Here is a 112,751-nt window from a genome sequence, read left to right on the forward strand (position 1 = left end):
CCAGGGTGATGCCCCACGCGGCGCGAGGGCGCAGGCGGTGGACGGAGACGAGGAAGGTCAGCATCAGGCCCGCGCTGATGCCGGCCCGCGCCATGGCGACCAGCCCCCCGCCGCCCCGGTAGTCCGCCAGGGCCCAGGCGGTGAGGACCGCCAGGAGGCACGCGCCCAGGATGAGGGAGATTCGGGTGGGACGTGGATCGAACGAGAAGAAGCGCGGGGTCATGGTGGCGGGCCCAGAAGGGATGGAAACCTAACCCCCTGGCGCACGGTGTGCGCGTCCTTTCCTCTGGGGCTGTTCTTTGGCCGTCGTCCCCGCGCATAGGCTGCCGGCACGCATGACGGATGCCGAACTCACCCTGCGCCTGCACACCAACATCATCGCCTTCAAACGCCTGCAAGCCGAGCGCGGCCCGCTGCGCCACCTGCGCCTCCCCGGAGTGGACGCGTTCGCGCTGCCCAACTACCAGGACGCGCACTTCCAGCAGGTCCTCTTCACGGACGCGGACGCGCTGGCGGCCGCGCTGCCGGCCGTCACGGACTTCTACCGGGGGCATGGGCTGTCACGCTGGCGCGTCACCCTGACGCCGGGGCAGCGAGACGCTGCGCGGGTGCTGGGCGCCGCGGGCTACCGGCCGGACTTCACCGTGGTGGCCATGGGGGCCTGGCTGAAGGAGCTGCCGGACGCGGCGCCCGGGGTGCCGGTGGAGCCCGTGAACGACATGGACGACCTGGTGGAGATCAACGTCCAGACCTACGGCGCGGAGTGGCGGGATATCCTCTCCATGTGGCAGCTGCCGCCCCGTCTGCCGGTGCACACCGTGGTGGCGCGCGAGCACGGCCGGGCGCTGTCCTGCGGGCTGGCGGTGGATGTGGCGGACACGGCGGGCGTGTACCTGGTGGCCACCCACCCGGAGGCCCGGGGGCTGGGGCTCGCGTCGGCGGTGATGCGCGGAATCATCTCCGAGGCCCGCAAGCGCGGGTGCACCGCGACGGTGCTCCAGTCCACCCCGGCGGGCCTCCGCGTGTACCGGCACCTGGGCTACCGCGACCTGGGCCCCTGGGAGCACTGGGTGCCCCAAGGGCCCTGAAGGCGCGCTGAAAAGCGCGGGGCGCCTGGCGTCAGCGCAGCGCTTCCAGCTCCTCCAGCGTCTCCAGCACCCGCTGGGGCTCCTCCACGCCCAGGAGCCGGTCCGCCAGTCCGCGCCCGGCGAGCCTGGCCACGTGCGCCAGCCGCATCAGCCGCGCGCGGCCCACGTGGCCGTCCACCAGCGCCACCACCAGCCGCAGGGGCTGGCCGTCCGGCGCGTCCGCCTTCAGGGGCCGGGCCAGCGTCACCAGCGCCGCCACCGGAGGCGCGCCGGGCACGAACGCGTGCGGCACCGCCACGCCGTTGCCCACCTGGGTCGGGGCCTCGCCCTCGCGCCGGCGCAGGCCCTCCGCGAGCACCGCCGCGTCCATGCCGGGCAGGGCCGCCGCCAGCCGCCCGGCCGCCACGTCGAGCGCGTCCTCGTAGTCCCCGCAGGAGAGCTGCACCACCACCCGCTCCGGGCTCAGGAGCGGCGCCAGCGGGGGCACGGGGTCGTTGCCGCGCACCTCGCGCAGGGGGAACTCCGCGTCCAGGAAGGCCCGCACGCGCGCCAGCTGCGCGCCGGTGAGCTTGCGGCGCGCGATGTCCAGCATCAGCGTCCCCGCCGCGGGCACGTCCTCCAGGTAGCCCGCCACGTACGGGCTCACCCGGTTGGCCACGTCCATGAGCAGCCCCGGGGGCACATCCAGCTCCCGGGCAATGGCCGTCAGCCGCTCCTGCGTGGGCGGCGCGTCCACGCCGTTCTCCACGCGGCTCAGGTACGCGCTGGACACGCCGATGCGCCGCGCCAGGTCGCGCAGGGACAGGCCCGCGTCCACTCGCAGCAGGCGGAGTGTGGCTCCCAGGTGCATGGCGCTCAGCTCCGCGCGCCCAGCGGCTGCGTCGTCTCCGGGGGCGTCCCCTGCGTCCGGGCCTGCTCCGGGGGCTGGGCCAGCACCGTCGCCCCCTCCGGGTGACGCACGAGCAGCAGCGAGGCGGGCGCGTCGCGCACGATTCGCTCGCGCTGCACGCCGAACAACCGGTCTTCCAGGCCCCATTCAGCCGCCAGACCCACCACCACGAGGTCGTAACCCGCCTTCGCTTCTTCCAGCGCTGCCTCTTCCGGCGACGCGTGGCGCACCACCTTGAGCTTCACGGAGGCGCCTTCGTCCGCGGGGAACAGCTCCTCCACCTGCGCGCGGCCCGCGCCCGAGCCTTCCGGAGAGGTCACGTGCAGCACCGTCACCTCCGCGCCGGCCTGCTTCACCAGCCGCCGCGCCAGCCCCAGCGCCGCCCGGTCATGCCGGCTGCCCACGAAGGGCACCAGCACCCGGCGCACCTGCGACAGGCCGCGGTCCACCAGCACCGCCACCGTGCCGCCCGCCTCCTGCATGACCTCGTGCACCGTGCCACCCAGCACCGTCTGGCTGAAGAGCGGCTTGTGCCAGCCCAGCAGCACCAGGTCCGCGCGCTTGGCCTGCGCCGTGCGGCAGATGTCCCGCGCGGGTTCGGACGACACGAACGACAGCGTGCGCACGGACAGCCCCAGCTTCTCCGCGCGGCCCACCAGGGGCGCCAGCGCTCCACCGGACGCGGCGGACGGGTCCAGCGCCTCCTCCCCGCGGGCCTTCAGCGAGCGTTCCGGGGACAAGAGGTGCAGCGCGTAGAGGTTCGCCTCGTTGCGCTCGCCCGACAGCGCGCGCGACAGCACCGCCATGCCCGGGCCAGCCTGCCCGTGCGACACGCACAGCAGCACCGTGTACGCGGACGGGGGCAGCGACGGCTCCGGCGCGTGCAGCAGCTGGTCACGCGCCTGCTCCTCCGGCGAATACAGCAGGCGCAGGAACGGCGTGGTCATGAAGGTCGTGACCAGCGCCATGATGACCATCATCGTGAAGAGCGTGGGCGAGATGACGCCCAGGTCCAGGCCCAGGTTGAGCACGATGAGCTCCATCAGGCCGCGCGTGTTCATCAGGATGCCGATGGCGCCCGCCTCCCGCCACCGCAGGCCCGTGAGGCGCGCGGCCACCGCGCTGCCGCCGAACTTGCCCAGGCACGCCAGGACGATGATGACGCCGCAGGTGAGCCACGCCTCCGGAGTGGCCAGCAGGCCCAGCTGCGTGCGCAGGCCGCTGAAGGCAAAGAACACGGGCAGCAGCAGCACGACGGCCACGTCCTCCAGCTTCTCCGCCAGCGCCGCCGCCAGCCCGCCCTCCTTGGGAATCACCGCGCCGAACATGAAGGCGCCGAAGAGCGAGTGGATGCCGATGTACTCGGTGGTCCACGCGGAGCTGAGCAGCAGCACCAGGGTGATGGCCACCACGTTCTGGGTGAGCCCCTCGCGGTTGGCCACACGCGCGCCCAGCCGGGCGAGGAACGGCTTCACCAGCAGCAGCATGAAGGCGATGTAGAGCAGCGCGAACAGCGTGGTGAGCCCCGCGTGCGCCAGGTCCGACGCGCGCACCAGCGACACCACGAACGCCAGGATGCACCACGCCGTCACGTCGTCCACCGCCGCGCACGCGATGGCGATGGCGCCCAGCTTCGACTGCATCAGCCCGCGCTCCGAGAGGATGCGCGCCAGCACCGGGAAGGCCGTGATGCTCATGGACACGCCCATGAACAGCACGAACGAGGAGAACGGCACGTCCGGGCTGGACAGCGACTTGTACAGCCACAGCGCGCCCGCCGCCGCGCCCAGGGCGAACGGGACGATGATGCTGGAGTGGCTGATGGCCACCGACGCGTGCCCCCGCCCCTTCAACAGCTTGGGGTCCAGCTCCAGGCCGATGAGGAACATGAAGAGCACCAGGCCCACCTCGGCCAGCATCTTCAGGAACGGCATGGACTCCGGCGGGAACAGCCAGCGCATGGCGTCCGGCGCCAGCCAGCCCAGAAGCGACGGGCCCAACGCGATGCCCGCCACCACCTCCGCGATGACCAGGGGCTGCCCCAGCCAGCGAGCACCCCGGCCAATCAGCCGGGACACCGCGATGATGACGATGAGCTGGACCAGGAGCTGGGCGAGCATGTGGGGGTTCATCTGACAGGTCTCGCTGGGAAAGTGTTAAGGGAGCACTTACCAGGGGCCTGCGCGCAGCGTCAACGCACACGAGCAGGACCGCCCGCGCGAGAAGACACACCCGGAGTATCAGACGGCTTCGGGGACCTTGTTGGCCGCCACGGCCTTGAGCAGCGTCTCCACGTCCACCGGCTTGCGCAGGTAGCCGCAGGCGCCCATCTCCTCCGCGACCTGGCGCGCGTTGGCGGAGGCGGAGAAGACGAGCACGGGGATGTCCTGCCACGCCTCCACCTGGCGCATCTGGCGGCCGAAGGTCGCGCCGTCCATCACCGGCATCATCATGTCCAGCAGGACCAGCGACGGCGGCACCGGTTCCCGGCGGAGCACCTCCAGCGCCTGCAGGCCGTTGCCCGCACCGAACACGGTGTAGCCCGCGTCGCGCAGGACCTCCTCCAGCGCCTCCCGCAGGTCCGTGTCGTCATCCACCACCAACACCGGCCGACTCACTCGCGCATCTCCTTCTCCAGCGGCAGCTCCAGCGTGAAGCGCGCGCCCTCTTCCGCGGCGGGCTCCGCCCAGGCCCGTCCGCCGTGCGCCTCCGCGGCGCGGCGGGCGAGGTAGAGCCCCAGGCCCAGGCCTCCATACGAATGCGAGCTGACCGCGCGGCCGAAGCGCTCGAAGATGCGCTCCACCTGGTCCACGGGCACGCCGATGCCCCGGTCGCGCACCTGGATGCGCGCGAAGCGCCCGTCCCGCCCCACGTCCACCTCCACCGGCCGTCCCGGACCGAACTTGAGCGCGTTGGATATCAACGCCGCCACCGCCTGGTCCACCCGGAGCCGGTCCCACGTCCCCCAGAGTCCCCGGCGGGGAGACTGGCGCAGCTCGCACCCGGCCGCGCGGGCCTCCGCCTGGTAGCGCTCCAGCACCTCGGAGACCAGCTCCTCCAGGTCGAAGCGCTCGGGCATCAGCGACAGCTCGCCGCTCGCCAGCTGCGACACGTCCAGCAGGCCCTCCACCAGCGTGCCCAGCCGGCGCACCTGGCGCACGCTGCGCTCCAGGCGTGTCACCACGTCCGGCTCCAGCCTGTGCGCCTCCGAGCGCTGCAACAGCGTTCCCAGCTGCAGCCGCAGCGTGGTGAGCGGGGTGCGCAGCTCGTGCGCGGCCACGGTGAGGAATTCGTCGCGCAGGCGCACCGCCTCGCGCGCCTCCTGGAAGAGCCGCGCGTTCTCCAGCACCAGCCCCGTCCTGCGCGCCAGCTCCTGAGCCAGCGCCAGGTCCACCGGCGCCAGCGTGCGCTCACCCAGCGTGCCCATGGACAGCACGCCCAGCCGGCCATCGTTGCCGGGCAGGGCCACGTTCACCACCGAGCGCAGCCCCAGCCCGTCGATGGCGCGCTGGTGGGCCACGTCCTTGGTGATGGGCTCCGGGCGCTGGCGCACGTCCGGCATGAACTCCGGCTGGCCGGTGCGCAGCACGTGCGCGGGGCCCGCGGCGGCCTGGGGGTCCAGCGGGAAGCGCTGGTCCAGCTTCCAGGCGTGGGCGCGCCGCGCCGCGTCCGGGTGCGCCAGCGCCACCAGCCGCAGGCCGCCCTGGTCCGGGTCCTGGAGGAAGAAGGCGCACCAGTCCGCCACCCGGGGCACCATCAGCTGCACCAGCTGATCCAACCGCGCCGCCTGCTCCAGGGACGCGGTGAGCAGTTCGCTGGCCTTGGCCAGGATGTCGCGGTCCACGTCCGCACGCGCGCGCTCGCGCCGCACGCGCGTCTCATCCAACTCGCGCGCCACCGCCGGGCCCAGCCGGGCCATCCGGTCCTTGGAGAAGCAGTCGCGCGCGCCCGCCTTCATCAGCGTGACGGCCTGGTCCTCGCTCAGCTGGCTGGACAGGACGATGAGGGGCACGTCCCGCCCCTGCGCGTGCAAAAGCGACAGCACGTCCAGCGCGGTGAAGCGCGGCAGCCGGTAGTCACACAGCACCAGGTCCCAGGGCCCGGTGGCCAGCGCGTCCTTCAGCGCCTCCAACGTCTCCACGCGCCGGGCCGTGGGCAGGTAGCCCGCCTGCTCCAGCGCCGCCGTCACCAGCGCCGCGTCGTTGACGCTGTCCTCCACGAGCAACAGCCGGAAGGGCGTCATGCCCGGGCTCCGCCCATCAGCCCCGGGGCCTGACAACGCCCCTGCGGCCGGGAGCCTCGTGCTGCATCCATTCGCGTTGCTCCTCCCGTGGGGTGTGGGCCTCTTTCACCACATGCTAGTGGCCCTCCCTGTCATGCCAGCGGGAGAAATGGCGGACGTTCAGCACCGAGCGCTGGCTGGTGAACGTCCCACGACAAGGACCCACGCCACGGGGGCGCAACAGCCCTGGATTACCAGGAAACGTCGTACTCGGTATCCAGCAGCGACAGCTGCCGCCCGTGCACCTGGATGTCCTGGGCGCCCACGGCCTCCAGGGCCGCCTGGAGCACGCCCTCGTGGTACGGCGCGGGCATGAAGTCCCGGCGCATCACGAAGCGGGCGCTGTGGTCGCCCGTCCAGAGCACGCTGCGCTCGCCGTAGCTCACCGCGGCGCGGTAGCCCTCGGCCATGTGCTGGAGCATCCGCCAGGGGTTGCCGGCGGCGGTTTGCATCAGGTCCCGGCCGAACATGGAGGCCAGGAAGTCCACCGTGGCCTGCGTCCCGATGTAGCGCAGCGCCTGCTCCCAGTCGCCCAGCTGCGGGCGCAGGACCCGCGTCACCTCGGCGGTCATCTCCAGGAAGCGCGTCACCGGGTACAGCTCCGCGGCGTTCAGCTCCGTCAGCCCGGACGACGCCAGGCACTTCGCTCCGGCTTCCTCGCCCTGGAGGAAGTTCACCACGCCCACCACGCCCTGGAAGAACATCCCGCGCGCCCCGTCTTCCGGGGTCGCGGCCAGGCACCGTTCCGTCAGGTGCCATGCCGCGAACTCCTCCGCCCAGCCCGCCGCCCTCATCGAACCTTCCACCGGTCCGCGATCCATACCGACCTCCACTTCCACTTCAGGCGCTGGAATCGGTCCCCCCGTTTCGTGGGTCCATCCGCCAGCGCAGCCCTTCCCCCTCACAGGTGCCGGGGCCCACGCCCCGCTCACACCGTGCAGCCCAATCACACAATTCCACCAGAACGACAAGAATTCCCTGGAACACAGGAAGTACCTGTCATTATCTGCCAGCTTACACAAATCTAATGGGAGTGCGGACGGGCTTTCTTGGACCCTGAGAAATCGGTGGGGGCTGGGCACCACACTCCGGGTATCACCCGGAGAGGGCGGCCTGTGCGGCCGCGACGGCGGTCCCGGCGGCGGCGGCGCGGTGGCCGGCGGCGTGGAGGGCGCGCTCGATGGCGCCCACGGTGACGAGCACGTCCCCGGGGCTGACGCGGTTCATGTGGCCCACGCGGAAGTAGCGCGTCTTGATTTCCGGGTGGAGGCCGCCGGCGATGGCCACCCCCTGCGCCTTCACGCGGCCCACGAGCGACGCGTCCACGCCGTCCGGGTAATACACGGCGCTCAGGGTGTTGGCGGCCACGGCCTCCGAGGTGGGGACGAGCCGCAGGCCCAGCGCGCTCCAGGCGGCGCGGAAGGCTTTGGCCATGCGGCGGTGGCGCTCGAAGCGGGCCTCCATGCCCTCCGCCAGAATCTGTCCCAGGCTGACGTCCAGCGCGCACACCAGGGACGTGGGCGGGGTGGCGAAGTAGGCGGGCTTGCCGGCTTCGTAGGCCTCCATCACCGGAAGCCACTCCGCCCAGTCCGCGTACACGCTGGCGACGGGCGCCTTGCGCGCCTTCCACGCGGCGAGCGCGCGGGGGCTCACCGTCAGGAGCGCCAGGCCCGGCGGCACACCCACCGCCTTCTGGCTGGCGGTGAGGTACACGTCCGCGTCCCACGCGTCCTGGTGGAAGGCTTCACCGGCGGTGGCGCACACGCCGTCCACCACGGCCAGGACGCCGTACTGGCGCGCGGCCTTCACCAGCGGCTCCACCGGCGCGAGCACCGCGGTGGAGGTGTCCACGTGGGTGACGGTCATCAGCTTGAAGCCGCCGCCGCGCAGCTCCGCCTCCACCTGGGCCACCTCCGGGGCGCTGCCCACGCTGGCCGCGCGCACGTGCGTCACCTTGGCGCCGTGGCGTTCCAGGATGTGCGCCATGCGGTCGCTGAAGTAGCCGGTGTTCACCACCAGCGCGCGGTCGCCGGGCTCGATGAGGTTGGCCACGGCGAGCTCCATGGCCAGGGTGCCGCTGCCGGAGACGACGAAGGGCTGCGCGCCGGGGGCGAGCGACACCTCGCGCAGGCGCTTGAGGGCCCGGCCGAAGGTGGCGATGAAGCCCGCGTCCAGGTGGCCCGGCACCGGCCCGGACAGCGCCTGCAACACGTCCGCGTCCACGTCCACCGGCCCGGGAATCATCAACAGGTCTCTCACGGCGCCACTCCTCCTGAAGGCCCCCTCCGGACAGCCGAAGGGCGGTCCCCCACTGTGACCAGCGCGGGCCCGGCTTGTCCACGCAGGAAAAAGGAGACGCCGGAGCCCCGTACAGAGGGGACTCCGGCGTCTGTGACTTCAGGAAGCGAAGCGGTGGACTAGCGGTACGTCGCGGTCACGCTGTCCGCGCGGGCCACCTGGCCGGCCGAGAACTGGTTCATGCAGTTGTCGTCGGTGTAGTCCATGAAGTTGTAGATGGGGTCCGCGCCGCCACCGGCGCAGGTGTCACGGCCGGCGGGGCAGCCGTACGCGGGCGAGGCCTCCGGGGGCGTGTCGCTGACGGAGTCGCCCGTGGCGGTGCAGCCGCCCTGGAACGTGTGGTACAGGCCCAGCCAGTGGCCGACCTCGTGCGTGCCCGTGTCACCCTCGTTGTAGGGGGCCGCGGTGCCACCGGGGACGCTGCTGTAGAGGATGACCACGCCGTCCATGGAGGGCTGACGGCTGTAGTTGGAGGGGAAGGTCGCCCAGCCCAGCAGGCCGCCGGACAGGTTCGCCGAGTAGATGTTCAGCGCGTTGGCGCCGCCCTTGCGCAGCGCGGCCTTCATCTTCTTCTCCGCCGCGGAGCCTGAACCCAGCGAGTACCACTGGCTGTTCGTGGTGCGGTCCGTGCCGGCCAGCGTGAACTTGAACGGGGTGTTGGCGTACGCCGCGTTCAGCACGTTCATCTGCGCGGTGATCTGCGAGTCCGGGATGTCGCCGTTCGCGATGCCCGTGCCCTTGTTGATGACGTGGAAGTACACGGGCACGCTCACCGAGCCCACCGCGCGCTTCGCGGACACGCCGCGGGCCGCGATCGCCGCGTCGACTTCCAGCTTCTCGTCGGCGGACAGCTCCTCCGTCGCACAGCCACGGTGCGGAATGGCCTGGGTGTTGGTGGTCTCCTCCGCGGGAGCGGGAGTCTGCTCCTCGGTGGTCGGAGCGCTGCTGCTGCAGCCCGCCAGGGACATCAGGGTGCCAAAGACAACAACGAGACGACCACCACGCTGCGCGACGTGACGAAGCATCGTTTCCCAACTCCTCAGGAAAGGGGTGAAACACTGATACGCGGATGAAACAGCGCAAGTCAAATGACGCGATAAAAATGTACTCACGGCAAAACGCTAAAGACAAACCAAGCGTCACAGGGCCGGGAGACGGCCTGTCCGTGTTTCATCCTGGAAATGGAAAATGCCGGAGCCCCCTGAACGGGGACCCCGGCATCGGAAAAACGGCCACAGCCCTGCGTGATTTTTCTAGCGGTACGTGGCGGTGAGGCTGTCCGCGCGGGCGCTCTGGCCGGCGGTGAACTGGTTCATGCAGCTGTCGTCGGTGTAGTCCATGAAGTTGTAGATGGGGTCCGCGCCGCCACCCGAGCAGGTGTCACGGCCGGCGGGGCAGCCGTACGCGGGCGAGGCCTCCGGGGGCGTGTCGCTGACGGAGTCACCCGAGGCGGAGCAGCCGCCCTGGAACGTGTGGTACAGGCCCACCCAGTGACCCACTTCGTGCGTGCCCGTGTCGCCCAGGTTGTAGGGGGACGCCGTGCCGCCGGGGACGCTGCTGTAGAGCATGACCACGCCGTCCATCTTCGGCTGGGCGGTGTAGCTGGAGGGGAAGGTCGCCCAGCCCAGCAGGCCACCGCTGAGGTTCGCGGTGTAGATGTTCAGCGACTCCTTGCCACCCTTGCGCAGGGTGTTCTTCATGTTCTTCTCGTTGGTGCTGCCCTGCGCCAGGGCGAACCAGGACGAGTTGGTCGTGCGGTCCGTGCCGGCCAGCGTGAACTTGAACGGGGTGTTGGCGTACGCCGCGTTCAGCACATTCATCTGCGCGGTGATCTGCGAGTCCGGGACGTCGCCGTTCGCGATGCCCGTGCCCTTGCGGATGACGTGGAAGTAGACGGGCACGTTCACCGAGCCCACCGCGCGCTTCGCGGACACGCGGCCCGCGATCGCCGCCTCGATCTCCAGCTTCTCGTCGGCGGACGGCTCGATGGTCGCGCAGCCGCGGTGCGGGATGGCCTGCGTGTTGGTGGTCTCCTCCGCGGGAGCGGGAGTCTGCTCCTCGGGGGCCGGGGCGTTGCTGTTACAGCCCGCCAGGGACAGCAGGGTGCCAACGACCACCGCGATACGGCCACTGCGCTGCGCGACGTGACGAAGCATTGTTCCCAACTCCTCGAAAAGTAGTGAGGAGCTGGAATACGGTTTTTGTGACTTCCGAGTCAATACGCGGACAGTCTTGGAAACAAAGCAAAGCGCTATGAGCCCGTACAATGTTCCGCCGGGTGAATCCTCCGGGTCTGTTCTTCACCCGGAAGGCGTTTCGCACCCCGGCAATCCCTGACGCGGCGGGCTGGCTCAGGGCGTTGGCGTGGGGGCCGGGGCGGCGGAGTCGCCCGCGTCCGGGGCGGGCGTGAGCGGAGTGGGCGCCGTCTGGGGGGCGCCCACCTGTTCCAGGGACTCGCGGTTGCTCACGGAGAAGCGCACCAGGGCGCGGAGGATGCGGTTGCGCTTCACGTTGCCCAGCACCTCGCGCAGGTCGTCGTAGACGGTGGGGTCGTTGACGAGCGCGCCCAGGGTGCCGTCGCCCTTGGCCACGGTGGCGGTGATGGTCTTGATGTCCGCGGCGGCGCTGCCCAGGTCCGCGAACATGCCCTTGGCGTCGCCGTAGACGAGCTGGTGCACGGCGCCGTTGGGGCTCTTCTTCGCGTCCTCCAGCAGGCCCGCGAGCTGGCCGGCGGCAGCCCCCAGTTCGCGCATGGCCACCGCGCCGTCCTGGCCGTAGATGAGCGCGTGCGCGGTGCCGTCCCCCCGGCGCACCTCGGCCAGGATGGCCTCCACGTGGCCCAGGGCTCCGTCCATGCGCTTCGCGGCGCCGGACGCGTTGGTGAGCAGCGTGTTCACCTCCTGGCCCATGCGCGGGTCGTAGATGAGCGCGTGCAGGGCGCCGTTGCCCTTCTCCACCTCCTCGATGATTTTTCGCAGCGAGGCGACGCTCCGGGCCAGGTCCCGCGTCAGGTCCGGGTTCGAGTAGGCCTTCACGGCGTCCTTGAGGGACTCACTGATTTCGACGGAGTTGTCCATGACGCGGCTGGCGCTGGACATCAGCCTGGACAGGTCCCCGCCACTGCTGGACTGGATGACACCACCGGGCTCCACGGCGGGCTGGTCCGCGCTGCCCAGGGAGATGTCCACCGCCTTGTCGCCCAGCACGCCCATGCTGGTGAGGCGGGCCACGGAGTCCTTGCGGATGCGGTTCGCATAGGCGCTGGCCACCTGGAGCTCCACCTGCAGGCGGCTGTCCTTGAGGTCCTGGGAGAAGGACACGCTGTTCACGCGGCCCACCTTCAGGCCGCCAATCCACACGGGGGACTGGTCGCTCAGGCCGTCCACGCTCGGGAAGTAGGCGTGGAAGATGACCTGGCGCTGGAAGAGGTTGGACTCGCGGCCGATGAAGAAGACGACCACGCCTGCCACGGCGAGGCCAACGGCGACGAAGAGGCCCGCGCGCACGGCCAGGCGCTTCTCCTTCGAGGTGGACGTGAAGAGACTCATGGTGTTCCCCGGGGGTTCAGCTCCAGGCGGCGCGCGTCGATGAAGGCGCGCACCTCCGGCACCTGGGAGTGGCGCATCTGCTCCGGGGTGCCCACCTGGACGATCTTCCGGTTGGCCAGCATGGCCATCCGGTCCGCCAGCACGAAGGCGCTCACCATGTCGTGCGTGACGACAATGGAAGTGGCGCCCAGGCGCTGCTTCATCGAATCAATCAACTCATTGATGGTCTGCGTGGTGACGGGGTCCAGGCCCGTCGTGGGCTCGTCCCAGAGGATGACCTCCGGCTCCGTGGCGATGGCGCGCGCCAGGCCCACGCGCTTGCGCATGCCGCCGGACAGGTCCGACGGCATCAGCTTCTCCGTGTTGGGCAGGTCCACCAGCTCCAGCTTCTCCGCCACGCGCTTCTGGATCTCCGCGCGGGACATGGTGGGGAAGTGTTCGCGCAGCGGGTACGCCACGTTGTCCGCCACGCTGAGCGAGTCGAACAGCGCCGCGCCCTGGAACACCATGGCCACGTGCTTGCGGACCTCCAGGAACTGCGCCTCGGAGAACTTCGCCAGGTCGTAGCCTTCGAACAGGATGCTGCCGCCGTCCGGGTGCAGCAGGCCGATGAGGCACTTGAGCAGCACGCTCTTGCCCACGCCGGAGCCGCCCAGCACCACCAGCGTCTCCCCGGCGCGCACGTCCAGGTCCACGCCGTCGTAGATGCGCTTGGAGCCGAACTGCTTCATGAGCCCGTCGAAGCGGATGAGCTCCTCGCCCGGCGTGGGCTTGCGGAAGCTGAACGGGACGGCGGGGTCTCGGTGGTGGTGGTGGCGGGCCTTGCGCATGGTGCGGGCGGCTTCAGAAGTAGAGCGTGATTTTCGTGATGAAGAAGTCCGCCAGACACACGGTGACGGAGGTGATGGCCACCGTCTGCGTGGTGGCGCGGCCCACGCCCTCCGTGCCGCCCTCCACCGCCAGCCCCTTGAAGCAGCCGACCAGGCCGATGATGAGCCCGAACACGGCGCCCTTGATGACGCCGGAGACGAAGTCGCCCATCAGTACGGCATCCAGCGCGCCCTGGGAGAACTGGTCCAGGGAGATGCCGTACTGGGACTTCACCACCAGGGCGCCCGCCACCAGGCCCACCACGTCCGAGAACACGGTGAGCACAGGCAGCACGATGAGGCACGCGAACACGCGCGGCACCACCAGCTTGCGCAGCGGGTCCGCGCCCAGCGCGCGGATGGCGTCCACCTGCTCCGTCACGGTCATGGAGCCCAGTTCCGCGGCGATGCCGGACCCGATGCGCGCGCCCACGGTGAGGGCGGTGAGCACGGGGGCCAGCTCCCGGAACAGCGTGAGGATGACCACGCGGCCCACGGTGTACTGCACGCCGAAGCGCGCGAGGAAGTAGCCGAACTGCAAGGAGATGACGAGCCCGGCGAACGTCGCGGTGAGCAGCGCGATGGGCAGCGAGCGCACCCCCAGGGACTCGGTGTGGAAGATGAGGCCGGCCCAGTCGTAGGGAGGGCGCACGGCGCGGCTGAACACCTGGCCCGTCATGACGGACAGGGCGCCCAGGGACTCCATGCGCTCGCGCAGGCGTTCCTTGATGCTGGGGCCGCCGGCGAAGAGCTTCGCCTCGGGCATCATCGCTGGCGCTCCGCGTGGAAGCCCTGGAAGAGGCTCTCGAAGTCCGCCATGCGCGTGTCGGCGGCGCCCACGGGGGCGACGTAGCTGAAGTCGAAGACGCAGTTGTCCTTCTTCACCACCACGAGCTCCAGGGAGACGGGCACGCCGTCGAGCTTCGCGACGTAGCGGCTTCGCAGGGCCTCACGGTCGTCCAGGGTGAAGGTGCGCTGGCCCAGGTCCTGGCGCTCGGTGAAGCCCATGAGCAGGTGCTTCGTGAGGACCTGGAGGGGCGGGTCGTCATGGTCCCGGCAGGTGGAGTTGGTGGCGATGACGCGGCCGGTGTCACCGCGCTCCACGAAGGCCAGGTCGTTGTCGGCGAAGCCGCGGCGCTCCCAGACGTCGTTGGACAGCGGGCCGACGCGGTACTTCACGTCGGACTTCCGGAGCACCGAGTCCTCGAACGTCGCGCGGTGGCACCCCGCGAGGAGGGTGGACAGCACGAGCGTCAGCAGCAAGCGCGACATGGCACCATTTCGTTCGTCCCGGGTCCGCCCGGTGGGACGGCGGGCATGGTCATGGTGCACGCCCGGCAGGTCCGCAAGGACTTCGTCGGAGCGAACGTCGACTCACGGACGCGCGCCTGCCGAGGGCCCGCCACCCCGAACGGGCTCCGGACGACAGGTGCACACGCGTTCGTGGGGACACGAAGGAGACCGGAGGTAGAGGGCCCGCGTATTCCGGAGGGGGTGCCGGGGTCGCTCTCCCGCCGTGTCCCCGGTCGACTGGGGGAGGCGGGGTGCATGCGGGCAGGAGGAGGTCACATGTTCAGCCGGGAGCCGGGGATTCTCACGAGGAGGATTCGATGGACGGCGGGCTGGCGATATTCGGATTCGGGTTGTTCATGCTGTCGATTGCCACTCTGTACGCGCGCACGGCGTACTGGCTGGCGTGGCCGATCCTGGCGCTCTCCATGCTGGCGATGGGGATGGCGTTCAGCGAGTCGAAGCGCCTGCGGGACGTGTCGCTGGGGGTGGCGGCGGTGCTGGGGGTGTTGTTCATCGCCGCGTTGGCGACGGGCACCGTGTGGTGGCTGACGCTGGCGGTGTTCCTGTTCGCGGTGGCGTTCGGGCTGCTCTGGGCGGAGTTCCGCTTCGAGTACTTCGGACACGTGACGCGGCAGGAATTGCCCCACCATCAGCGCCGGCCGGTGCACTGGCCCTGGCACCGGCGGCGGGTGCACTAGGGTTGTGACGGGGACTCGGTGGCCACCTGTCCTGAGTGGACGGTGAGCCAGAGGGTGTCACTGGCCGCGGCGGCCCGGACGAGCCCCGCGTCGGTGGTGGTGAGGAAGACCTGCGCGCCGCTCCGGGCCAGGTAGCCCATGAGATAGGCATTGCGCTCGGGGTCCAGCTCACTGGAGACGTCATCCAGCAGCAGCAGGGGGAGGAAGCCCATGGCGCCCTCCAGGTTTTCGATCTCCGCGATCTTCCAGCCCAGCACCAGGGCGCGCTGCTGCCCCTGGCTCGCGTAGGCGCGCGCGCTGCGGCCACCCAGCGTCACGGACACGTCGTCCACGTGCGGGCCCACGGAGGTGAAGCCGCGGTCCAGGTCGCGGCGCAGGCGCGCGGAGAGGGCTTCGCGCAGGGCGGAGGCGAGCGCGGCCTCGTCGGCGTGGGCGAAGTCGGCGCCGAGGTGCGCGGGGTGGTAGCCGTAGACGGCGGGGTCGACGGTGCGGCCGATGGACGCGAAGGTGGCCTGGGCGCGGGGCGCGAGCTCGGCCATCAGGGCGCGGCGGCGGGCGTAGAGGCGTGCGCCCGCGCGGGCGAGGGTCTCGTCGTACGCGTCGAGGTACGCGGCGTCGACGGTGGCGCCGTCACGGAGCAGGCGGTTGCGGTTCTTGAGAGCGCGGGCGTACTCGCGGCTTTCCTTGAGGAAGGCGGGGAAGCGGTTGAAGACGGCGCGGTCGAGGAAGGCGCGGCGGGCGTCGGGGCCGCCCTTGATGACCTCCAGGTCATCGGGGGTGAAGGCGACGACGGAGACGCCGCCGAAGTAGTCCTCGAGGCTGGCGGCCTTCTTGCCGTCCACGAGGGCCTGGCGGGTGCCACCGCCGACCTCGACGGAGATTTCGCGCTCGGCGCCCTTGAGGAGGAAGCGGCCGGTGACACGAGCGGCCTGGGAGCCCCAGCGGACGAGCTCGGAGAGGCGTCCGGCCCGCAGGGGCTTGAGGGTGGCGAGGAAGTAGAGCGCCTCCAGGAGGTTGGTCTTCCCTTGCCCGTTCTGGCCCACGGCGATGGTCGAGTGGGGGCTGGGTGCGAGCTGCACCGCCGGGAGGTTGCGGAAGTCCTGGACCTGGAGCGAGAGGAGGCGCACAGCGTCACCGTGAAGGGGCCGACCTTCGTACTACAGATGCGGCGGCCGGCGGGGCGCGGGATTCAGCGGGTGACGCCTGGCTGGTGGGCGCGGGAGCGTTACGGACAGAGCCTTCGCCGCCAGCGGTCCAGGTAGTTCCCGATCCCGGCGTCCTGTCCTGACGTGTACATGAAGGGTTTCAGGAAGCAGGCCAGGGCGCGGTACTGGGGCGGAATGGGTTCCTTCTCGATGTCGATGGCTTCGGGCCATTCGCTCAGGGTGACCAGCAGGCGATCCTGTTCCATGGGGAGGAGGGAGACCTCCGGGAACGGCAGTGCCTGCCGCAGCGCTTCGGTGCCTCCCATCCGGTCCAGCAGCGGCGGGCCCAGGAAGGTGAGCCAGTGCGCGCCAAGGGCGTGGAGCCCGATGACCGAACCGAGGCCTTCCACAGCCGGCAGGTCCACCCCCAGATAGCGCGCGGCGTATTTCTCCAGGACCTTCCAGTCCCCCGCGGTCCAGGAGCCCTGTCGAGAGGCAAGGGCGAAGCTCGCATAGCCGAAATGAAAGGGCAGTTCCCGAGCCAAATCCAACACCAGGGCACGCATCCGCTGGGGTCCCTGCTCCAGGAGGAACTCAGTCGGGAAGGTGAAGGACATCGCAGTGTTGGACCCAATGCAGAGCGGGAGTTCGATCCGATTGCTGTGGTACTCGAACTGGTACCCTCCGGTTCCTCCAGGCAGGTCGGACAAGCTGACGTGCCAGGCCAGGCGGGAGGGCCGATCCACCATCCGTTTGCGAATGACTTCCCATCCGTCCTCATCCAGCTCAAGGACATCCCCATCGTCCGCGCCGTACCAGTTCAGCGACTGGGGGGGGGTGGCTCGAACGTAGGTTTCCAAGGCCCGCCAGCATGCCTGCGCCACGATGCTGTGGTCGTGGGGGATGAAGAACGTGACCACGACACCGTCGCGGGCCGCGACCGCGCCATCCCTGTAATGGAGGCGAAGGGTGGGGAGGTTCGCGCTCATGGTCGGCGACCCACAACTCCCTTATGAGGCGAAACGAGCAGGGCTCTCCCACCAAGCGCCTCCTCGTAGATCTGTTTCTGCGTTCTTCCAACGTAGGAACTGCTCTCTCCGTAGAGAGTCCACTGAGGTTCGTTGTCCTCAGGGCAGGGGAACTTGAAGTCCAAGGTGAGCGCGGACTCGAGCAGATTGCGGTCCGCGTGGAGGACGAGGTCCGGCTTGATCGTTCCCCGGAGTTCATCGATGCAGCCCTCTGCGAGCATCCGCGCTTCCCTCTCCCGGCTGATCGTCTCCACGAACTTGGCGTTCGGATAGTAGCGATAGCGTTGCTCGATGCTGTAGGGCGCGGCCCATAGCTCCTTGAGCACCTCCTCCGCGCACTGGAGGACCAGGACGTGCTTCTGCTTTCCCAGTTGCATGGCTCGGGTGATGGGGTTGCCGCAGCGGTCGCGCCCCACCACCTCGCGGCACTCCTGCCGTGTCGGAGGACGGTTCTCGAAGAAACGCGCATTGCCCTGACGCTCGGCCTGGACGGCGCATTCCGCGAGTCGCTCCTCCAACTCATCCGCGCTGTGGTCCTGTTGCATCAAGCCCAGGATGACCGGGGCGGCCTGGGCCAGGGCAGAGGCCGAGGCGGAAGAGGCGCCCTGCTCCGCCACCACGGCCGCATGGCGCAGCCTCGCGGCGGTCTCCGTGTCGACGAAGCGCAGGTCCCCGTGCGCGGAACGCCGTGCGCCTCCTCCCGCGCAGCCGGTGAGCAACGCGCTGGCCGCGCACAGCGATACGAGTCTCCAACCCATGCGCCGGAATCTACCGTGGGGACCTCGCGGACTCCGGGACAACACGCCTGCTGCGAAACCCGGCCACGAACAACGCCGTGACGTAGGAGAGCCCCGACCACGGGTGTGTGAGGCCATCCATGGGAATGGCCATCCATGGCAGCAGCACGGCGGAGATGACGGCATTCATCCAGCGATCTGCCCGGGAAAGCGGAGGCGGCGGAGGGTCGATGGGTGCCCCCTTGCCCGCGAAGACTTGCTTGAAGACCTTCATGTCTCCCCGCTCGTACAAATCAATCCCTGGCCGCGGCGTCTGCAGCTCCGTGTGGAGCGTTGGAGACAGCGAGGCTCCCACCGCCAGGTATGTCAGCCCCACCGCGAGCGTCCGGTAGAACCAGCCGCCACGCCGGTCCGACCCTGTCGCCACGGCCGTGCCCACCGCCCATCCCACCGCGATGGCGAGCACGCTGACGTTGTAGCCCGACAGGCCCGCGCAGAAGAGCACCAGCCCTCCCGCGAGCGCCGCGAAATAGCCATACACGCCCGCGCGCAGCATCCGGCTCGAACGCGTGCTGACAACCTCCGTCGTCGCGTTCATCACAGCGCCACCGCCGCTCCCGTCCAATGCTGCGCGACCCAGCCCAGCGCGCCCAGGCCCACCACCAACGCGCAGTACTCCACCAGCGTGCGGCGGTCGCCCGTCTCCGACGCGGGCGTGAGCAGGGCCCGGAACGCCGCCACACCCGCGATGAGCAACAACAGGTTCTCTCCCGTGGCGAACCACGTCGCGCCCAGCACGGCCACCGCGATCCACCGCTGCTGGCGCGCCAGGGCCCGGAACCCTCGTGAACCATCCAGCTGCCACACCGGCACCAGGTTGAACAGGTTCAGCCAGGCCGCCGCGTGCGCGATGGCGCCCAGGGCCTTCCACCCCGTCAGCACCGCCGCCACCATCACCACCACCGCCGCCGCGCTGCCCCAGATGGGCCCCGCGAGCCCCACTCGCGCGTCCTCGCGCTCATCCACCGGCACCTGCTTCAGGCGCACGAACGCACCCAGGCCCGGGATGAACATGGGCGCGTCCGCCTTCATGCCCAGCCGGCGCAGCGACGCTACGTGCCCCATCTCGTGCACGTAGATGCAGGCCACCAGCCCCAGCGCGAAGCTCCAGCCCCACATCGTCCAGTACACGCTCACGGCGAACAGCATGGAGAACAGCGTGCTCGCCTTCGTGAGCCCGAGCAGCAGCAGCTTCCCCTTGCCCAACAGCAGCGCCAGCACGAACTTGAACTTCCACAGCATCAGGCCCACCGCGCCCATGCTGGCCAACACCTTCGGCATCCCCGAACGCTTGCGCTCCGCCTCCGCCAGCGGCGCCGCCAACCCCTGCGCATCCGCCTGCTGACTCAGCGCCGTCACCCGCGCCGTCACCTGCGCGTGCTGCGCCGTGCCCGGTGGCAACAGGTCCAGCGCCTCGCGCCACAGCGCCAGCGCCTCCATCGGCGCGCCCCGCTCCGACGCCGCCTGCGCATCGGTCGCCAGCTGCGTCAGCCGCTTGCCGTGCACCAGCTTCCGGCACGACGGACACGTGAGCAGCCGGGGCGCCAGCTCCGAACCACACCCCTCACACCGCTGCGTGAGGAGCGATACCGCGAGCGCCTCAGCCAACGGACCGCTCCTGCTCCGTCGGCGCGGCTTCACCCTCGGCAGACGCCTCCACCAGCTTGAACGGCCCCGCGATGTTCAGCTCCGTCCGCTTCGTGCGGCGCCACGCCTCGAACAGCGCGAAGCCGTAGATGAGCCCGGAGATGGGGCTGTTGATTCCAACCAGCACCGGCGCCGCCACGGAAATCACTCCCGCGAGGACCACGTTGGCCGCGGGAGAGGACTCCACCGTCTCCTCCGCCGGCGCATCGGTGGCCACCTCGGCCGGAGGCTGCGTCGTGAGCTCCTTGTAGACATCCGGCGCGAGCGAGGCCGCCACCGCGAAGTACGTCAGCCCCACCGCAAGCACCTGGTAGAACACGCCGCCGCGCGACTCCGAGCCCTTGAACACCGCGGTCCCCACCATCCACCCCACCGCGATGGCGATGAGGCCGATGTTGTAGCCCGACAGGCTCACCCCCCAGTACACGACCGCGCCCGCGATGGCCGCGCCAAAGCCAAACACCGACGCCTTCAGGGCGCGCTGCGACTTCGAGCCGCCCGTCATCGCCGCCTCCACGTCCTCGCGGCACGCGGGACACAGCAGGCGCGTGTTCAAGTCGTAATACACGCTCTTGATGGCGCGCTCACAGACGGAGCACTTCGGTGCCGAGGGGGCTTCGGTGAACTCGGCGCGGTCGAACTGGAGCGGCGCCGCGTCTTCGGACGGCGGAGGAACAGGCTGGGTCATGGGCGGGGATTTCGACAGGAAAAGGAAGCGACCCACCCAACCTAACAGAAGCCTTCCACCCCCCTCAAACCGGTGTCTGTCTTCAGCCGCCCTGCCGCAGCGCCGCGTGACGCGCCGCCTGTACCAGCGCCACCAGATCCCCGTTTCGCGCCACGTCGCCCCCCGCGGGCTTCGCGTGCTCCGGCGAGAACAGCCGCGCGGGCGTGCGCGCCTGGCCCCGCAGCATCACGAAGAGGCGCAGGGCGTCCCGCAGGGCCTCCGCCTCCGGCCCCTCCTCCGAGCGTGCCCTCAGCGCGGCCTGCTCCAGTCGCGACCACGCCACTTCCTCACTCCACGCGCCCCGGGGCCGCTCGCGAGACAGGGCCGCCAGCGCCGCCGCCGTCTCCACCAGCCCCGCGCGCCCTTCCGTGAAGACGCTCCTCGCGGACAGCCGCAGCGCCGGGTCCTCCGACAGTGCGGCCCGCCAGGACAACAGCGCGGGCAGCTCCGCTTCGCGAGGCACCACCGGCGCCAGCTCCGCCTCCAGCACCGCGCGCACCCGCACCCGCGCCACGTCGTGCCAGAAGGCCGCGTGCAACAACAGCTCCGGCCCGCTGCGCGCCACCCGCGTCGGCGCTCGGCGCATGCGCCGCTGGAGGAAGTCCTTCACCCGCCCCCGGCTGTCGTAGCGCTCCAGCCGCTCCCACAGCGCCACCAGCGCGGCGGCGCCCAGCGGCAGCGCCCGCGCCAGCTCCCGCGCCTCGTCGTCGGAGAAGGCAGGCGCGCCTTCCGTCACCGGGCGCTTGAACACACGCTCGAACACCTCGCCCGCGGCGCACGCGGCGCGCAGCTCCGGCAGGTTGCGCGGCAACAGCTCCACGGCCTGGGCCCAGACGCGGCCGCCCAGGAACGGCGCCGCGTCCAGCACCTCCGTCTCCAGGCGCAACAGCCGCTCTCCCAACGTCGCGGGACCGTCCTCCTCCGCGTCATCACCGCCGCCGGAAGCCGTGGATGCGCTGGCGGACAGCCGCCGCTCGGCCGCGCGCTCCACCGCCTCCCGCAGGCGCTCCACCTCGTGCATCAACCGGACGGGGGCGGCGTTGGGTGGCCAGCCTTCCGCCTCCACGCGCCGCCGCATCGCGGCCAGCGTCGCGTCCACCTCCGACTGGTCGGCGGCCACCTCGCGCAGCAGCTCGAAGTGGTTGCGGATCCGGTCCTTCCAGAAGAAGGACTCCAGCACGGCCTTGAGCGCGCGGTAGCGCAGGCGCGTGGCCTCCAGGAGGTCCGCCCGGTCCTCCAGCCGCGCTCTCAGGTCGTCTGGACGGGTGGCCACGCCCCCATCATAAGGGCCCCCCGCGCCGGGCGCAGGCCTCCCCTTGGCGCGGAGCGTCGGACTTGGAACGGTGACGTCCCGCCGACGTGGGAAGTTGGACGACTGCGCTGCCTCAGACGCGCATGGGCATGACCACGGCCGTGAAGCTGCGGTCGCCGGGGCCGTGCAGCACGCCCGGGCTGTGCTCGTCGCCCAGCTCGAAGCTGACCTCGTCCGTCTCCGTCACGCCCAGTACGTCCATGAGGTAACGGGCGTTGAAGCCGATGGTGATGTCGTTGCCCTGGTAGTCCACGTCCAGCGCGTCGCGCGCTTCACCCAGGTCCGGGTTGCTGGCGGTGATGAGCAGCTTGCCCTTCTCCAGACCAATGCGGATGGCGTTGCTCTTGTCCGCGGACAACAGCGCGATGCGCTTGAGGCCTTCCAAGAGGCGCACCTTGGGCACGAGGACGACCTTCTCGCCCTCCTTGGGGATGACGCGCTGGTACTCCGGGAACTGCCCGTCGATGAGGCGCATCACCATGGTGAGGCCCGGCTTCTTGAACAGCGCCGAGTTCTCCGCGAACCCCAGGTGGCACTCCGCGTCCGGGGCCTCGTCCAGCAGGCGCTTGAGCTCCATCAGGCCCTTGCGCGGGATGATGACGCCGCTCTTGAGCTTGAAGTCGCCGGACATCTCGCGCTCGATGAGCGACAGCCGGTGGCCGTCCGTGGCCACCATGCGGACCTTGCCGCTGGACTGGGGCTCGAAGAAGACGCCGTTGAGGATGTAGCGCGTCTCGTCGCTGGAGATGGCGAACTGGGTCTTCTTGATCATCTCCAGCAGCACGTTGCCGGAGATCTGCACCAGGGGAGCGTTCTCCTCCTTGGGCAGCTTCGGGTACTCCTCGGCGGCCATGCCGACGATCTTGAAGTGCGCGGAGCCGGAGGAGATGTCGACGTAGTTGTTCGCCAGCTTCTTGAGCGTGACCTCCGCGTCCGGGAGGTTCTGCACGATGTCGAAGACGTACTTCGCGCTCAGCGTGACGGCGCCCGGCTTGGACACGTCCGCCGCGTGCTCGGACACGATGCCGATGTCCAGGTCGAAGGCCGTGACCGTGATGCTGCCCTTGTTCGCCGTGAGCAGCACGTTGGCGAGGATGGGCATCGTCGTCTTGCGCTCCACGATGCCCTGGGCGCGGTAGAGGGCCTTCTTCAGCTCGTCGGCGGCGATGCGGAATTCCATCGTGGGCGTCCTTACAGGTCACGGCCCCGGAGGCCGATCTCTTGGGGCGCGGGTGTACAACGAACGGGGGGGCCCTTCCACCGTCTTGGCGCCTTTGTCCGCGGGCTGGAGGCCCAATTCTGGACTGTTCGGGTGTCCAGGTGGGACAGGCAGGAAAAAGGCCCCTGTTGCCCTGGTGGGCGGGCGCGCGGCCGGGCAGAGTGGACCCGGCCGTGCCCCTCCCGCGTTGTAGGAGGGCACACCCGTCCTCCTTCCGGAGTCGCCATGAACGCCCGCTCCCTGCTCCTGTCCGCCGTGCTCGTGCTCGGCCCGGTGGCGTGCAGCACGCCGTCCTCCCCCACCGCTCAGCCGTCCAGCGACGTGTCCGGCGCGGAGGCCCCCGCCGACCTGAAGCGGACCGACATGGGCGCGCCCGCGGGAGCCGCCAACGAGCCCGGCACGGCCGCCCCCACCCCTTCACCCGGAGACGCCACCATGACCACCAGCACCGTCTACATCGTCAAGGACAACGGGAAGCGCTGCTTCGCGCCGCCCTGCGACCACTACGACCTGTTCAGCGCGGACGCGCCGGACAAGAAGATCCAGTCCCTCCATGAGATCGACCTGACAGCCGTCACGGGCGGGGACGACGCCAAGCTGGGTGAGCTCCTGCAGCGCGCCTCCAAGGGCGGCCCCGGCCTCAAGGTGGAGGGCTCGCTGGACAAGCGGCTCAAGGCCGGCCCCGCGGGCGACGCCATCGTCCTGCGCGCCACCCGTATCGTCGGCTGAGCGTGCCCCTTCCCACCGGGACCGCCGCGACAGGGCGGCCCCGGCCGGATTCCAGAACCTCAGAGCCTCAGAGCCGCACGCCCACCTGGAAGCCGGGCCAGCGCTGCATGCGAGTGTCCGCGTTGATGACGTGCGAGCGCACCGGCAGCGTGGTCAGCTTCGCGAACTCCGGCTCTCCCCAGGTGAACGCCACGTTGTAGGTGGGGCCGGCGAACACGGCCAGCCGGGGCATCACCTGGAAGCCCAGCATGGCGCGCGCCTGCGTCAGCATGTTGTTGGACGCGCTGGAGAACGGGTCCCGCGTGGACAGCACCTGGCTGGCCGCGACGTCCACGTCCACCCAGAAGCGCGAGCCCAGCGGGATGTGCCCGCCCAGTCCCAGGCCCAGGCTGAAGCGCTGGAAGCGGTCGTCCGGGCCAATGCCCGCGAGCAGCGTCGTGTAGAAGTACTTGCCGCCGAACTTCAGCGCCAGGTTGGTGAGCTGCACGTCGCTGCCGAATACCTCCAGGTGCAGCTGGCCCTTCTTCTCGTAGGAGACCAGGCCCACCGGCACGCCGTTCACCTCGTCGGAGACGTTGACCAGGCCCAGCTGCATGCCGTGCACCGTGTCCGCGACGTTGATCAACCCCAGCTGCATGCCGGACACGTCACCGCCCACGTTGATCAACCCCAGCTGCATGCCGGTGAGGGACGGCGCGTGGTTGAGCAGCACCGACCCCTGGATGCCCCGCGCGGCCGTCGCCACGGAGTTGACGCCCAGCGTGAACTGCACGCCCTTCAGGGTGCCGTTCGCGTGATTGGCACCCAGTGACAGCTGTATCCCGGTGGCGTCCGAGGTGGTGACGTTGGCGCCCAGCGCCGCCTGCACGCCGCCCAGCGCGCCGCGCGCGACGTTGGCGCCCAGGGCCAGCTGCCCGATGCCATCCACGTCCCCGTTGGCCACGTTGAGTCCCAGCGACGCCTGGGCACCGACCACCGAGCCGCCCGCCACGTTGGTGACCAGGGACAGCTGCGCGCCGCTCACCTCGCGACCGGACGTGTTGAAGCCCAGCGCCAGGGCCAGGCCGGACACCTCCGCGTCGTACACGTTGCCCGCCAGGCCCAGCGCCAGGCCGCCGCCCAGCGCCGCGCCGCCGTTGACGATGCCCAGCGCGAAGCGGTTCTCCACCTGCGCGCGGCCCGCCCGCAGCGTGTTGGTGCTCATCGACGGCACGAGGCTCAGGTTCACCGGCAGCTGGACGCGCCCCTGGGGAGACAGGGACATGCCGCCGCCACCGCCGCGCATCACGGTGGCCTCGTGGCCCACGCCCAGGAAGTCACCAGGGGACAAGGGCGTACGCGCGCCCTCCTTCAGCGTGAAGGCCGCTTCGGACACTCCGCCGTCCCACTCGCGCCGGGCGCGGTAGGCGCCGGGGGCCAGGCCCAGCTCGGTGGCGCGGCCGGACTGCTTCTGCACCTCCACCACCAGCGTGCCCACCGCGTCGCGCACGTACAGGCGGCCCTCCAGCGGCTCGGTGAGGACGAGGCCCGCGGTGGTGGCGCGCAGGTCGGTCATCACCAGGTCGCCGGTGCCCGCCAGCTCGATGTCGTAGTTGGGGTGCTGCGCGCCGCCCTGCGTGCGCTCGGTGCGCGCGAGCGTTTCGTGGAAGGCGAACTGGTAGGCCTCCGTGAGGGTGACGCGGCCGTCGTGGGTGACGTCCGCGGCGCCTCGCAGGCCGGACAGCAGGTGGTGCGTGAAGAACGAACCGCCCAGCCGGTCCGACTCCTGTGACGCCTCGTCCGCGCTGGACGAGGTGAGGATGGCGTGGCCCTTCACCTGGATGGCGGAGTCCACCAGGAACGCGGGCCGCGAGACGCCGCCCTTCTTGCGCGCGAACGCGCCGGACGCGCACGAGTCCAGCACCGCGATGCGCACGTCCGCGGGCAGCCCCTCCAGCGAGCGGCGCAATTCGCCGTAGTCCAGGCGCTGGCCCTTGAGCAGCAGCCCTTCGTCGTCCGAGTGGCCGGAGTAGTACAGCAGCACCTCCACGCGGCGGGCTCCGGCGGTGCGGACACCTTCCGCCAGGCGGCGCACGCGGTCGAAGCCGGCGAGCACGCCCGCGCGGTCCACGTCCGTGAGGAGCACGCGGTCCTGGGGCAGCACGCCGCCCAGCTCCGACAGCACCGTGGAGAAGGCCTTCGCGTCGGTCTCCGCGTAGCGCAGCCGCACGCGCTCCGGGCCGCCGTCGTTGACGCCCACGAGCAGGGCCAGCCGGCGCACGGCGGCGGCTTCGGCGGCGTGGGCGGGGGTGGCCGCGCCCAGCGCGAACAGGAGGATGACGAGCGCTCTCATGGGGAGGGCTTCTCCAGCAGGAAGGAGGTCTGCCCCAGGCCCGTGGGCAGGGTCAGCGGCGCGGTGCGCGCCTCGGGGGATGCGGCGAGCACGCGCGCGGCGGCCATCACACCCTCCAGTTCGAAGGGGCTGTCCGAGCTGACCAGGAAGAACCGCTCGAAGCCGGGGGCGTCGTCCAGCTCGTAGGCGCGCGGCAGCAGGTGCGTGCCGCTGCGCTCCAGGGGCGCGGACGTGTCGCCCAACGCGGGCAGGTGCGGGGTGACGGTGCCCCGGCCGTCCACGGAGAGGATGACGCCGTGGGCGTGGCCGGCGGCGGTGTACGACAGCTGCACCACGTCACCGGCCTGGGCGGGGGCGCCGTCGGTGAGGCGCTCGGTGCGGGTGGCGACCTGGCGGTGCAGGTCGAGCCGGGGCTGGAGTCCCTTGCTGCGCGTGGGCTCCAGGACGCCGGGGGTGCCGCCGGTACCCGTCGCCGACCAGGGATCGCGCGCCTCCTGCTCCTGGGACGAAGCCCCCGGCCGCACGAGGACGACGAGGGTCGCGGCGACGAGCACCGGCACCAGGGCGGGCAGGAAGCGCCAGGAAGGGCGCGATGGCGGGGCCTCGGCGCGGGGCGAGTCGGCGCGGGCGAAGCGGGCCTTCACCTCGCGGGCGACGCGGGCGGGGGGCAGGGCCTCCAGGGTGGCGCGCGAGTCGGCCTCCAGGGCGGCGAGGCGGGCGGGGCCATCGGGTTCGCGGGACAGGCGGTCGCGGGCGGCGGCGAGCTCGTCCGGGGGCAGCTCCCCCAGGGCGATTCGCTCCAGCAGCCAGTCTGGGGTGCGGTGGGGGGACGTCATGCGGCCTCCAGCTCCTGCAGGACAGCGGACAGGGCCCGGAGGCGCTTGCGCACTCCGGACACGGACAGGCCCACTTCGCGGGCGGTCTCCTCCAGCGTCATGCCGTCCACCAGGTGGAGCACGGCGATGTCGCGGCTGGACGCGGGGACTCGGCCAAAGAGGCGGTCCAGCAGGCCCCGGGCGGCGGTGCGCGCCTCGGTGTCGCCGGAAGCGGCGATGCGGAGCACCAGCTCATCGTCGCGGTCCTCGGGGCGCCGCTTGGCGCCGCGCAGGCGGTTGAGGCACACGCGGGTGGCGATCTGATGCAGCAGACTGGAGGGCCCGGCGTCCTTCAGCGCGGCCTGGTAGCGCAGCAGTTGAACGAACACGTCATGCATGGCGTCCACGGCCTGTTCCTCGTCGCGCAGCAGGAAGCGGCAGCGCCGGAGCACCTGGGGGCCATAGCGTCGGTAGTAGGCCTCCACATCGACGGACACCGCACGCGCCTCCCGGTTGGACCAGGGGAACACCGGTGCCCTGGAAATCTGTCACCGGCCTTTTGACGAAAGCGGCGTGCCTACCCCGTTTCCCCCCACCCCGGCCACCCCGGGCCGGGAAATCCCGGCTTCCGCGCGCTCAACCCGGGAGTCCGCTTGACCTGCAAGCAGAAAAGCGACCGTTCGATCCGCAGGACTGGGGACTGTTCACTTACGGAAGCGGGAGAACGCTCCGGGGTTTAACGGAAGCTGGAACGCCCCTACCCTGCCCCGTCCGCCTCCCGCTCCCGTGCTCCAAACGACCCCTGCCATCGACTCGCTGCGGGCGCGGTATCTGGCCGCGCAGCTCTCCGGGAACCGCCAGGAGGCCCTGCGCCTGCTCGTGGACGAGGGCCTGCTGTGCGGCGTGCCCCTCCAGGAGCTCCACCTGGACGTCATCCAGGCCGCCCAGTACGAAATCGGCCGGCTCTGGCAGGAGAACGTCATCTCCGTGGCCCAGGAACACCTGGCCACCGCCATCTCCCAGTACGTCCTCGCCCACCTGTACCGCCACCTGCCCCGCGACCCGTCCAACGACAAGGTCGTGTTGATGGCGTGCGTGGAGGGCGAACTGCACGAAGTGGGCGCGCGCATGGCCAGCGACTTCCTGGAGATGGCCGGCTTCGACGTGCGCTTCCTCGGCGCCAACGTGCCCGCGGATCACCTGGCCCGCATGGTGCGCGAGTCCCCGCCCGACCTGCTGGCCCTCTCCGTCTCCATGCCCTTCCACATGCCCCAGGTCCGCGAGGCCGTGCGCAAGGTGCGCGAAGTGTCCCCGTCCCTGCCCATCGCCGTGGGCGGGCTCGCCTTCGACTGGGGGCCCGTTCTCGAAGAGGAGCTGGCGGTGTCCTTCTTCGGCAAGAGCGTCCGCGAGCTGGTCGCCTCCGCCTGCCGCACCCTCGGGGTCTGACGCCATGCCGCACGTGAGCCTCCAGGTGGAAGCGCGGACCACGCCGCTCGCTTCCGCCTCTGTTCGAGCTTTGTACGAGGATCCGTTCTGGGCCGCGCGCTACGGCATCCAGCGCGCCCGCCGCTTCGGTGACGAGGACGCCGTCTTCCACGTGCGCTACCTCGTGCAAGCGCTGGACGCGGCGCGCCCCGCCATCCTCGAGGACTACGCGCGCTGGCTGCGCACCCTGCTCGTCACGCGCGGCATGTGCTCGGTGCACCTGGATCAGCACTTCGAAGGGCTCGCCCGCGCGCTCCAGGCGGAGGGCTTCGGCCCGGACTCCCTGCCCCACTCCTACGTCCAGTCCGCCCGCCAGGCCCTGCGGTACAAAGAAGGGCCCGCCCACGCCGTGGCGTCCGACGCCGCCGCCATCATCAGCGCGGTCGTCCGGCGGACGGAGGGCCCGCTTCCCGCCGGAAGCCGCCCCCGCCTGGAACAAGAGGTGCGGCTCCAACTGTCCTATCTCTCGGATGCGCTCGCCCTGGGTCGCGACGACCTGTGGAGCGCCCATCTCCAGTGGTACGCGGGCTTCTGGCCCCAACGGGGACTGTCCCCCCTGACCCTTCCCCACCTCCTGGACGCCTTGAGGGCGGCCCTGGAGGACGGCCCCCCTGAAGCTCTGACGTTGCTCGCACGGATGCCCGATTCGTGGGAGGAGACCCACTCATGATGAAGGAAGACGACCGCGCCTCCGGGATCTTCGAATCCCTCAGCCGCGAGCTGGCGTTGGCCTGCGATGCGGAAGGCACCGTCGTCTGGCGCGACGAGCGCGCCGCGCGCCTCCTGGACGTCAAGCCAGGCCAGACGCTGAAGAGCCTGGCCAGCCACGGCAGCGAGACCAAGGTGGAGAAGCTGCTCGTGCAGGCGCGCGAGGAGGCCGTGGACAGCTGGGAGCTCATCCTCCAGAGCCAGCACAAGCCCGCGACGTTCGCCTTCCGCGCCCGGCCGCACGAGGGCGGCATCGCGCTGGTGGGCAGCCTGGTGCCGGAGGACTACGGCGCCGCGCTCACCCAGGTGAGCACCACGCTGGGCGAATTGTCCGCGCTCCACCGCGAGACGGAGCGCCAGCAGCACGAGCTCAAGCGCCGCGCGGAGGAGCTGGCCCGCCTCAACCGCGAGCTGGAGGAGTCCAACAAGGGCGTGCGCACCCTGCACGCCGCCCTGGACGAGAAGGCGGAGAGCCTCCAGCGCGCGTCCGAAATCAAGAGCCGCGTGGTGGCCAACGTGAGCCACGAGTTCCGCACGCCGCTGCACTCCATCCTCGGGCTGTCCAAGGTGCTGCTCAACCCGCTCAACGGCAACCTCGCGCCGGAGCAGGAGAAGCAGGTCCAGTTCATCCGCGGCTCGGCGGAGGCGCTCTTCGAGCTGGTCAACGACCTCCTGGACCTGTCCAAGGTGGAGTCCGGCAAGACGACGCTGCGTCACACCCGCTTCGTCGCGTCCGACCTCATCAGCGCGATGCGCGGCATGACGCGTCCCCTGGTGGCGCCGGACTCGACGGTGGCGCTCGACTTCGAGGAGCCGGCGGAGCCCCTGGAGCTGGAGACGGACGAGGCCAAGCTCAGCCAGGTGATGCGCAACCTCATCTCCAACGCGCTCAAGTTCACCGAGTCCGGCTCCGTCACGGTGTCCGCGGCCCGGGGCCCGCGCGACACGGTGGTGTTCACCGTGAAGGACACGGGCATCGGCATCGCGCCGGAGAACCACGAGCGCGTCTTCGAGGAGTTCATCCAGGTGGACAGCCACCTGCAGCGGCGCGTGAAGGGCACCGGCCTGGGCCTGCCCCTGGCGCGCAAGCTGACGGAGCTGTTGGGTGGCACGCTCACCGTGCAGAGCCGGCTGGGGGAAGGCGCCAGCTTCGTCATCACCCTGCCGCGCGTCCACCCGGAGGTGTCGGAGATGACGGGGCTCACCCAGCGCAGCGCGACGCTGGACCCCTCGCGCGCCCCGGTGCTGGTGCTGGAGGACGACCGCCAGACGCTCTTCCTCTACGAGAAGTACCTGGCGCGCTCCGGCTTCCAGGTGCTGCCCGTGCGCAGCGTGGAGGAAGCGCGCAAGGTGATGCAGCGCGTGCGCCCCGCGGCCATGGTGCTGGACGTGATGCTGGAGGGCGAGACGAGCTGGAGCTTCCTCGCGGAGATGAAGAACGGGGAGCAGACGCGCGACATCCCCGTCCTCGTCGTCACCGTGACGGACCGCGAGCAGAAGGCGCGCGCCCTGGGCGCGGACGAGTTCTGGCTCAAGCCCGTGGACGAGGTGCGCCTGCAGAAGAAGCTGACGGCGATGGCGCGCACCGGGCCGGTGGAGCGGGTGCTCATCATCGACGACGACGACGTGCACCGCTACCTGCTCAAGCAGCTGCTCAAGGACACGTCCTTCCAGCTGCTGGAGGCGGCCAATGGCCGCGAGGGCGTCCGCATCGCGCGCGAGCACGCCCCCCACCTCATCTTCCTGGACTTCGTGCTGCCGGACATCACCGCCTTCGACGTGCTGGACGAGCTGAAGGCGGACCCGCGCACGCGCGACATCCCCATCATCCTGCACACCTCCCACCAGCTGCAGGAGCCGGAGCGCCAGCGGCTGGCGCGCGAGACGTCCGCCATCCTGGCCAAGCACACGCTCAGCCGGGAGGTGGCCATCACCCGCATCCGCGACGCGCTGTCCAAGGCGGGGCTGGGGAACCGGGAACTGCGTGATGGGAGCTCCCGTGGCTGAGGAGTCGCGTCTGGCAACGGTCCTCAACGTCAACGACGACGAGGCCAACCGGTACCTGGTCAACCGCATCCTGGAGATGTCCGGCTACCACGTGCTGGAGGCGGCCACCGGCATGGCGGCGCTCCTCATGGCGGAGGAGCACCGTCCGGACGTCATCGTGCTGGACGTGAAGCTGCCGGACATCAGCGGCTATGAGGTCTGCGCGCGGCTGAGGTCCAACGCGGCCACGGCCTCCATCGCGGTGATGCACACGTCCGCGACGTTCGTCACACCGGACAAGAAGGTGCAGGGCCTGGAGGGCGGCGCGGACGCGTACCTCACCCAGCCCTATGAGCCGTCGGAGCTCATCGCCACGGTGCGCTCGCTGTTGCGCCTGCGCCACGCGGAGCAGCAGGCCCGGCTGCGCACGGATCAGCTCATCGAGATGGACCGGCGCAAGGACGAGTTCCTGGCCATGCTGGCCCACGAGCTGCGCAATCCGCTCGCCGCCATCATGACGTCCATTGGCATCCTGGAGCGCAAGGCGCCCTCGGACACCAAGGAAGCGCGGATGCACGGCATCATCCAGCGCCAGACGCACCACCTGGCGCGGCTGGTGGACGACCTGCTGGACGTCAGCCGCATCACCCGGGGCAAGGTGGAGCTGCGCAAGGAGCCGGTGAGCCTCACGGCGGCCTTCCAGCAGGTGCTCTCCATCCTGCGCCCCCGCGTGGAGTCCCGAGGCCTGAAGCTGGAGGTCCACCTGCCCCGCGCGCCGCTGTGGCTGGAGGGCGACGCCACGCGCCTGGAGCAGGTCTTCACCAACCTGGTGGACAACGCGGCCAAGTACACGGACGAGGGCAGCGTCACCGTGGAGTTGTTCCAGGAGGGCATGGACGGCAGCGCACAGGCGGTGCTGCGGGTGAAGGACACCGGCATCGGCATCTCGCCGGAGAAGCTGCCCGCCATGTTCGAGCTGTTCGCCCAGGCGGACACGTCCCTGGAGCGCTCACGCGGGGGCCTGGGCATTGGCCTCACCCTGGTGCGCACGCTGGTGCGGATGCACGGCGGCACCGTGGAGGCGGCCAGCGGAGGCCCGGGCCAGGGCAGCGAGTTCGTGGTGCGGCTGCCCCTGCTGCCCGCGGACCGCGCCCCCCTGGCGGCCGGGGCGAACCTCCTGGACACGCGGCGCGCGCGGCGCATCCTCCTGGTGGAGGACAACTCGGACGCGCGCCAGTCCATGCGCGACCTGCTGGAGCTGTGGGGTCACCAGGTGGCGGTGGCCCAGGACGGCCTGCAGGGCGTGGCGCTGGCCCTGGAGCACGCGCCGGACCTGGCGCTGGTGGACATTGGTTTGCCGGGGCTGGACGGCTACCAGGTGGCCCGGGCACTGCGCGCGCGCGTGGGGCAGAACCTGCGGCTGGTGGCGCTCAGCGGCTACGGCGACCCGGAGGCCTACCAGCAGGCCCTGAAGGCCGGGTTCGACGTGCACCTCACCAAGCCGGTGCGGCCCGCGGACCTGGATCGCGTCCTGTCGAACCTCTGAAAGTGGGAGTGGGGGTGGCTACCGCCGCGTCAGCGCGTTGGCCACCAGGCCCAGCAGCTTCACCTGGGCGGGATCCAGCTGACGCACGCTGCGCAAGAGCCGGCGCACTTCCGGACGCTCCGGCGTGGGCGGCGGGGCCTCGCTGGCGCGCGACGGCGGAGCGCCCTGCGCCGCGAGTCCCAGCAGCTCGTCCGCGGAGACGTGCAGCTCGTGACACAGCTTCAGCAGGGTCTGGACGCTGGGGAGCATACCGCCGCGTTCGAGGCGGCCGTACACTTCCGTGGCCACGTCGATTCGCTCGGCGACGTCGGCCTGCGTAAGCTCCATGCGGCCCCGGGCGACCCGTGCCGATGCGCCGATGGTGGTTGCGAGTTTCTTGTCCATGCCTTCGCTTGCCGACCCGAAACGTTTGGCCGACGGCATAGGACGTATAGAGGCAGACAGACAGAACTTGCCGGGTCAGCCTCCCATTGTTCACCCATAGGGTCGCTGCGCGGGAGGTGGACTTTCGGAGTCCGGGCAACCCCGACACCCATGGCTCTTTTGAGACGGAGCGCCCTCTGGAAACAGCCTCCGACAGGTGCATCGCCGCGTGTTTCCAGGCTTGTCCGGAGGTGACCCACGACGTTGGACCCGCCGTTTCCTACGGTGTTCGGGCGTCCTGCCGCCACTGCCACCCTTCAGGGTTGGCTCATGTTTCAGTGCCGTCCAGATACACCGCTGTCACTACCCCGAGGCCAGGGTGGTCAACTCCACCGTGCCCAGCGCGCGCGCCAGCTCCGCGCGGGAGGTGGCCAGGTCGTACGTCGCCTGCACCTGCTGGGCGGCGGCGTTGGTGAAGGCCACCTGCGCGTCGCTCACCTCGATGATGTTGCCCACGCCCGCGCGGTAGCGCCCTTCGGCCAGCCGCAGCCGCTCGCGCGCGTTCACCTGGGCCTCGTCCGCGGCGGTGAGCGCCTCGCGCGTGGCCGCCACGTTGAGCCGGGCCTGCTCCACCTGGAGCCGCACCTGCTGCCGGAGCGCGTCCTTCTGCGCCTGGAGGTCGCGCAGGTTGGCGTTGGCCTCGCGCGTCTGCGCGTTGACGAGCCCGCCCTGGAACAGCGCCCAGCTCAGCTGGATGCCGCCCTGCGCGCTCAGCGTGGCGTCGTTGAACGGGTTCGCCCCCACGTCGGACAGGTTGCCCGAGGCGCTCAAGGATGGCAGGTGGCCGGCCTTGGTCACCTTCACCTGAGACTCCTGCGCGGAAATCTGCCGCTCGCGCGCGGCGACGTCGGGGCGGGCCTCCAGCGCGCGCTTCACCAGCGCGTCCAGCACCTCGTCCTCGCCCGGGATGGCCGCCACCGTCACGTCCTGCACGGTGTAGTCGGTGGCCGTCTCCACGCCCATGGTCTGGTTGAGCTGCGCCTTCGCGGTGGCATAGGCGTTCTGCGCGCGGATGAGCGCCACCTGCGCGTTGGCCTTCGCGGTGCGCTGCTGGAGCAGGTCTATCTCCGGCCGCGAGCCCACCTGCACGGACGCGTTCACCTGGTTGAGCCGGGCCTCCTCGCTCTGGAGCGTCTCGCGCGCCACGCCCAGGAGGGCCTTCTGCGTGAGGACGTTGAAGTACGCCGAGCGCACGTTGCGCAGCGCGTCCTGGAGCACCTGCTGCTGCGAGTTCTCCTGCGCGCCCGCCGACTCCTTCGACGCGTTGTAGCGGCCTGACGTCTTGCCGAAGTCGTAGATGAGCTGGTTGGCGGCGATGCTGCCGCTGAAGCGCCGCGTGGAGTTGGACACCACGCCGGTGTCGCTGCCCGGCACGTTCTGGATGACGGCCCGGTTGCTGGTGCCCAGCGTGTAGCCAGCGTTGGCGCTCACCTGCGGAAGGAAGCTGGAGAAGGACTGATCCACCCGGGCGTACGCCGCGTCGGTGCTCGCCTGCGCCGAGCGCAGCGACGGCTGGTACTGGCGCGCCGCGGCCTCCGCGTCCGCCAGGGTGATGACGCGCCCCTCGGCGGCGGACATCGTCAGGGACTGCTGCACGGCCGGAGGCGTCACGGGCTTCGCCGGGGCCTGGGGCGTCGTGGCCGGGGCCTGGGTGGCCGGGGCCGTCGCCGGAGCCTGGGCCTGCGGGGTGGCGGGCTGGGCCACCTGGGCCCCCGCGACCACGGGCAGGACGCACAACGAAAGCGTCAACGGAAGCGCGCGCATCACTCGTACCTCAGTGCATCGATGGGATCCAACAGGCTCGCCTTGCGCGCCGGGTACAGCCCGAAGACGACCCCAACCAGGCCGCTGAACACGATGGCCAGCAGCGCGACGTCAGGACGGACCAGCATGGGCCAGCCGAACTGCGCGGCGAGCAGCTTCGCCACGCCCAGGCCCACGGCCGCGCCGATGATGCCGCCCAGCACCGCCAGCGTCAGCGCCTCGATGAGGAACTGCGCCAGGATGTCTCGCGGCCGCGCGCCCACCGCCACGCGCACGCCAATCTCGCGCGTCCGCTCGGTGACGCTCACCAGCATGATGTTCATGATGCCGATGCCGCCCACCACCAGCGACACCGCCGCGATGGCCGCGAGCAACAGGCTCAACGTCTCCGTGCTCTGCTGCTGGCCGCTGGCCACCTCCGCCAGGTTGCGCACATCGAAGTCGTTGGCGTCGTCCTCGCCCAGGCGGTGACGCTCGCGCAGCAGGTTCGTCACGTCCGTCTGGGCCTTGGCCGTGAGGTCCGCGCTGGCCGCCTGCACGAACACCGCGCCGGTGATGTACGCACCCAGGCTCTGCGCCTGCACCTGCCGTTTGAACGTGACGGCCGGCACGAACACCGTGTTGTCGAAGTCCTGGCCCACGGGCGACTGTCCCTTGGGCGCCGTCACGCCCATCACGGTGAAGGGCGTCTTGTTGATGCGGATGACCTGCCCCACGGGGTTGAAGCCCTTGCCGTAGAGGTTGTCCACCACCGTCTGGCCCAGCACCGCCACCTTCGCGCCCGCCTCGTTGTCCGCGTCCGTGAAGTGCGCGCCCTTCGCGATGGTCCAGCTGCGCACGGCGAAGTAGTCCGTCGTGGTGCCGATGATGCTGGTGTTCCAGTTCTGGTCCTCGCTGAACACCTGCGCGTTGGAGCGCATCTCCGGCGCCGCGCCGCGCACGGTGGACAACTGCGTGCGCACGGCCTCCAGGTCGTCCCAGGTGATGGTGGGCTGGCTGCCGAAGCCACCGCGCGCGCCACCGGACTTGGACGAGCCCGGCAGGATGATGAGCAGGTTGGTGCCCATGGAGTCGAAGACCTTCTGCACGCTGGCCTTCGCGCCGTCGCCAATGGCGACCATGGCGATGACCGCGCCCACGCCGATGATGATGCCCAGCGCGGTGAGCACCGAGCGCGTCTTCGAGCGCAACAGCGCACGCAGCGCCAGGACGAGCGTCTCCAGGATGTTCATGTCCCCACCTCCTCGGCGGGCACCACCGCCGGGTTCGGCGTCTGGCGTCTGTCGTTCACGATGCGCCCGTCCTTCACCACCACGATGCGCTGGGTGTACTCGGCCACGTCCGGCTCGTGCGTCACCAGCACCAGCGTCATGCCTTCCTTCTGCAACTGCTGGAACAGCGCCATCACCTCCACCGTGGTGCGCGAGTCCAGGTTGCCCGTGGGCTCGTCCGCGAGGATGACGCGAGGCCGCCCCACCAGCGCCCGCGCGATGGCCACGCGCTGCTGCTGACCACCGGAGAGCTGCTTCGGGTGGTGGTCCAGCCGGGCCCCCAGCCCCACGCGCTCCAGCGCCTCCTTGGCGCGCACGCGGCGCTCCTTGGCGGGCACGCCCGCGTAGAGCATGGGCAGCTCCACGTTCTCCAGAGCGGTGGTGCGCGCCAGCAGGTTGAAGCTCTGGAAGACGAAGCCCAGGGTGCGGTTGCGCACGCGGGCCAGACCGTCGCGGTCCAGGCGGGCCACCTCGCGTCCGTTGAGCAGGTACTCACCGGAGGTGGGCCGGTCCAGGCAGCCCAGGATGTTCATCAGCGTGGACTTGCCCGAACCGGAGGAGCCCATGATGGAGACGAACTCCCCGGACTCCACCGTGAAGTCCACGCCGCGCAGGGCCCGCACCTCCACGTCGCCGGACTTGTACACCTTCGCCACTTTGTTGAGCTGGATGACGGGGGGTGCCCGCTTCGTGTCCGCGTCCATCGGTCTGCCTCTGTCCCTTCCCCTGCCCGCGATGCCTGTGGAGATGACTGTGATTGGAACGGCCGCGCGCGCCTAGAATCCGCCCCGGCGCCCGCCGCCCATGCCCCGGCCGCCGCCCCCGAGGGGGCTCGCGCCCGACGGAGCCGCGGAAGGCGTGGAGCCCGCCGGCGAGTTCGCGGCGGTGATGACGCGATCACCGGACTTCAATTCACCTTCCACGACCTCCGTGAACGTGCCGTCCGTCATGCCGGTGCGCACGTGCACGGCGACAGGCTGCGGCTTCTGCTCCGGCTGGCGGCGCAGCACGTAGACGGTGCGCATGCCGGCCGGGGCCTGCTGTGCCGGGGCCTGCGCGGCCGCGTCCGGAGAAGGCACCGGGCGGTAGCGCAATGCCGTATTGGGCACGGACAGGGCCTGGTCCTTCTGCTGCGTGACGATGGTCACGTTGGCGGTCATGCCCGGCTTGAGCTTCAGGTCCGGGTTCGGCACGTCGATGACGGCCAGGTAGGTCACCACGTTCTGCACGGTGATGGCCTCGTTGCGGATCTGCCGGATGACGCCGTTGAAGGTCTCCCCCGGGAAGGCGTCCACGGTGAAGGTGGCCTTCTGGCCGGGCTGCAGCTTGCCCACGTCCGCTTCCGCGATGCTGGTGTTGACCTGCATCTTGCGCAGGTCCTCCGCGATGGTGAAGAGCACGGGCGCCTGGAGGGACGCGGCCACCGTCTGCCCCACGTCCACGCTGCGCGAGATGACGATGCCGTCCGTGGGCGACACGATGGTCGTGTACTTGAGGTTCACCTCCGCCTCGTTGAGCGCGGCCTGCGCCTGCGCCACCGAGCCCTCCGCGGCCGTCACCTCCGCCTGCCCGTTGGCGGCGGCGGACTCCGCCGTCTCCAGCTCGGACTGGGAGATGAACTGCTGGGCGCGCAGCTCGCGCGAGCGCACGGCCTGCTTCTTCGCCACGTCCGCGTTGACGCGCGCCTTCTGGAGGTTCGCGCGCGAGGCCATCATGTTCGCCTTCGCCCGGTCCAGCGCGGCCTGCACCAGCTGCGGGTCGATGCGGGCGATGACCTGCCCCTTCTTCACCTGGGAGTTGTAGTCGACCATCAGCTCCTGGATGCGACCGGAGACCTGACTGCCGACCTGCACCGTCACCAGCGCCGCCACGGTGCCGGTGGCCGTCACCTTGGCCGTGAGCTTCCGGGCCTCGGCGGAGGTCGTCTCGTAGGTGACGGCGTCCGCCTGGTTTCCAGCGCGCATGCGCCAGAACACCCCCGCGCCCGCCACCACCAGGATGGCCAGGACCCAGGCCCAGCGCGGAATGCCACGCTTGCGACCCTCGTCCTCATCCAGCTCCACCGGCGCCAGGGCCGGCGCTTCCCGCGGCATCTCGCTCAAGGCCTTCATGCCCCTTATCTACGTTTTGAAATGTTTCGGCGAATCTCGTCTCTATTACGAAAGATGACCCGCGGCGAGGCGGCCGTCCGGTGTGTCCGCCGCTCCCACTCCGGGGAGCACGACACGCGCGGTGGTGCCCTGGCCCGGCTGGCTCTCCAGCGCGAGGCGGCCGTGGTGCGCATCCAGGATGCGGCGCACCAGCGCGAGCCCCAGGCCCACGCCGCCGGTGGTGCGGGCGCGGCTGCGGTCGGTGCGGAAGAAGGGCGTGCCCACGCGCTCCAGGTCCTGCGCTTCGATGCCGATGCCCTGGTCCTGGATGTCCACCTGGAGGCTGTCGCCCGCCGCCCGGGCGTGCAGCTTCACGGTGGTGCCGGGCTCCGAGTATTTCCCCGCGTTGTCGAGCAGGTTGTCCAACACGCGCCGCAGCAGCACGGGGTCCGCCTCCAGCGTGGGCAGCGTGCCGTCCACCTGGACCTCCAGCCGGTGCTTCGGCCGGGCGGTGTGGAAGCGGGTGACGGCCTTGTCCAGGAGCGCGTTCGCGTCCACGCGCTCCAGGCGCAAGGGGGGCACGCCGCTCGCGCCCTCCGTCACCAGCTCCAGGCGGGACGTGGTGAGCACGTCCGACACCAGGCGCTCCAGCTCCGACAGGTCCTCGGTGATGTCGGGCAACAGCTCGCGCGCGGTCTGCGCGTCACCCTCCGCGGCCAGGTCTAGCGCCACGCGGATGCGCGACAGGGGCGTGCGCAGCTCGTGCGACACATTGGCGAGCAGCTCCTTCTGCGAGCGCAGCAACTGGGTGATGCGGCCGGCCATCTCGTCGAAGGCCTCGGACACCAGGCCCAGCTCGTCCTTGCGGCGCAGGCCCGCGCGCACGTCCAGCCGCCCTGCGCCGAACGCGCGCGCCGCGGACGCCAGCTTCTCCAGCGGGCCCGCGAGCGTGCGTGCGAAGACAACGGAGGTGATGGCGGTACACGCCAGCACGAGCCCCACGATGATGGCCGTCTGCCGGTCGCCGTCCGGCGGTGGCGGCGGCGGGGGCAGGGACACGGCGGCATAGACCTGGATGGGGCCCGGGTAGGGGCTCACCACCAGCATGCGGCCCGGGCCGCTGCCAGCCCCGGGGAACGGTCCACGCGGGCCGCTGCGGGTGACGCGCGAGCTGATGGCGGAGAGTTCCTCGGGCCTGAGCGCGGGCACCGGGTCCGGCCGCGTGTTGCCGAGCAGCGTCCCGTCCGCGGCGCGCAGGGTGACGCGCATGCCCATGCGCTGCTGGGCGCGTTCGAGCGACGCCTGGAGCTCCGCGGGGTTGTCGCGCAGGGCGGACCACTCGTCGACGAAGTAGGACAGCTCGTCGTCGAAGCGGTTGCGCCAGGACTCGTTGCGCAGGAGGTCGCGCGCGAGCATGAGCGACACGCCCACGAGGAGAATCTGGATGACCCCCACCAGGTAGATGCGGGGGAGCAGGCCCATGGGCAGACGGAAGAACTTCACGACTCCGCCTCGGGCTCGGTGGCCAGCATGTAGCCGGCACCGCGGACCGTCTTGAGCAGGCGCGGGTTACGGGGGTCCACCTCCAGCTTCTGACGCAGGCGGAAGATGTGCACGTCCACCGAGCGGTCGAACACCTCGTCCGCGCTGCCCTTCACCAGGTCGAGCAATTGCTCACGGCTGAGGACGCGGCCGGCGCGCTCGGCCAGGACGCGCAGCAGGCTGAATTCGTAGGTGGTGAGGGACAGCGGCTTGCCGTCCAGGGACGCGCTCAGGCTGCGCGGGTCCAGCACCAGGCGGCCCGCGTGCACGGGGTGGCTGGTGGGGCCCACCTTGCCGCGAGCGCGGCGCACCTGGGCGCGGATGCGGGCGAGCAGCTCGCGCGACGAGTAGGGCTTGGGCAGGTAGTCGTCCGCGCCGGACTCGAGGCCGAGGACACGGTCGGCCTCCTCGCCGCGCGCGGTGAGCATGATGATGGGGACGTCCGTGCGGGTGCGCAGCTCGCGGCAGACCTCCAGGCCGTCGCGGCCGGGGAGCATGAGGTCCAGGAGGATGACGTCGTAGGTGTGGCGGGACGTCTGGAGGAGCGCGTCGGTGCCGGAGGCGGAGACGGTGACGATGATGCCGTGCTCCTGGAGGTACCGGGCGGTGAGCCGCGCCAGACGTTCATCGTCCTCGACGAGGAGCACCTGGATGGTGGCCTCCTCGGAGGGCGTGGGGCGTGGGGTCGTCTCCATGGGTCGGGTCTCCGCGAGGGATGCGGTCCGCCTCCGGGCCGCGACCTGCAACCTCTCACCCCTACATTTCCAGGGGGCTACGGGCCCATGACGAAATATTACGGACGCAGGTCCGGCGGCACATCCCAGGGGGACGGCCGCAACGAACGGAAATTCAGGGCTCGCCGTGCAGCCGGGTGAGCGCCCGCCGGTCCACCTTGCCCGCCGGGGTGCGAGGCAGGGCCTCCAGCAGCCGCAGCGTCCGGGGCAGCTTGTAACGGGCAAGCCGGCCCGAGCAGAAGGCCGTGAGCGCCTCCAGGGTGGGGGCCGCACCGGGCCGGGGGACGACGAGGGCGCGTGGGACTTCGCCCCACTTGGGGTCGGGGACGCCGATGACGGCGACCTCGGCGACGTCGGGGTGGCCGGCGAGGACGCTCTCGACCTCGGAGGGGTGGATGTTCTCGCCGCCGGAGATGATGAGGTCCTTGGCGCGGCCCTCGATGCGGAAGAGACCGTCGGCATCGCGGGAGGCCAGGTCGCCGGTGTGGAGCCAGCCGTCCACGAAGGCGCGGGCGGTCTCCTCCGGGCGGCGCCAGTAGCCGGCGCACAGGTGGGGGCCGCGAAGGAGCAGCTCGCCCACGTCACCGGGGCGCTGTTCACCGTCGATGCGCGCTTCGACGTGGAAGAGGGGCACGCCGACGAAGCCCGGGTGCGAGCGCATGACGGCGTCGGGGAGGAAGAAGTTGTTGGGGCCGCCCTCGGTGAGGCCATAGCCGGTGCGGAAGGAGATGCCGCGAGCGAAGAAGCGCTCGAAGACGGGGGCGGGACAGGGCGCACCGCCGCTGATGAGCAGCTTGAGGCGGGAGAAGTCCACGGCCTCGAAGCGAGGATGCCGCTGCATCTCGATGAACATGGTGGGCACGCCGAACACGAGGTTCACGGAGCCCGAGTGGATGAGGTCGAAGCACTGCGCCACGTCGAAGGCACGGCACACGACGGAGGCACCGCCCGCGTACACCAGGGGCAGCGTGAAGACGTTGAGGCCGCCGGTGTGGAACAGGGGCGCGTTGAGCAGCGCCACGTCGTCCTGGGTGAGGCCCCAACTGACGACGGTGTTCACGGCATTGGCGGTGAGCGAGCCATGCGTAAGCACGGCGGACTTCGGAAGCCCGGTGCTCCCGCCGGTGGAGCACAGCACCCAGGGAGCATCCGCCTCCAGTTCGATGGAGGGCAGCGCGCCGGTCAGTTCGTCACGGGAGGAAAAGAGCGGATCCGTCAGGCAGATCCAATGCGCATGGTGCCGGGGGCGCAAGGCGTCCGCTTGAGCGCGGAACTCCGGCCCGAAGCAGACGACGGAGGGGGCGACATCGGAGAGCAGGCCGTGGAGTTCCTCCACGCCCAGGCGCCAGTTGAGCGGCTGGAGCACGGCGCCCAGCTTGGCGCAGGCGAACACGAGGTCCAGCGTCTCCACGCCGTTGTAGGCGAGCACCGCGACGCGGTCCCCCAGGCCCACGCCCAGGTCACGAAGCAGCAGCGCGGTCCGGTGGGCGGAGTCATTCCACTCCGCCCACGAGACGCGCCGCCCACCCCGGAGCGAATCAACGAGCGCCGTGCGCTCCGGGGCGAGCGAAGCCCGCCGGGCCAGCCAGTCGTGGACGATGGGCATTGCGGCTCCAGGCTAGACCACGATGCGATTCCTGCATCGGATTCTGGCTACTCGATCTGGTACCAGATCTACCCCTCCCACGAAGCTACTGGCACGATGCAGCGCCTGCCGCACTGCTGGAGATCGTCAGATGCCTTCCGCCGAGAGTCCCGGGCCGTCCCCTGCCAGTCCACCTGGGCGTCGGGCTCCCCTGCTTTCGCGCGTGACCCTGCGCGACTTCCGCAGCATCGAGGCTTGCGACGTCGCCCTCGGGCCACTCACCTTCCTCGTAGGCCCGAATGGTTCCGGCAAGAGCAACTTCCTTGATGCCCTTAGGTTCGTCACGGACGCCTTACGAACCTCCTTGGAACAGGCAATTCGAAGCCGGCAGGGGATTCACCACATCGTGCGCCGCGCAGTACCGGCCTCCATGCAATTCGGAATCCGCCTCGACTTTCATCTGCCCGAAGGCACGAGCGGCCATTATTCCTTCAGCCTTGGCAGCCAGCTTTTCGGGGGCTACTTCGTGCAGGAGGAGGAATGTTCCGTTGGAGAAGCCAGCTACCGCGTTTTCGACGGAGAGCTGGTCGTCAAGCCTTCCCCAGTAGCCCCTCCTGCATCACATGACCGTCTCTACCTGACCAACGCAGCAGGCCTCATCGAGTTCCGCCCCGTCTTCGATGCATTGTCGAACATGGGATTCTACAACCTCAATCCGGATCAGCTTCGTGCACTTCAGCCTCCCGACAAGGGGGAGTTCTTGATCCGTGACGGCTCCAATCTCCCAAGTGTCCTGGGGCGCATGGAGAAGCGCGCCGACGACACTACAACTCAGCGCATTGAGGAGTATCTCCGAGCCATCGTGCCAAACTTGAGGGGAGTGGAATCGTCTCCCGTCGGCCACATGGAAACCATTCAGTTCCATCAGCACGTCGAGGGTGATGACGAAGCCTGGGAGTTCCCGGCCGTCGACATGTCAGATGGGACACTCCGAGCGCTGGGTATTCTCGTCGCGCTGTTTCAGCCCCGGACCGAACCGCGGATCCACCTCGTGGGTATCGAGGAGCCTGAGGTCGCACTCCATCCAGCGGCCGCAGGCGTCCTGCGTGACGCGCTCCGAGATGCATCTCAGTACGCCCAAATTATTGTCACAAGTCACAGCCCGGAGCTGCTGGATGATCCCAGCATCCAAGCGGACGAGATTCTCTCGGTGGTGTCGGACCGCGGCCGCAGCATCATCGCACCAGTGGATGCGGAGACCCGGTCCGCACTCAAGGACCGGCTCTACACCGCGGGCGAGCTGCTGAAGGCCAACCAATTGTCTCCGGACAGGAAGGCGATCCCCCAGGCGGATCAGCTCAAGCTCTGGGAGCACGGCAACGAATGAAGCTGGGGCTCATCGTCGAGGGACACGGTGAAGTCATCGCCGCGCCCATCCTCGTGAGGCGCCTGACGCAGTGGTTGGCGCCCGCGGTTCATCCGGAAGTCCTCCTTCCCCATCGCATTCCACGAGGTCAGCTCGTCAAGGAAGACGGACTGCGCCGGGCCATCGAGCTGACGGCCCGGAAGGTGGGCGATACAGGCCGCATCCTCGTCCTACTGGATGCAGACAAGGACCTGCCCTGTGTGCTCGGGCCACGGCTCCTGGCCTGGGCACGAGCACAGCGCGCCAACCGGATCATCTCCGTGGTCGTTGCGCAGTGTGAATACGAAGCGTGGTTCCTCGCAGCAGCCGAGTCCTTGAGCAGCCAGCGAGGCCTTCCTGCCTCGCTGCGGGCTCCATCCGAACCAGAGAGCATCCGCGACGCCAAGGGCTGGCTCGGCAACCACATGCCCAGCGGCTACAGCGAAACCATCGACCAGCCCGCCCTGACCAGCGTCTTCGACCTCGAAGCCGCTCGCCGAGCGGACTCCTTCGACAAGCTCGTCCGGGACATGGGCACCCTGCTGAACGTCCCCGTCCCGCCGCGGCCCTGACCCGCGAAGCACGGGCGCGCCAAAACGCGCCCGTGCTCCTCACGTCACGCCATCAATCCCGCGAAACGAAGTGCGCGGAGATCTTGTTCCACACCGCCGGGGTGATGCCCATGCTCAGGTGGTCATAGGCCATGCCCTCCTGCTTCGCGTCGGCGGCCTTCTTCGTGGACGTCCAGCCCTGGGTGAGCTGGGTCATCGCCGCGATGCTCGCCTCGAAGAGCACGCCGTCGCTGCGCAGCGCGGACGTGGTGGACGTCATGCCGTCCGTCTCGAACGGGGTCGCCCCGCCCGCCGTGCCGTACAGCACATAGAGCGACGGCAGGCGCGAATCCAGGCCGTGCTCCGCCAGGCGCGTGATGAACTTGCCGCCCATCTCCATGGCCGCGGCCATGCCCAGGCCGTCCATGATGCGGTACTTGCCGTAGCCCAGCGAGTCGGTCGCCTCCACGTTCAGGTTGCTCGTGTAGAGGCGTGCCGCGTGGTACGCGAAGCACGGCGAGCCCACCGGGTCGAACGCCGTCGTGCGGCACACGCGGTGGTCGCTGGACGCCATGTAGCCCGCGGCGAAGAACGGGTTGTACGGGTTGTAGATGAGCTTCGTGTCCAGCCAGGGGAAGTAGCGGTTCTCGTCCGGATCGATGTTGTCCCACGCGGACGCGCTGCGGTCCGGAATCGGGTACGTGCCACGCAGGTCATACGCCGCCTGCAGCTGGCCCGGGTACGCCGTCACGTACTTGCCGCTGTCGTTCACCGCGCCGAAGAGGCTCATGTTGTAGTCGTCGAACTTGAACGACGACGCGGACAGCCCCTGGTTCGTGTTCAGCGTCTGCAGCGTGCTGCTGGACACCGGCGTGCCCGTGCTGGACAGGCCCGTGATGTTCGACAGGTAGATGCGGCGGAAGTAGTCCGTCCACACGCCGCCGGAACCCGCGCACACGCTCTCCGCGTAGGGGTTCTTGAACCAGGGCACGTCGTACCCGAACGTCACGCACTGGAACGCGGAGAAGTACGTCCACGGCATCGGGCCACGGCCCACCGGCGCGTTGGAGGCCGTGCTCGCGATGGTCAGCGTGTGGATGGGGTGGCGGAAGTTCAGGTCGATGCCCTTGTGCGGGCCGGACAACGGCACGTACACGCGCACCGAGTCGTCATACGCCGGCACCTGCGACGCCTGCTCCTTGGCCAGACGCTCGAAGAAACGCGTCGTGCTGAAGCCGCCCCACGTGGCCGCGTTCTCCAGCCAGGGGTCCACCGCCAGCACGCCCTTGCTCCACGCCACCACGTCCACCCGCGCCACGCCCGGGTGCAGCGCCTTCACGCGCTGCACGGCGTTGGCCACGTGGATGGCGTGGTTGAAGTTGTCGCCGTGGAACGAGCCGAACGTCACCGCGTACACGCAGCGGTTCTTCGACTCCAGGTCCTGCACCATGCCCGTCAGCTGCGCCGCGCCGCCGTAGGTGCCGCCCGAACCGTTGTTGCCGTTGGGGAACAACCACACGTTCGCGTCCTGGATGGCGCCGTGCACCAGCAGCGTCGGCGTCTTGTTGACGTCGCAGGTGCGCGCCGCGGTGGCCCGCCCCTTGTGTAGCAGGACGAAGCGCGCCTCCGGCTTGGTGGGGCCGGGCGTGGGGCAGGCAGCCCCAGTCGACGAGGTGGCACAGCTGTTCCCGTAGTAGAGGTTGAACGCGTCCACCAGCTGCTGGTTCAGCGAACCGAAGTACGTCTTCAGCGGGTAGTCGCTGGACTGGAACGTGTCGTAGTTCCGCAGCTTCAGCGTGCGCGGGTTGTAGTACTCCGTGCGGAAGCGCTGCTTGCCTTCCAGCAACTCAATCTGACCCCAGGACCACGAGGGCGGCGTCAGCGTGCCCACCACGCGATAGGGGGTGGTGAAGTTGGTGGGGATGGCGTCGAAGTACGGGGCCAGGTCCGCGTCCAGCGGAGCCTCGGCCGTGGCGACGGACTCCTGCGCCTGGGGTGCTTCCGCGGGCGGTTCTGCCCCGCAACCTGCCATCAGCAATGCGGCCGTGAGCGACAAACTCCAGTTGCTTCGCATGCGGACCTCCGGTTGGGTGAAGGGTGCGGCGACAGCGGACTTCGACTGAGAGTGGACGCACGGGACACACGACGCCCCCCAGGGTCTCCCCGGAAAGGGCCTCGCGTGCCTTACCGCGCGTCAGGAACGCCTAGCGGGCGTGCTCCTGCAGGAACGGGACGAGCAGGTCGTGGAACTCCTTCGTCTTCTCCAGGTGCGGGCTGTGGCCCGTGTCCTGGAGGACGACCTCGCGGTAGCGGCCGCCGTTGGCCGCGTAGCGCTCCATCACCTTGCGCATCTGCGACACCATGGGCTGCGGCGGGTACTGGGCATCCCCGGGCCAGCCGGGCACCGCGCCCAGCTTGCCCAGGAAGCCGAAGTCGAACAGTGACGTGTCGGAAACGATGGCGTCGTCCGCGCCGCGGATCCACAGCACGTCCGGCCCCTTCGTCAGCGCCGCGAAGGAGGAGGTGTTGTAGTAGGCCGGCGCCATGGCGTTGTTCATGCCCGTGGTGCCCGGCGCCACACCCGGCCAGTTCGTCGACGTGGAGAAGTTGCCCGGGTACAGCTCGTCCGACACGTGCGTGTCCAGCACGGAGTCCAGGAGCATCTCCTCGTCCGGGTGGCGGAACGGCGGCTTCACGTAGCAGCCGTTCATCACGTTGCGCGGCGACGTCTGCGACTCCGTGGAGCGGTCCTTCGTCTTCAGCCGCTGCACGAAGTCCGGGTTGGCCGTACCGCCGCCGGAGCCCGCGAAGTCCGCCCAGCACGGCGTGCCGTCCGCGTCCTTCGTGCCACCGAAGCCGTAGGGAGACAGCGGCGCCTCCACCACCAGCCCGGCCACGCGCTCCGGGTGGTCGATGGACAGCTGCATCACGATGCCCGCGCCCGCCGAGTGCGCCACGAACACCGCGCGCTTCAGCGACAGCGTGTCCATCAGCGCCACCAGGTCATCCGCGAAGTCGCGCATGCCGCGCGTCGCGTCGATGGTCTTCGCCTCCGTGTGCCCGTAGCCGCGCATGTCCGGCGCGATGCCCCGGAAGCCCTCGGGCAGCGTCTTCATCAGCGACTCGAAGAACGCGGACGAGGAACAGTTGCCGTGCACGAAGATGACGGGAAAGCCGTCCTCGCCCACCAGCCGCGCGCGCACCCGGAGCCGCTGCGTGGGGATGTCCCGGATCTCGACCTTCCTGGATGTATCAGCCATGTGCGCGCTCCTGGTTGCGTTGCTTGAGAGAGGAAAATCCGTGCGTCACGAAGCGGCCCGCGCGTCAGCGGCGATGGCCGCCTCGCGCAGCTCGCGCTTGAGAATCTTCCCGGCCGGGGACACCGGCAGGGACTTCACCAGCTCCACCCGCTTGGGGACCTTGAAGCGTGCCACCCGGCCCTTGAGGTGCTCGAGCAGCGCCTCCGCCGAGGCCTCGGCCCCAGGCTTGAGCACCACGTAGGCGCGGCCCGCCTCGCCCCACTTCGCGTCCGGCACACCCACCACCGCGCACTGCTGCACGGCGGGGTGCTCGTAGAGGACGGACTCCAGCTCCAGCGGGTACACGTTCTCTCCGCCGGAGATGAACATGTCCTTCTTGCGGCCCGCGATGGTGAAGAAGCCATCCGCGTCCACGCGCGCCAGGTCCCCGGTGTGGAACCAGCCGTCCGCGCTGATGGCCTCCTTCGTGGCGGCGTCGTCCTCGAAGTAGCCGGAGCACATGGAGGGCCCCTTCAGCACCAGCTCCCCCACCCCGCCCACGGGCACCACGTGGCCGGCGTCGTCCACCAGCTTCGCGTCGATGAAGTAGTTGGGCCGGCCAATGGAGCCCGCCTTGGACACCGCGAACTCCGGCCCCATGCTGAAGATGCCCGGGCCGAACTCCGTCATGCCGAAGCCCTGCTTGAAGGGCACCGGGTGCACCGCCTGCCACGCCTGGAGCAGCGGCACCGGCAGGGGCGCCCCACCGCTGGTCACGAAGCGCACGGAGGAGAAGTCCGTCCCCTTCCAGCGCGGCGAATCCATCAACTGCTGGTACTGCGTGGGCACCGCGAAGAAGAGCGTCACCTTCTCCTTCGCCACCAGGCCCAGCATCTCGTCCGGGTCCCACCGGCGCATCAGCACCACGGTGCCACCCGCGGTGAGCAGGGGCAGCGTGTAGACGAGCAGCCCGCCCGTGTGGAACAGCGGCGTGTGCGTCACCGTCACGTCGCCCTGACGGATTTCATGCACCAGCGTGTTGAGCGTGTTCCACGCCACCATGCGGTACGAAATCTTCGCGCCCTTGGACCGGCCGGTCGTGCCGCCGGTGAAGAGCAGGCAGAGGATGTCCTCCTCGCTCACCGCGTCGTTCGTCACGGGAGCGGCGGGCGCGTACGCCATGGCCTTCTCGTACGGATCCGCACCCGGCAGGCCCTGCGCTTCCAGCGACACCAGGCGCAGGCCGTCACCCACGTGCTCGCGCACCTGGGCCACCGCGTCCTTGAAGTCGTCCCCGAACAGCAGCACGCGCGGGCGGATGGCGCGCACGCCCTCCGTCAGCTCCGCCGCGTGCAGCCGCCAGTTGTAGGGCACGAAGACGGCGCCCAGCTTCCCGCACGCGAACAGCGTGTCCAGGTACTCCACGCCGTTGTGCGCGACGATGGCCACCCGGTCGCCACGCTGCACGCCCGCCACGTCCCGCAGCCAGCCCGCGAGCGCGTTGGCGCGCGCGTTCATCTGCCGGTAGGTGAAGCGGCCCGCGTCCTTGCGGGCCACGTCCACCACGGCCACCGCGTCCGGCCAGTAGAGGGCACCCCGCCCCATCCAGTCCCCGATGAACATGCGAAGAACTCCTGTCTGAATGAGGCGGGGTATGGGGGGGGACTAAGCCGTCCAGCGGTAGAGGGCGGACGCCATGGCGAGGCCACCGCCACTGGCGCAGAAGGCGACCAGGTCGCCCTTCTTCACCTTGCCCTGCAGCACCGCGTCGTCCAGCGTCATGGGGATGCAGGCGGAGCCCGTGTAACCCCACTTGTCCATCGTGTAGTGCGCCTTCTCCATGGGCTGGTTCAGCGCCTTCATCGTGGCTTCGATGGTGCGCAGGTTCAGCTGCGTGAAGACGAACAGCTTCACGTCGTCCAGCGTCTGGTCCGCGCGCTTGAGCAGCGTGTCCAGCAGGATGGGCCAGCGCTCGGTGTTGAACGTGGAGGGGAACTTGCGCACGAACTGCACCGCGGGCTTGCCGTCCGTCAGCGCCAGCGTCTCCGCCGTGGCGGGCCGGTTCGTGCCGCCCGTGTAGATGCCCAGCGCGTCGTGGTACTCGCCGTTGGCGAGCAGCTTCGCGCCCAGGAAGCCCGGCTTGTCGGACGCGCCCAGCACCACCGCGCCCGCGCCGTCCGCGAACAGCGTGCAGGTCTTCTTGTCCTTCCAGTTCACGTACCGGGTCATCCCGTAGGCGCCCACCACCAGGATGCGCTGGTAGCTGTCGTCCGCGGAGATCGTCTTCGACGCCACGTCCAGCGCCGTCACCCAGCCCGCGCACGCGGCGTTGATGTCGTACGTGCCCGCGTTCACCGCGCCCAGCTTGGCCTGCACCACGGACGACGTGCCGGGGCTCAGGTAGTCCGGCGTGTCACTGGCCACGAGCACCAGGTCCAGGTCCTTGGGGTCCACCTTCGCGCGGGCCAGCGCCTCCTTCGCGGCGGCCACGGCCAGGTCGCTGGTGGCCTGATTGTCCGCCATCACGTGGCGCTGCTTGATGCCCACGTTCTGCTGGAGCCACTCGTCCACCTTCTCGCCCAGGATCTTCTCCACGTCGGCGTTGGTGAGGAGCTTCTCGGGGACGTAGCGGCCGGTGGACAGGATGTTCGCGTAACGCATGACGGTGTTTCAGCTCCGGGGACCGCGTGACGGACGGCGGGGGGACGGCTTCGACTTCGAGGGGGTGGGCTTCGACGACTTCGCTGCTGCCTTCGAGGGGGGGACAGCCTGCAGATGGGTGCGCGCGGCGCCCGCGTCCGGGGGCAGGCCGTGGGACAGCAGCGTCATCGCCGTGTCGAGCACGCGCTCCAGGCCCATGTCCTCCTCCCAGAGCACCCAGCGCATGCCCAGGAAGTCGCCAATGCCCATCAGGCAGTAGGCGAGCGCCTCCGGATCCATGCGGCGCACCTCGCCAGCCTCCATGGCCAGCGTGAGACCGCGCACGTAGCCCTTGGCGAAGCGGTCGTAGTAGCGGCGGTAGCAGTCCGCGTCCACGAACTCCGCCTGCCGCACCACGCGGTAGAGGTTGGGGTGCTGGCGCACGAACTCGAAGAAGGCGCGCAGGCCCTCGCGCTCCACTTCCAGGCGCGTGGTGCACGCGGCCGTGGACTCCGCGATGAGGCGGCGCAGGCGCGCGCCCAGCTCGTCCACCACCTCCACGAAGATGGACTGCTTGTCCGGGAAGTACACGTAGAAGGTGCCCAGCGCGACGCTGGCCTTGCGCGTGAGGTCCGCGATGGACGCGCGCTCGTAGCCCTTGTCGCCGAACACCGCCTCCGCTGCCTTCAACAACTTCTGCCGCGTCCGCTGACCGCGCGGCGTGACGGGGACGCGTTCTGAAGTTGAAGGGCGATTCATCTTTCAGGACGGGTAGCACCCGGCCGACCGCCCTGTCAAAAGCGGATGGATGGCTCCTTGCGTCAAAGACAGACACGGACGCGAGGCGTCAAGCACTTCGCGGGACCTCCCCGGACCGTGAGCGGGGAAGTGTCCACCGCGCCCACTCCTCCCCAAGGGAGGACTGCCGCCAGGCCCGCGCGGCACCACCTTCCGCCTGACTGCCTGGAGACTCGGGAGGTCGGGTAGGAGACCTTTCGCCGTCATCAATCCTTTTGCGTGCAAACGGACTTGCACTCCATGGCGAATGCATATAACTTCACCGTCGACTGCCAAGGGCACTTATAAAAATAAGGTTTTACACCCCATGGACGCCCTGGATTATCGCATCGTCGACATGCTTCAGCGCGATGGCCGGGCCACGCAACTGGAGCTGTCACGTGGGGTGAAGTTGTCCCAGCCGGCGGTGGCGGAGCGCATCCGCAAGCTGGAGGAGAAGGGCATCATCACCGGCTACACGGCGCGCGTGGACGCGACGCAGCTGGGGAAGGACATCACCGCCTTCATCGGGGTGAGCATCGAGCACCCCAAGCACTTCGAGGGCTTCGCGCGGAAGGTGGCGGAGCTGCCGGACGTGCTGGAGGCCCACCGGGTCGCGGGGCAGGACTCGTACGTATTGAAGGTGAAGACCGCGAATACGCGGACGCTGGACTCGCTGCTCGTGGAGACGCTGCGCACCATTCCAGGTGTGACCCGCACGAGCACCACCATCGTCCTGTCGACCTTGAAGGAAGACACGCACGTGCGTGTCCCCGATGAGCTGTTGAACGGAGAATGAACATGAGCGCGGACGCTATGAGTGCCCCCCTGCCCCCTCCTCCGGCCTACCGGCTGTCCCAGCGCATGTCCCGGATGAAGACGTCCGCGGTGCGCGAAATCCTCAAGATCGCCGAGCGCCCGGACATCCTCTCCTTCGCCGGTGGCCTGCCCGCCCCGGAGCTCTTCCCCGTGGACGTCATCGCGAAGGCGTTCGAGGAGACCTTCGCCCGGGAGGGGCGCCCCGCGCTCCAGTACAGCACCACGGAGGGCTTCGCCCCCTTGCGCGAGTGGATCGCCGGGCACCTGACCCGCAAGGGCCAGCACGTCCACGCGGACCAGGTGCTCATCACCAGCGGCTCGCAGCAGGGCCTGGACCTGGTGGGGAAGATCCTGCTCGACCCGGGCGACCTGATGGTGGTGGAGGACCCCAGCTACCTGGCGGCGCTCCAGACCTTCGGCGGCTACGAGGTGGAGTTCGCCACCGTGCGCAGCGACGACGCCGGCATGGACACGGACGACCTGGCGGCCCTGCTGAAGAAGCGCGTGCCGAAGCTGCTCTACGTCATCCCCAACTTCCAGAACCCCAAGGGCACCACCCTGTCGCTGGAGCGCCGCAAGGCCCTGGTGCGGCTGGCCCAGGAGCACCGCTTCGTCATCCTGGAGGACGACCCGTACGGCGAGCTGCGCTTCAAGGGCGTGCACCTGCCGTCGCTGGCGTCGCTGGATGACCAGGGCGTGGTGCTGTCCCTGTCCACCTTCTCCAAGACGCTGGCCCCCGGCCTGCGCCTGGGCTGGGTGACGGGGCCTCGCCCGCTGCTCAAGTCGCTGACCATCGCGAAGCAGGCCACGGACCTGCACACCGCCACGCTCGCGCAGCGGGCCACCGCGCGGCTGCTGGAGACGTTCGACTACGCGGGCCACATCCAGGCGCTGATGCCCGTCTACGCCGAGCGCGCCAACGCGATGCTGTCCGCGCTGGAGACCCACATGCCCCAGGGCACGAAGTGGACCCGGCCGGACGGCGGCATGTTCCTCTGGGTGGAGCTGCCCCAGGGCCTGGACGCGGCCACGCTGCTGCCCCGCGCCGTCGAGCAGAAGGTCGCCTTCGTCCCCGGCGCGCCCTTCTTCGCCAACGACCAGAAGCCCCAGTTCATGCGCCTGAACTACTCCAACCGCCCGCCCGACCTCATCGCCGAGGGCATGCGCCGGCTGGGCTCCGTCATCGCTGACGCGCTGTAGCCGTCCCCCGCGTCCCCAACGCACCGCGTCGGGGGTCCGGGCCTCATGAGAAGTTGAAGCTTGATTCAGGTTTCAGCCTCCGCGGCGCTGGCCAGCGCCCGCGCGGTGTGCGTACCCTGCGCGCGTTTTTTCCAGACGCCCAGGAGAGGCACATGCAGCTGAAGGACCTGAAGATCATCGTCACCGGCGGCGCGCAGGGCATGGGCGCGCACTTCGCGCAGCGCATCCACGAGGCGGGCGGCCAGGTGGCCGTTGGCGACGTCAACGAAGAGAAGCTCGCGGCGCTGCCGGCGGGCATCCACCGCCGCAAGCTGGACGTGTCCAACGAGCAGGACGTCATGGACTTCGTGCAGTGGGCCCACGGCGCCATGGGCGGCCTCAACGGCCTCATCAACAACGCGGGCATCCTGCGCGACGCGCTGCTCGTGAAGAAGGACCGCACCACCGGGCAGATCAAGAAGCTGTCCACGGCGGACTGGAACGCCGTCATCGGTGTGAACCTCACCGGCGCCACGCTGATGGTGCGCGAGGTCGTCACCAAGATGGTGGAGACGGACCAGCGCCCCGGCGTCATCGTGAACATGTCGTCCATCGCGCGGCACGGCAACCGCGGCCAGTCCAACTACGTGTCCGCCAAGGCCGCGCTCGCCGCGAACACCGTCACCTGGTCGCGCGAGTTCGCGCCGTTCGGCATCCGCGTGGGCGCCATCGCCCCGGGCATGATCGAGACGCCCATGACGCAGGGCATGAACCAGAAGGCCCGCGACGCGCTGGTGGCCGCCATCCCGGTGGGCCGCATCGGCGAGCCGGAGGACATCTGGCAGGCCGTGAAGTTCATCGTGGAGTGCGACTACTTCAACGGCCGCACCATCGACGTGGACGGCGGTCACAACTTCTAGGCCGTCCGCAGCACCCGCGCCCCGGACCTCAGGCGCTCTTGCGCTTCCGGGGCGCGGCCCGCGTGGGCTTCACGTCCACCCAGCGCTCCGCCCACTTGCCCAGCTCGTCGATGACCTTCCAGAACGCCTGACCCTTCTCCGTCAGCCGGTACTCGGAGCGGATGGGCGGGCCCGGGTCCACGTGGCGCTCGAGGATGCCTTCGGCCTCCAGGTCCTTGAGCCGCTCCGACAGGACGCGCTCGCTGATGGTTCCGATGCGCTCCGTCAGCTCCCCGAAGCGGCATGGCCCATCCATCAGGATGCGCAGGATGACGCCCGTCCAGCGCCGGCCCAGCAGGTCGGCCGCCGCCAGGAACCGCGAGCACAGCGGGCTCAGGTCGTCATGCATCGTGCCACCTCCACTCCGAATATAGCGCCCGCCCCTCTCCGCCGGCACTTACTTACTTTTTGGAAGTTACTTGCGAAATAAAAGTGACGCGGGTAGCCATGGGCTGTTCGCAACGGAAGGACACCACGCATGGCGACGACGAACACGGCCCTGGACACGGACGCACTGGAGCAGCTCTTCACGGAGGCCCGCACCTACCCGGGCTGGCAGGACCGGCCGGTGACGGACGAGACGCTGCGCCGCATCTATGAGCTGGCGCGCATGGCGCCCACCGCGGTCAACAGCCAGCCGGTGCGCCTGGTGTTCGTGAGGAGCCGCGAGGCCAAGGAGCGGCTCAAGCCCGCGCTGTCCCCGGGCAATGTGGACAAGACGATGCAGGCGCCGGTGACGGTCATCGTGGCGTACGACACCGCGTTCCACGAGCAGATGCCCAAGCTGTTCCCCTCGCGCGACATGAAGAGCGTCTTCGCGGCCATGACGCCGGAGGCGCGCGAGCAGGCGGCCTTCATGAACGGCACCCTGCAGGGCGGCTACGTCATCCTCGCGGCGCGCGCGCTGGGGCTCGACTGCGGCCCCATGGGCGGCTTCGACAAGGCGAAGGTGGACGAGGCCTTCCTCCAGGGCACCGGCTGGAAGTCGAACTTCCTCATCAACCTGGGCTACGGCGACCCGGCGAAGCTCTTCCCGCGCAACCCGCGTCTGTCTTTCGAGGACGCCTGCCGGGTGGACTGACACCGTCCAATCCCAGACAGCGCATTGGTCCCTCCGTTCAATGGCATCAGGCGGCCACAATCCTGAGTTTCTAGGTTAATCAGGAAGAAGCAGCCCCGCCGTCGGTTCCACAGGGGTGAACGCGGCAAGCGAGCCTCTTCCCGGTGCGACAGCGCGAGCGCCCCCACGAGGGTGCCCGCCCTTCGCGGGGCCGGTGACGGGAGGCAAGCGCGGTGGAGCGGAGCTAGTACAGCTGTTCGAGCGGCATCATCGTGCCCGCCTCGAACTCCGGCGCGCGGCGAAGCTGGTCCAGCACGCGCGGGGCGCACCTCAAGTGCAGCATGGGCAGGGAACCGCCCGGCTCACTCATGGCGCGCACGGCGCCCACCAACTGGTGTGCCTCCAGCCAGCGCATGAAGCTCTCGCGGAAGCGGGCGTTCTCCGCCTGGCCTTCCTTGTGGATTTCCGCGCGCGAACGCATGGGTGCCCGTGAGGACACGGAGGCGCTCTTCGGCGCGGCCGACTCCCGGGGCATCACCGTGACGTCGATGTCGCCGCCCGGCTGTGCGTCACGCTCCAGGCCACCTGAGCCCGGCAACGCACGCACCGTGCCTCCGCTGCCCGGCAGCGGACGCACGGCGGCGACGGAGGACATCCGGGCCGAAATGTCTTGGGGTCCGCCCGGCACGCCATTCTTCCTGCTCATGGCCACATCCTCCCCAGGTCCGGTGCTCACGTGGCACCGGCCCCGGCAACTACCGCGTCACCTGAAAACAGCCAGGCCCTTCCCCGTCCGGTGGTTCGCCGAGCGAGGAAGCTTGATGGCATTGCCCAGAATCAAATCTCTCACTTCCAATGCCGTCAAGTCAGGGGCACGGCAACGATACAGCGCCGCGATTCCTGCGACATACGGCGCCGCCATGCTTGTGCCGCTCATTCGTTCATAGAACGCCTGATTGTTGCAGCGGCGTTCAGTAGACGAATACACATTCACCCCGTAGCCCATGACGTCAGGTACGACCCGACGCCCCACGGAGCCGCTGGCGGAGAAGGTGGCCACGTTGCGCTCGAAGTCGACTGCCCCCACAGCCAGGGCCTCGGGAAAGGCTGCTGGGTAACCAACCGTGTCGGGTCCACTGTTACCCGCCGCGACAATGGGCAGGATGTTGCTGTCCAGAAGTCGACGCAGCATGGCTTGCAGCGCGCGCTGGTTGAGCAGGTAGTCCGCTTCGGAGATGCCCGGAGGCGGCTGCAGCGGGAAGCCCAGCGACAGGTTGACGACGGCGGGACGCGACGCGTTCTCCGGACGGCTGAACTGGTGCAGCAGCCACTCCATGCCGGCGGCCACGCGGCCCAGGCTGGTGCGGATGGTCTCCGACTCGATGACGGACGCGGCGTACAGGTCCACCTCCGGCGCGACGCCGTGGTGCACGCCCGCGGCGATGCCGCACACGTGCGTGCCGTGGCCGTCCGGATCGAACCCGCGCACGTCGCGCGCGGGGTTGTGCGGCGAGTTGGGGAAGAGCGAGACGTAGCGGAACTGGATGGTCTTGCTCGCGTGCTCCGGGTGGTCCGCGTCCACGCCGGTGTCCAGGATGCCCAGCATCACGCCGGCGCCCCGGATGCCCTGGGCGTGCGCCAGGGGGACACCGGACTCGTCAGGCCACTCGCGCGTGGCGAGCGAGCTCATGCCGCGGTTGCGCGGCCCTGTCTGTCCGGCGGACACCGGACCGGGGAAGGACAGGGGCACCACGTCCGGGATGAACTCGAACTCCTCCGCCAGCTCGCCCCGGGCCGCCTTCTCCGCGTCCTGGGAGTAGAAGTGCGCCATGGTGGCGCCGATGAGCGGCATGAACCGGTAGCTGCCGGCTTCCGTGCCGGCCTGCTCCGTCACGGGCGCGCCCGGCATGGGCGTGGCGTCGACGTCGCTGGCCTTCTTCCCGCGGGCGCTCTTGCGGCCGCGCTGCGCCTGGCCGCTGACCTCCGGCTTCACGCCAGGCAGCGTGGCCGACCGCAGTCCGAGGGCGGTGAGGGCATCCGGTGCCTTCTGGGCCGCGCTGAAGCGGAGCGCGGTGCTGCGGCTGAGGACGCGCTCGCCCTGCGCCGTGCCACGCACTCCGGGCCGGGCCTGCGTCTCGATGGACTCCTTGGGTACCAACAGGAAAGACTTCATGGCTGTGCTCCTTGGACCGCTCAATCCGCGCCGGGCCCCGAAGGGAGAGCACCTGCGGTACGACCGCGCCCACCTGGGGACCCTGACAAGCCCCTTCCGGATCCGGTGGGTCGGGCTCGCGGGCGTCGCCCGGAGCCGTTGCATCACCTGCCCTCCCCTCTCCCCATGCGCTGGGGTCCAACCGGGGGATTTGACCGCGACCCCCTGACAAAAAATCACGGGATTTCCGTAATAGACACCCCTTGTCTGGTGTCTCGGTCCTCACTCGGCTTCCCCGAACCTCCGGAAACACAACGGATTCCCTCCGTGGGACGAGGGCAGTGGCCGGGGGCGCACACGGGCTCTGTCCGCCAGCGGATGTGGGGAAGGGGCAGGCAGGAGGGGCGGGGGCGCGAGAGGGCGTCCGGGTGGGGCTTGCGCGCCCGGCGGGCGGGGAGTGGAAAAAGAGGTGGAGGGAAGCCCGGGATGCGCCGATTGTTCGGCTTCCATCCGCCCGGAGTATGTCCGCGCGGATCCCTGGCCTTTCTGGAGCCCCCTTGATTCCCTATTGGCACGCCCCTTCGTTCAAGCTGGGGCCCCTGGAACTGAACCCCTTCAACGTCTTCGTGGCGGCGGGCATCCTCCTGGCCGCCCGGCTGCTGACGAAGCAGGCGGAGCGCGAGGGCCTGGACCCGAACCCGCTGGCGGACTTCGCGATGTGGGGGGTGGCGGCCGGCATGCTCTTCGGCCACTGGGTGCACCTGTTCTTCTACCACCCGGAGGAGATGTCCAAGAGCCCGTTCCAGATCCTCCGGTTCTGGGATGGCCTGTCGTCCTTCGGCGGCCTGTTGGGCGGCATCCTGGCGGCGGTGGTGTTCTTCCGGGTGAAGAAGCTGCGCTTCAACGACTACGCGGACAGCTTCGCGCTGGGTGTGGCGCCGGGCTGGGCGGTGGCGCGGCTGGGGTGCTTCGCGGTGCACGACCACCCGGGCAAGCTGACGGACTTCTTCCTGGCGGTGCAGTTCCCCAATGGCAACCGGCACGACCTGGGCTTCTACGACGCCATCGTGCTCTTCGCGATCACGGGCCTGCTGTACGCGCTGCGGGACATGCCGAAGATGAAGGGGCGGCTCTTGCCGCTGCTGGCGCTGCTGTACGCGGCGTCCCGCTTCAGCCTGGACTTCCTGCGGGCCACGGACCTGTCGTACGTGGACGCGCGCTACTTCGGCCTGACGCCGGCGCAGTACGGCAGCCTGCTGCTGGTGGCGTACGGACTGTGGGGCCTGCTGCGCAAGCAGGCGCCGAGCGCGTCCTCGCAGAAGCCATCCTCGCCGCAGGGCCGGGTGGAGACAGCGCGGTAGCGCGCGTCCACGTTTCGCGTCGTTTCGCGTCGTTTCGCTTCAGGGGGGGTACCGCGTGAAGGCACTGGCGTACGACGCGTTGATGGCGCCGCTGGGCTGGGTGGGGCTGAACGCCGCCCGGCGGCAGCTGGTGGCAGGTCTGTCCGGCAAGGTGCTGGAGGTGGGCGCGGGCACGGGTCTGGCGCTGCCGGGCTACCCGGACACGGTGACGTCGGTGACCGCGGTGGACGTGGACCTGGGAGCGCTGGTGCGCGCACGGGCGCGGCGCAGCGGCGTGGCGCTGCTCCAGGCGGACGCGCAGTCGCTGCCGTTCACGGACGGCTCGTTCGACGCGGTGGTGTCCAGCCTGGTGTTCTGCTGCGTGGACGCGCCGGCCACGGCGCTCTCGGAGGTGATGCGGGTGCTCAAGCCGGGCGGCGAGCTGCGCCTGCTGGAGCACGTGCGGGCCCCGAACCCGGCCGTGGCCACCGCGCAGGACCTGCTGACGCCCGCGTGGCGCAAGCTGACCGGCGGCTGCCGCCTCAACCGCGACACCTTCCGACTGGTGGAGACCGCGGGCTTCCGCATCCTCAAGCGCGAGCAGCGCCTGGGCGGCGTGGGCGAGCTCATCTTCGCGCGGCGGCCCTGAGCCTCCCTTCAGGAGGGGGCTCGCAAGACCCGCCCTGGCAGGTCACTCCCGACCTGGCAGGATAGATTTGCACAAGGGATGTCAGAGGTCACTTTAGGATGGCGTGCATCCTCGCGGCGGACCTACCCGCCGCGTCCCATCCCGTGAGGCCCTGACGCATGTTGCGCGCCCTTCGCCCCCTCCTCGCAGTGTTGCTGTTCGCCGGCTGTGGACCCGATGTCGCGTCGGATGCCGCACCCGACCTCGTGAGTGCTCCGGCTTCGCTGGAGTCCTCCGACCGCGGAGGTGGTGCGAACCCGCGGGAGGGCTCCGTACGGCTGTCCACCGGTGTCACGCTCCGCTACGTCGAGCAGGGCCGCCAGGACGGGCCCGTCGTCGTCCTGCTGCACGGCTATACGGACTCGCACCACACCTGGGACCTGGACCTTCAGCGCTTCTCGCGCGACTTCCACATCTACGCGCTGGACCAGCGCGGACATGGGGATTCGTCCCGCCCGGCGTGTTGCTACACGCAGCAGGCGTTCGCGAAGGACGTGGTGGCGTTCCTGGATGCGAAGCGCGTGTCGCGCGCCGTGCTCGTGGGCCACTCCATGGGCAGCTTCATCGCGCAGCAGGTGGCGCTGGACTTCCCCAGCCGCGTGAAGGGGCTGGTGCTCGTGGGCTCCGCGCCCACCGTGGCCGGCAATGAAGTGGCCCTGGGCCTCAAGGAGGTCGTCGACACGCTGACCGACCCCGTGGATCCCGCCTTCATCCACGAGTTCCAGGCCAGCACCTTCCATGCGCCCGTGCCGGAGTCCTATCTGAACACGCTCGTCTCGGAGAGCTCCAAGCTGCCCGCGCGCGTGTGGCAGGACGCGCTGGACGGGCTCATCGCGGAGGACCACTCCTCGCGCCTGGGCCGCATCCGCGTGCCCACGCTGATCATCGGCGGGGACCATGACGGCTTCTTCTCCGTGGACGAGCAGCGCGCCCTGGCCCGCGCCATCCGCGGCTCCAAGTACCTGCTCTACCCGGAGACCGGCCACGCGCCGCACGCCGAGCGCCCCCAGCGCTTCGTGAACGACGTGCACCATTTCCTCGAGCGCCTGTAGCCGCTCGCGCGCTTCAGGCTCCGGCCGCCCCGGGTTCCGCCGGGCGCCGGCCGGGGTCGCCTCGGGCCAGCACCACCACCGCCACCAGGATGAGCAGGCCGCCCAGTCCCTGCCGCAAGGACAGGCGCTCGCCCAGGAAGATGGCGCCCAACACCACCGCCATCACCGGCTCCAGCGTGGACAAGAGCGACGTGTTCACCGGGCCAATGCGCTTGAGGCCCGCGAAGAACGTGAGCATGGCCACCACCGTGGACAGCAACGTCAGCCCCGCCACCGCGGCCCAGCCCCCCGGCGTCTGGGGGAAGGACGGGCCCTTCACCAGCATCAGCGTCCCGAAGGCGAGCCCCGCGGACAGCGGGACGACGGTGCTCGCCGCGAGCGGCCCAGCCGGCCCCACCACTCGCGCGCTGGACAGGACGTAGAGCGCGTAGATGACCGCCGACAGCACGCCCAGGCCAATGCCCAGCGGCTTCGCGTCCGGGCCGGGATCCACCGTGAGCGCCGTGCCACACAGGGCCAGCCCCACCGCCAGCCAGCGGGAGCGGCTCAGGTGCTCGCGTCCCAGGGCCACCTGGATGAGGGCCACCAGCGCGGGGAAGAGGTAGAGCAGCAACGCCACCAGCCCGGCGGACGCGTGCTGGAGCGCGATGAAGTAGGCGCTGCCTTCCGTGAAGTAGCCCACCGCGCCCAGCAGCACCAGTCCGCCCAGGACGCGGCCCCGGGGCCACCTTCCGCCCTTCGCGACCATCACGCCCGCGAGCACCAGGCCCGCCAGCGTGAAGCGCAGGAAGAGCAGCGTGGGCATGTCCGTGCCCGCCGCGTAGGCCAGGCGCGCGAACAGGCCCAGCGCACCAAAGGAGGCGCCGGACAGGGCGACGAGGAGGAAGCCGGCGGTGCGGGTCCGCATGGCGCCCGGGCGCGCCTACCAGTTCTTCACGGAGCCCAGGTCGAACACGTCCGGGAAGCCGCCCTTGCGCAACAGCTCCGCGGCCACCGCGCTGCGGCCTCCCGCCGCGCAGTACACCACCACGGGCGTGCCCACCGGGCCGACCTCGGAGAGGCGCTGGGCCAGCACCTGCACGGGGATGTTGCGGGCGGCGTCCGGGTGTCCCTGCTGGAACTCCTCCGGGGTGCGCACATCCAGCAGCACCGCGCCCTGGGCGACGAGTTCGTGGGCCTTCTGCGAGCGTTCCTGAGGCGTCATGCGCCCCATTCAACCAAAGCCCGGGGCCCCGCCGGGCTGAAAACTGGAGGCCGCCGCACCGGGCGCTACAGTCCTGTAACGATACCCATGCGACTCGACAAGCTCACCCTGCTCCACCAACTGTCCGAGCGGCTCCAGCAGAGCGACCGGCTGGCCCACCGCGCGGAGGCCGATGCCCGCGAGGCCGCCCGCAGCCTCGCCACGGAGTCCGAGAAGAAGGAGGACGGCCGCGCCGCCATCGAGTACGGCAGCCTCGCCACCGGCCAGGCCCAGCGCGCCCGCCGCCTCCAGGAAGAGCTACAGGCCCTCACCGCCTTCAGCCAGAAGGAGCTGCCCCGCTTCCCGCGTCAGGGCCCCGTGGGCCTGGGCGCCCTGGTGGACTGCAGCACCGAGGACGAGGACGGCTTCGCCGAGCGCACCTTCTTCGTGCTCCCCGCCGGCGCGGGCACCGAGCTCACCGGCCCCGGCGGCGACGGCTTCCTCTCCGTCATCACGCCCAGCTCCCCCGTGGGCCGCGCGCTCCTGGGCAAGAAGGCCGGCGACACCGTGGAGGTGACGCTCGCGGGCGAGGTGCGTGAGTGGACGGTGCTGGAGGTCGCCTGAGCTGAAAGCGACGCGGGCCTGCTTGGGCGCCTACCCGCCTTGGGTGGGCCCCGGCGCCGCGTGCGCGACGAGCCACTCCTCGGGGATGTCGCCCCGGGGCAGCTCCAGGAGGAACGTGGCGCCCTCCCCCGGCGTGCTCACGGCGCGCACCGTGCCTCCGAACGCTTCGACAATCTGACGCGTGATGTAGAGCCCCAGGCCCAGGCCGCCGTAGTGCCGGTCGCTCACCGCGCGCTCGAAGCGCTCGAAGATGCGCGCCAGGTCGTCCGGCGCGATGCCGATGCCGTGGTCCTTCACGGTGAGCCGCGCCAGCGAGCCTTGCGCCTCCACGCTCACGATGACGGGGCGGCCCGCGCCGTACTTGAGCGCGTTGGACACCAGGTTCGTCACCACCTGCTCCAGCCGCAGCCGGTCCCACCGGCCCACCACCGGCACCGGCGCCTCCAGGCCCAGCTCCGTGCCGGCCTGCGCCGCCGCGGCGGAGAAGCGGTAGAGGATTTCGGCGGCCACGCTCGCCAGGTCCAGCTCCTCCAGCTCCAGCCGCAGCCGGCCCGCGGTGATGCGCGACACGTCCAGCAGGTTGTCCACCAGGCCCGACAGCCGGCGCACCTGGCGCTGCACCACGTCCAGCGCGTCCGCGACGCGGTCGGTGGGCACGTCCTTGCCCTCGCGCGCCAGCACCACCACCTGCTTCTGCAAGAGCTGCACCTTGAGGCTCAGCGGCGTGAGCGGCGTCTTCAGCTCGTGGCTCGCGATGCCCAGGAACTCGTCGCGCTGGCGCACCGCTTCGCGCGCCTCGCGGTACAGCCGCGCGTTCTCCAGGTAGAGCGCGGTGCGGTGGGCCAGCTCCGTGAGGAAGTGCTCCTCCTCCGCGCCAAAGGACCGCAGCACGTTGGAGCGCAGCACCAACAGCGCGCCCAGCACGTTGCCGCGCGCACCCAGCGGCACGCTCAGGCAGCCGTGCGGCCCCACCTCGCGCAAGAGCCGCGCGTGCTCCGCGTCCCGCGCGATGGCCACCACGTGCTCCTCGGACAGGATGGGCAGCCGCCCCACCGCCCCGGACGCGAACACCTGGGGCAGCCCGCCCGGCACGGAGGGGCCCGGCGGATAGCGCGTGAGCAGGTCGCGCAGGAGCGCGTGCCTTCCCGCGTCCGCGTGCAGGGACGCCGCCACGCGCAGGACTTCATCACCCACGGCGCCCGTCGTCCGGAGGATGAGCAGGGCCCCCTCCCCCAGCGCGGGCACCAGCAGCTTGAGCAGCGGCTCCAGCTGCGCCTCCGCGTCCACCGACGTGCCCAGCAGCGCCCCGGCCTCCGCCAGCAGACGCGACGCATCCAGCACGGACGCGGGCACCGCCGCCTCCACGGCATGCGTGCGTAGGAGCGCCGCGGCCACCGGCCCATCCCCAGCCCGCACCGGCACCGCGGTGCAGCGCAGCACGGCGCGTGTCCCATCCGGACGGAGCACGCGCCACAGGGACGCGTCCACCGGCTCGCCCGCCAGTGCTCGCGCCAGCGGCGAGTCCCGCGGCGGCAGCGGTGTGCCGTCGTCCCGCACCCATTCACACCCAGGCAGGCGAGCGTGCTCGATGTGAAGAGGGACCGGGATGCCGAAGTGCGCCGCGGCTTGTGAGTTGAAAACAGTCACACGGCCCGTGGACTCAACGAGCACAACGCCTTCCGCGTCCATGACGCGCGTTGACAGGGACAGGCCATCCCCATCCGTCACGCGGGCCTCCGAGGCTGAAGAGGTGATGCCGGACATGCCAAGGCTTTCCGCATGCATCATGGTGTCATCTCCGCCTCCCGGGAAGAAAGGAAGACAGGACCCGCAGCCCACTCCATCCTCAAGGACAGGGAATGCTTCCCACCCTCACGCTCTTCCCGCGGGCCCCCTTGCCTGCATGCCGGCGATCCTCAATCGTTCGACTGTCCACGTCCGTGATCCGGGATGTTCCGCCCGCACGGCCAAGTTCTTTCACCGCGAGTCCCCTGCATGCAGATGCCGTTCACCCGGCCTGACGGCACCACCCCCACCGAGCGCCGCTTCCGTCAGGTCATCGACACGCTTCAGGAGGTCGTGTTCCAGACGGACACCGCGCGCACGTGGGTCTTCCTCAATCCCGCGTGGACCGAGGTGACAGGCTTTCCCGTGGAGGAGAGCCTGGGCCGCTCCGCGCTGGACTTCGTGCACCCGGACGACCGGGCGCGAGTCCTGGACGTGTGCCAGACGCTGCTCACGCGCGAGCGCGACTACGTGCAGCACGAGGTGCGCTACCTCACGCGCGACGGCGGCTTCCGCTGGGTGGACGTCTTCGCGCGGGTGACGCTCGACGAGGACGGCGCGCTGGTGGGCATGGCCGGCACGCTCAACGACATCACGGAGCGCAAGCGCACGAGCGACGCGCTCGCCCGGCGCGAGCGCTACCTCACCGCCCTGGTGGACATGCAGCAGCGCCTGCTGTCGGTGCCGGAAGGGGGCGACCTGTATAGCCCCGCGCTCGCTCCATTGGGGCAGGCCTCCGGCGCCAGCCGCGTCTACGTCTTCGAGACGTATACCGACGCGAAGGGGGCGCTCCTGTGCACCCAGCGCGCCGAGTGGTGCGCGCCCGGCGTGACGCCGGAGCTCGACAACCCGATGCTCCAGGACCTTCCAATGCGGCCCATCCTGGGGCGCTGGGCGAACCTGCTGGAGCGCGGCGAGGTCGTCACCGGACGCGTGGCCACCTTCCCCACCATCGAGCGGGAGCTCCTGGAGCCGCAGGGCATCCTCACGCTGCTGGTGCTGCCCTTGCGCGTGCAGGGGCGGCTGGTGGGGTTCGTGGGCTTCGACAACTGCTACGAGGCGCGCGAGTGGGACCGGCTGGAGGTGGACCTGTTGTCCGCGGCCAGCGGCGCCATCTCCGTGTCGCTGGAGCGGCGCGCGTCCGAACGGGCGCTGCGCGAGCACGAGCACCGCTTCCGTCAGCTCGCGGAGAACGCGTCGGACGTGCTGTACCTCTACCGGCGGGAAGCACCGCGCGGCTTCGCGTACGTCAGCCGCGTGGCGCACGCGAAGCTGGGCCTGGGGCCGGAGGCGCACTACGCGGATCCGGAGCTGTGGTACCGGCAGGTGCACCCGGATGACCGGGCCGTGCTGGAGCGGCTGTTGGAGTCGCCCCAGTCCGTGGATGGCTCCACGGTGGAGCTGCGCTTCCTGCGCCCCGACGGCAGCCTGCTGTGGCTGGAGCACGTGGTGGCGCCGGTGACGGACCCCGCGGGCAACGTGGTGGCGGTGGAGGGCCTGGCGCGCGACATCACGGAGCGGCGGCAGGTGGAGGAGGCGCTGAAGCGCTCCGAGGCCAGCCTGCGCGCGCTGATGGAAGGCTTCCCCGACCCCGCGGCCATCGAGCGCGACGGCCACATCGTCTACGCCAACGCGGTGCTCGTCACCACGCTGGGTTTCGCGCGCGCGGAGGAGCTGGTGGGCCGCCGGCTGTCGGAGTTCCTGGCGGACGTGCCGGGCACGGGCGTGACCTCCGGAGACAGCACGCCGCTCACCAGCGAGCGGCGCCTGGTGCTGCGCGACGGGCGCACGCGCGTGGTGGAGCTGGCGTCACTGCCTCTGCGCTTCGACGGACAGCCCGCGGTCGTATCCATCGCGCGAGACGTGACGGAGCAGCGCCAGTTGCAGGCGCGGCTGACGCTGGCGGACCGGCTGGCGTCGGTGGGCACGCTCGCGGCGGGCATCGCGCACGAAATCAACAACCCGCTGGCCTTCGTGGTCTCCAACCTGGGCTTCCTGTCGGACGAGTTCCGCCACCACCTGTCCCCCGGCCCCCGCGGAGTGCGCCCGCCGGACGTGGCGGAGTGGCAGGAGGTGCTGGGCGAGGCGTGCGAGGGCGCCGAGCGCGTGCGCCAGATTGTCCGCCAGCTGAAGACGTTCTCGCGGCCGGATGAAGAGCGCATGACGCCGGTGGACGTGCACGCGGTGCTGGACTCGGTGGTGATGATGGCCGCCAATGAAATCCGGCACCGCGCGCGGCTGCGCCGGGACTACGGCACCGTGCCGCAGGTGATGGGCAACGAGGGCCGCCTCTGCCAGGTGTTCCTCAACCTGGTGGTGAACGCGGCGCAGGCGATTCCGGAGGGCTCCGCGCACGACCACGAGGTGCTGCTCGTCACGCGTGTGTCCGGCGGGCAGGTGGTGGTGGAGGTGCGCGACACGGGCAGCGGCATCGCGCCGGAGGTGATGGGGCGCATCTTCGATCCGTTCTTCACCACCAAGCCCGTGGGCGTGGGCACCGGCCTGGGGCTGTCCATCTGCCACGGCATCATCACGGGGCTGGGCGGCGACATCCAGGTGGACAGCACCGTGGGCAAGGGCAGCACGTTCCGCGTGGTGCTGCCCGCGCCCCAGCCCGACCCGGTCGTCCGTCCGCCGGAGGCCCCGCTGCCCGCCGCGCCCGTGGTGCCTCGGGGCCGCGTGCTGGTGGTGGACGACGAGCCCGCGGTGGGCCGCGTGCTGCAGCGGCTGTTGCGCGGCCATGACGTGGAGGTGGCCACGAGTGGCCGCCAGGCGCTGGAGCGCATGTCGCAGGCGCCGGGCTTCGACGCGGTGCTGTGCGACGTGATGATGCCGGACCTGGCCGGCCGCGACGTGTACGAGGCCGTGCGGCGCGCACACCCGGGCCTGGAGCGCCGCTTCATCTTCGTGTCCGGCGGCGCTTTCACCGCGGGCGCGCGCGACTTCCTGGAGCACATCCCCAACCCGCTCCTGGAGAAGCCCTTCGACGAGGCGCGCGTGCGCGGCGCCGTGGAGGAGCTGGTGCGGCACGGTCCGCCGGACGCCGCCTGACACCGGAGTCCGGCGGTCCGGGCCCCCCATCGGTCATCGGGAGGAGGGTCCTCCCGCTGACCGATGCGCCCGCGTGACGGGTCTGCGAGCGTGTGCTCGTCCGCTCGCACCCCTTGGGGGAAGGTCCGCCGCGCATGAACCGCACCAAACTGTTGCTGACTCTCGCTGGCCTGCTGTTCGTGGGCGCGCTGGCGCTCGACGCGCGCTCGTTCTTCGCGAAGACCTCGTCGCACCCGCCGGTCGTCGAACAGCGGCTCCCCAACGGACACCTGCACCGGGTCGCGACGGCCCCCGTGGCCACGAGCACCGTGGACCAGACCCACACCGTGGCCCAGCCGGGTGAGGCGCCCATCAACGGGGTGCTGCCCGTCATCCTGGGCCAGCCGGCGTCCGGCCCGGTGGAGCTCACCGGCAAGCTGTCCGGCGCGTACGTGAAGACGGGCCCGGGCGAGGCCTTCGCCGTGTTCGAGCTGAAGGCACGCGCGCCGCAGAAGCATGAGCGCGTGCCGGTGAACCTGGCGCTGGTGGTGGACCGCTCCGGCTCCATGGATGGAGCCAAGCTGGCGGACGCGAAGCGCGCAGCCCAGGAGCTGGTGCGGCAGCTCAAGACGGGGGACCGGCTGGCGCTGGCGCACTACGGCTCCGACGTGACCGTGGAGCCCAGCGTGCTGATCAACGACCAGACGCGCCGCGAGCTGCTGGCCACCATTGAAGCCATCCGGGTGAACGGCGGCACGAACATGAGCGGCGGGCTGGTGGCGGGCGGAAACGCGGTGCACCCGTTCTCCAGCGACTTCCGGGTGACGCGCGCCATCCTGCTGAGCGACGGCGAGCCCACCGAGGGCGTGACGTCCAACCAAGGCCTCTTCTCCGAGGTGGGCAAGCTGCGCGAGATGGGCATCACCGTGAGCGCGCTGGGCGTGGGCCAGGGCTTCAACGACACGCTGATGCGCGGCATGGCCGAGCGCGGCGGCGGCTTCTCCGGCTTCATCAGCGACTCCTCGCAGCTGGCCAGCATCTTCACCCGCGAACTGGAGCAGGCCGCCGGCACCGTCGCCCGCGCCGTGACCCTGAACCTGACCCTGCCGCCCGGCGTGAGCGGCGTGGAGGTGATGGGCCTGCCGTCCACGCGCGACGGCGACACCGTGCGCATCCCCCTCTACGACATGACGAGCAGCCAGTCCGCGCGCGTGGTGGTGAAGCTGACGCTGGACGCGCCCGCGAACGAGACCAACATGAAGGTGCTGGATGCCTCGTTGTCGTACGTGGACGTGGCGGCGGGCCAGCCGTCGTGGGTGACGCTGGCGCTGGCCGCGAAGGTGACGAACGACGCCCAGGTGGTGCACGCGAACCTGGACCGCGACGTGCGCGTCCATGCCATCCGCGCGTTGGGTACCCAGCAGCTCCAGGCGGCCGCGGAGCAGATGCAGAGCGGCAACCGCGAGAGCGCGCTCAGCTTCCTGACCAACGCGCGTAAACTGTTCGGCGCTTCGGCGTCCGCGCTCGCGGGGGAGCTTGCGGACCTGGACAAGACCCAGGCAGCCTATGGCAGTGCCCAGAGTGATTCCGAGGTCCGGCAGGAGGCCCTCAACCTCAAGAAGAAGACGATGAAGAACTTCGGGCAGAACAACAGCTACTAGTCCCCCCGCCGTCCGGAACCCGGTGCGCCATGTCGCTCTCCATCCAACTCATCCGGCGAGAGGACTTCGAGTCGCGCTGCCTGTACGCGCTCGTGGGCGCCGGGGCCATGGCGCTGGTGGCCGGCGTGGCGCGGCAGGTGCTGCGCGTGCCGGTGGAGCCGGGCTACTTCGCGCTGATGGCGGCGGCCATCACCGCGGTGAAGCCGAAGGCGGCGGAGAACCTGCTGGTGCGCGCGGGGATGGTGCTGCTGCCCGCCCTGCCCTATGTGCTGGGGCTCGGGTCGCCCTGGACACACGCGGTGGCGGGCGCCATCGCCGCGGGGCTGCTGGCGTGGCGGGGCAACGGGCGCGACAGCGTGGGCACGCCGCTCCAGGTCGCGCTGTGCGCCGGGGCCGCGGCCGTCACCACCGCGCTGGGGCTGTACGTGCACCAGGTGCTCGACGCGCGCTTCCTCCCTGCGTGGGGCTACTTCCCGCTGATGGTGGACTACGCCGTGGTGGCGCTGTTCTGGAGCATCGGCACACTGCCGGCGAACCTGGCCATGGACCTGGACGCGGTGGCCACCCGGGGCATGCGCCTGGAGGCCACGCTCTCCGGCGAGGTGCGCGGCCTGGTGGCCCGGGCGCTCACGCTCTACCGCCAGTGCCAGGACGAGGCGCGAAAGCTGGCCCGGGGCCCGGGGCTGGAGAAGCTCCAGGCCGTGCTCGGAAAGCTGGCCCGGGACGCCTTCACCCTGGCCGAGTCCCACACGGAGCTGGAGGCGCAGCTGACCTCCGCGTCCCAGGGGAGCGTGGACTCGCAGGTGCAGGAGTTGAAGAAGCGCGCCCAGGACGCGCAGGACGGCGTGGCCCGCCGCCAGTTGGAGCGCGCCGCCGCGTCGCTGGGTGAGGAGCTCAACCACCTGGATGCGCTGTCACGCCGGCAGGAGCGCCTCTTCGCGCAGCTGCACGCACAGGTGGCCCTGCTGGAGCGGGCCCGCGTGTGCTTCATCGGCGCCCGGGCCGCGTCCCCCCTGGATGGCGGCGGCAGCGGCGACCGCGTCCAGGCGCTGGCGGACAAGCTCTCCGCCCTGGACCTGGAGTCCTCCGGCCCGGAGGGAGCGGCGCAGGCCGCGCGGGCTCCCGCGGTCCGCTCCTGAAGACCGGCCCCGGGACCTGGGGGCCTGTGGGGCCGCGCCCTACTTCGCCGACGCGCGCGTGGAGGCGCGGGTGCGCTTGCGCGCCGGAGCCGCGGCCTTCTTCGCGGTGACGCGGGGCGTGTGCAGCTCGCTGGCGATGCGCTGCTCAATCTCCTCGCGCGTGCGGCGGCTGACCTCCAGCGCGGCGTTGATGCGCTCGCGCACGATGTCGGCCTGAGCCTCCGCGGCGGCGCGGTACTCCGCGACGTCCCGACGCAGCTCCAGTCGGCCCTCGCTGGGGGACGCGCCCGCCGTCTTCCGGGTGGCCGTCTTCCGCCGCGCGGGGCGTTCCCCCGCCTGGGTCCCACTGCCCTGCTGTCCCTGTGCCTTGCGCGCCATCTGTCTGCCCCCTCGCGCGATCGCTCGCGCCTGTGGGCGGAAAGGTGGGGTGTGGACTTCCCGCACGGAAGTCCGACCCCGGGTCGGATGTGGGGCGGGCAGCCGGACAATGTGTGGGCGCGGCAATAGAGGAGCTTCTCAACGCCTCCAGGAAGGCGCTAAGAGAGCCCACACCGTTCCTGGGCCAAGGGGCCTCTTGACTGATAGCTCAGGAACCACCGCATCACCCCAAGGGCCGGGATGCGAGCAAGCCTTCGAGCCCCGCGCACCCCGGCAGCCCGGGACCCGCGGCGGAGCGGATAGTGAGGGAATCCCCGTGGCGGTCTCTTTCCTGAACCGGAAGCACAACCTGGACCGGATGTCGCTGCGCGACCTAGTCTACTCGTTCTTCACCTACTACGCCGTCGTCGCCTACATCCTCATCGGCATCACCTGCATCGTGCTGTCGGTGAAGTGGTTCGACGCGCCGGTGCGCATGGGCGCGGCGGTGCTGCTGGCCACGGTGGCGTACCCGTTCGGCTGGTACCTCATCCACCGGTACATCCTGCACGGGCGCTTTCTCTACAAGTCCGCGGCGACGGCGGTGACGTGGAAGCGCATCCACTTCGACCACCACCAGGACCCGCACGACCTGCGCGTGCTCTTCGGCGCGCTGCACACCACGCTGCCCACCATCGCGCTGGTGCTCACGCCCATCGGCTATCTCATTGGCGGCCGGTCCGGCGCGGCGGCGGCGCTGGGCTGGGGCATGGTGACCACGTGCTTCTACGAGTTCTGCCACTGCATCCAGCACCTCAACTACGCCCCGCAGCAGAAGTGGCTGAAGGACATCAAGCGCCTGCACATGTCCCACCACTTCCACAATGAGCAGGGCAACTACGGCATCACGAACTACTTCTGGGACCGCGTGTTCGGCACGCTGTACGAGAAGGCCTCCGACAAGCCCAAGAGCGCCACCGTCTTCAACCTGGGCTACACGGCGGAAGAGGCGCAGAAGTACCCCTGGGTGGACAAGCTCTCCGGCGGCACCCGCGGCGACGGCCACCCGCGCCGCTTCCAGCAGGCCGAAGGGCTGAGCGCACCGGAAGTCCCCAGCGAACAGTCCTGAGTCTTCCTCCCCGCTTCACCCCGGACCTCCCCGCGCGCTTCGCCGCCCGGGGAGGTTCTTCGTTTCCACCGCACGTCACGCGGAGAGCGGCTGGGCCACGTCCTGCTCCTGCTCCTCGCGAAAGCGCCGGGCGGACAGGGGCGGCAGGGTGTGCACGCGCGCCACCAGGCACGCCGCGCTGCCACCGGCCAGGTGGAACTGATCCAACCTCACGCTGATGGGCCGGCGCCCCAGGCCGCGCAGCACCGCCTCCACGCGAGGCACGCGCGCGCCGACGATGACGGTGTTTCCCACCTCCACCAGATTGAGCCCGAACGCGAGCGCGTCCTCGCGCGCGATGGGAATCACCTGCTGGATGCCCTCCGTGCGCTCCAGCATGCGCAGCGACTCCGGCGTGAAGGCCTCCAGACACACCAGTGCGGTGCCGTCGGACAGGACGGCGAGCGCGGTGTCCAGGTGGTAGAGGTACGGGTCGCACAGCTCCAGCGGCGTGACGGGCGCGGCGAGGAACGCCTCCAGCACGCCCGCGGCGCGCTGCGTGGAGCGCATGCCCCAGCCCAGCAGGGCCCCCCGGCCCGCGGGCAGCATGGCCACGTCGCCGCCTTCGATGTGCACGCGCGGCGGCTCGATGACGTCGAAGCCGCGCGCGGCCAGCCACCGGGCGCGCGCGAGTTGTTCACTGCGGCGCTGGCCATGGCGCATGGTGGCCAGCAGGGCGCGCAGCTCGCCTTCCTGGGAGACGAGCACCGCGTTGTCCTTGGCGAATACGGAGTCGAACGCGCCGTGGACGAAGGGCAGCTCGAAGAAGCCCGCGCCTGCTTCACGCAGGGCACGCAGGAACTCGCGGTGCTGCGTGCACGCACGCCGCCACGCGACAGCCCCGGGCTTCATATGAGGGTTGATGTTCCATGCGACCTGATACGCGCAGTCGCGGGAGCGAACGTGGTCCTTCTCGCAACGCACCTGACTGACGGCGAAGGTGGCGGGAGCGATGTGGCCGGTGTGCAAGGTCATCCCCATACATGTGACCGGAAGGCACTCCCGCCTTCCGGTATGTGTAGAGAGGGTGCGCACCATGAGCGGGCTTGGCGAGGTGGCTGGGGAAGCGGGGACGGAGGACGCACGCCTGTCCGAACGGCTTCACCGGACCCTCTTGCGCTTCAACCACGCACGACTGGCACCGGGGTTTCCCACCGAGGGCTGGCGGGCAGCCGTGCAGGAGGAGACGCAGTTGCGCCTGCTCGAAGGCGAGTACGTGGAGGCGGAGCGACAGCGCGTGGCGGCCTGGGCGGCGGAAGCGCCGGAGGACGCGGACGGATTCATCGCGTGGTTCGAGGACCTGAAGGAGTCCGGTCCCGGACAGCATGATCCGCTGTTCCCGTGGCTCGCCACGCAGGCCACGCGTGAGCAGATGGACTGGTTCCTCACGCAGGAGGTCGCGGGCGAGGCGGGCTTCGACGACCTGGTGGCGCTGACGCAGTTGCAGCTGCCCACGCGGGCGAAGCTGGAGCTGGCGCGCAACTACTGGGACGAGATGGGCCGCGGGCGCGAGGACGCGATGCACGGACCGATGCTCGCGGAGATGGCCCAGAAGCTGGGGTTGAAGCCCACGGACGAGGACACGGTGTGGGAAGCGCACGCGCTGGCGAACCTGCTCTGCGCGTTCGCGTTCAACCGCCGCTACACGTACCACGCGGTGGGCGCGCTGGGCATCGTGGAGGAGACGGCGCCGGGCCGCACCGCGTGCGTCAACGAGGGCCTGAAGCGGCTGGGGTTCGACATGCGCGTGCGGCGCTATTACGCATTGCACTCCACGCTGGACGTGAAGCACTCCGAGACCTGGAACAAGGAGGTGCTGCGTCCGCTGGTGGAGGCGAACCCCGCGTGCGCGAGGCCCCTGGCGGAAGGGGCGCTCTTGCGACTGACCGCGGGCGCGCGGTGCTTCGAGCGCTACCGCCACGAGCTGGGCCTGGACCTGAAGTCGCTGAGCTGAAGAGGCGCAGCCTGGCCGTCCTTCCCCTCGGGACCTTGCGCGTGTGCGCTGGGCTCGAGGGTGCGTTTCCCGGAGGACGGTCCACGCGGGGGGTGGGGATGCGCCGGAGCCGGGGCGGGCGCCAGCTTGGGGGGTTTCCCAGTCCGAGCTGGAGGTCCCGATGTCCCTGTTCCGATGCATCCCCGCCGCGCTGCTGCTCCTGACGGCGTGCGCTTCCCCGGGCACGTCCATGGAAGAGGTGATGCGCCGCACCGCGCCCCTGATGCCGAAGCGGCCGGATCCGCTGACCTACGGCACCCGGCCGGAGAACCCGGTGCGGGTGGGCTGGGGCGACAAGGGCGTGATGGCGTACTTCAAGCTCCTGCGCGGGCCGCAGGGCCAGCCGGTGGCGTGGCGCCTCATGGGGGACTGCTGCGAGTTCACCCAGGTGGATGGCCAGGGCGAGGGGAAGGGCCAGCTGTCCATCTTCGAGGTCACGTACGACGGGCTGGACACGCCGGTGGTGCTCTACGTAGACGCCTTCACCGGCGGGAACGTGTACGCGCCCTGGGGCTTCCTGCTGGAAGGCCAGGGAGACACGCCGCCGCCATCCGGGATGGAGCCGGAGGTCATCGACCTGTAGGCGCCGCCCGTTGAACCCCATGATTCCTTGAAAGCTCCGGACCTTATGCGTCCTCAAAGCATGGGAGGCCCCTTCCTGGGTGGGGCTGCCGTGCCTGGATGCAAGGGTCGACAGGAGTGTGACTTTCCCTCCGGCTGTTGACCGTCACGCTGGCAACCTCCCTGTGTGCATGGGAGGTGCGGCGCTCTTGGCGCTGCGCTAAGCGTTCGACCGCTCTCCCGACGGAGGAGGAACCGTGGCGGCTGTGAAGAAGAAGCGTTGGCCGTATGTGCTGGGAGGCATCCTCGTCCTCCTGATCGCCATCGTGGCGGTGGTGCTGTGGCGCCTGGACGCCATCCTGCTGAAGACGGCGCGCGACCAGGCCGCGACGTATTCGCAGAAGCTGGGGCGCCCCATCGAGATTGGCGACGTCTCCACGAAGCTCTTTCCCTACGTGGGCGCTCACATCCAGAACGTCAGCGTGGGCGCCGCCGAGGGCGAGGACCTGCCGCTCGCGGAGGTGAAGGACGTGACCGTGAGCGTGGCGGCGATGCCGCTGCTCACCTCCAAGGGCAAGGACATCCGCGTGCAGGACGCGGAGGTGTCCGGGCTCACCGTGAACGTCATCCGCCTGGCGGACGGCACCACCAACGTGCAGCGCCTCCAGGAGAAGCTGGCCGCGCAGCAGCCGAAGGAGGAGACGCCCGAGGAGGAGACGCAGCCCACGGACCTGTCGGGCGTGCACGTGGAGCGCGCGGCGCTCACCGACGGCACCATCCGCTTCGTGGACCGCGCGGGCGGCGCGCAGGCGCGCGAGCTGGCGGTGAAGGACCTGGACATCGAGGTGAAGGACCTGCGCGTGGGCCAGCCGCTGAAGGTGGATCTGGCGGCGGCGGTGCTCGCGGACAAGCAGAACTTGAAGATGACGCTCGCCGCGGCGCCGCTGCCGGCGACGCTCATCCCCACGCCCGAGCAGGTGACGCTGAAGGCGGAGCACATCGACCTGTCGCCGCTGGCGCCGTTCCTGCCCCCGGACGTGGGGCTGCAGGCGGGCACGCTGGACGCGGACTGGAAGGCGGACCTGGGCGGCGCGGTGCCCGGCGGCAAGGGCCCCACGAAGCTCGTGGGCGTCATCAAGGCGCTGGGGATGAAGTTCGCCGGCTCCGAGGGCGGCAAGGCGCTGGACGTGGTGCTCGACACGGACGTGACGGGCGACATGGCCACCGGTGACCTGGCGCTGGACAAGCTGAACCTGAACCTGGGCCCCGCGGCCATCACGGGCAAGGGCAAGGTGAAGGGGCTGCTCACGGACAAGCCCGCGGTGGAGGGCCTTGAGCTGGTGGGCCGCAACCTGGATCCCGCCGTGCTCGCCGAGTACTACCCGCCGCTGCGCAAGCAGCTCAACGGGATGATCGCCGGCCCCATTGGCCTGGACGTGCGCGGCAGCGGCACGCAGGAAGCGCAAGCCATCAACATCGCGGTGGACCTGACCCCGGTGCGGCTGCGGGTGCCGGATCAGCTGACGAAGGAAGCTGGCGGCGCGATGAAGCTGAACGCGAAGGTGACGGGCGCGGCGGCGAGCGGCGGCGCGCTGCGCTTCGACGCGAAGGCGGACCTGAACGGCGTGGACATGCGGCCGGGCCTGCTGGTGAACAAGGCGCCGGGGCAGCGGCTGGAGGTCGCGGCGGCGGGCACGTACGCGCCGGCGAAGACGGGCAGCGGGATGACGGTGAACGTCACCAGCATGAGCCTGGGCGCGCTGGAGGACACGGTGACGGGCACCGCCACGGTGGCGCTCGCGGGTACGGGCAAGAAGGCGACGACGACGTTCAAGGCGGACGTGAAGGCCGCGAAGCTGGATGCGGAGAAGTTGTTGATGAGCGAGGAGCAGGTGCTGTCTCGCACGGGAGGCAAGCCCCCGCCGGAGCCGCCGCCTGGGGAGGCCAATCGCTTCAACGGCTACCGGGGTGACATCCAGTTCGCCATCGCGTCGCTGCGCTACACGGCGATGGACCTGACGAACGTGACGGGTGTGGTGAAGATGGTGGACGACCTCATCACGGTGGAGAAGTTCTCGACGGGCATCTACGGCGGCAAGGTGGTGGCGGACGGGACGACCATCCGCCTGGGGCCCGCGCCGGAGGCCCGGCCCTTCACCGCGAAGGTGCAGGTGCAGGGCCTGGAGGTGGCGCAGGCGCTGGCGGCGCGCACGCCGAAGCAGGTGCTGACGGGCAAGTTCAACGGCAACGTGGACGTGCAGGGCGTGGGCTACACGCCGGACAAGCTGCAGCAGACGCTGCTGGGCGGCATCAACGGCAACCTGCTGGAGGGCACGTTCCTGGGCAAGGACCTGGTGTCGTCCGTGACGGGGCCGCTGGCCAAGGCGCTGCCCTTCGCGAAGGCGCTCAAGAGCGGCGACGTGACGTCGCTGGGTGGGGACCTGCCCTTCAGCGTGACCATCAAGAACGGCGTGGCGCAGCTGAGCAAGCCCATCACCTGGACGCGGCCGGAGGCGGCGATGAGCTTCGACGGCGGCATCGGGCTGGACGGCACGCTGGACCTGACGGGCGGCGTGTCGCTGACGCCCGCGACCATCAAGACGCTGACGGTGGGCAAGGTGACGCCGACGGAGGCCATCCCGGTGGGGCTGAAGATTTCAGGCAAGGCGTGGAGCCCGGAGGTGACGGGCGTGGACGTGAAGCCGGCGGCGACGACCATCCTGAAGATGGCCGGAGGCGCCGCGCTGGGCGGTCTGCTGGGTGAGAAGGGCAAGGCCGTGGAGGACATCATCACGGGCGGCCAGGACAAGGCGAAGGCCGAAGCAGAGGCGAAGCGTCAGGAGCTGGAGGCGCGCGCCAACGAGGAGAAGAAGAAGCTGGAAGACCAGGCCCGCCTCGAGCAGGAGAAGGCCAAGCAGCGCGCCGAGGAAGAGGCGAAGAAGCGCCTCAAGGGTATCTTCGGCGGGAAGTAGGCGCCGCGAAGTTCGCGGGTCGCAAGAACGCCGCGGAGCTCTCCAGGGAGCTTCGCGGCGTTCGTGCATCGGCGTCCTGACTGGACCGAAATGGAGTCCGGCGGCTGAACCGCTACTGCCCGCCGGCGGCGCGCGTGTCCCAGCCACCGCCGATGGGCCCGCCACGGGGGCCGCCAGCGCCGCGCGGGTTCATGTCGTCGCGGCGCATCTGCTGGTACTGCGTCATTTGCTCCGCGCTGAGCACCTTCTGCATCTCCGCATCGGTCTGCGTGCGCAGGTCGCGCATCTGCTGACGCATGTCACGGCCCGGCCGGCCTCCCGCCATCGCCGTCGACAGCTCCTGGCGCTTCGCGTCCTCGGCCTGCATCGCCTTCGTCAGCGCCTGCTCCTGGCTGTAGTTGAGCCGCGCGTTGCTGATGAAGTCCTTCATGCGCTGGGAGCGCTCGGTCTCCGCCTGCACGCGCATCTGGTCCACCTGCTGCTGCCACTGCTGGCGCTGCTCGGTGCGCTGCTCGTCCTGCACCGTGCGCATCAGCTCCTTCAGCGACTGCTTCGCGCTGTCGTTGGTCAGCGCCTCGCCCACCACCACGCCGCGCAGCTCCTCGCGCAGCCTCGCGACCTCCGCCTCCAGGCCCGCGGGAGGAGGACCACCCGTGCCGGCCGAGGCCGTTCCGCCGCCCTGCTCGAAGGCCATCATCCGCCGGGACAGGAGCTGCACCGTCTCCTCCAGCGCCTTCACCCGGTTCTGGAGCGCCCGGACGTCCGCCGTCGAGTCCTGCACGCGGGGCGCCTCCTGGACGACAGGGGCCTCCGACTTCCCAGGCCCCCACAGGGCCACCCCGAGCGCCAGCGAAGCCAACCCCACCGATGCGATGCCGAGAATGCGGTTCATGATGCTCTCCCTGACGGAACTCCCGGCCGCGTATTCCATCGCGCCCCCGGGCTCCGCCCTGCGCCTGCATCCTCCCACCCTGCCCGCCTCCCGGGGAACCGTCCTGCGATGCGTGCCTGCCTGCCCTCCGTGTCGCGAGCGTTGACCTCCTCCGGCGGGGCACGGAGAGTCCCCCGCCATGACGCTCCGTCCCATCACTGAAGTCGGCGCCGAGCTGGGTCTCGCGCCGGAAGACGTCCTCCCCTGGGGCCGCGACCGCGCCAAGGTGTCGCTGGACGCCCTGGGCCGCGGCTCGCGCCAGGGCCGCATGGTCCTGGTGTCGGCCATCAACCCCACGCCCCCCGGCGAGGGCAAGACGACCATGTCGGTGGCGCTGGCCATGGGGCTGCGCAAGCGGGGCCGCAAGGCGGTGGCGGCGCTGCGTGAGCCGTCCCTGGGGCCCGTCTTCGGTGTGAAGGGCGGCGGCACCGGCGGCGGGCAGGCGAGCCTGGAGCCGGCGGCGGACATCAACCTGCACTTCACCGGCGACCTGCACGCCATCACCAGCGCGCACAACCTGCTGTCCGCGCTGGTGGACAACGCCGTGTACTACGGCCACCCGGTGGCGCTGGAGGGCACGCGGGTGCGCTGGCGCCGCGCGATGGACATGAACGACCGGTTCCTGCGCAACGTCATCGTGGGGCTGGGTGGCAAGGCGCACGGCGTGCCGCGCGAGACGTCCTTCGACATCACGGCCGCCAGCGAGGTGATGGCCATCCTGGCGCTGGCGGAGAACCTGAAGGACCTGGAGGCGCGACTGGGGCGCATCGTGGTGGGTCAGGCGCCGGACGGCTCGCCGGTGCGCGCGAACGACGTGAACGCGGCGGCGTCCATGGTGGCGCTGCTCAAGGACGCGCTGATGCCGAACCTGGCCCAGACGCGCGAGGGCGGGCCGGCCATCGTGCACGCGGGGCCGTTCGGCAACATCGCGCACGGGTGTTCGTCGGTGGTGGGCACGCGGCTGGCGCTCGCGTACGCGGACGAGGTGGTGACGGAGGCGGGCTTCGGCTTCGACCTGGGCGCGGAGAAGTTCCTGGACATCAAGTGCCGGAGCGCGGGCGTGTGGCCTCGGGGCGTGATGCTGGTGGTGACGCTGCGGGCGCTGAAGCACCACGGCGGCGCGGCGGCGGCGCAGGTGGCGGAGCCGGACCGCGAGGCGCTCTTGAAGGGCTTCAACCACCTGGAGAAGCACCTGGAGTCGGTGGCGGCGTTCGGCCTGCCGGCGGTGTTGTGCGTGAACCGGTTCCCGCAGGACACGGAAGGCGAGCTGGACGAAGTGCGCGCGTTCGCGAAGGCGAGGGGCGTGGGCATCGCCGTATGCGACGGGTTCGGCAAGGGCGGCGAGGGTTCGCTGGAGCTGGCGGACACGGTGCTGGCGATGCTGGACGCGACGGACGCGGCGCCGCCAAAGCCGCGCTTCCTCTACGAGCTGGAGCAGACGCCGGAGGAGAAGATCCGCGCCATCGCGCGCACGGTGTACGGCGCGGACGACGTGGCCTTCACGCCAGGGGCGCGCAAGGACCTGGAGACAGCGCGAGCGCTGGGAGGCGCGGGGCTGCCGGTGTGCATGGCGAAGACGCACCTGTCCCTGTCGGACGACCCGGCGAAGACAGGCCGGCCCCGAGGCTTCACGTTGACGGTGCGAGAGGTGCGCCTGTCCGCGGGAGCAGGCTTCCTGGTGGCGCTGACTGGAGAGCTGCTCACCATGCCGGGCCTGCCGCGCGAGCCCGCCGCCCGACGCGTCACGGTCCATCCGGACGGCAGCATCACGGGCCTGATGCAGGGCGAGTGACGTCAGAGGTAGGGCCTAACGTCTCCCGTCTTCTCTCGACGGGAGCACTCGCCCCTGGCCCATTCCAAGCGCACCAAGACATCCCCCCATCATCTTGACGGAATATCATCCAGGAATGATATTCCGTCTCATGGGATTGAAGTCTTCGGAACCGATGAGTTCCGGGACTGGTTCCTTGCTCTCGACGAAGAGACGGCGCGGTCCGTGGACCACGGGGTGGAGCTTCTGGCCGCGAAGGGGGGCGCACTTGGGTTCCCGTACAGCAGCCAGCTCAAGGGCACTTCCCAGCCGCTCCGGGAGTTCCGCATCCAGTCCGGAGGGCATCCCATCCGGGTCTTCTACGCCTTCGACCCTGCGCGCAACGGAGTCCTGCTTCTGGGGGGCGACAAGACCGGAGACAAGCGCTTCTACGAGAGAATGATCCCCCAGGCAGAGAAGATCTGGCTGCGATACCTCTGGGAGAGGGCCGCCGGACTTCACGACGATTCGAAAAACGAGCGCGAGGAGACGGAGTCATGAAGCTCCACAGCTGGAAGGGGATGCGCCGGGAGAAGTTCACGCCAGCGCAACTCAAGGAACAGGATGAGCGCGTCCGGAAGGAACTCCTGGAGATGAGTCTGCGGGAGGTGCGCGAGTTCGCGGGGATGACGCAGACGCAGCTCGCCGAACGGATGGGCATCTCCCAGGGTCAGCTCTCCCAGACCGAAGCCCGGGACGATCACCGGCTCTCCACGCTCCGGCGCGCCGTGGAGGCCATGGGCGGAGAAATCGAGGTCTCCGCCGTCTTCGGCGACAAGCGGATCATCCTCAAGGGCGTCTGACGCACGACGGGCCGCCCCGGTGTTCCGGAGCGGCCCGTGGGCCCTGCTGGATTCCTTCGCGGACGGCTAGACGCGGAACGTGGTCGACAGCTCCTGGAGCTTGCCCAGGGACGTGTTGATCTGCCCCACCGCCTGTTCGGCGTTGCTCGTGGCCATCACCACGTCACTCATCATCTCCGACAGCTGCGTCACCACTTCCGTCATCTGCGTGATGCCCGCGTTCTGCTGCGTCACCGAGGCGACGATCTGCCGCGCCGCCTGGCTGCTCTCCTGCACCACCTGCGTGATGTCCTTCAGCGTCGTCGCGGACGAGAGCACCTGCTCGATGCCCTCCTCCATCTTCTGGCTGTCCTCCTCCGCGATGCCCACCGTCTCGCGGATGGCCTGGTTGATCTCCAGGAGGATCTTCCCGATGCGCTGCGTGCTCTGCAGCGACTGGCTGCTCAGCGCCCGCATCTCCTTGGCCACCACCGCGAAGCCCCGGCCTTCCTCGCCGGCCCGCGCCGCCTCGATGGCCGCGTTCAACGCGAGCACGTTCGACTGGTCCGCCAGGTCCTTCACGCTGCCGATGATTTCACCCGCGTGCACCGCCTGCTCGGACAGCACGCCAATGCTCCCCACCAGCGCACCCACCCGCGCGCGGATCTGCTGCAACCCCTCCGCGCTCCGCTCGATGGACACCTGTCCGGAGGCGCTGTACGCGTCCGCCTGCGCCGCCACCTTCAACACCATCTCCGCGCGGCTGGCCGCCATGCCGGACGTCTGGGCGATCTCCGCGATGGTGGAGCTGGCCTCCGTCAGGCTGCGCGACTGGCTGGTCAGGAAGTTGAGCTGCTCGTGGCTCGCCGCGTTCAGCCGCGACGCCGCCGCCGTCAGCTCCGTCACCACCGAGCGCAGCGTGTTGGGCACCGAGCCCAGCCGCGTCATCAACGTCTGGATGCTGCGCGCCAGCTCGCCCACCTCGTCCTGCGCGCTCGTGTCGATGGCCAGCGACAGGTCGCCTTCCCGCACGATGCGCGTCGCCGTCGCCGTCAGCCGCGCCAGGGGCGTCGTCACCTCGCGCAGCAGCCACACCGTGGCCACCGCGAGCGCCACGATGCACGTCACCGCCAGCACCAGCACCCACGTCAGCGTCATGCCGTGCAGCGACGACACCTCCATGAAGGTCTCTCGCTGTGACGCCTCCTGCTGCGCCGTCACGGACTCCAGGTCGGCGTGCACCGTCCGGTACGAGGGCTCCAGCTTCCCGAGCGCGGCCTCCGCGGCCGCGTCATTGCGCGCCGCCAGCGCCACCACCTGCGACGCCTCCTGCCAGTAGCGCGTGAAGGCCCCCTGCAACGCCTCCACCTTCGGGCCGTCCACGTCCGGAAACGCTCGCAGCGCAGTGAGCCCCTTCTGGAGCTCCTGCACCTGCGCGTCCAGCGTCTCCTGCTTCACCGCGTGCAACGCCACCGCGTCGGCCACGTCCTGGTGTAGCGCGGCGAACCCCGCGCGGGACGTCTGCGCCTGGCTCACCGACGGCGCCAGACTGGCACCAATGCGCTCCGAGGCATTCCGCGTGCGCGCGCCCAACACCACCGTCACCGCCACGATGGCCACCAGGAACGCCGCCGCCACCGTCGGCAGCACCATCATCTTCTGCTTGAGCCTCATCGCCATCACGCACCCCCTCGCGGGCCCATGTCACCCATCCCGATGAAGCGCGGCCGTACTCCCGCGCCGGGCCTGCTGCGCCAGCTCATTGTCGCTCATCCTTCCGCGGCCCCAACGGGCTCCCCCGAAGACCGGGGCTCCGTCAGGACACGTAGGATAGACAACACCTCTCCCCCCGACTCAAGCCCGCGCCCCTTGAAATATCCTGGAAACGGGTCTGCATTGCCCCGCAGGGTCATACGGGACACTTCGTCCTGTCAGGTGGGACACTCGGTGGAGGACGCCTCACGTCTGCCGAGGAGGCCCGGAAGGCATCCTGGCGCGATCATTCCAGCCGTCCGGCATGGGCTTCACTGACAGTGTCGGTGGCCTGGGTGCGTCCATACAGGCCCTGGCCCGGCCGCTCGGCGGCGCTCAGCGGGTGGGCCGTGGGAGGAAGGGCTCCACTTCGCGGTGGCAGGTGTCATCGCATTCGGAGAAGCGGACGAGGAACGCCGCGTGATTCGCGCACTTCTTGGGCCAGCGTGAGGCGCCGCCGTCCGCCAGGCACAGCAGGCGGAACTCGTCGCGGGTGTCCGTGAAGAGGGCCTCACGCTGCGAGGGGGACATGGCGTCCAGCGCGCGGTCCTCCCCGCCCTGGAGCCAGATGAAGACGCCTACCATCGCCACGAAGACGAGGGCCAGCCAGGTGCCCTTGCGCAGCCAGATGCTGGGCGGAGGGGCCAGCTCCTTCGCGAAGATGTTCTTTTCATCGCCCCCCTCGTCCGGAGGCGTCCCTTCGTTGCCCATGGGCTCCCTTCCATCCATGGCGCGTGCCAGCCGCACGGCCGTGCCGCAGCAGACACCAGCCCGTCCCGCGTTGCACCTTGCAACCGCCATCCAGGGCACACCGTGCCGGATGCAATGCGCCCCCGAGGCTTGCGCCGCCCGGCATCCGACAGACGGGCCCGGCACACGGCGTGCTCTTAGACTGGGACCATGGAAGTGCGTGCCAGTACCGAGGCGACGGAGCGCCCCATGCGGGTGCTCGTGGTGGACGACGAGCGAAACATCCGCCACACCCTGCGAGTGTGCCTGGAAGGCCTGGGCTGCGAGGTGCGCGAAGCCGCCACGCCGGAGGCCGCGCTCGCGGCGCTCGCCCAGGGCCCGGCGGACCTGGCGTTCGTGGACCTGAGGCTGGGCAACGCGTCCGGACTGGAGCTGCTGCCCCGCCTGCTCGCCGAGTCCCCCGCGCTGGACGTCATCCTCATCACCGCCTACGCGACGTTCGACACGGCCGTGGAGGCGGTGAAGCGCGGCGCGCGCGACTACCTGCCCAAGCCGTTCACCCCCGCGCAGATCCGTCACGTCCTGGAGCGCGCGAAGGCGCAGCGTGAGCTGACCTCGCAGCTGGGGGACCTGGAGGGACAGCTGGCGCAGGCGGTGCCGGAGGCCACGCTGGAGACGGCGTCTCCGGCCATGCACGCGGCCATCGGCTTCATCCAGCGCGCGGCCACGTCCGACGCCTCGGTGCTGCTGCGCGGGGAGAGCGGCACGGGCAAGGGGGTGCTGGCGCGGGCGCTGCATTCGATGAGCGCGCGGCGCAAGCGGCCCTTCGTCACCATCAACTGCCCCACCCTGTCCGAACAACTGCTGGCGAGCGAGCTGTTCGGCCACGCGCGCGGCGCCTTCACGGGCGCGGTGAAGGACCAGCCGGGGCGCGTGGAGCAGGCGGAAGGGGGCACGCTCTTCCTGGATGAAGTGGCGGAGATGAGCCCCGCGCTCCAGGCGCAGCTGTTGCGCTTCCTGCAGGAGAAGCAGTTCGAACGGCTGGGCGAGGGGCGCACGCGCAAGGCGGACGTGCGCGTGGTGGCGGCCACGCACCGCGACCTGGAGAAGGACGTGGCGGAGGGACGCTTCCGCGAGGACCTGATGTACCGGTTGAACGTCCTGGAGGTGAAGCTCCCCGCCCTGCGCGAGCGGCCGGAGGACCTGCTCCCGCTGGCCCGCCGCTTCATCGCCTTCTTCGCGAAGGCCGCGCAGCGTCCGGCCCCGGAGCTGTCGCCCGCCACGGAGGCGATGCTGCGGGCCTACCCCTGGCCGGGCAACGTGCGCGAGCTGCGCAACGCGCTGGAGCGGGCGCTCATCGTGGGCGCGTCGGGAGTCGTGGAGCCGCAGGCGTTCCCGGAGCGCATCGCGTCCGCGGTGGGGCCAGGGGCGACGCTGGGCGGGCCGCACACGCTGGAAGCGGTGGAGCGCGAACACATCCTGCGGGTGATGGCCTCCGTGCCGACGCTGGATGAAGCAGCCCGGCTGCTCGGCATCGATGCGTCGACGCTGTGGCGCAAGCGCAAGAAGTACGAAGCGGAGACGTGACGCACGCGGCCTGTGCGCCAGTGCATGCAGGCCCGGCACTGGAGGCCGGGGCGTGCAGGGGCGCTCGTCCTGGAGAGTGGATTGCGCCCTTGCGCGCGCGTGCGAACCCTGGCCCGTCATGAACCTCATCGACGTGCTCATCCAGCAGCACCGCGACGCCGAGGCCCTCTTCGAGGCCTGGCACCATGCGCCGGACGAAGAGAAGCCCGCGCTGTGCCTGCGGCTGGCCGAAACGCTCACGATGCACAGCACCGTCGAGGAGCGCTGGGTGTATCCCGTCGCGCGGAGCGTCGTGGACGGGCCGCGCATCGACTTCGCGGTGGAGGAGCACGGGGAGATGACCCAGCTGCTCTCCGAGCTGCTGCGCGTCCGCCACGACCCGCGCCGCCGCGAGGCCACGGTGCGCCAGCTGGAGGCGGTGGTGGCCCAGCACATGACGGAGGAGGAACGCGAGGTGATTCCCCAGCTGCGCAAGATGGACGCGGGCGCGTTCGGCCTGTCGAGCGCTGAAATCGTCCGCTCCGCGTCCGACGCGCAGAACGAAGCGATGCGGCAGCTGGAGGCGTCCGCTCCGCAATGACCGCGGACTTCAGCCCTGCTCAGGCTGCGGCAGCGTGAACCAGAAGGTGCTGCCCCGCCCCGGCGCGCTCACCACGCCCAGCTCGCCGCCGTGGGCCTGGACGATGTCGCGGGCGATGGACAGCCCCAGCCCCGCGCCTCCCGCTGGGGCTCCCGGGGCGCGGTAGAACTTCTCGAAGATGCGGGCCTGCTCCTGGGCGGGGATGCCTTCGCCGGTGTCCTTCACCTCGAAGCGCACGTGGGTGCCGTCACGCGACACGTGCACGGACACTTCGCCGTCGTGCGGCGTGTGCTTCACGCCGTTGCCCACCAGGTTGCCCAACACCAGCTGCAACCGGTCTGGATCCACCCGCACCGTCTCCACGTCCGGTGACAGGGATTGCGACAGGCGCACGCCGCGGTCCTCCGCCAGCGTGCGCTGCGCGGCCAGCGCCTGCTCCACCAGCTCCTCCGTGCTCACCTCCCGCACGTCCAACTGGAGCTTCCCGGACTGGATGCGCGACAGGTCCAGCAGGTCATCCACGATGCCCTGCAACCGCTCGCAGTCCTCGCGCGCCGCGAAGAGCAGGTCCGCCTGCTTCTCCGTCACCTGTCCCACGACGCCTTCCGCCACCAGGTGGATGGCCATGCGCAGCGACGTGAGCGGCGTGCGGAACTCGTGCGCCACCGTGGCCACCAGGTCGTTCTTCAGTTCGTCGAAGCGCCTCAGCCGCGTCACGTCCTGGAGGATGAGCGTGGCGCCCACCACGTCGCCGGTCTCGCCGTGCACCGGGCTGCCTCGCGGCAGGAGCCACCGGACGCCCTCCGGAGACGACTCCACGCGCACCGCCTCTTCGTAGCCCCGGGGCTGGTACGCGCCCCTTCCGCCCACGACGTGCGCTCGCACCCGCTCCAGCACGGCGCGCACCTCCGGTTCCACCCGGCCCAGCGCGTCCCCGCCCTCGTCCAGCCGCAGGCGCAGCACCTTCTCCGCCGCGGCGTTCACGTTGAGCAGCCCTCCTTCCGCGCCCAGCACCAGCACGGGGTCGGGCAGGCTGTCGATGGCCGCCTGGGACACCGCCTGTGCCTGGAGCAGCTCGCCCAGGCTGCTCTTGCGGTACTGCGCCAGCCGCTCCGCCATGGTGTTGAAGTCCCGCGCGAGCCCGGCGATTTCGTCCCGCCCCTCCACCGCGGCTCGCGCCTCCACGTCGCCCTGCCCCAGGCGGCGCACGGCCTGGGACAGCACGGACACCGGCCTGAGCGCTCGCTGCACCAGCGACGTCGTGAAGAACAGGCCGAAGCCCAGCGCCGCCACCACCGCCAGCGCCATCAGCGTGTTCACCTGCTCGCTCTGCTGGCGCAGTTGGTCGTTCTTGCGAACCATCGCGTCCTGGTTCAGCGCGAGGACGGACGACGCCGCGGCCTTCGCCTCCTGGAAGGCCGGAGCGAGCGCTTCGAAGTAGCGCGTGCGCGCGGCCCCCGCGTCACGTGCCTGGAGGAAGACGTCGAACTCCTCGCGGTACTTCGTCCACGCGGTGCGCAGCCGCTGCGTGGCCTCCGCCTCGCCGGGCTCGGTGATGTTGCCCAGTTGGACGCCCAGCTCCGTCTCCAGCGGAGGGCGCTGCGTGGCCTGTTGGGTGAGCCCCCGCTCGCGCTCGCCCGCGATGATGAACAGCGCCGCGCTGTCCATGCGCTCCAACTGCTCCGTGATGCGCTGGGTGGCGAGCACGCTGCGGTAGTTGTCCTCCAGCACCTGCTGGCCGGAGCGGCCCACGCGCGCCAGGGTGATGACGGCCGTGGCTCCCAGGAAGAGCAATGCCAGCACCAGCGGCGCCTGGGCCATCAGCAGACGCGAGCGCAGCGTCATGGGTGCTTCTCCTCATGGGACTCGAAGGACACGACGTGGATGTCGAAGCCCTCCCCTTCCCGCAGGAGGCGCGCGTCCGCGGTCATCCCCAACCGCTGGCGCCACTTCGACTGGTGCGAACGGCCGATGATGATGTGCCCCACGCCGTGCGAGCGGGCGAAGTCCAGCAGCGCCGCCACGGGGTCGCGGGAGCGCAGGCGCACCACCTCCGCGCCCAGCTCCTTCGCCTTCTCGATGTTCGTCAGCAGGTGCCGCTGCGCCTCCGCGTCGATGAGGTTCGGCGCCTCGTGCGGCGTCTCCACGTACACCACGAACCAGTCCGTGTTGAGCCGGCCCGCCATGCGCGAGCCCCGGCGCAGCAGCGTCGCCGCGCGCGGCGGATGGCTGGAGAGGGCCACCAGCACCCGGCCCCACGTGCCGCCCTTCTGGGATGCGTCCTCGCCGGCTCGGGCCTGCCTGCCCGTGGTGGCCCGGTCCAGGCTCTCCGCCACTTCGCGCAGGGCCAGCTCGCGCAGCGTGGAGAGGTTGTCGCCGGTGAAGAAGCGCTCCAGCGCGTGCGGCACCTTGTCCGGCGCGTAGATTTTTCCCGTCTTGAGCCTTTCGTGCAGGTCCTCCACCGCGAGGTCCAGGTTCACCACCTGGTCGGCCGTCTTGAGGAAGCTGTCCGGCAGGGTCTCCCGCACGGTGACGCCGGTGTTGCGCTCCACCAGGTCGTTGAGGCTCTCCAGGTGCTGCACGTTGAAGGCGCCAATGACGTTGATGCCCGCGGCCAGCAACTCCTGCACGTCCTGGTAGCGCTTGCGGTGACGGCACACGGGCGCGTTGGTGTGGGCCAGCTCGTCCACGATGGCCACCTGCGGCTTGCGCGCGAGGATGGCGTCCAGGTCCATCTCCTCCACGGTGACGTCTCGGTACGTGATGCGCTGGCGCGGCACGACCTCCAGGCCGGCGACCCGTGCCTCCGTCTCGGGACGACCGTGGGTCTCGATGAAGCCCAGCACCACGTCCACGCCGCGCGCCTTCAGCGCGTGTGCTTCCTCCAGCATGCGGAACGTCTTGCCCACGCCCGCCGCGAAGCCGATGTAGAGCTTCAGCCGGCCGCGCCGGCCGCGCTCCACCAGCTCCAGGAAGTCCTCCGCGCGAGGGCGCCGCGTCGTCATGCCTGCCTCCTCCTCACCGGGAGGCCGTGGGCGCGGGTCCGCCGAACTGACGGTCCATCGCGAGGTTCAACGTGAGCACGTTCACCCGGGGCTCTCCCAGCACGCCGAACGTCCGGCCTTCCACCCGTGACATCACCAACGCCCGCACGCGCGCAGGGTCCAGGCCGCGCGCTCGCGCCACGCGGGGAACCTGCCACAGCGCTGACTCCGGCGACACCTGCGGATCCAACCCGGACGCGGAGGCTGTCACCAATTCAGCGGGCACGGGGCCTTCGGCCTCGGGGTTCTCGCGGCGCAGCCGGTCCGCCTCCGCCACTGCTCGGTCGCGGAGCTTCCGCGAGGTGGGGCCCAGGTTGCTCCCGCTGGAAGCCGTCGCGTCCCAGCCCGTGCCCGCGGCGGAGGGGCGCGGCTGGAAGTAGCCGGCTTGAGTGAAGCCCTGGGCGATGAGCGCGCTGCCCACCACCTGGCCGCGGTCATCCTTCACGAGCGACCCGTTGGCTTCATCCGGGAACAGCACCTGCGCCACACCGGTGACGGTCAGGGGGTACAGCACGCCCGTGAGGGCCAGCGTGACGGCGCTGACACGCAGGGCGGTGAGGAGCGCGGAGACCATGGTGTCGGTGTTCCTTTCTCGAGTGCTCATGCCAGGCCCACGGTGGTGAGCAGCACGTCGATGACCTTGATGCCCACGAACGGGACGATGACGCCGCCCACGCCGTAGAGGAGCAGGCTGCGGCGCAGGAGGGCCGCCGCGCCCAACGGGCGGTAGCGCACGCCCTTCAGCGCCAGCGGGATGAGCGCCACGATGATGAGCGCGTTGAAGATGACGGCGGACAGGATGGCGCTGAACGGCGACGTCAGCCCCATCACGTTGAGCGGGGCAATCTGCGGGAAGACGCCCATGAACAGCGCCGGGAGGATGGCGAAGTACTTCGCGACGTCGTTGGCGATGGAGAACGTGGTCAGCGTGCCTCGCGTCATCAGCAGCTGCTTGCCCACCTCCACCACCTCCAGGAGCTTGGTGGGGTTGGAGTCCAGGTCCACCATGTTGCCGGCCTCCTTGGCGGCCTGGGTGCCGGTGTTCATCGCCACGCCCACGTCCGCCTGGGCCAGCGCGGGCGCGTCGTTGGTGCCGTCGCCCGTCATCGCCACGAGCTTGCCCTTGCCCTGCTCCGCGCGGATGAGCGCGAGCTTCGCCTCCGGGGTCGCCTCCGCCAGGAAGTCGTCCACGCCGGCCTCTCGCGCGATGGCCGCCGCGGTGCGCGGGTTGTCGCCGGTGATCATCACCGTGCGGATGCCCATGGCGCGGAAGCGGTCGAAGCGCTCCTTGATGCCGCCCTTCACCACGTCCTTCAGGTGGATGATGCCCAGCACCCGCGCGCCGTCCGCCACGGCGAGCGGCGTGCCGCCCGCGTCACCGATGCGGCCCGCAGCCCGGGTCAGCTCCTCCGGCACGGTGCCGCCCTGCTCCTGCGTGTAGCGGACGATGGCGTCCACCGCGCCCTTGCGGATGCTTCGAGGGTGCGGGTCCACCAGGTCGCAGCCGCTCATGCGCGTCTGCGCGGTGAAGGGGACGAAGGTGGCCTGGTGCATTCGCAGCTCGCGCGGACGCATCTTGTATGTGTCCTTGACCAGCGTGACGACGGAGCGCCCTTCCGGCGTCTCGTCCGCGAGGCTCGCGAGCTGCGCGGCCTCCGCCAGCTCCTCCGCGCGCACGCCCGGCATGGGCAGCAGCTCCGTGGCCATGCGGTTGCCCAGGGTGATGGTGCCCGTCTTGTCGAGCAGCAGCGTGTCCACGTCCCCCGCCGCCTCCACCGCGCGCCCGCTGAGCGCGAGCACGTTCTTGCGCAGCAGCCGGTCCATGCCCGCGATGCCGATGGCGCTCAACAGGCCGCCGATGGTCGTGGGGATGAGGCACACCAGCAGCGCCACCACCGCCGTGCCGGACAGCGGCACGCCCGAGTAGAGCGCCAGCGGCACCAGCGTCACGCACGCCATCAGGAACACCAGCGTGAGGCCCACCAGCAGGATGTGCAGCGCGATTTCGTTGGGCGTCTTCTTGCGGGCCGCGCCCTCCACCAGGCCAATCATCCGGTCGAGGAACGACTCGCCGGGGTCCACGCTGATGCGGATGACGATGCGGTCGGACAGCACCTTCGTTCCTCCGGTGACGGCGGAGCGGTCGCCGCCGGACTCGCGGATGACGGGGGCGGATTCGCCGGTGACGGCGGACTCGTCCACGCTGGCGATGCCCTCCAGCACCTCTCCGTCACCGGGGATGATGTCTCCGGCTTCGCACACCACGCGGTCCCCCTTGCGTAGGGCGGGGGCTCCGACGCGCTCCTCTCGGCCGTCGTGGGTGAGGCGGCGGGCCTGGGTGTCCTGACGCATGCGGCGCAGGGCGCTCGCCTGGGCCTTGCCGCGGCCCTCCGCCACGGCTTCGGCGAAGTTGGCGAAGAGGACCGTGAACCACAGCCACAGCATCACGGACACGGTGAACCCCATGGGCGCGGTGGGTTCCCCAGAGACCGTCAGGTCCTTGAGGACGAACACGGTGGTGAGGAGGCTGCCGGCCCACACCACGAACATCACCGGGTTGCGGGCCACGTCACGGGGGTGGAGCTTCTTGAAGCTCTCCCAGACGGCGGGCTTGAGCAGCGTGGGGTCCAACAGCGAGGCCTGCTTGCTTGCGGGGGCCATGGTCAGAACACCTTTCCGGCCGCGCCGAGGAAGTGCTCGACGATGGGGCCCAGGGACAGCGCGGGGAAGAACGTCAGCGCGCCCACGACGACGACGATGCTCACGAGCAGGCCAGTGAAGAGGACGCCGTGGGTGGGAAAGGTGCCGGGCCCGGGGGCCACGGCCTTCTTGCCCACGAGCGAGCCCGCCAGCGCCAGCACCGGCACCATCATCAGGAAGCGGCCCGCGAGCATCGACACACCCAGGCTGAGGTTCCAGAACGGCGTGTTGGCGTTGAGGCCGGCGAAGGCGCTGCCGTTGTTGGCCACGCCGCTGGTGAACGCGTAGAGGATTTCGGACAGGCCGTGCGGCCCGGCGTTGTTGAGGGACGACGTGCCCTGCGGGAGCACCGCACCCACGGCGGACAGGCCCAGGATGGCCAGGGGGAAGACGAGCACGTACAGCATCGCGAGCGTCATCTCCCGCGCTTCGATCTTCTTGCCGAGGAACTCCGGCGTGCGGCCCACCATCAGGCCCGCGATGAAGACCGCGAGCACCGCCATCACGAGGATGCCGTAGAGGCCCGCGCCGACGCCGCCGAAGATGACCTCGCCCAGCTGCATGTTGACCATGGGCACCAGCCCGCCGAGCGCCGTGAAGCTGTCATGCATGGAGTTGACCGCGCCGCATGACGCGTCGGTGGTGACGGTGGCGAACAGCGTGGAGGCCGCGACGCCGAAGCGCGTCTCCTTGCCCTCCAGGTTCCCGTCCTGGACGACGTTCGCGGCGGTGAGCGCGGGATTGGGCTGGACTTCCGCGGCGTAGCTGGCGGCGGCGCCCAGGAGGAAGAGGACGGACATGGCCGAGAAGAGGACCCAGCCCTGCCTCGTGTCGCCGGTCATCTTGCCGTAGGTGTACGTGAGGCCCGCGGGCAGCACGAAGATGAGCAGCAATTGGACCAGGTTGGTGAGCGGCGTGGGGTTTTCGAAGGGGTGGGCGCTGTTGGCGTTGAAGAAGCCGCCGCCGTTGGTGCCCAGCATCTTGATGGCCTCCTGCGAGGCCACGGGACCGAAGGCGAGCGTCTGCTTCACGCCTTCCACGGTGGTGTGCTCGGGATAGGGCGCGAGGTTCTGGAGCACGCCCTGAGATACGAAGAACAGGGCCACGAGGAAGCTCAGGGGCAGGAGCACGTAGAGCGTGCCTCGCATCAGGTCCACCCAGAAGTTGCCCAGGGTCTTGCGGCCTTCCGGGCCAGGGCGGCGGGTGAGGCCTCGCGCGAGGGCGAGCGCGACGCCCAGGCCCGTGGCGGCGGAGACGAAGTTCTGCCACGTCAGCCCCAGCATCTGGGTGGCGTAGCTCAGGGTGGATTCACCGGCGTACGACTGCCAGTTGGTGTTGGCCACGAAGCTGGCGGCGGTGTTGAAGGCGAGCGCCGGGCCCACGGCGGGCAGGCCCTGGGGGTTGAGCGGGAGCATGTGCTGGAGCCGCTGGAGTGCGTAGAGGACGACGAGGCCCACGGCGCTGAAGGCGAGCAGGGCGGCGGTGTACTGGCCCCATGTCTGCTCCTGGTCGCGGCGCACGCCGCACAGGCGCAGCAGGGCGCGCTCGATGGGACCGAGCACTCGGGGCAGGGGTTGGGTGTCGGCCTCGAAGACGCGGAAGAGGTAGAGGCCCACGGGCTTCGTCAGCGCGAGGACGAGCGCGAAGAACAGCAGGGTCTGGAGCCAGCCAATGAGGGTCATGGCGGGCTCCTAGAAGCGCTCGGGCCGAAGCAGGGCGTAGACGAGGTAGACGGAGAGGAGGACCGCGAGCGCGGCCCCTGCGGCGTATTCGAAGGTCATGACGGGGGACTCCTCACAAGCGCTCGCAGCCGTGGGTGTAGGCCGCGCAGAGCGCGAAGAAACCGTTGGTCACCAGGATGAGGACGATGTCCATGGGTGAAAGCTCCGCTTCAGGGTTCAGAAGGTGGCGACCGCGCCGACCACGAACAACGTCTGGTGTTGGCGCGAGAGGGGTGGCTGTTCTCCGCGCGCTGGACCGTCGAAGACGTTCTGGGTCGAGTGGTCGTGGCGGGCCTCGGCCTTGAGGACGAGGTGTTCAGCGGGCTTCACTTCCAGGGTGAGCGTGCCCTCGACCAGGGTCTGCGGGGTGCCGCTGAGCAGGCCATCCCTGTCGCGGTACACCTCCGCGCGCGCGGTCACGGCCACGGGCTCCGAGACCTGGACGCGCACGTTGGCGCCCGCCGCGTACCAGAGGGCGGCGGAGGTCCCCGGGCGGGCCTGCCGGCCCACGTCCGCGGTGGCGGCGACACTCACGGCGTCGGTGGCCTTCAGGGTGACGACGGTGTCCGCGAACAGGCGCAGGGCTTCCGCGTCCCCGGCGCCTTCGTTGCCCACGAAGGTGTTGAAGGCCGCACTCAGCCGGTCGCCCGCGTAGGCGACCTGGGTGCCCAGGGCCTTGCCGCCGTTGTTGTCCCCGATGGTCTGCCAGCCATTGAGCAGGTGGAGTTGCGCGCTCCAGTGCCCATCGAAGCGCCAGGTCCCCTTGAGGCCTGTCTGGTAATAGGGCGAGAACTCGCCCATCCACGAGCGGCTGTAGGTCCAGTTGAGCTGGGATTGAAAGGACTCGAAGCCGATGTGGCTGGGATAGATGCCCGCCTCCAGGGTGAGCGGGCCTCGCGCGAAGGACAGCGATGCCTGCTGCACATAACGCCAGACGTCGGGGCCGGTGGCGTCCTCCTCGGGCTCCGCGCGGTGCAGCACGTCGATGCCGGTGCCGAAGCCGAGCAGGACGCGGAAGCCCACGGGCTCCGGCGCCAGGTTCACGCCCAGCGACGCCAGGTTGACGGTGATTTCGTCATGCCGCCGAGCGGTGGTGCCGGTGCCCGGCAGGAAGTTCACGTCGCTGTCGGGGCGATTGAGGTTGTAGGCGTAGTAGGCGTCCACGCCGCCCTCGACTTTGAGTCGGGAGAGCAGCGAGGGCGCTTCGGGAGGGGACTGCGTCAGCAGCAGGTGAAGCAGGTGGGGAGCAATGTCGGGAGCCATACCGGGCTCCCTCCATGAGCATCCGCCGTACCGGAGCGGGCCTCCGTCAGGCCCAGGCATTCCGAGGGGTTGCGGACGCGGCACTCACGTCCGGGTTGCAATGTGCACGAACTGGCCCTGTTCGCCCCTGCGAGGTGAAAGGGGGCGACGGCGTTACAGTAGGGAGCGGAGGTGGTTGGCGTGCATCGGTACCGGTGGAGCGAGAGCATCGAACCCAGGCTTCAGCAGGCGACCGAGCGCATGCGCCGGTTACGCGCCGCCACGATGCCGCCTGCTGCGGTGCAGAGCCTGCGGCACTGGTTCCGGATCCACCACACGTACAACTCGAATGCGATTGAAGGGAACCGGCTGACCTTGCCAGAAACGCGCGCCGTAGTGGAAGACGGCATCACCATCGCGGGCAAGTCGCTGAAGGATCACTTCGAGGCGGTCAACCTCGCGCACGCGCTCGACTTCGTGGAAGCGCTGGCAAGCAAGGAGACCGTGCTGGGTGAGCGCGACGTGCGCGAGATGCACGGCATCGTCCTGCGGGGCATCGACCCGGAGAACGCCGGTGTCTACCGGCGCATCAACGTGCGGATTGGAGGCACGGTGCACGTGCCTCCAGAAGCGGTCCGGGTGCCCGAGGAGATGCGGGGCTTCGGTGAGTGGCTGGCTGGGGCGAAGGCGGAGCATCCCGTGGTCGTCTGCGCCATCGCGCATGCGTGGTTCGAGACGATCCATCCCTTCGTGGATGGGAACGGACGGACAGGGAGGCTGATCGCCAACCTGTTGCTGATGCGGGAGCACTACCCGGCCATCGTCCTGCTCGTCGAGGACCGGGCGCGCTACTACACGGCGCTCGATGCGTCCCATTCGGGAGACATCTCCGCGATGGTGGAGTTGACGCTCGACCGTCTGGACCAGAGCTTCGCGGAGTACGAGCGCGCGGCCCGTGAGGTGACTGAAGTCCGTGAGCCCGCGATTGATTACCTTGCGGAGCAACTGGGCAAGACGCGAGCCGCGACGTCATCCCAGTTCAGCCGTTGGTACGAAGCCGTCCGGGCCCTTCATGAAGCACTCGTGGACTTCGCGGGGCAGTTGATGTCGAGATTCCCAGAGAGCAATCAACCGCGCCTGCATGTCTCCGACCTTCCTGTTCTGACCGAACGTGAGTGGGCAATCATGCAGAGAGCCCCTTATCGCCTCTTCGAGCTTGTAGGGGATAGCCATGGCGAGCACATGGAACTATCCCTCGGCGTGAACCCTCCAGGTGGGTGGAGCCGGGAGGCTGCTTGTATCCAGTTCACCATTCCAGGCATGAGGAACATTGGGTCTGATTACTGGATCCAAGCGGTCCCCACAGGACACACCTTCCGTGTCTTGCGCGATGAGCCTGGTCTCAGCCATCCACAGTCAGACGTGTCCGCGATCCAGCTCGCAACGGAGATCTGGACCGCGGCCATCAAGCACCTGCTCCAGACTCGCTGACCTCACGGACTGCTGGACACGGACGAGTCGCAGTCCGAGGTGCACTTGCCCGAGCAGGCGACCTGTCCGGGGTACGAGTCCAGGATGGCGCACTGGGTGCCGCCCGTGCAGGACACGAGCTCGGTGCAGACCCTGGAGTCGTCCACACAGCGTGCCTGGGACACGCCGTCCAGCTTGAGCACGAGGCAGGACAGGCCCTGGGGACACTGGGGCAGGTCCACTCCGCACTCCTGCGCCAGGTCCAGTGACTGACCTTCGCGCAGCTTCAGCCTCCCCTGCCCGCCCTCGCCGCCCGAACCACAGGCCGCCAGGGCCATCACCGTCAGACAACCGCTCAGCATTCGCATCCAGCGCATCGTGGCTCCTTCGAATCGTGAAGCGTCATGCCCGGAGCAAGGCGTGGACCAGGGGGGCGTCGCTGGGATTCCGCGCGCTTGGCGGGCGGAGACAGCCTCGGAAATCTGATGCCGCCTCGAATCCCTGGCGGCTCACGCCTCAGCGGAACTCGTCCACGATGTACATGCCCGCGCGCGGTGCGTTGAGGATCGCCGTTCCTGGCATGGACTCGGGTCGCTTGCGCAGCTGCCCGAAGCCGAGCCTCGCCACCGCGCAGATGGGCACGCGGTCCTTTCCCTTCAGGAACTGCGCCTCGTAGTAGCGAATGACCGGCTGAGCACCACCCGTCCACACGCGGCCATACAGCCGGAGCGGCGATTCCAACGTGCCGACGTCCTGATCCAGCACGCTTTCGATGGGCCCGTCGTGAAGCGTGATGTGCTCCGCCCGACTCTGGTTCGCATCGAGCTGTATGAGAGTCACCCGCTTCCGTGGACAGATTGACTACGCTGCCTGCCTCGGTGCCTCAGTCGTTCGCTCGTACTCGGCCGGGCTGACATAGCCGAGTGAGGAGTGACGACGCCTGCGGTTGTAGAACACCTCGATGTATTCGAATAGCGCGAGCCTCGCCTCCGCGCGCGTCTTGAAGTTGCGCGTGTAGACGAGTTCCAACTTCATGCTGCTGAAGAAGCTCTCGACGACGGCATTGTCCCAGCAGTTGCCCTTGCGACTCATCGAGCAGGTGATTCCGCGCTCGGCGAGCCGCCGCCGGTAGTCCTCGCTGGCGTATTGACTCCCTCTGTCCGAGTGATGGAGCGCAGGGGCCGTCCGTCCAGTGAGCGCCATATCGAGGGCGGCGAGCGCCAGTTGCCGGTCGATTCTCTCGCCCATGCTCCAGCCCACGACGCGGCGGCTGAAGAGGTCGAGGACGACGGCCAGGTAGAGCCAGCCCTCGGCGGTCCACACGTAGGTGATGTCGCTAGCCCAGATGCGGTCGGGCCCTGGCGGCAGGAAGTCGCGGGCCACCACGTTGGGGGCCACTGGATGGGCATGCTTGCTGTCGGTGGTCCGCACGAAGGGGCGTCTTCTGCGTGCCGCTAGGCCCTCCTGCCGCATCAGGCGGGCGACGCGCTTCTGGGAAACGCGCTGGCCCCGTGCGCGCAGCTCCGCATGGACGCGGGGGCTGCCGTAGGTGCCGCGGCTCTCACGGTGCACCGCCTTCACCGCCACGGTGAGTTCGCGGTCGGCTTGCTTGCGCTGCGACTCGGCCCTCTTCGCCCAGGCGTAGTAGCCGGAGCGCGAGACGCCAAGCTGACGGCACATGAAGGCCACCGACGTGCAGGCCCTCTTCGCGTGGATGAAGCGGAATTTCACTTCATCTCCTTCGCGAAGAAGGCCGCCGCATTTTTTAACAGGTCGCGCTCCATCTCGAGTTGGCGCACGCGCTTGCGCAGTTGAGAGAGCTCCACCCGCTCCTCACTAGCGAGCGCGCCGGGCTTGACTTGTCCCCGGTCCGCCTTGGCCTGCTCCACCCACTTGCGGAAGGCGGTCTCCGTCAGGTCCAGGTCCCGCGCGACTTCCGCGATGGGCTTGCCCTCCTCCAGCACCAGCTTCACCGCCCCGGCCTTGAACTCCGGGCTGAAGCTACGTCGCTGCCGCCTCTGCTGCTTCTTGCTCTCCGACATCGAACACCCTTCCATCACATTGGGGGTGTCCACGGAAGCGGGTGACGCTCAGTACCCATGCGGACTCCCCCACGTAGAGGCGCAGGTATCGCATGACCTCCAGCGCCTTCTCCGGGCACTTCTCCGCCATGGGAGTGCCATCCGAGCGAAGCCGGACGTCACCCGGGGTCGTCGCACAACCCAGCGGCAGCCCCAGCAAGCCCACGAGCACGTATTGGCGGGGAATCATGAGGCGTTCCTACTCCTCCAGCAGGGTCGGCTCCAGCTGAACAAAGGCCTGCAGAAGCCCATCCTGCCGGTACAGCTCCAGCCGCAGGGTGGTCAACAAATCTGATGCCGCCCCGAATCCCTGGCGGCCCATGCCTCAGCGGAACTCGTCCACGATGTACACGCCCGCGCGCGGGGAGTTGAGGATCGCCGTTCCTGGCTTGGACTCGGGTCGCTTGCGCAGCTGCCCGAAGCCGAGCCTCGCTACCGCGCAGATGGGCACGCGGTCCTTTCCCTTCAGGAACTGCGCCTCGTAGTACCGGATGACCGGCTGTGCTCCGCCCGTCCACACGCGGCCGTACAGCCGAAGCGGCGATTCCAAAGTGCCGATATCCTCATCCAACACGCTCTCGATAGGCCCGTCATACAGCGTGATGCTCTCCGCCCGGCTCTGGTTCGCATCCAGTTGGACCCATGCGGCTTCGCCCACATAGAGCTGGAGGTACCGCATGACCTCCAGCGACTTCTCCGGGCACTTCTCCGACATAGGCGTTCCATCCGCACGAAGGCGGACGTCGCCCGGAGTCGTCGCACACCCCGGATGCAGGACCAACAGGCCCATCCAGGCCACGAGCACGTATCGACGTGAGGTCATGCGGCCGTTCCTACTTCCCGAGCAAGCTCGGGCTCAACTCAACAACCGCCTGCCGCAGCCCATCGTGCCGGTACAGCTCCAGGTACAGGGAGGTCAGGGTCCCGCCTTTTCTGATGCGGCCTCGAATCCCTGGCGGCTCGTGCCTCAGCGGAACTCGTCCACGATAAACTCGGGGATGAGAATGCCCTGCCTCTTGATTACCAGGGTGAGCGTCTTCGGGAGCATCCATGCGGTTGATGTGGCTTATCGCCTTACTACTTTTCCTGGGAGGGTGTGCGACGACTCGTGTTGTCCATCTTGATGTTGGAGACGGCAGGCAGGTGGTTCACGAGTCCCGGGATATGGATCCGGTTCAGGTGAGCGAGAACGCGTTCGAGGCGGCCCTCACGCAGCTCATCCTGGACATGCGCATGGACGTTGCCTTCCGCGAGATGGATGCGGCCGACCAGCGAGGATGGGTGAGGTCCCGGTCGTTGCTCGCATCCTCGAAGGGGCTCCCAAATTCGGGGGCTGGGGCGTCTCCGGAGTCCCTCTATTCGCGCATCTGCCCCGATGGGGACGACTGTCTGACCCTGGTGGGCGGAACGGGGCTGCCCTTCTCGCGCAAGGACCGGACGTTGATGGCCCTGTCGTTCGCGCTGGATGGGGTCTGGGCCAGTGTCGAGGATGAGGTCGGCAAGCTGCTGAACCCGGTGGTGCTCAAGGCCATGGTGACCTCGGCCGCATTGTCCGTGCTCCTGACGATGACGCTGCCCGAACCCGTCACGAAGGTCATCGCGGTGGCACTGACCGCGGCGATGGTGGCCTACCTGGGGGTGGTGCCGGTCTGGGAGATGGGCCGGGGCTTCGTGCGGCTGTGGGACGATGCAGAGAGGGCAACGAGCATCATCGAGTTGCAGGACATCGGACACCGCTTCGGGCGTGTATTGGGGGCGAACGGCACACGCGTCCTGGTTCTGCTCGTTACGGCAGCCCTTGGCGGCAAGAGCGCGATGGCGGCCCAGGGGCCCAGGCTCCCGGGCTTCCCCCAGGCCGCGATTCGGGCGCAGGCTGAGTCAGGATTCCAGCTTGCGGAAGCTTTGAGCGGCGGGGTGGGCTCAATCTCGTTGCCGGCTGCCGGTGTGCTCAACGTGACGCTGGCTCCAGGAGCTGCGGCTGCACTGGCGATGTACTCGGACGGGCGGTTTCCGGGTGACGAGACGGGACCTGTTCATCACATCTGCTCGAACAAGAACCCCATCTCCGATGCTACCGGCGGTCCTTGGACGCCTCGGTGCGAGAAGGTTTTCAAGAAGGCTGGGATGACGCTCGAAGATGTCGCGAACAAGGTGCGGCTCAACGGACACAAGGGGCCGCATCCAGAGCGCTACCACAAAGAGGTGATGGACCGCTTGGAGCGAGCTGTCGAGCGATGCCGAACGACGGAAACCTGCCGGGACAGCTTGATGAAGGAGCTTGCGAGGATCGCGAACGAGCTTCTGACACAGGGCTCCGACTTGCGGAGTCTCCTTGTGAAGGCGGAGGGATGAGGTGGAGCGCTATTTCTATTGGGTGAGGCTGGGTGATGTGCCGCAATGGCTCATCGAGACACCGACACGGGGTTCAGGTGAGGCCTTTGACGAGCCCTGGATGTTCGCTGATGGCCGTGTCCTTGATGAACCGGGAGGGATGAAGGCCCTCATTGCAACCCCAGGCAAGAGGCGGGCGTTCGTATTCTCCGTGATCGAACGGGCCCCCATTGTCAGCCATGCCATCGCGAACGTTTTCCGGGCACTGGCCCCCGATGACGTTCAGCTCTTTCCGGTGATGGTGGAGGGAGAGGCCGACCCCTTCTTCGTCGTCAATGCGACCAAGGTGATCGATTGCATCGACGAGGCACGGTGCCGGGAGGTTCACCACGATGACGAGGACGACTCCTCCCCTGAATATGAAGGGGAGTACCGGTGGATCTACGGACTGCGAATCGACCCCTCGAAGACCGAGGGCGCGCATGTCTTTCGGCTGAAGAAGTTCAAGACAGCGTTCATCGTGTCGGAAGACATCAAGAACGCACTCGAGGGGGTCGGGAACCTGGGTGTGTCGTTCGAGCGCGTGACCGGAGCACCTGAGCCCCACTGACGGAGGAGCGCGCTCAGGGCGCGAAGCGCGCCAGGAAGACCTTGTACTGGAGCGAGACGAAGAGCGTCTTCGGCGCCACCAGTCCCGCCTGCGCGAACATCGCGAACAGCGCGGCGTCGGACTCGATGGGCTGCATCTTCGCCATGCCCTGACTCCGGGCCTCCAGCTTCTCCCTCGTCACGCCATACGCCCGCAGCCGCCGGAACTCGACGTTCGTCAGCTCGGGGTCCTGGCCGATGCGGCAGCCCAGCACCAGCGGCGCTCCCGGCTTGAGCCTCCGCGTCACCTCCCGCAGCAATTCGATGCGGGCGTCCTCCCCTTCCACGTGGTGCAGCACGCCCATCAACTGCGCGCCGTCGAACGGAGAGCCATGCGGCAGCGTGCGCAGCTCGCCTTCGTGCAGCTGCGTGCGCGAGAGCAGCCCTTCCTCCTCCAGACGCTTGCGCGCGACAGCGAGCATCGGCGCGGAGGGCTCCACGCCCGTGAAGCGCCAGCCCGGCACGCTGAAGCGGTGGTAGGGCAGCAGCTCCGCGCCCGTGCCCAGGCCCACGTGGAGCAGTGACGCCGTCTCCTGTCCGTCCAGGTGAGCAGCCAGGGCACTGACGCCCAGCTCGTATGCCGCCTGGTAGCCGGCGAGGCTGATCGCCGCCTGGGCGTCGTAATGGGGCGCGCGGTCGGCTCCAAAGCCATGCACCGGCGCATGTGCGGAATGATCGTGGGTCATGACCGGAAGATGCATCCGCCCCGCGCTGAATGGCAGAGCGGGGATTCAGACGGAATCAGCGAATCTTTCGATGGAGGCCTACTCCTCCGGAACGAACCCGTTCCCCTCGCGCCGGAACACCGCGCCGACCGGCGCGTCCAGGATGGCGTCCAATTCCTTGTACCGGCCCAGCAACGAGCGCAGCGGGACGATGACCGCGTTGTCGCTGTCCTCCATGTACTCCTCGGTCTCCAGGCCCGAGGTGAAGAGCCAGCCGCTGTCCTCCTCCGCCGCGGGCTCCGAGCGCTCCGCGAAGCGGATGGGTTCCCCGTTCTCCGTGATGAGGCGCGTGACGAGCGCCTTGCGCTGACGCAGCCGGATGCCGCGCATCATCCGCTGCCGCTCCTCCGTGCCCAGCTCCACCCGGACACGCACCGTCCGCCCTTCCGCGTCCAGGTGCCGGCTGACCGTGAAGATGCCGTCTCCCCAGCGGTTCCCACACCCCACCACGCGCGCACCGTCCAGTACGAGCGAGGCCGTGTCCTCCTCGCTCTCCCGCAGCCCGGCGTTCAGCTTCTCCAGGTTGCAGTGCGGCCGGTAGTCCACGCCCACCGCGAGCCCTTCCTTCTCGAGGCGCTCCTGCAACGGCGTGGCCTTCTCCCCCACCCGCTCCATGGGCAGGTCCTTCCACCCATACAGCCCGCCGCCCAGGTCGCTCGCGCCCAGCTCCTTCGCGAGCTTCGGCGCGTCCCTGCCGTGAAACACATAGTCCGCCAGCCCGTCCTCCGGCTCCCACATGCGGAACCGTCCCATCGGGCCCAACCCGGTGAACAACAATTGACCGTGGTCCACCATCACCCCGGCCACCTGCTCCGACCGGGTTGCTTCCGCCTTCCCGTCCACGACGAGGTCGATGGACCGCCAACGCCCGCCGAACTCTCCCGGCGGCATGGGGATTCCAATCACTTTCAACCCACGACCCGAGGGCAGGTCACCCACGACCACCGCCCACAGTCCGTTGTACTTCACGACCCCCAATCCCTTTCCAGCCTCCAGCGCCAGCCGCGCCCGCTCCGTGTGCGGAATCCGCGCTGACAGCACCTCCGCTCGCGCGTCGAAGCCCCGCTCCTTCGCGAACCCCGCGAAGTGCGCCGCCGCGTCCGCCGGGTCCTTCCGGTCGAAGAGGAAGCGCGGGTCGAACTCGCGGTCGTAGGCACGGCCGGCCGCGTCCGCGTCTGGCCCGGTGATGCGCAGGTCGTGCTCCGGCGGCGCCTTCTTCCGGGGCGACGCCGGCTCCGCGTCATGCCGCCAGAAGCGCCCCAGGCCTGGATCCAGGATGAGCAACACCCCCTCCGGCAGGTCGATGTCTCCCAGCTCCACGGGCTTGGGTGTCGTCGCGGTTCGCGCCATGGCTCCGGACCCTACGCCACGCGGTCAAACGCGCCCCGGACAAACATTCCAAATCCTGGACCGTGTGCCCCTACCGGTGCCGACACACACACAGCTGTCTTCCAAATCCAACCAACCCGTAAGGCTTTAACAAGGTTCTAAAGGAATCAGACCTATTACGTTTTCTTTTCAGTACCGGCACTGGGGGCCGCACGATGAGAGAAGAACTCGACAATTCCGACATGGAGTACGCCGATTTCGCGGTCCGTCATCAGCCCATCCTGATGGCGGTCGCGCGAAACATCTGTGGGGGGAATGCCACGGCTTGTGACGACCTGGTCCAGGACGTCCTGCTGCGGGCCTTGCTGAAGTGGGACTCCTTGCGCGGCTGGGCGGAGCCGGAGCGCCGCGCGTGGCTGGTGCGGGTGCTGCACAACCGCTTCCTCGACCAGTGCCGCCGGACGCGCACGGAGGCCACCACCGTCATCAACCTGGGCAACGTGCACAAGCTCTTCGAGGAGCCGCAGGCCCCGGACCTGGAGCTGTGGGAGTGCATCACCGAGGCGGAGCTGCAGAAGGCCGTCGCGACGCTGCCCTTCAACCTGCGCCGCACCTTCGAGCTGCACTCGGAGGGGCTGCGCCACGCGGAGATCGGCCGCCTGCTGGGGTCGCCCGTGGGCACGGTGGGCACCTGGCTCTACCACGCGCGGCTGAAGCTGCGTGACCAGCTTCGCGACATGGCCGAGGCCCGTCGGAAGCTGGGGAGCGGATGAACAGCCACTGCGCCCACCTCCCGGCATTCGTGGACGGGGAGCTCCCGCTCGAACACCACGAGGACTTCCGCGCGCACCTGCTCTCTTGCGAGGACTGCGCCGTGCGGTTCCATGACCTGCTCCAGGCGGACATCCTGGGACGGCTGGCGCACGCGAAGGCGCCACCCACTCCCGAGGCCACGGGGATCCCCCCCACTCCGTGGCCCCTCACCCCATCCCAGCCCGCTGGCGTCAGGGCACCTCCACCGCACCCCCGCCGCTGGCGCCCCCACTGGAGTCACGTGGGGGCGCTCGCCCTGGCCCTCGCCGCCGTGGGCACCTGGGCCGTGCGCGTCACGCGAGAGCCTTCCTCGCCATGGCCCGCGCCTGCATCCACCCGCTCCCTGGAGGCCCGGCTGACCTCCGAGCCCCTGGATACGCACCGCCCCTACGTGCCCATGCGCGGAGGGGCTCCCGCGGCGGCCCCGCTGCCGCTGCGGGCGCTGGCCGGGATGGAGGACCGTCAGGACTGGCGAGGCATCGCCTCCGTGTACCTGCTCGCGGGCGACGCGCGGCAGGCCCTGAACTACCTGGGCAACGCACCCGCGTCCCCGGACGTGGACTCCGACCGCGCGGTGGCGCTGGCGCTGGCCCATGCCGGTGCCTCCGAACAGGCGTCGCTCGACGAGGCCCTGGCCGTGCTGGAGGACGTGCTCCGGAAGCGGCCGGAACATCCGCAGGCCCTGTGGAACCTGGCGCTCGTCCTGCGCAACCTGGACCTTCCCCTGCTGGCGGCGGATGCCTTCGACGCCGTGGCGACCCTGGGCGAGCCCGGCTGGGGCGAGGAGGCTCGGGCCAAGGCACGCGGGCTGCGCGAACAGACGCTGGCCCGGGGCCGCGCCTGGAAGCAGGCCTTCGCGGCGACACAGGACCTGATGGCGGACGCCAACGCACCGCTGCCATTGGAGGAGGCCGCGAAGCTGCCGGGCATCGTCCGGCTGGCCTTCTATGACGCGGTCCGCGCGGCACCCTCGAAGGACGCGGCGCTGCGGCTGATGCCGCTGGCGGACGCGCTGGACCGGGCCTACGGCGGCGGTACGGTGCTGCGCGCGACCGTCACCCGCGTGGCCGCTCGGAGCTTCCAGAAGCGCGGGCCGCTGGCACGGGACTACGCGCGGTTCGTGCGCGGCAGGACTCCGTTCCCTCCGGCCTTCCTGGAGACGCTGCGGCACTCCGGCGAGGACGACCTGTACGTGGGCGCGCTCGGCTACGAGCTCCAGGCGGGACGGCCCGTGGACGTGGCGGCGTTCGCTCGCGCCGCGGACGGACTGGGTGATCCGTGGTTCCACCTCATCGCCGAACGCGAGCGCGCCAACCAGGAGGTGCGCGACGGCCAGTGGTGGAAGGCGGAGGCGCGCGTGCTGGAGGCGCTGCGCACCTGCGAGGCGGAGCAGCTGGACTACCGCTGCGTCGACCTGCGGGCGTGGCTCACGGACATGTACCTGGGCGAGCTGCACCGGCCCGCCGAGGCCCAGGCGCACGCGCTGGCCGGCTGGCGGCTGGCGAAGCAGCAGGGGGAATGGCAGCAGGAGCGGTTGTTCCTCCAGGAGCTGGCGCAGGTGGCGCGCTTCCACCACGTCGCCTCCACCTCGGGCGCGTACCTCCGGGAGTCGCTGGCGCGCGTGCCGGATGACCCCGCGCAGCTGGGCTACGTGCACCGCAACCTGGCCACCCTGGCGTGGATGGACTTCCGCGTGGACGAGGCCCGCCGGCACCTGGAACGGGCGATGGAGTCCGGCGTGCCGCTGGGGCTGAATGGCGCGGGCGTGCTCGCGGACCTGGCCCGCTTCGGTCCCATGCCCGGCGCGGCGGACGCGCTGTCCCGCGCCCTCTCCGGACTGAGACAGGGCCAGCCGCGCCCCGGCGAGCGCGCGCTGCTGGACGCCCTCCAGGGCGAGTTCGAGCTGGAGCGCGACCCCGCCGCCGGACGCGCCCTGCTGCACGGCGCCCTCACTCAAGCGGAGCACGCGCCCGACGACATGTACGCCCGCCGCGCACGGGCCCGCGCCTCCGCCGCGCTCATCTCCGACGCAGGCCGTACGGGCGCGTCCTTGGAGGCGCTCACCCTCGTGGGCCGCCAGCTCCAGATGACGGAAGTGCCGGAGCGCTGCGTGCTCGCGGTGTCGGTGCAGCACGAGCGCACGCTCACGGTGGCGAGGGGGCCTTCGGGCGCGGTGCTCGGGGACTTCAACCCGACGCGCACGGCGCCGCTCGGACAGGACGCGTCCGGGCTGGTGCCCCCTGCGTTGCAGGAAGCGCTGCGCGGGTGTGACCAGGTGCTGGTGCTGGCACCGCCTCCGGTGAACGGCCTGCCCCGGCTGCTGCCTCCGGACATCGCCTGGAGCTACCGGTCGGGCCACACGACGGTGCGTCCGCCTCCGCTGGTGGACGGCGGCACGCACCTGGTCGTCTCCAACGTGGACACGCCCGCGGCCCTGGGCCTCCCGCGCCTGCCGCCCATGTCTCCTCCCACACGGGAAGACACCCGGCGCGTGATGCTGGAGGGTGCGCGGGCCACGCCCGCGCGCGTGCTGGAGGCGATGTCCACCGCCACCGAGGTGGAGATCCACACGCATGGCGTGTTCAGCCCGGAGCTGTCGGACGCATCGCTCCTCATGCTGGCGCCGGAGCGGGATGGCCGGTACGCGCTCACCGCCAGACAGGTGCGCGCGCACGGACTCCCCAAGGCACCGCTGGTGTTCCTCGCGGCCTGCGGCGCCGCGCGCACCGCGCCCTTCACGCACGAGTCCTTCAGCCTGCCGGTGGCCTTCCTCGACGCCGGAGCGCGCGCGGTGCTGGCCGCCACGGTGGACATCCCGGACTCGGCGGGCCGCTTCTTCAACGACGTGCGCGAGCGGATCCACGCGGGAGCATCCCCCAGCGTGGCCCTGCGTGACGAGCGGCAGGCGTGGCTCCAGGCCTCCCCTGGAGATCGCTGGGTGCACGACGTGCTCCTGTTCGAATGACGCCCTGTCAGGTCGCTTAAAAGAACCCGACCTGGAACGTCTTCAAGAGGAAGCCGCACGCGGGGGTTGGTGAGGCCGGCCCCCGCGGCGGCCGCGTCAGGAGGACACGGTCATGTCGAGATGCCGGATCAGCCCCATCCTGGTACCCATCCCCCACAAGCCCCAGCAGGACCTCCCGGACAAGCCGCCCCCGGGACCCGCTGGGCTGGATACGAAGACCGCCGTGTCGCCGCGGAAGCCCCGCCACCCGCCCCAAGACGACCTGCCGGCCAGGCCTTCGCCATGGCCGGATGGCTTCGATCGCTGACGCTTCAAGGCATGGCGCGGACCTATGCTCCCGCGCCATGCCGTCGCATCCGTATGTCGTGAGGGCCGTGCAGTCCCGAGACGAGCTGGAGCAGGTGCTGGCCCTGCAGCGCCGCAACCTGCCTCCCGCGCTGTCACCCGAGGAGCAGCACGCCCAGGGCTTCGTCACCGTCCAGCATGACCTGGCCACGCTGGAGCACATGCATGCGCTCGTCCCCAGCGTCATCGCCGTGCAGGGCTCCGACGTCGTGGCGTACGCGCTGGTGATGCCTCGCGAGTGCCGCGCGCGGGTCCCCGTCCTGGACCCGATGTTCGCGCTCCTCGAAGGGCTCGAACACCGGGGCCGGCCGCTGAAGGACCAGCGCTTCTACGTGATGGGCCAGGTGTGCGTGGACAAGGCCCACCGGGGGAAGGGCCTCTTCGACGCGCTCTACCACCAGCACCGCGAGCAGCTTCGCTCGCGCTTCGACTGCGTCGTGACCGAGGTCTCGGTGAGAAACCCCCGCTCCCTGCGCGCGCACGCGCGGGTCGGGTTCGAGACCGTCCACACCTACCGCGACGCCAGCGACACGTGGGCCGTGGTGCTCTGGGACTGGGGCGCGGGCACGTCGCGCTGAAGCACGGGGTCCACACGCACTACCGGCGTGGGCCGGTTCGCCATCCGCTTGTGGTGCATACCGGACAGTTTCAGCGCCAGCTCCGGACCGGTGACGCCCTTGGGGATGTAGCCGTCCGCGCCGGACGCGCGCACCAGCTCGCGCAGCCGCGACTCGTCCATGGACGAGTACAGGATGAAGAGCGTGTCCGGACCCGCGAACTGGCGCACCACGCCCAGGATGCGGTCGCCGCTCAGCGCCGGGATGTTCACGTCCAGGAGGACGATGTCCGGCTGCTCGGTCCTCAGCAGGTTGGCCACGCCCAGCGCCGCGCGCGTGGTGACGACCTCGAAGCCGTAGCGGCTGATGGAGCGCTCCACCAGCTCCAGCACGAGTGGGTCATCATCCACCACAAGCGCCTTCAACTTGCCTTCCGCCATCGCGTCTCCGCCTTTCAAGACCTCGGGGGAAAGGTCTGAAGTGCATTACGTCCAGGTAGGCTGTGCAATATACGCCATAACTGTATTCGTGCACAATGCCCCAAGGTCTGAAGACCTGGGAGTCCCGTACATTGAGTACGAATTCCAGGTCTTGATGTCGCGCGAAGGTAGGGAAAAGGGCCCTACACCGCAGGGGCGGCCGCGACACCGGACTGATACTCTCGGTGAATAACGGGAGGCCTTGCGCGGGTGGGAGGCCGGGCTTCGAAGCGGCCTTCGGCGCGGGCGTGGCAGTTGTCGCAGCGGGCGCAGTCGTCCTCCAGCGGCTCCTCGAACCAGGTGCCCAGCACCTTCCAGCGGCACGCGGTGGTGCTCCCGTAGCGCATCATCGCGTCCAGGCGTTCGCGGTCTCCCTGGTGGCGGTCCTCGTAGGCGCGCAGGTACGCATCCAGCTCCTCGGGCGACTCGAACGCGCGCAGCTGCTTCAGGCCTCGCGCGCCCTTCTCCAGCACGCCCGCGGCCACCAGCTGCGCCACCAGCACGCGGGTGCGCTTGTCGCCCAGGCCGCTCGCTTCCGACAGCCGCTTGAGGGCCACGGCCTTGCCTTGCGCGCACAGCGTGTTCGCGGCCTGGTAGAGGCGCTGGCTCTCGTCGCGGCGCGGGTACTTGCCTCCCAGGAAGAAGCCCTGGATGCGCCGGTCCTCCAGCCGGTACAGCAGCGCCGCCTTCGCGGGCAGCCCGTCTCGGCCCGCGCGGCCCGCCTCCTGGTAGTAGCTCTCCAGCGAATCGGGGAAGTGGTAGTGCACCACGAGCCGCAGGTCCGGCTTGTCGATGCCCAGGCCGAAGGCCTTCGTCGCCACCACCGCCGGCGTGGTGCCGTCCATGAAGTGGCGCTGGTTCTCCTCGCGCTCGGCGGCCTTGAGCTTGCCGTGGTAGCGGCCCGCCTCCAGTCCTTCCGCGCGCAGCCAGCGCCACAGCTCGTCCGCCTTGCGCACGGTGGCCGTGTAGACGATGGCGCTGCCGTCATTGGCGCGCAGCAGCTCCAGCAGCTTCTGGCGCTTGAGCTCCGGGTTCACCGTGCGGTGGACCTCCAGCGTGAGGTTGTCGCGCTGGATGCCGGTGCACACCACCACCGGATCCTCCATCCCCAGCTGATTGCGGATGTCCTCGCGCACGCGGGGCGTGGCGGTCGCCGTGAGCGCGAGCACCCGGGGCCGGCCGAGCGCGCGGATGGCGTCCCCCAATGACAGGTAGGCGGGCCGGAAGTCGTGACCCCACTGCGAGACGCAGTGCGCTTCGTCCACCACGAAGAGGCTCACGTTCGCGCGCTTGAGCAGCGCCAGCCGCTCCGGGTTCTCCAGTTGCTCGGGGGTGACGTAGATGAACTCGTGCTCGCCCCGGCGGATCTCCTTCTGGAGCGCCTTCAGCTCGCCGGCCTTCAGCGTGGAGTCCAGCTTCGCGGCGTCCAGGTCGTAGCGCTCCGTGAGGTGTTCGCGCTGGTCGTGCATCAGCGCGAGCAGCGGGCTCACCACCACCGTGGCGCCGGGCACGAAGAGTGCGGGCAGCTGGAAGGTGAGGCTCTTGCCCGCGCCCGTGGGCAGCACGCCCAGCACGTCGCGCCCCGCGAGCACCGCCTCCATGATGTCCCGCTGGCCGGGCCGGAAGTCCTCCACGCCAAAGCGCTCGCGCGCCTCCTGCTCGAGCTGGGGCCAGAGGGGGGAGCGGTCCTGCGTCGCGGTGGGCATGGCCTGAAGGTAGGGATGGCCCTCGTCCGGCTCCTCCCCGTCACGCGCGGTGCGCCTGGCCGCCTGCCGGGCTGGGAGGGGTTGTCCTCCCAGGTGTTCCGTTCAGGGCCTTGCGCAGGAAAGCCGTGCGCGGCCAGGCGGGGCGAGGCAGCTTTGGGGGATGGCTCCTGGAACTCCCGCCAACAACGACTTCGCCCTGCTGGTGGCGGTCCTGCCGCCATCGCTCCAGGAGGCGGTGCGGCAGCTGCCCGAGGCGGAGCTGCTGGAAGTGGTGATGGACCTGGGGCGGCCTCCGGAGGCGCGGCTGGTGCACGGCGTGGCGCGGCTGTCGGAAGCGCCCGTGGATCAAGAAGCGCTCCAGGCGGTGCTCGCCCACGTGGGAGAGGTGGGCGGCGACAACCGCGCGGGCATCGAACGCACGCTCCACCGCGTGTCCGCCATCCGCAACCGCCAGGGCCGCGTGGTGGGGCTCACGCTGCGCGTGGGGCGCGCCATCCAGGGCACCATCGACATGCTGCGCGACCTGGTGGAGTCCGGGCGCAACCTGCTGCTGCTCGGGCGGCCGGGCGTGGGCAAGACGACGAAGCTGCGTGAGGTGGCGCGCGTGCTCGCGGACGCGCTGGGCAAGCGCGTGATGGTGGTGGACACGTCCAATGAGATTGGCGGCGACGGGGACATCCCGCACCCCGGCATCGGCGGCGCGCGGCGAATGCAGGTGAGCCGGCCGGACCGCCAGCACGACGTGATGATCGAGGCGGTGGAGAACCACATGCCCGAGGCCATCGTGGTGGATGAGATTGGCACTGCCGCGGAGGCCGCCGCCGCGCGCACCATCGCGGAGCGCGGTGTGCAGTTGGTGGCGACGGCTCACGGCAACACGCTGGAGAACCTGGTGCTGAACCCCACGCTGTCCGACCTGGTGGGCGGCGTGCAGACCGTCACGTTGAGCGACGACGAGGCCCGGCGCCGGGGCACGCAGAAGACCGTCACGGAGCGCAAGAGCACGCCGACCTTCGACATCGTGGTGGAGATGGTGAACCGCGACGAGGTGCGCGTGCACCGCGACACGGGCGGCGCGGTGGACCGGCTGCTCACGGGCGCGGAGGTGGGCGGCGAGAAGCGCCGGCAGCAGGACGGCGCCGTGCACGTGGAGGCCGCGCCGGAGGTGGTGGAGGCCACGCCACCAGGAGGCCGTGTGCCGAAGGGGACACCCGCGTTGGGTGCGCCCCGGCCCGGGCCCACGCGCATCGCCGCGCACGCGGTGAGCCGCGAACTGCTGGAGCGCGTGCTGCGCGACCTGCCGGTGGAGGCCGTGGTGGTGGGTCGTCCGGAGAACGCGGAGGTGGTGCTCACGCTGCGAAGCCGCGCGAATTCGCCCCGGCTGCGCCGCGCGGCCGAGCGCGTGGGCGCGCGGGTGCTGGCCATCAAGCGCAACAGCGCCACGGAGATCCGCCGCGCGCTGCGCACGGAGTTCCACCTGCTGGAGGGAGTGGACCCCGCGGATGTGCACGCCGCGGTCGCGGACGCGGAGGAGGCCATCCAGCGCGTGCTCGCGGAGGGCATCAGCCTGCCGCTCGCGCCGCGCCCGTCGCGCCTGCGGAAGTTGCAGCACACCCTGGTGGTGAAGAACCACCTGGAGGCCGTGAGCGTGGGCAGCGAGCCCCTGCGCCACCTGGTCCTCTATCCGCTGGGCACCGTCCTCACGGAAGCGTCCGACACCGCGCCGGAGTACGTGGACGCTCCGGAGCCGGACGACGAGGTGGAGGACGACGACGCCTTGTCCGCGGACGAAGAGACCGGGGATGACGAGGACGCGAACCCGGAAGCCTCGCCCGCGGACGAAGGCATCTCCGAGCCCCCTCGAACCTGAGCACTGCCGCCTCTCCGGCGGCGACCCGAAGAAACCTGTCCGACTGTCGGACAGGTTTTGGACCGGGGCCGGGCCGGAGGTGGACCACGCGAACTTGTCCGACTGTCGGACAGGTTTGGACAGGGGCCGGGCCGGAGGTGGACCGCGCGAACTTGTCCGACTGTCGGACAGGTTTTGGACCGGGGCCGGGCCGGAGGCGGACCGCGCGAACTTGTCCGACTGTCGGACAGGTTTTGGACCGGGGTCGGGCGGGAGGTGGACCGCGCGAACCTGTCCGACTGTCGGACAGGTTTTGGACCGGGGCCGGGCCGGAGGTGGACCGCGCGAACTTGTCCGACTGTCGGACAGGTTTTGGACCGGGCGGGCCCGGACAGGGGCGCCCCTGGGTGCGCAGCGCGCTGCACACGCCGCATGGAGTCATGGGAGCCCCTTTCCCTGGGGTTTCGCGGGGTTGAGGGGGGCATGCCGGTTGCTGAAGGCTCGGGGTACGGTCCTTCGCGATGGCGCGGGGGGAGCCGCACCGTCTTTCCGGAGATCTTCATGCGCCGCATTGCCCTCGCCGCCCTCGCCGCCCTCGCCACCACCGCCTGTGGAGACAACGTGCCCACGCAGGAGGAGATCGACGACGCGAAGGCCCGCGTGGAGCGGCTGGCGGCCTCCACGCACCAGGTGCGGGGCGCGTTCGAGATGCTGGGCCTGATGCCCGTGTACACGTGCGGCGAGCCCCGGCGCTCCTTCCTGAACCGCGCCGTGGAGGGGCTGAGCGCCTCGGTGACCTGCGCGACCTTCCGGGTGCAGGCCGTGGACGCCGTCACCGACTCCGTCGTCGTGTCCTTCCCGTCCGCCTGTGACGTGCACGGCCTGCGCTTCACCGGACGCGCGGTGCTGGAGTACCGCGGCGGCGAGGACCTGATGGAGATGAAGGCGGACCTGCGCGAGCTGGCCGTGGATGGCCAGACGCTCCAGGCGAAGGTGGGCTACGGCACGTGCTCGGACGAGACGCGCCTGTTCGCGGAGGTCGAAGGCCAGGTGCCCGGCCGCGAGGGTCACAGCTTCCACATCAACAGCACCGTGGGGAAGCGCGCCGGGCTGCCCATCATCGGCGGCTCGTCGCTGGTGTTCGACGGTCCGGGCGAGCTGACGGGTCCGAACGGCACGGACCGCATCACGCTCACGTCGCTCGAATATGAAGTGGGCAACTACCTTCCCAAGGAAGGCACGGCCCTGGTGGAGACCGCGGACGGACACCGCCTGAACTTCACGTTCCAGCCGGTGCTGTGGCGCGTGGGCAAGGTGCAGGTCACCGTGGACGACAAGGACCCGGTGACCGTGCCCGTCGTGCGCTGAGGCCTACTCCTGGAACGACCGGGTGAGCCGGGCAATGGCGCCCGGCAAACCTCTCACGCGCAGCCGGCTGCCCGTCTCGTCGTAGGCCTGGGACACCACGGTGGTGTGCTCGTACACCTCACCGATGCGGGCCTGTCGCGCGTAGGGAATCACCAGGTCCGCCTCCACCATGGAGGCCTCGAAGAAGGCGATGACCTCCCGGCGCAGCCCGGCCACGTCCTCCGGCCGGTGCGCGGACACGAGGAGCGCCTCGGGGTGCTCGGCCCGGAGCGCTTCCTGGGCCGCCGCGTCCAGCCGGTCCACCTTGTTGAAGACCAGCTTGCCCGGCACCACGTCCGCGCCAATCTCTCGGAGCACCGTGCGGGTGACCTCCCGCTGCGCGGCCCAGGTGGGGTCGGACGCGTCCACCACGTAGAGCAGCAGCGACGCCTCCAGCGCCTCGTCCAACGTGGAGCGGAAGGACGCCACAAGGTCGTGCGGCAGCTTCTGGATGAAGCCCACCGTGTCGGAGACGAGGATGCGCGGCCGGGTCTCCGGCTGCATCGCGCGCACCGTCGTGTCGAGCGTGGCGAAGAGCTGATCCGCCACCAACACCGTGCTGCCCGTCAGCGCCCGCATCAGCGACGACTTGCCCGCGTTCGTGTAGCCCACCAGCGCCACGCGCAGCTGGTCCCGGCGCGCGTAGCGGCGGTGGTCCTGGTCCTTCTGGATGGCGGCCAGGCCCTCGCGCAGCTCCGCCAGCCGGTCGCGAATCTTGCGGCGGTCCAGTTCCATCGCGGAGTCGCCGGAGCCGCGGCCCTGCTGGCGCTCGCGGCCTCCGGGGGCTTCGCGCAGGCGCGGGGCCAGGTAGTTGAGCCGGGCGATCTCCACCTGCATGCGCGCCTCGTGGCTCTTGGCGTGCCGGTGGAAGATGTCCACGATGACGCCCGCGCGGTCCAGCACCTGCACGCCCGTGGCCCGCTCCAGGTTGCGCAGCTGGCTGGGAGACAGCTCGTGGTCCACGACCACCACGGTGGGCCTGGGGCCCGGTTCGATGGCGGTGGCCTCCACGTCCGCGTCTGA

The 112,751-nt window shown here is 69.9% G+C and carries 101 protein-coding genes and 1 pseudogene (2 of these 102 cut by a window edge); 37 read left to right on the forward strand and 65 right to left on the reverse strand.

Annotated features, from left to right (window positions below; translation table 11 throughout):
- Positions 1–223 carry the 5' portion of a hypothetical protein gene (locus D7X30_RS24470; protein WP_120565369.1) on the reverse strand. Its footprint begins 233 nt before the window's first position, so only the first 223 of its 456 coding nucleotides appear in the window; its start codon is at positions 221–223; the stop codon falls past the left edge of the window.
- A gap of 112 nt (positions 224–335) precedes the next feature.
- Between D7X30_RS24470 and D7X30_RS24475 the strand changes: the two genes are divergently transcribed.
- Positions 336–1,088, forward strand: coding sequence for a GNAT family N-acetyltransferase (locus tag D7X30_RS24475; protein WP_120565370.1), 753 nt, complete (start codon positions 336–338; stop codon positions 1,086–1,088).
- Between the two features lie 31 nt (positions 1,089–1,119).
- Here D7X30_RS24475 and D7X30_RS24480 read toward each other — a convergent pair whose 3' ends face one another.
- From D7X30_RS24480 to D7X30_RS24535, 12 genes are all read right to left on the reverse strand, one after another.
- Entirely contained in the window at positions 1,120–1,938 is an 819-nt protein-coding gene (locus tag D7X30_RS24480; RefSeq protein ID WP_120565371.1) for a helix-turn-helix domain-containing protein, read from the reverse strand.
- Positions 1,939–1,943: 5 nt separating this feature from the next.
- Entirely contained in the window at positions 1,944–4,109 is a 2,166-nt protein-coding gene (locus D7X30_RS24485; protein WP_120565372.1) for a cation:proton antiporter, read from the reverse strand.
- A gap of 108 nt (positions 4,110–4,217) precedes the next feature.
- Positions 4,218–4,595 carry a response regulator gene (locus tag D7X30_RS24490; protein WP_120565373.1) on the reverse strand — a complete coding sequence of 126 codons (378 nt, stop codon included), beginning with the start codon at positions 4,593–4,595 and terminating at the stop codon, positions 4,218–4,220.
- On the reverse strand, positions 4,592–6,220 hold the full coding sequence (locus tag D7X30_RS24495) for an ATP-binding protein (RefSeq protein WP_233591757.1): 1,629 nt from the start codon (positions 6,218–6,220) through the stop codon (positions 4,592–4,594). Before D7X30_RS24495 ends, D7X30_RS24490 begins: the two co-directional genes overlap by 4 nt.
- 230 nt (positions 6,221–6,450) lie before the next feature.
- Positions 6,451–7,080 (reverse strand): DUF2378 family protein, encoded by a 630-nt coding sequence (locus D7X30_RS24500; RefSeq protein ID WP_120565375.1) that lies wholly within the window; start codon positions 7,078–7,080, stop codon positions 6,451–6,453.
- Between the two features lie 274 nt (positions 7,081–7,354).
- A complete protein-coding gene (locus D7X30_RS24505) occupies positions 7,355–8,518 on the reverse strand; it encodes an alanine--glyoxylate aminotransferase family protein (protein WP_120565376.1) in 1,164 nt (387 codons plus the stop codon).
- A 158-nt stretch (positions 8,519–8,676) separates the two neighbouring features.
- Positions 8,677–9,582: a zinc metalloprotease gene (locus D7X30_RS24510; RefSeq protein WP_120565377.1), complete on the reverse strand. Its 906-nt coding sequence runs from the start codon at positions 9,580–9,582 to the stop codon at positions 8,677–8,679.
- Between the two features lie 228 nt (positions 9,583–9,810).
- Positions 9,811–10,713, reverse strand: a complete 903-nt coding sequence (locus D7X30_RS24515) for a zinc metalloprotease (RefSeq protein ID WP_120565378.1) — start codon at positions 10,711–10,713, stop codon at positions 9,811–9,813.
- Between the two features lie 195 nt (positions 10,714–10,908).
- Positions 10,909–12,105 carry an MlaD family protein gene (locus D7X30_RS24520; protein ID WP_120565379.1) on the reverse strand — a complete coding sequence of 399 codons (1,197 nt, stop codon included), beginning with the start codon at positions 12,103–12,105 and terminating at the stop codon, positions 10,909–10,911.
- On the reverse strand, positions 12,102–12,935 hold the full coding sequence (locus D7X30_RS24525) for an ABC transporter ATP-binding protein (protein WP_120565380.1): 834 nt from the start codon (positions 12,933–12,935) through the stop codon (positions 12,102–12,104). Before D7X30_RS24525 ends, D7X30_RS24520 begins: the two co-directional genes overlap by 4 nt.
- Positions 12,936–12,948: 13 nt before the next feature.
- Positions 12,949–13,743 carry an ABC transporter permease gene (locus tag D7X30_RS24530; RefSeq protein WP_120565381.1) on the reverse strand — a complete coding sequence of 265 codons (795 nt, stop codon included), beginning with the start codon at positions 13,741–13,743 and terminating at the stop codon, positions 12,949–12,951.
- A complete protein-coding gene (locus D7X30_RS24535) occupies positions 13,740–14,246 on the reverse strand; it encodes a hypothetical protein (protein WP_120565382.1) in 507 nt (168 codons plus the stop codon). Before D7X30_RS24535 ends, D7X30_RS24530 begins: the two co-directional genes overlap by 4 nt.
- A 338-nt stretch (positions 14,247–14,584) precedes the next feature.
- On the opposite strand from D7X30_RS24535, the gene D7X30_RS24540 reads away from it, so the two are divergent.
- Positions 14,585–14,965 carry a hypothetical protein gene (locus D7X30_RS24540; RefSeq protein ID WP_120565383.1) on the forward strand — a complete coding sequence of 127 codons (381 nt, stop codon included), beginning with the start codon at positions 14,585–14,587 and terminating at the stop codon, positions 14,963–14,965.
- On the opposite strand, the gene D7X30_RS24545 is transcribed toward D7X30_RS24540, so the two are convergent.
- The 8 genes from D7X30_RS24545 to dnaN all read right to left on the reverse strand — a co-directional run bounded on the left by D7X30_RS24545 (position 14,962) and on the right by dnaN (position 22,801).
- Positions 14,962–16,092 (reverse strand): DNA replication/repair protein RecF, encoded by a 1,131-nt coding sequence (locus D7X30_RS24545; RefSeq protein WP_120565384.1) that lies wholly within the window; start codon positions 16,090–16,092, stop codon positions 14,962–14,964. The two genes, D7X30_RS24540 and D7X30_RS24545, sit on opposite strands and share 4 nt — an antisense overlap.
- A gap of 98 nt (positions 16,093–16,190) precedes the next feature.
- Complete coding sequence (locus D7X30_RS24550; RefSeq protein WP_120565385.1) at positions 16,191–17,099, reverse strand: type VI immunity family protein; 909 nt, start codon at positions 17,097–17,099, stop codon at positions 16,191–16,193.
- Positions 17,096–17,896, reverse strand: a complete 801-nt coding sequence (locus tag D7X30_RS24555; RefSeq protein ID WP_120565386.1) for a hypothetical protein — start codon at positions 17,894–17,896, stop codon at positions 17,096–17,098. Before D7X30_RS24555 ends, D7X30_RS24550 begins: the two co-directional genes overlap by 4 nt.
- Before the next feature lie 10 nt (positions 17,897–17,906).
- Positions 17,907–18,473: a hypothetical protein gene (locus D7X30_RS24560; RefSeq protein ID WP_120565387.1), complete on the reverse strand. Its 567-nt coding sequence runs from the start codon at positions 18,471–18,473 to the stop codon at positions 17,907–17,909.
- Positions 18,473–19,543 (reverse strand): site-2 protease family protein, encoded by a 1,071-nt coding sequence (locus D7X30_RS24565; protein ID WP_120565388.1) that lies wholly within the window; start codon positions 19,541–19,543, stop codon positions 18,473–18,475. Before D7X30_RS24565 ends, D7X30_RS24560 begins: the two co-directional genes overlap by 1 nt.
- On the reverse strand, positions 19,536–20,270 hold the full coding sequence (locus D7X30_RS24570; RefSeq protein WP_120565389.1) for a hypothetical protein: 735 nt from the start codon (positions 20,268–20,270) through the stop codon (positions 19,536–19,538). Before D7X30_RS24570 ends, D7X30_RS24565 begins: the two co-directional genes overlap by 8 nt.
- A gap of 82 nt (positions 20,271–20,352) precedes the next feature.
- Positions 20,353–21,582: a hypothetical protein gene (locus D7X30_RS24575; RefSeq protein WP_120565390.1), complete on the reverse strand. Its 1,230-nt coding sequence runs from the start codon at positions 21,580–21,582 to the stop codon at positions 20,353–20,355.
- Positions 21,583–21,694: 112 nt separating this feature from the next.
- Positions 21,695–22,801 carry a DNA polymerase III subunit beta gene (dnaN, locus tag D7X30_RS24580; protein ID WP_120565391.1) on the reverse strand — a complete coding sequence of 369 codons (1,107 nt, stop codon included), beginning with the start codon at positions 22,799–22,801 and terminating at the stop codon, positions 21,695–21,697.
- 264 nt (positions 22,802–23,065) lie between these two features.
- Between dnaN and D7X30_RS24585 the strand changes: the two genes are divergently transcribed.
- Positions 23,066–23,569 carry a DUF6748 domain-containing protein gene (locus tag D7X30_RS24585; RefSeq protein ID WP_120565392.1) on the forward strand — a complete coding sequence of 168 codons (504 nt, stop codon included), beginning with the start codon at positions 23,066–23,068 and terminating at the stop codon, positions 23,567–23,569.
- Between the two features lie 67 nt (positions 23,570–23,636).
- On the opposite strand, the gene D7X30_RS24590 is transcribed toward D7X30_RS24585, so the two are convergent.
- From D7X30_RS24590 to D7X30_RS24600, 3 genes are read right to left on the reverse strand one after another with little or no spacing between them, the layout of a single operon-like run.
- A complete protein-coding gene (locus D7X30_RS24590) occupies positions 23,637–25,901 on the reverse strand; it encodes a caspase family protein (protein WP_120565393.1) in 2,265 nt (754 codons plus the stop codon).
- The gene (locus D7X30_RS24595; protein WP_120565394.1) at positions 25,898–26,737 is read right to left on the reverse strand and encodes an ActD-like protein; all 840 of its coding nucleotides are present in this window, start codon (positions 26,735–26,737) and stop codon (positions 25,898–25,900) included. Before D7X30_RS24595 ends, D7X30_RS24590 begins: the two co-directional genes overlap by 4 nt.
- Positions 26,734–27,213: an RNA polymerase sigma factor gene (locus D7X30_RS24600; protein ID WP_120565395.1), complete on the reverse strand. Its 480-nt coding sequence runs from the start codon at positions 27,211–27,213 to the stop codon at positions 26,734–26,736. Before D7X30_RS24600 ends, D7X30_RS24595 begins: the two co-directional genes overlap by 4 nt.
- Before the next feature lie 289 nt (positions 27,214–27,502).
- On the opposite strand from D7X30_RS24600, the gene D7X30_RS24605 reads away from it, so the two are divergent.
- The 4 genes from D7X30_RS24605 to D7X30_RS24620 are packed head-to-tail and all read left to right on the forward strand — an operon-like array spanning position 27,503 to position 32,441.
- Positions 27,503–28,162: a B12-binding domain-containing protein gene (locus tag D7X30_RS24605; RefSeq protein ID WP_120565396.1), complete on the forward strand. Its 660-nt coding sequence runs from the start codon at positions 27,503–27,505 to the stop codon at positions 28,160–28,162.
- A 4-nt stretch (positions 28,163–28,166) separates the two neighbouring features.
- On the forward strand, positions 28,167–28,871 hold the full coding sequence (locus tag D7X30_RS24610) for a hypothetical protein (protein ID WP_120565397.1): 705 nt from the start codon (positions 28,167–28,169) through the stop codon (positions 28,869–28,871).
- The gene (locus D7X30_RS24615; protein WP_120565398.1) at positions 28,868–30,916 is read left to right on the forward strand and encodes a hybrid sensor histidine kinase/response regulator; all 2,049 of its coding nucleotides are present in this window, start codon (positions 28,868–28,870) and stop codon (positions 30,914–30,916) included. Before D7X30_RS24610 ends, D7X30_RS24615 begins: the two co-directional genes overlap by 4 nt.
- A complete protein-coding gene (locus D7X30_RS24620) occupies positions 30,909–32,441 on the forward strand; it encodes a response regulator (RefSeq protein ID WP_370051605.1) in 1,533 nt (510 codons plus the stop codon). The genes D7X30_RS24615 and D7X30_RS24620 overlap by 8 nt, the downstream gene beginning before the upstream one ends.
- An 18-nt stretch (positions 32,442–32,459) precedes the next feature.
- Here the strand turns inward: D7X30_RS24620 and D7X30_RS24625 are convergent, their stop codons facing one another.
- The 8 genes from D7X30_RS24625 to D7X30_RS24660 all read right to left on the reverse strand — a co-directional run bounded on the left by D7X30_RS24625 (position 32,460) and on the right by D7X30_RS24660 (position 41,871).
- Complete coding sequence (locus D7X30_RS24625) at positions 32,460–32,825, reverse strand: helix-turn-helix transcriptional regulator (protein WP_120559818.1); 366 nt, start codon at positions 32,823–32,825, stop codon at positions 32,460–32,462.
- Between the two features lie 342 nt (positions 32,826–33,167).
- Complete coding sequence (locus D7X30_RS24630) at positions 33,168–34,628, reverse strand: TolC family protein (protein WP_120565400.1); 1,461 nt, start codon at positions 34,626–34,628, stop codon at positions 33,168–33,170.
- Positions 34,628–35,860: an ABC transporter permease gene (locus tag D7X30_RS24635; RefSeq protein ID WP_120565401.1), complete on the reverse strand. Its 1,233-nt coding sequence runs from the start codon at positions 35,858–35,860 to the stop codon at positions 34,628–34,630. The genes D7X30_RS24630 and D7X30_RS24635 overlap by 1 nt, the downstream gene beginning before the upstream one ends.
- Positions 35,857–36,603 carry an ABC transporter ATP-binding protein gene (locus D7X30_RS24640; RefSeq protein ID WP_120565402.1) on the reverse strand — a complete coding sequence of 249 codons (747 nt, stop codon included), beginning with the start codon at positions 36,601–36,603 and terminating at the stop codon, positions 35,857–35,859. The genes D7X30_RS24635 and D7X30_RS24640 overlap by 4 nt, the downstream gene beginning before the upstream one ends.
- Before the next feature lie 72 nt (positions 36,604–36,675).
- On the reverse strand, positions 36,676–38,010 hold the full coding sequence (locus D7X30_RS24645) for an efflux RND transporter periplasmic adaptor subunit (RefSeq protein WP_120565403.1): 1,335 nt from the start codon (positions 38,008–38,010) through the stop codon (positions 36,676–36,678).
- A gap of 45 nt (positions 38,011–38,055) precedes the next feature.
- Positions 38,056–39,492, reverse strand: a complete 1,437-nt coding sequence (locus D7X30_RS24650) for a HAMP domain-containing sensor histidine kinase (protein WP_120565404.1) — start codon at positions 39,490–39,492, stop codon at positions 38,056–38,058.
- Positions 39,489–40,226 (reverse strand): response regulator transcription factor, encoded by a 738-nt coding sequence (locus tag D7X30_RS24655; RefSeq protein ID WP_120565405.1) that lies wholly within the window; start codon positions 40,224–40,226, stop codon positions 39,489–39,491. Before D7X30_RS24655 ends, D7X30_RS24650 begins: the two co-directional genes overlap by 4 nt.
- Before the next feature lie 154 nt (positions 40,227–40,380).
- A complete protein-coding gene (locus tag D7X30_RS24660) occupies positions 40,381–41,871 on the reverse strand; it encodes a long-chain fatty acid--CoA ligase (RefSeq protein WP_120565406.1) in 1,491 nt (496 codons plus the stop codon).
- Between the two features lie 202 nt (positions 41,872–42,073).
- Here D7X30_RS24660 and D7X30_RS24665 point away from each other — a divergent pair, with 202 nt between their 5' ends.
- Positions 42,074–43,237 (forward strand): AAA family ATPase, encoded by a 1,164-nt coding sequence (locus D7X30_RS24665; RefSeq protein WP_199724539.1) that lies wholly within the window; start codon positions 42,074–42,076, stop codon positions 43,235–43,237.
- On the forward strand, positions 43,234–43,827 hold the full coding sequence (locus tag D7X30_RS24670; protein ID WP_120565408.1) for a DUF4276 family protein: 594 nt from the start codon (positions 43,234–43,236) through the stop codon (positions 43,825–43,827). The genes D7X30_RS24665 and D7X30_RS24670 overlap by 4 nt, the downstream gene beginning before the upstream one ends.
- A 52-nt stretch (positions 43,828–43,879) precedes the next feature.
- On the opposite strand, the gene D7X30_RS24675 is transcribed toward D7X30_RS24670, so the two are convergent.
- From D7X30_RS24675 to D7X30_RS24695, 5 genes are all read right to left on the reverse strand, one after another.
- The gene (locus tag D7X30_RS24675) at positions 43,880–45,880 is read right to left on the reverse strand and encodes a triacylglycerol lipase (protein WP_120565409.1); all 2,001 of its coding nucleotides are present in this window, start codon (positions 45,878–45,880) and stop codon (positions 43,880–43,882) included.
- A gap of 130 nt (positions 45,881–46,010) precedes the next feature.
- Complete coding sequence (locus D7X30_RS24680) at positions 46,011–47,066, reverse strand: alpha/beta hydrolase (protein WP_120565410.1); 1,056 nt, start codon at positions 47,064–47,066, stop codon at positions 46,011–46,013.
- 45 nt (positions 47,067–47,111) lie between these two features.
- A complete protein-coding gene (locus D7X30_RS24685; RefSeq protein ID WP_120565411.1) occupies positions 47,112–48,668 on the reverse strand; it encodes a long-chain fatty acid--CoA ligase in 1,557 nt (518 codons plus the stop codon).
- 42 nt (positions 48,669–48,710) lie between these two features.
- Positions 48,711–49,706: a 3-oxoacyl-ACP synthase III family protein gene (locus tag D7X30_RS24690; protein ID WP_120565412.1), complete on the reverse strand. Its 996-nt coding sequence runs from the start codon at positions 49,704–49,706 to the stop codon at positions 48,711–48,713.
- Between the two features lie 9 nt (positions 49,707–49,715).
- Positions 49,716–50,444 (reverse strand): TetR/AcrR family transcriptional regulator, encoded by a 729-nt coding sequence (locus tag D7X30_RS24695; protein ID WP_120565413.1) that lies wholly within the window; start codon positions 50,442–50,444, stop codon positions 49,716–49,718.
- A gap of 346 nt (positions 50,445–50,790) precedes the next feature.
- On the opposite strand from D7X30_RS24695, the gene D7X30_RS24700 reads away from it, so the two are divergent.
- From D7X30_RS24700 to D7X30_RS24710, 3 genes are all read left to right on the forward strand, one after another.
- Positions 50,791–51,261 carry an Lrp/AsnC family transcriptional regulator gene (locus D7X30_RS24700; protein WP_014400605.1) on the forward strand — a complete coding sequence of 157 codons (471 nt, stop codon included), beginning with the start codon at positions 50,791–50,793 and terminating at the stop codon, positions 51,259–51,261.
- Between the two features lie 2 nt (positions 51,262–51,263).
- Positions 51,264–52,481 carry a PLP-dependent aminotransferase family protein gene (locus D7X30_RS24705; RefSeq protein ID WP_120565510.1) on the forward strand — a complete coding sequence of 406 codons (1,218 nt, stop codon included), beginning with the start codon at positions 51,264–51,266 and terminating at the stop codon, positions 52,479–52,481.
- A 152-nt stretch (positions 52,482–52,633) separates the two neighbouring features.
- Complete coding sequence (locus tag D7X30_RS24710) at positions 52,634–53,380, forward strand: SDR family oxidoreductase (protein WP_120565414.1); 747 nt, start codon at positions 52,634–52,636, stop codon at positions 53,378–53,380.
- A gap of 28 nt (positions 53,381–53,408) precedes the next feature.
- Here D7X30_RS24710 and D7X30_RS24715 read toward each other — a convergent pair whose 3' ends face one another.
- The gene (locus D7X30_RS24715) at positions 53,409–53,768 is read right to left on the reverse strand and encodes a helix-turn-helix domain-containing protein (RefSeq protein WP_120565415.1); all 360 of its coding nucleotides are present in this window, start codon (positions 53,766–53,768) and stop codon (positions 53,409–53,411) included.
- Positions 53,769–53,897: 129 nt separating this feature from the next.
- Here D7X30_RS24715 and D7X30_RS24720 point away from each other — a divergent pair, with 129 nt between their 5' ends.
- Positions 53,898–54,500 (forward strand): malonic semialdehyde reductase, encoded by a 603-nt coding sequence (locus D7X30_RS24720; RefSeq protein ID WP_120565416.1) that lies wholly within the window; start codon positions 53,898–53,900, stop codon positions 54,498–54,500.
- A gap of 223 nt (positions 54,501–54,723) precedes the next feature.
- On the opposite strand, the gene D7X30_RS24725 is transcribed toward D7X30_RS24720, so the two are convergent.
- Positions 54,724–55,185: a hypothetical protein gene (locus tag D7X30_RS24725; RefSeq protein WP_120565417.1), complete on the reverse strand. Its 462-nt coding sequence runs from the start codon at positions 55,183–55,185 to the stop codon at positions 54,724–54,726.
- A 57-nt stretch (positions 55,186–55,242) separates the two neighbouring features.
- Positions 55,243–56,652 carry a S8 family serine peptidase gene (locus D7X30_RS24730; RefSeq protein WP_120565418.1) on the reverse strand — a complete coding sequence of 470 codons (1,410 nt, stop codon included), beginning with the start codon at positions 56,650–56,652 and terminating at the stop codon, positions 55,243–55,245.
- Between the two features lie 536 nt (positions 56,653–57,188).
- On the opposite strand from D7X30_RS24730, the gene D7X30_RS24735 reads away from it, so the two are divergent.
- The 3 genes from D7X30_RS24735 to D7X30_RS24745 all read left to right on the forward strand — a co-directional run bounded on the left by D7X30_RS24735 (position 57,189) and on the right by D7X30_RS24745 (position 59,711).
- Complete coding sequence (locus D7X30_RS24735; RefSeq protein WP_199724540.1) at positions 57,189–57,992, forward strand: prolipoprotein diacylglyceryl transferase; 804 nt, start codon at positions 57,189–57,191, stop codon at positions 57,990–57,992.
- Between the two features lie 55 nt (positions 57,993–58,047).
- Complete coding sequence (locus D7X30_RS24740; protein ID WP_120565420.1) at positions 58,048–58,620, forward strand: class I SAM-dependent methyltransferase; 573 nt, start codon at positions 58,048–58,050, stop codon at positions 58,618–58,620.
- Positions 58,621–58,778: 158 nt separating this feature from the next.
- Complete coding sequence (locus tag D7X30_RS24745; RefSeq protein ID WP_120565421.1) at positions 58,779–59,711, forward strand: alpha/beta fold hydrolase; 933 nt, start codon at positions 58,779–58,781, stop codon at positions 59,709–59,711.
- Positions 59,712–59,724: 13 nt separating this feature from the next.
- Here D7X30_RS24745 and D7X30_RS24750 read toward each other — a convergent pair whose 3' ends face one another.
- Together D7X30_RS24750 and D7X30_RS24755 are read right to left on the reverse strand one after the other, a co-directional pair.
- The gene (locus D7X30_RS24750) at positions 59,725–60,618 is read right to left on the reverse strand and encodes a DMT family transporter (protein WP_120565422.1); all 894 of its coding nucleotides are present in this window, start codon (positions 60,616–60,618) and stop codon (positions 59,725–59,727) included.
- A 15-nt stretch (positions 60,619–60,633) separates the two neighbouring features.
- Positions 60,634–60,915 carry a rhodanese-like domain-containing protein gene (locus tag D7X30_RS24755; RefSeq protein ID WP_014400616.1) on the reverse strand — a complete coding sequence of 94 codons (282 nt, stop codon included), beginning with the start codon at positions 60,913–60,915 and terminating at the stop codon, positions 60,634–60,636.
- 87 nt (positions 60,916–61,002) lie between these two features.
- On the opposite strand from D7X30_RS24755, the gene D7X30_RS24760 reads away from it, so the two are divergent.
- Positions 61,003–61,518, forward strand: coding sequence for a GreA/GreB family elongation factor (locus tag D7X30_RS24760; protein WP_120526938.1), 516 nt, complete (start codon positions 61,003–61,005; stop codon positions 61,516–61,518).
- A gap of 30 nt (positions 61,519–61,548) precedes the next feature.
- Here the strand turns inward: D7X30_RS24760 and D7X30_RS43650 are convergent, their stop codons facing one another.
- A complete protein-coding gene (locus D7X30_RS43650) occupies positions 61,549–63,282 on the reverse strand; it encodes a HAMP domain-containing sensor histidine kinase (RefSeq protein ID WP_304984715.1) in 1,734 nt (577 codons plus the stop codon).
- Positions 63,283–63,513: 231 nt separating this feature from the next.
- Here D7X30_RS43650 and D7X30_RS24770 point away from each other — a divergent pair, with 231 nt between their 5' ends.
- From D7X30_RS24770 to D7X30_RS24780, 3 genes are all read left to right on the forward strand, one after another.
- A complete protein-coding gene (locus tag D7X30_RS24770; RefSeq protein WP_120565424.1) occupies positions 63,514–66,354 on the forward strand; it encodes a PAS domain S-box protein in 2,841 nt (946 codons plus the stop codon).
- 134 nt (positions 66,355–66,488) lie between these two features.
- Positions 66,489–67,994 (forward strand): VWA domain-containing protein, encoded by a 1,506-nt coding sequence (locus D7X30_RS24775; protein ID WP_120565425.1) that lies wholly within the window; start codon positions 66,489–66,491, stop codon positions 67,992–67,994.
- Positions 67,995–68,023: 29 nt separating this feature from the next.
- On the forward strand, positions 68,024–69,133 hold the full coding sequence (locus D7X30_RS24780; protein WP_120565426.1) for a hypothetical protein: 1,110 nt from the start codon (positions 68,024–68,026) through the stop codon (positions 69,131–69,133).
- Positions 69,134–69,172: 39 nt separating this feature from the next.
- On the opposite strand, the gene D7X30_RS24785 is transcribed toward D7X30_RS24780, so the two are convergent.
- Positions 69,173–69,511 (reverse strand): hypothetical protein, encoded by a 339-nt coding sequence (locus tag D7X30_RS24785; protein ID WP_233591758.1) that lies wholly within the window; start codon positions 69,509–69,511, stop codon positions 69,173–69,175.
- Positions 69,512–69,869: 358 nt separating this feature from the next.
- Here D7X30_RS24785 and D7X30_RS24790 point away from each other — a divergent pair, with 358 nt between their 5' ends.
- Positions 69,870–70,619 carry a sterol desaturase family protein gene (locus tag D7X30_RS24790; protein WP_120565512.1) on the forward strand — a complete coding sequence of 250 codons (750 nt, stop codon included), beginning with the start codon at positions 69,870–69,872 and terminating at the stop codon, positions 70,617–70,619.
- A gap of 75 nt (positions 70,620–70,694) precedes the next feature.
- Here the strand turns inward: D7X30_RS24790 and D7X30_RS24795 are convergent, their stop codons facing one another.
- Entirely contained in the window at positions 70,695–71,633 is a 939-nt protein-coding gene (locus D7X30_RS24795) for a dimethylarginine dimethylaminohydrolase family protein (RefSeq protein ID WP_120565427.1), read from the reverse strand.
- A 61-nt stretch (positions 71,634–71,694) separates the two neighbouring features.
- On the opposite strand from D7X30_RS24795, the gene D7X30_RS24800 reads away from it, so the two are divergent.
- The 3 genes from D7X30_RS24800 (at position 71,695) to D7X30_RS24810 (ending at position 76,184) form a co-directional block, all read left to right on the forward strand.
- Positions 71,695–72,612: an iron-containing redox enzyme family protein gene (locus D7X30_RS24800; RefSeq protein WP_120565513.1), complete on the forward strand. Its 918-nt coding sequence runs from the start codon at positions 71,695–71,697 to the stop codon at positions 72,610–72,612.
- A gap of 160 nt (positions 72,613–72,772) precedes the next feature.
- On the forward strand, positions 72,773–73,234 hold the full coding sequence (locus tag D7X30_RS24805; RefSeq protein ID WP_120565428.1) for a fibril protein: 462 nt from the start codon (positions 72,773–72,775) through the stop codon (positions 73,232–73,234).
- Positions 73,235–73,469: 235 nt separating this feature from the next.
- Complete coding sequence (locus D7X30_RS24810; protein WP_120565429.1) at positions 73,470–76,184, forward strand: AsmA family protein; 2,715 nt, start codon at positions 73,470–73,472, stop codon at positions 76,182–76,184.
- A gap of 112 nt (positions 76,185–76,296) precedes the next feature.
- On the opposite strand, the gene D7X30_RS24815 is transcribed toward D7X30_RS24810, so the two are convergent.
- The gene (locus D7X30_RS24815) at positions 76,297–77,076 is read right to left on the reverse strand and encodes a hypothetical protein (RefSeq protein WP_121717063.1); all 780 of its coding nucleotides are present in this window, start codon (positions 77,074–77,076) and stop codon (positions 76,297–76,299) included.
- A gap of 178 nt (positions 77,077–77,254) precedes the next feature.
- On the opposite strand from D7X30_RS24815, the gene D7X30_RS24820 reads away from it, so the two are divergent.
- The 3 genes from D7X30_RS24820 (at position 77,255) to D7X30_RS24830 (ending at position 79,728) form a co-directional block, all read left to right on the forward strand.
- Positions 77,255–78,907 carry a formate--tetrahydrofolate ligase gene (locus D7X30_RS24820; protein WP_120565431.1) on the forward strand — a complete coding sequence of 551 codons (1,653 nt, stop codon included), beginning with the start codon at positions 77,255–77,257 and terminating at the stop codon, positions 78,905–78,907.
- A 135-nt stretch (positions 78,908–79,042) separates the two neighbouring features.
- Positions 79,043–79,426 (forward strand): type II toxin-antitoxin system RelE/ParE family toxin, encoded by a 384-nt coding sequence (locus D7X30_RS24825; protein ID WP_199724544.1) that lies wholly within the window; start codon positions 79,043–79,045, stop codon positions 79,424–79,426.
- Positions 79,423–79,728 carry a helix-turn-helix domain-containing protein gene (locus D7X30_RS24830; RefSeq protein WP_233591760.1) on the forward strand — a complete coding sequence of 102 codons (306 nt, stop codon included), beginning with the start codon at positions 79,423–79,425 and terminating at the stop codon, positions 79,726–79,728. Before D7X30_RS24825 ends, D7X30_RS24830 begins: the two co-directional genes overlap by 4 nt.
- 66 nt (positions 79,729–79,794) lie before the next feature.
- Here the strand turns inward: D7X30_RS24830 and D7X30_RS24835 are convergent, their stop codons facing one another.
- Positions 79,795–81,387, reverse strand: coding sequence for a methyl-accepting chemotaxis protein (locus tag D7X30_RS24835; RefSeq protein WP_120565433.1), 1,593 nt, complete (start codon positions 81,385–81,387; stop codon positions 79,795–79,797).
- A 408-nt stretch (positions 81,388–81,795) separates the two neighbouring features.
- Positions 81,796–82,170, reverse strand: coding sequence for a hypothetical protein (locus D7X30_RS24840; protein ID WP_120565434.1), 375 nt, complete (start codon positions 82,168–82,170; stop codon positions 81,796–81,798).
- Positions 82,171–82,398: 228 nt separating this feature from the next.
- Here D7X30_RS24840 and D7X30_RS24845 point away from each other — a divergent pair, with 228 nt between their 5' ends.
- The gene (locus D7X30_RS24845) at positions 82,399–83,736 is read left to right on the forward strand and encodes a sigma-54 dependent transcriptional regulator (RefSeq protein ID WP_120565435.1); all 1,338 of its coding nucleotides are present in this window, start codon (positions 82,399–82,401) and stop codon (positions 83,734–83,736) included.
- A 118-nt stretch (positions 83,737–83,854) separates the two neighbouring features.
- A complete protein-coding gene (locus D7X30_RS24850) occupies positions 83,855–84,316 on the forward strand; it encodes a hemerythrin domain-containing protein (RefSeq protein WP_120565436.1) in 462 nt (153 codons plus the stop codon).
- Between the two features lie 9 nt (positions 84,317–84,325).
- On the opposite strand, the gene D7X30_RS24855 is transcribed toward D7X30_RS24850, so the two are convergent.
- From D7X30_RS24855 to D7X30_RS24885, 7 genes are all read right to left on the reverse strand, one after another.
- Positions 84,326–86,161 carry an ATP-binding protein gene (locus D7X30_RS24855; protein ID WP_120565437.1) on the reverse strand — a complete coding sequence of 612 codons (1,836 nt, stop codon included), beginning with the start codon at positions 86,159–86,161 and terminating at the stop codon, positions 84,326–84,328.
- The gene (locus D7X30_RS24860; RefSeq protein ID WP_120565438.1) at positions 86,158–87,321 is read right to left on the reverse strand and encodes a sensor protein KdpD; all 1,164 of its coding nucleotides are present in this window, start codon (positions 87,319–87,321) and stop codon (positions 86,158–86,160) included. The genes D7X30_RS24855 and D7X30_RS24860 overlap by 4 nt, the downstream gene beginning before the upstream one ends.
- A 13-nt stretch (positions 87,322–87,334) precedes the next feature.
- Entirely contained in the window at positions 87,335–87,934 is a 600-nt protein-coding gene (gene kdpC, locus D7X30_RS24865) for a potassium-transporting ATPase subunit KdpC (RefSeq protein ID WP_120565439.1), read from the reverse strand.
- A 26-nt stretch (positions 87,935–87,960) separates the two neighbouring features.
- Positions 87,961–90,021, reverse strand: coding sequence for a potassium-transporting ATPase subunit KdpB (gene kdpB, locus D7X30_RS24870; RefSeq protein WP_120565440.1), 2,061 nt, complete (start codon positions 90,019–90,021; stop codon positions 87,961–87,963).
- Positions 90,022–90,023: 2 nt separating this feature from the next.
- Positions 90,024–91,742 (reverse strand): potassium-transporting ATPase subunit KdpA, encoded by a 1,719-nt coding sequence (gene kdpA / locus D7X30_RS24875; protein WP_120565441.1) that lies wholly within the window; start codon positions 91,740–91,742, stop codon positions 90,024–90,026.
- A 9-nt stretch (positions 91,743–91,751) separates the two neighbouring features.
- Positions 91,752–91,841: a K(+)-transporting ATPase subunit F gene (gene kdpF, locus D7X30_RS24880; protein ID WP_120565442.1), complete on the reverse strand. Its 90-nt coding sequence runs from the start codon at positions 91,839–91,841 to the stop codon at positions 91,752–91,754.
- Between the two features lie 117 nt (positions 91,842–91,958).
- Complete coding sequence (locus tag D7X30_RS24885) at positions 91,959–93,044, reverse strand: porin (RefSeq protein WP_120565443.1); 1,086 nt, start codon at positions 93,042–93,044, stop codon at positions 91,959–91,961.
- A 180-nt stretch (positions 93,045–93,224) separates the two neighbouring features.
- On the opposite strand from D7X30_RS24885, the gene D7X30_RS24890 reads away from it, so the two are divergent.
- Positions 93,225–94,514, forward strand: coding sequence for a Fic family protein (locus D7X30_RS24890; RefSeq protein ID WP_120565444.1), 1,290 nt, complete (start codon positions 93,225–93,227; stop codon positions 94,512–94,514).
- Positions 94,515–94,516: 2 nt separating this feature from the next.
- Here D7X30_RS24890 and D7X30_RS24895 read toward each other — a convergent pair whose 3' ends face one another.
- The 5 genes and pseudogenes from D7X30_RS24895 to D7X30_RS24915 form a co-directional block, all read right to left on the reverse strand.
- The gene (locus D7X30_RS24895; protein ID WP_233591761.1) at positions 94,517–94,861 is read right to left on the reverse strand and encodes a hypothetical protein; all 345 of its coding nucleotides are present in this window, start codon (positions 94,859–94,861) and stop codon (positions 94,517–94,519) included.
- Positions 94,862–95,009: 148 nt separating this feature from the next.
- Positions 95,010–95,324: pseudogene (locus D7X30_RS24900) on the reverse strand (hypothetical protein); the annotation flags it as partial.
- A 30-nt stretch (positions 95,325–95,354) separates the two neighbouring features.
- Positions 95,355–96,535 (reverse strand): IS3 family transposase gene (locus D7X30_RS24905; protein ID WP_120565447.1). Its coding sequence is split into 2 segments (ribosomal slippage): positions 95,355–96,265 and positions 96,265–96,535, totalling 1,182 coding nucleotides; the frame shifts between segments, so codons are not numbered across the junction.
- The gene (locus D7X30_RS24910) at positions 96,495–96,764 is read right to left on the reverse strand and encodes a hypothetical protein (protein WP_120565448.1); all 270 of its coding nucleotides are present in this window, start codon (positions 96,762–96,764) and stop codon (positions 96,495–96,497) included. Before D7X30_RS24910 ends, D7X30_RS24905 begins: the two co-directional genes overlap by 41 nt.
- 135 nt (positions 96,765–96,899) lie before the next feature.
- Positions 96,900–97,397, reverse strand: coding sequence for a hypothetical protein (locus tag D7X30_RS24915; RefSeq protein WP_120565449.1), 498 nt, complete (start codon positions 97,395–97,397; stop codon positions 96,900–96,902).
- A gap of 227 nt (positions 97,398–97,624) precedes the next feature.
- Here D7X30_RS24915 and D7X30_RS24925 point away from each other — a divergent pair, with 227 nt between their 5' ends.
- Both D7X30_RS24925 and D7X30_RS24930 read left to right on the forward strand, forming a co-directional pair.
- The gene (locus D7X30_RS24925; protein WP_120565451.1) at positions 97,625–98,926 is read left to right on the forward strand and encodes an AHH domain-containing protein; all 1,302 of its coding nucleotides are present in this window, start codon (positions 97,625–97,627) and stop codon (positions 98,924–98,926) included.
- A 1-nt stretch (position 98,927) separates the two neighbouring features.
- Positions 98,928–99,515 (forward strand): imm11 family protein, encoded by a 588-nt coding sequence (locus D7X30_RS24930; protein ID WP_199724541.1) that lies wholly within the window; start codon positions 98,928–98,930, stop codon positions 99,513–99,515.
- Positions 99,516–99,528: 13 nt separating this feature from the next.
- Here D7X30_RS24930 and D7X30_RS24935 read toward each other — a convergent pair whose 3' ends face one another.
- Positions 99,529–100,239 (reverse strand): class I SAM-dependent methyltransferase, encoded by a 711-nt coding sequence (locus D7X30_RS24935; RefSeq protein WP_120565453.1) that lies wholly within the window; start codon positions 100,237–100,239, stop codon positions 99,529–99,531.
- A 78-nt stretch (positions 100,240–100,317) separates the two neighbouring features.
- Positions 100,318–101,628 (reverse strand): DUF2185 domain-containing protein, encoded by a 1,311-nt coding sequence (locus D7X30_RS24940; RefSeq protein ID WP_120565454.1) that lies wholly within the window; start codon positions 101,626–101,628, stop codon positions 100,318–100,320.
- 221 nt (positions 101,629–101,849) lie between these two features.
- Here D7X30_RS24940 and D7X30_RS24945 point away from each other — a divergent pair, with 221 nt between their 5' ends.
- From D7X30_RS24945 to D7X30_RS24955, 3 genes are all read left to right on the forward strand, one after another.
- Positions 101,850–102,380: an RNA polymerase sigma factor gene (locus D7X30_RS24945; RefSeq protein ID WP_233591764.1), complete on the forward strand. Its 531-nt coding sequence runs from the start codon at positions 101,850–101,852 to the stop codon at positions 102,378–102,380.
- Positions 102,377–105,385: a CHAT domain-containing protein gene (locus tag D7X30_RS24950; protein ID WP_120565456.1), complete on the forward strand. Its 3,009-nt coding sequence runs from the start codon at positions 102,377–102,379 to the stop codon at positions 105,383–105,385. Before D7X30_RS24945 ends, D7X30_RS24950 begins: the two co-directional genes overlap by 4 nt.
- 344 nt (positions 105,386–105,729) lie before the next feature.
- Positions 105,730–106,308, forward strand: coding sequence for a GNAT family N-acetyltransferase (locus D7X30_RS24955; protein ID WP_120565457.1), 579 nt, complete (start codon positions 105,730–105,732; stop codon positions 106,306–106,308).
- Here D7X30_RS24955 and D7X30_RS24960 read toward each other — a convergent pair.
- Both D7X30_RS24960 and D7X30_RS24965 read right to left on the reverse strand, forming a co-directional pair.
- On the reverse strand, positions 106,242–106,727 hold the full coding sequence (locus D7X30_RS24960; RefSeq protein WP_120565458.1) for a response regulator: 486 nt from the start codon (positions 106,725–106,727) through the stop codon (positions 106,242–106,244). The two genes, D7X30_RS24955 and D7X30_RS24960, sit on opposite strands and share 67 nt — an antisense overlap.
- A 182-nt stretch (positions 106,728–106,909) precedes the next feature.
- Complete coding sequence (locus D7X30_RS24965; RefSeq protein ID WP_120565459.1) at positions 106,910–108,472, reverse strand: ATP-dependent DNA helicase RecQ; 1,563 nt, start codon at positions 108,470–108,472, stop codon at positions 106,910–106,912.
- A gap of 160 nt (positions 108,473–108,632) precedes the next feature.
- Here D7X30_RS24965 and D7X30_RS24970 point away from each other — a divergent pair, with 160 nt between their 5' ends.
- Both D7X30_RS24970 and D7X30_RS24975 read left to right on the forward strand, forming a co-directional pair.
- Positions 108,633–110,342, forward strand: coding sequence for a R3H domain-containing nucleic acid-binding protein (locus tag D7X30_RS24970; RefSeq protein ID WP_120565460.1), 1,710 nt, complete (start codon positions 108,633–108,635; stop codon positions 110,340–110,342).
- 540 nt (positions 110,343–110,882) lie between these two features.
- Positions 110,883–111,689 (forward strand): hypothetical protein, encoded by an 807-nt coding sequence (locus tag D7X30_RS24975; protein ID WP_233591765.1) that lies wholly within the window; start codon positions 110,883–110,885, stop codon positions 111,687–111,689.
- A 3-nt stretch (positions 111,690–111,692) separates the two neighbouring features.
- Here the strand turns inward: D7X30_RS24975 and hflX are convergent, their stop codons facing one another.
- Positions 111,693–112,751: the 3' portion of a GTPase HflX gene (gene hflX / locus D7X30_RS24980; protein ID WP_120565462.1), read on the reverse strand. The gene runs 411 nt beyond the window's last position; only the last 1,059 of its 1,470 coding nucleotides appear in the window; its start codon lies beyond the right edge, outside the window — the gene reads right to left on this strand; its stop codon occupies positions 111,693–111,695.

The organism is Corallococcus sp. AB011P (genome assembly GCF_003611605.1).
Classification (GTDB): domain Bacteria; phylum Myxococcota; class Myxococcia; order Myxococcales; family Myxococcaceae; genus Corallococcus; species Corallococcus coralloides.

Coding starts and splice junctions, on each gene's coding strand:
- D7X30_RS24885 (WP_120565443.1), bottom strand. CDS start 93,044: ATGGCTCCCGACATTGCTCCCCACCTGCTTCACCTGCTGCTGACGCAG.
- D7X30_RS24615 (WP_120565398.1), top strand. CDS start 28,868: ATGATGAAGGAAGACGACCGCGCCTCCGGGATCTTCGAATCCCTCAGC.
- D7X30_RS24970 (WP_120565460.1), top strand. CDS start 108,633: ATGGCTCCTGGAACTCCCGCCAACAACGACTTCGCCCTGCTGGTGGCG.
- D7X30_RS24705 (WP_120565510.1), top strand. CDS start 51,264: ATGAGCGCGGACGCTATGAGTGCCCCCCTGCCCCCTCCTCCGGCCTAC.
- D7X30_RS24675 (WP_120565409.1), bottom strand. CDS start 45,880: ATGCGAAGCAACTGGAGTTTGTCGCTCACGGCCGCATTGCTGATGGCA.
- D7X30_RS24660 (WP_120565406.1), bottom strand. CDS start 41,871: ATGCCCATCGTCCACGACTGGCTGGCCCGGCGGGCTTCGCTCGCCCCG.
- D7X30_RS24955 (WP_120565457.1), top strand. CDS start 105,730: ATGCCGTCGCATCCGTATGTCGTGAGGGCCGTGCAGTCCCGAGACGAG.
- D7X30_RS24840 (WP_120565434.1), bottom strand. CDS start 82,170: ATGGGCAACGAAGGGACGCCTCCGGACGAGGGGGGCGATGAAAAGAAC.
- D7X30_RS24710 (WP_120565414.1), top strand. CDS start 52,634: ATGCAGCTGAAGGACCTGAAGATCATCGTCACCGGCGGCGCGCAGGGC.
- D7X30_RS24535 (WP_120565382.1), bottom strand. CDS start 14,246: ATGTCGCGCTTGCTGCTGACGCTCGTGCTGTCCACCCTCCTCGCGGGG.
- D7X30_RS24845 (WP_120565435.1), top strand. CDS start 82,399: ATGCGGGTGCTCGTGGTGGACGACGAGCGAAACATCCGCCACACCCTG.
- D7X30_RS24585 (WP_120565392.1), top strand. CDS start 23,066: ATGAACGCCCGCTCCCTGCTCCTGTCCGCCGTGCTCGTGCTCGGCCCG.
- D7X30_RS24925 (WP_120565451.1), top strand. CDS start 97,625: ATGCGGTTGATGTGGCTTATCGCCTTACTACTTTTCCTGGGAGGGTGT.
- D7X30_RS24755 (WP_014400616.1), bottom strand. CDS start 60,915: ATGACGCCTCAGGAACGCTCGCAGAAGGCCCACGAACTCGTCGCCCAG.
- D7X30_RS24525 (WP_120565380.1), bottom strand. CDS start 12,935: ATGCGCAAGGCCCGCCACCACCACCACCGAGACCCCGCCGTCCCGTTC.
- D7X30_RS24640 (WP_120565402.1), bottom strand. CDS start 36,603: ATGGACGCGGACACGAAGCGGGCACCCCCCGTCATCCAGCTCAACAAA.
- D7X30_RS24515 (WP_120565378.1), bottom strand. CDS start 10,713: ATGCTTCGTCACGTCGCGCAGCGCAGTGGCCGTATCGCGGTGGTCGTT.
- D7X30_RS24680 (WP_120565410.1), bottom strand. CDS start 47,066: ATGGCTGATACATCCAGGAAGGTCGAGATCCGGGACATCCCCACGCAG.
- D7X30_RS24850 (WP_120565436.1), top strand. CDS start 83,855: ATGAACCTCATCGACGTGCTCATCCAGCAGCACCGCGACGCCGAGGCC.
- D7X30_RS24910 (WP_120565448.1), bottom strand. CDS start 96,764: ATGATTCCCCGCCAATACGTGCTCGTGGGCTTGCTGGGGCTGCCGCTG.
- D7X30_RS24795 (WP_120565427.1), bottom strand. CDS start 71,633: ATGACCTTGCACACCGGCCACATCGCTCCCGCCACCTTCGCCGTCAGT.
- D7X30_RS24940 (WP_120565454.1), bottom strand. CDS start 101,628: ATGGCGCGAACCGCGACGACACCCAAGCCCGTGGAGCTGGGAGACATC.
- D7X30_RS24685 (WP_120565411.1), bottom strand. CDS start 48,668: ATGTTCATCGGGGACTGGATGGGGCGGGGTGCCCTCTACTGGCCGGAC.
- D7X30_RS24950 (WP_120565456.1), top strand. CDS start 102,377: ATGAACAGCCACTGCGCCCACCTCCCGGCATTCGTGGACGGGGAGCTC.
- D7X30_RS24975 (WP_233591765.1), top strand. CDS start 110,883: ATGCGCCGCATTGCCCTCGCCGCCCTCGCCGCCCTCGCCACCACCGCC.
- kdpF (WP_120565442.1), bottom strand. CDS start 91,841: ATGACCTTCGAATACGCCGCAGGGGCCGCGCTCGCGGTCCTCCTCTCC.
- D7X30_RS24730 (WP_120565418.1), bottom strand. CDS start 56,652: ATGAAGTCTTTCCTGTTGGTACCCAAGGAGTCCATCGAGACGCAGGCC.
- D7X30_RS43650 (WP_304984715.1), bottom strand. CDS start 63,282: ATGTCCGGCATCACCTCTTCAGCCTCGGAGGCCCGCGTGACGGATGGG.
- D7X30_RS24670 (WP_120565408.1), top strand. CDS start 43,234: ATGAAGCTGGGGCTCATCGTCGAGGGACACGGTGAAGTCATCGCCGCG.
- D7X30_RS24775 (WP_120565425.1), top strand. CDS start 66,489: ATGAACCGCACCAAACTGTTGCTGACTCTCGCTGGCCTGCTGTTCGTG.
- kdpB (WP_120565440.1), bottom strand. CDS start 90,021: ATGGCCCCCGCAAGCAAGCAGGCCTCGCTGTTGGACCCCACGCTGCTC.
- D7X30_RS24760 (WP_120526938.1), top strand. CDS start 61,003: ATGCGACTCGACAAGCTCACCCTGCTCCACCAACTGTCCGAGCGGCTC.
- D7X30_RS24540 (WP_120565383.1), top strand. CDS start 14,585: ATGGACGGCGGGCTGGCGATATTCGGATTCGGGTTGTTCATGCTGTCG.
- D7X30_RS24655 (WP_120565405.1), bottom strand. CDS start 40,226: ATGGAGACGACCCCACGCCCCACGCCCTCCGAGGAGGCCACCATCCAG.
- D7X30_RS24895 (WP_233591761.1), bottom strand. CDS start 94,861: ATGCGAATGCTGAGCGGTTGTCTGACGGTGATGGCCCTGGCGGCCTGT.
- D7X30_RS24700 (WP_014400605.1), top strand. CDS start 50,791: ATGGACGCCCTGGATTATCGCATCGTCGACATGCTTCAGCGCGATGGC.
- D7X30_RS24550 (WP_120565385.1), bottom strand. CDS start 17,099: ATGAGCGCGAACCTCCCCACCCTTCGCCTCCATTACAGGGATGGCGCG.
- D7X30_RS24805 (WP_120565428.1), top strand. CDS start 72,773: ATGTCCCTGTTCCGATGCATCCCCGCCGCGCTGCTGCTCCTGACGGCG.
- D7X30_RS24475 (WP_120565370.1), top strand. CDS start 336: ATGACGGATGCCGAACTCACCCTGCGCCTGCACACCAACATCATCGCC.
- D7X30_RS24815 (WP_121717063.1), bottom strand. CDS start 77,076: ATGAACCGCATTCTCGGCATCGCATCGGTGGGGTTGGCTTCGCTGGCG.
- D7X30_RS24690 (WP_120565412.1), bottom strand. CDS start 49,706: ATGCGTTACGCGAACATCCTGTCCACCGGCCGCTACGTCCCCGAGAAG.
- D7X30_RS24800 (WP_120565513.1), top strand. CDS start 71,695: ATGAGCGGGCTTGGCGAGGTGGCTGGGGAAGCGGGGACGGAGGACGCA.
- D7X30_RS24715 (WP_120565415.1), bottom strand. CDS start 53,768: ATGCATGACGACCTGAGCCCGCTGTGCTCGCGGTTCCTGGCGGCGGCC.
- D7X30_RS24945 (WP_233591764.1), top strand. CDS start 101,850: ATGGAGTACGCCGATTTCGCGGTCCGTCATCAGCCCATCCTGATGGCG.
- D7X30_RS24485 (WP_120565372.1), bottom strand. CDS start 4,109: ATGAACCCCCACATGCTCGCCCAGCTCCTGGTCCAGCTCATCGTCATC.
- D7X30_RS24570 (WP_120565389.1), bottom strand. CDS start 20,270: ATGACCCAGCCTGTTCCTCCGCCGTCCGAAGACGCGGCGCCGCTCCAG.
- D7X30_RS24480 (WP_120565371.1), bottom strand. CDS start 1,938: ATGCACCTGGGAGCCACACTCCGCCTGCTGCGAGTGGACGCGGGCCTG.
- D7X30_RS24695 (WP_120565413.1), bottom strand. CDS start 50,444: ATGAATCGCCCTTCAACTTCAGAACGCGTCCCCGTCACGCCGCGCGGT.
- D7X30_RS24965 (WP_120565459.1), bottom strand. CDS start 108,472: ATGCCCACCGCGACGCAGGACCGCTCCCCCCTCTGGCCCCAGCTCGAG.
- D7X30_RS24820 (WP_120565431.1), top strand. CDS start 77,255: ATGACGCTCCGTCCCATCACTGAAGTCGGCGCCGAGCTGGGTCTCGCG.
- dnaN (WP_120565391.1), bottom strand. CDS start 22,801: ATGGAATTCCGCATCGCCGCCGACGAGCTGAAGAAGGCCCTCTACCGC.
- D7X30_RS24785 (WP_233591758.1), bottom strand. CDS start 69,511: ATGGCGCGCAAGGCACAGGGACAGCAGGGCAGTGGGACCCAGGCGGGG.
- D7X30_RS24635 (WP_120565401.1), bottom strand. CDS start 35,860: ATGAACATCCTGGAGACGCTCGTCCTGGCGCTGCGTGCGCTGTTGCGC.
- D7X30_RS24750 (WP_120565422.1), bottom strand. CDS start 60,618: ATGCGGACCCGCACCGCCGGCTTCCTCCTCGTCGCCCTGTCCGGCGCC.
- D7X30_RS24530 (WP_120565381.1), bottom strand. CDS start 13,743: ATGATGCCCGAGGCGAAGCTCTTCGCCGGCGGCCCCAGCATCAAGGAA.
- D7X30_RS24610 (WP_120565397.1), top strand. CDS start 28,167: ATGCCGCACGTGAGCCTCCAGGTGGAAGCGCGGACCACGCCGCTCGCT.
- D7X30_RS24555 (WP_120565386.1), bottom strand. CDS start 17,896: ATGGGTTGGAGACTCGTATCGCTGTGCGCGGCCAGCGCGTTGCTCACC.
- D7X30_RS24645 (WP_120565403.1), bottom strand. CDS start 38,010: ATGAAGGCCTTGAGCGAGATGCCGCGGGAAGCGCCGGCCCTGGCGCCG.
- D7X30_RS24720 (WP_120565416.1), top strand. CDS start 53,898: ATGGCGACGACGAACACGGCCCTGGACACGGACGCACTGGAGCAGCTC.
- D7X30_RS24630 (WP_120565400.1), bottom strand. CDS start 34,628: ATGCGCGCGCTTCCGTTGACGCTTTCGTTGTGCGTCCTGCCCGTGGTC.
- D7X30_RS24625 (WP_120559818.1), bottom strand. CDS start 32,825: ATGGACAAGAAACTCGCAACCACCATCGGCGCATCGGCACGGGTCGCC.
- D7X30_RS24830 (WP_233591760.1), top strand. CDS start 79,423: ATGAAGCTCCACAGCTGGAAGGGGATGCGCCGGGAGAAGTTCACGCCA.
- D7X30_RS24770 (WP_120565424.1), top strand. CDS start 63,514: ATGCAGATGCCGTTCACCCGGCCTGACGGCACCACCCCCACCGAGCGC.
- D7X30_RS24860 (WP_120565438.1), bottom strand. CDS start 87,321: ATGACGACGCGGCGCCCTCGCGCGGAGGACTTCCTGGAGCTGGTGGAG.
- D7X30_RS24495 (WP_233591757.1), bottom strand. CDS start 6,220: ATGACGCCCTTCCGGCTGTTGCTCGTGGAGGACAGCGTCAACGACGCG.
- kdpA (WP_120565441.1), bottom strand. CDS start 91,742: ATGACCCTCATTGGCTGGCTCCAGACCCTGCTGTTCTTCGCGCTCGTC.
- D7X30_RS24935 (WP_120565453.1), bottom strand. CDS start 100,239: ATGACCCACGATCATTCCGCACATGCGCCGGTGCATGGCTTTGGAGCC.
- D7X30_RS24500 (WP_120565375.1), bottom strand. CDS start 7,080: ATGGATCGCGGACCGGTGGAAGGTTCGATGAGGGCGGCGGGCTGGGCG.
- D7X30_RS24835 (WP_120565433.1), bottom strand. CDS start 81,387: ATGGCGATGAGGCTCAAGCAGAAGATGATGGTGCTGCCGACGGTGGCG.
- D7X30_RS24725 (WP_120565417.1), bottom strand. CDS start 55,185: ATGAGCAGGAAGAATGGCGTGCCGGGCGGACCCCAAGACATTTCGGCC.
- D7X30_RS24960 (WP_120565458.1), bottom strand. CDS start 106,727: ATGGCGGAAGGCAAGTTGAAGGCGCTTGTGGTGGATGATGACCCACTC.
- kdpC (WP_120565439.1), bottom strand. CDS start 87,934: ATGGTCTCCGCGCTCCTCACCGCCCTGCGTGTCAGCGCCGTCACGCTG.
- D7X30_RS24790 (WP_120565512.1), top strand. CDS start 69,870: ATGTCGCTGCGCGACCTAGTCTACTCGTTCTTCACCTACTACGCCGTC.
- D7X30_RS24510 (WP_120565377.1), bottom strand. CDS start 9,582: ATGCTTCGTCACGTCGCGCAGCGTGGTGGTCGTCTCGTTGTTGTCTTT.
- D7X30_RS24560 (WP_120565387.1), bottom strand. CDS start 18,473: ATGAACGCGACGACGGAGGTTGTCAGCACGCGTTCGAGCCGGATGCTG.
- D7X30_RS24915 (WP_120565449.1), bottom strand. CDS start 97,397: ATGACCTCACGTCGATACGTGCTCGTGGCCTGGATGGGCCTGTTGGTC.
- D7X30_RS24595 (WP_120565394.1), bottom strand. CDS start 26,737: ATGACGTCCCCCCACCGCACCCCAGACTGGCTGCTGGAGCGAATCGCC.
- D7X30_RS24780 (WP_120565426.1), top strand. CDS start 68,024: ATGTCGCTCTCCATCCAACTCATCCGGCGAGAGGACTTCGAGTCGCGC.
- D7X30_RS24590 (WP_120565393.1), bottom strand. CDS start 25,901: ATGAGAGCGCTCGTCATCCTCCTGTTCGCGCTGGGCGCGGCCACCCCC.
- D7X30_RS24745 (WP_120565421.1), top strand. CDS start 58,779: ATGTTGCGCGCCCTTCGCCCCCTCCTCGCAGTGTTGCTGTTCGCCGGC.
- D7X30_RS24855 (WP_120565437.1), bottom strand. CDS start 86,161: ATGACGCTGCGCTCGCGTCTGCTGATGGCCCAGGCGCCGCTGGTGCTG.
- D7X30_RS24520 (WP_120565379.1), bottom strand. CDS start 12,105: ATGAGTCTCTTCACGTCCACCTCGAAGGAGAAGCGCCTGGCCGTGCGC.